Raw genomic sequence first — 111,213 nt, forward strand, 5'->3', positions numbered from 1 at the left:
GGCGCGGACTGCTTCGTGTCGCGCTCGGGCTACACCGGCGAGGACGGCTACGAGATTTCGGTCCCGGCGGATCAGGCCGAGCGCATCTGGAACACCATTCTCGAGGACGCGCGGGTCAAGCCCATCGGTCTGGGCGCGCGGGATTCTTTGCGGCTCGAAGCCGGTTTGCCGCTGTACGGCCACGACGCCGACGAGACCACCAGCCCGGTGGAGGCGGCCCTGACCTTCGCCCTGTCGAAATCACGCAAGGAGCGGGCCGACTTCCCCGGCGCCGACCGGATCCTGAAGGAACTGGACGGCGCCCTGTCGCGGGTCCGCGTCGGGCTGCACGTCAAGGAAGGCGCCCCGGCCCGCGAAGGCGCGGAGATCGCCGATGCGAACGGCGCCGTCATCGGCAAGGTGACCTCGGGCGGGCCGTCGCCGTCGCTCGGCAAGAACATCGCCATGGGCTATGTGCCGCCGCAGTTCTCGGAGATCGGCACCGCCCTGACCGTCATCGTGCGCGGCAAGCCGCTGGCCGCCGAGGTGGTCGCCACGCCGTTCGTCGCCAACCGCTATTATCGCAAACCCAAGTCCTGATCGTCAGGCCCGCAAGGAAGCAGCCAATGCGTTACACCAAGGAACATGAGTGGGTCCGTCTGGAGGGCGACGTGGCCACCGTCGGCATCTCGAAGCACGCCGCCGATGCCCTGGGCGACGTGGTGTTCGTCGAGACCCCGGAAGTGGGCAAGACCGTGAAGGCGGGCGACAGCTTCGCCGTGGTCGAGAGCGTCAAGGCGGCCTCGGACGTCTACGCGCCCATCGCTGGGGAAGTGGTCGAGGCCAACGCCGCCCTGGCCTCGGCCCCCGAGACCGTCAACGCCGACCCCCAGGGCGACGGCTGGTTCGCCCGCATCAAGGTGGCGGATGCTTCCTCGCTGGACGCCCTGATGGATCAGGCGGCCTACGACGTCTATCTGGCTACGCTCTAGGATTGCCGGCGTGACCTTGTCATCCCGGCCGAAGCGAAGCGTAGAGCCGGGACCGGGCGCGCCCATGTTTTGTTGTCCCGGAGAGCGAAGCTCATCCGGGGCGAGCGTCGTATTTCTCCCCGTGTCCCGGTTCAACCCTGCGGGCTGACCGGGACGAATAAACCCTCCCTACGCCGTCCCGGATCAGCGCTTCGCGCTGTCCGGGATGACAAGGAACCGAACCATGCGCTACCTCCCCCTGACGCCCGACGACCGCGCGGCCATGCTGGCCGCCATCGGGGCGAAATCCGTGGATGACCTGTTCGTGGACGTGCCCCAGGCGGCGCGGCGCGACGGCTTCGTCGACCTGCCCCGCGTGATGGGGGAGCTCGAGGTGGAGCGCAGCCTCAAGCGGATGGCGGGCAAGAACACCGTGGCGGGGGATGCGCCGTTCTTCTGCGGGGCAGGAGCCTATCGCCACCATGTGCCGGCGACGGTGGACCACATCATCCAGCGGTCCGAGTTCCTGACCAGCTACACGCCCTATCAGCCGGAAATCGCCCAGGGCACGCTGCAGTACCTGTACGAGTTCCAGACCCAGGTGGCGAACCTCACCGGCATGGGCGTGGCCAACGCCTCGCTCTATGACGGCTCCACCGCCATGGCCGAGGGCGTGCTGATGGCCACCCGGGTGACGCGCCGGAACAAGGCGGTGATCTCGGGCGGGGTGCACCCGCACTATGTGTCGGCCACCGAGACGGTGGTGCACGCGGTGGGGGTCGAGACCCAGGCGCTGGACCCGGCCATCGACGCCGAGGATGCGGTGATCGCGGCCATCGACGCCGACACCGCCTGCGTGGTGGTGCAGACGCCCAACGTGTTCGGCACGGCCACGGACGTGACGAAGATCGCCGAGGCGGCCCAGGCCGCGGGCGCCCTGCTGATCGTGGTGGTGACCGAGGCGGTGTCCATGGGCCTGCTGAAATCGCCGGGCGAGATGGGCGCGGACATCGTGGCGGCGGAGGGTCAGTCCATCGGCAACGCCCTGAACTTCGGCGGCCCCTACATCGGGCTGTTCGCCACCCGCGACAAGCTGGTGCGCCAGATGCCCGGCCGCCTGTGCGGCGAGACCGAGGACGCGGAGGGTCGGCGTGGTTTCGTCCTGACCCTGTCCACCCGCGAGCAGCACATCCGCCGCGACAAGGCCACGTCGAACATCTGCACCAATTCCGGCCTGTGTTCGCTGGCGTTCACCATCCACATGAGCCTGCTGGGCGAGACGGGCCTGCGCCGCATGGCCCTGCTGAACCACGAGAAGGCGCTGGCGACCCGCGATGCGGTGGCGTCGGTTCCGGGCGTGGAGGTGCTGACCCCGCGCTTCTTCAACGAGTTCGCGGTGAAGCTGCCGAAGAACGCCGCCGAGGTGGTGGATCAACTGGCCGAGCGCGGCGTGCTGGCGGGCGTGCCCTACGGCCGCCTGAACCCCGGCGCCGGGTTCGACGACGTGCTGCTGATCGCGGCCACCGAGACCACGACGGATGACGACATCCAATCCCTGAAAACCGCCCTGGCGGAGGTTCTGTGATGAGCACCATGAACACTGTGGGACGCCCCACGACGCCGAACGCGGTCGAGACCAAGCCGGACACCTTGACGGGCGGGCGTGGCCTGTTGCAGGACGAGGCGCTGATCTTCGAGGGCGAGGGCTGGGGCAAGACCGGCGTCGACCTGCCGCAGCCGAAGAGCGACGGCGGCGATCTGGGCGATCTGGTGCGGGCCGATCCCATCGGACTGCCGGGCCTGAGCGAGCCCGAGGCCATGCGCCACTATGTGCGGCTGAGCCAGAAGAACCACGCCATCGACCTGGCCATCTATCCGCTGGGCTCGTGCACCATGAAGCACAATCCGCGCCTGAACGAGAAGATGGCGCGCCTGCCGGGCTTTTCGGACATTCACCCGCTGCAGCCGCAGTCCACGGTGCAGGGCGCGCTGGAGCTGATGGATTCGCTGTCCCACTGGCTGACCACCCTGACCGGCATGCCCGCCGTCGCCCTGTCGCCCAAGGCCGGCGCTCACGGCGAGCTGTGCGGCCTGATGGCCATTCGCGCGGCGCACCGGGCGGCGGGTCACGGCCTGCGCTCGGACAAGCCCCGCAACAAGGTGCTGGTGCCCACCAGCGCCCACGGCACCAACCCGGCCACCGCGGCCTTCGTCGGCTATCAGGTAGTGGAGATCGCCCAGACCGACGACGGGCGCGTGGATCTGGCCGACCTTGAGGCCAAGCTGGGCGACGACGTGGCCGCCATCATGGTGACCAACCCCAACACCTGTGGCCTGTTCGAGCGGGACATCCTGGAGATCAGCCGCCTGACCCACGAGGCGGGGGCCTATTTCTACTGCGACGGGGCCAATTTCAACGCCATCGTCGGCCGGGTGCGGCCGGGCGATCTGGGCGTGGACGCCATGCACATCAACCTGCACAAGACCTTCTCCACGCCCCACGGCGGCGGCGGACCGGGCGCGGGTCCGGTGGTGCTGTCCGAGGCGCTGGCCCCGTTCGCCCCGGCGCCCTGGGTGGTCGGCGGCAAGGACGGCTTCAGGCTGGTGGAGTTTGCCGAGGACGAGGCCGAACAGGCGTTCGGCCGCCTGTGCGCCTTCCAGGGCCAGATGGGCATGTATGTGCGCGCGCTCAGCTACATGATGAGCCATGGCTCCGACGGCCTGCGTCAGGTGGCCGAGGACGCGGTGCTGAACGCCAACTACATCAAGGCCCGACTGTCGGACGTGATGAGCGCCGCCTTCCCCGAGGGGCCGTGCATGCACGAGGCCCTTTTCGACGACGAGTGGCTGAAGGGCACGGACATCACCACCCTCGACTTCGCCAAGGCGATGATCGACGAGGGCTTCCACCCCATGACCATGTACTTCCCGCTGGTGGTGCACGGGGCGATGCTGATCGAGCCCACCGAGACGGAGTCCAAGGCCGAGCTGGACCGCTTCATCGAGGCCATGCGCGCGCTGGCGACGGCCGCGAAGGCCGGCGATGTGGACCGCTTCAAGGGCGCGCCGTTCCACGCCCCCATGCGGCGCCTGGACGAAACCCGCGCCGCGCGCCAGCCGGTCCTGCGCTGGACCGCGCCGGAAGGCTCCAACCGGGCGGCCTAATCCTCCGCCTCTGGGGGAGGGGGACCGCGAAGCGGTGGAGGGGGTGTTTCCGCCTCACCGCTGTCCTTCGTTCCGCCCAAGCTCTTCGCGCAAGCCGATGAGCACTCCGTCCAGATTTCCGAGCACTTCGCGCGCCGGAATGCGCAGCACCCGCACGCCGCAGCCCTCCAGCCAGCGGGTGCGGCGCTGATCGTGCTCGATCTTGTCCGGGTGATCGTGCGCCGCGCCGTCGATCTCCACCGCAAGCCGCGCCTCTGCGCAGTAGAAGTCGAGGATGTAGGGCCCTAGCGGATGCTGACGGCGGAAACGCCAGCCGTCCAGGCGGCGCCCGCGCAAGGCGTTCCAGAGGATCACCTCGGGCAAGGTCAGCTTGCGGCGAAGCTGACGAGCCCGGGTGACGGTTTCCTTCGGAGCGTCCATGGGGCGGAGGATATGGTGAAGGTTGTGCGTCGGACAGGTATTTTGATTGTGCGGCGGATGGACCCCCTCCACCATGCTTTGCATGGTCCCCCTCCCCCAGTGGGGGAGGATTTTTCGGCCGTGCTCTAGCTTCCGTCACATCGTGCGCCGATATGGAGCCGATGTCCTCCCCCGCATCCGCTTCCTCCGCCCCGCCGCATCCCGGTCTGGGGTTCCGGGCCTTTGTCGTCACCATCGCGACGCTGATGGCCCTGAACGCCCTGGCCATCGACGCCATGCTGCCGGCCCTGCCGCAGATTGGCGCGGATCTGGGCGTGCTGGCCGACAACGATCGCCAGTGGGTGGTGACGGCCTATCTGCTGGGCTTCGGCGGGGCGCAGATCGTCTATGGCCCGCTGGCCGACCGGTTCGGGCGCAAGCCGCTGCTGCTGATCGGGCTGGGGATCTACACCCTGTTCGGATTGCTGGCGGCGCTGGCGCCGACCTTCGACAGCCTGCTGATCGCGCGCGCCTTGCAGGGCGTGGGGGCGGCGGCGCTGCGGGTGCTGGCGGTGTCCATCGTGCGGGACTGCTATTCCGGCCGGACCATGGCGCGGGTCATGTCGCTGGCCTTCATCGTCTTTCTCGGCGTGCCGATCATTGCGCCGAGCGTGGGCCAGCTGGTGCTGTTCGTGGGCGAGTGGCGGGAAATTTTCCTGGTGCTGGGCGCTGCGGGGGCGGCGGCGCTGGTGTGGTGCTTCCTCAAGCTGCCCGAGACCCTGCATCCCGAGTATCGCCTGCCCATCAAGCTGGGGCGCATCGCGGCGGGCTTCCGTGAAAGCCTGACCCATCGCCAGGCGGTGGGCTACATGCTGGGCATGATGATGATCACCGGCGCCCTGTTCGGTTTCATCAACTCGTCCCAGCAGATATTCGCCGACACCTTCGGGCGACCCAATGTGTTTCCCATCGCCTTCGCGGGCATCGCCGGCGCCATCGCCATCGCCTCGATCGTGAACGCGCGGCTGGTGGAGCGTATGGGCATGCGGTTCCTGTCCCACCTGGCGCTGCTGGGCTTCACGGGCATGGCGGTTGTGCATGTGCTGGTGGCCGCCACGGGCCATGAGGTGATGTGGACCTTCATCGCGTTGCAGGCGGCGACCATGTTCTTCTTCGGTCTGGTGCCCGGCAATTTCGGCGCCATGGCCATGCAGCCGCTGGGTCATATCGCGGGCACGGCCTCCTCGGTGCAGGGGCTGATCACCACCGTGGGCGGGGCCCTGATCGGCTTCTTCATCGGCCAGCAGTATGATGGCTCGACGCTGCCCCTGTCGCTGGGCTTCGTGGTCTGTGGTCTGGGCGCGCTGGTGTTCGTGCTGTGGGCCGAGAAGGGCAAGCTGTTCCGCCGCCACGACGCGGCCTGACGCCGTCCGCCGGGCCTGCTAAAGGCCCGGCCATGACCACCGCCTGGCGCAACGCCGCCCATTACGTTCTGTTGTTCGGCTCGACCGGCGTCAGCTTGCCGTTCGCCGGGCTGTGGTTCCAGTCGCAGGGGCTGAACGGGGCCGAGATCGGAACCCTGCTGGCCGCGCCCATGCTGGCGCGGCTGGTCACCGGCCCCATGATCGCGGTCTGGGCCGACAGCTTCGCCTATCGCCGCACAGCCATCGCCATTCTGAGCGTCATCGCCGCCGTCGGTTATGGCGCGGCCGGGCTGGTGGAGGGCTACGCCCTGTGGCTGCCGCTGTGGTTCGTGGGGGCGACGGCGGCGGCGGCGATCATCCCCCTGGCCGACGTGCTGACCCTGAGAGGCGCCGCGCGCGAGGGCTTCACCTTCGCCGCCCCGCGCAGCGCCGGATCGCTGGCCTTCGTGGCGGCCAATGTGGGCATGGGCGCGCTGCTGCTGCGCGCGTCGCCCGACGTGATCGTCCTGTGGCTGGTGATCGCCAGCATGGGCGGCGCCCTGATCGCCCTGACCGTCCTGCCACCCGAGCCGGTGGGGGAAGGCGCGGGGCCGCGCGCGCGAGATCGGTTCAAGGGCCTCGGCGCCCTGGTCGCCGACCCGGTGTTCATGACCGCCATTCTGGCCGTCGGCGCCATTCAGGCCACCCACGCCTTCCTGTACGGATTCTCGGCCATCGAGTGGAAGGCGCGGGGCATCCCGGAGTCCATCACCGGCATGCTGTGGGGCTTCAGCGTGGTGGTGGAGGTGCTGTTCATGTGGGTGGTGGAGCCGTGGCGGCGGCGGCGCGGGATCGGGCCTTGGCTCTTGCTGATGATCGGCGGCGGCGCGGCGGTGGTGCGCTGGATCGCCCTGGCCTTCATGCCGCCCCTTTGGCTGCTGTGGCCGCTGCAGGCCCTGCATGCGCTCAGCTTCGCGGCGACCTTCCTGGCGGGCCTGCAGATCGTTGAGCGTCTGGCGCCGCCCGCGAACCAGACGGCCGCCCAGACCCTGCTGTCGGCCCTGTCGTCCGGCGTCCTGATCGGCATGGCCACCCTGCTGGCTGGGCCGCTTTATGACGCTTATGGCGCGCTGGGATACCTGGCCATGGCGGTGCTGGCGGGGCTGGGCCTGATGGCCGCATGGCGTGTGCGCGGCGCGCTGGTGGCCGCTGCCCGCTGAGACGGAAGGCGACCTTCAGGCCCGCTTTCTGACGAACACCGAGCCTGCGGAATAGCCGGCGCCGAAGCTGCAGATCAGGCCGGTGTCGCCCGGCGCGAAGCCGTCGTTGTGCAGGTGGAAGGCGATGATCGAACCGGCTGACGAGGTGTTGGCGTAGTCGTCCAGGATGATGACGTTCTCGCCCGGCGCCGGCTCGCGGCCCAGCACGCGTTTGCCGATCATCTCGTTCATGTTGATGTTGGCCTGGTGCAGCCACAGGCGCTTCAGGCCGGTGGGATCGATGGCCAGATCGCGGGCGTGGTCCACGATCATTTCGGAGACCATGGGCACCACATCCTTGAAGACCTTGCGGCCCTGCTGGACGAACAGCTTGTCGGTGAGGCCGTCAGGGCGAGCCCCGTCCGCGACGGCGGTGACGTCCTCGCGGCCGGCGCGGTTCAGGAAGCCGAAATTGTTGCGGATATTATTGGAGAAGACGGTCTTGAGCCGCGTCCCCAGAATGTCCCAGCCGCCGGTCGCCTGATCGGCCGCCTCGACGATCACGGCCGTGGCCACGTCGCCGAAGATGAAATGGCTGTCGCGATCCCGGAAGTTCAGGTGGGCCGAGCAGATCTCGGGGTTCACCATCAGCACCGCCTTGACCGAACCGGAGGCGATGAAGTCGGCGGCGGTCTTCAGGCCGAAGGTGGCCGAGGAGCAGGCCACGTTCATGTCGAAGGCGAAGCCGTCGATGCCCAGCGCCTGCTGCACCTCGATGGCCATGGCGGGGTAGGGACGCTGCATGTTGGACGCGGCGCAGATGACCGCGCCGATCTCGCTGACCGGCTTGCCCCAGCGGGCGATGGCTTCCTGCGCGGCCTTCACCGCCATTTCCCCCAGCACCGACAGCTCTTCGTTGGAGCGTTCGGGAATGTGCGGGACCATGCGGTCCGGATCGAGGATGCCCGACTTCTCCACCACGAAGCGGGACTTGATGCCCGAGGCCTTCTCGATGAACTCCGATGATGAATGGGTGAGCGCCTCCAGCTCACCCGCCGCGATGGCCTCGGCGTTGGCCGCGTTGAAGCGATCGGCGAAAGCGTTGTAGGCGGCCACCAGTTCGGCGTTGGAGATGGACTGGTCGGGTGTGTGAAGGCCGGTCGCCGCGATGACGGCCTGAATGGTCTGGGTCACGGTTTGTCCGTTTTGTTGACGAAGCCCATCAATAGGACGGCGGCGACGTCCGGTCGAGACTGGCGCGAATTCCGGTCCACCAGCGGGCGATCTGGTTCGCAGGCGGTTTCGGCGCGGGGGCGTGCTTCGCTGCGATCAGGGCCTCGACCAGATCCTCGGCCTCGCAAGGCCAGCCGTTCGGGGCCACATAGACCGGGTAGAGGATGAGAGCGGCGGCCACCAGTTCGTCCAGGGTCGCCCGGTGTGTGCGGCGCGGGCAGGGGACGCGGTCTTCAGTCAGGCCCCAGCCGGCGAAGAACGGCGTACCGTATGTGGTCACGGGCTTGCCGCGCAGCAGGGCCTCGAAGCCCGACAGGGAGGTCAGGGTGGCCAGACGGTCGGCGTGGTCCAGACACTGGATGATGTCGAGCCCGTCGGCCGAGGCGTCCACGGCGTCCAGCGCGGCTCCGTCCAGCATGCCGGGACGATTCCCCGCCAGCACGTCGGGGTGATTCTTGTAGATCAGGAAGGCGTCCGGATGGTCCGCGCGCACGGCGGCGACCAGACCGGCGTTGGTGCGGATGTGGGCGCAACCTTTCAGGATCGACTGGTCGTTCTCCACCTGGCCGACGATGAGAATTCGCTGGAGATCCGTGGGCCAGGCGTCGAAGGCGCCGGACGGGGCGGGCAGATTGTATTTGCTGAGGCCCGCCGAAACGATCCGCTCACGCAGGCGGGCGGCGCGGGCCAGCAGGGCGGGGGCGAAGCCGCCTTGCTGGACCAGGGCCTCCAGCCGCGAAGACCGGGTAGCGTCGTAATAGACGCCCAGATCGTCCAGCGTCACCGACAGGGCGCCGACGAAGTCCGAGCCGAGCCCGCGTGAGCGGATGAAGCCGTCCTCCATGCGCAGGATCTGGCCGGTGAAGCCCTCGGTCGCCTGCTCGAAGTCGGCGCCTGTGCGCGAGGCCCAGCAGACGATGCGGCCGCCTTCGGCCTCGGCGGCGGTCCGGGCGCCGGATGCGGACGCGAAATAGCGCACCGGCCCCTTGGGCGAGTTGAGCAGGCGGCGCACGGGCGGGCGTTTGGCCGGGGCGAAGGCGACGCAGGCGTTCAGGCCCGCCAGCCGGTCGGCGCGGTCACGCAGGGCGATGAGCCGCTCCAGCGCCTGTTCCGCCTCGCAGGTGCGGCCGGTGACCGGGTCCACATAGCGGGCGTAACGGATCAGGGCGGCGGCGGCGATGGACTCGATCTCGCGCAACTGGCCCCGGCGGCCGGTGTCCACGGCGTCCGTGGTCAGGCCCCAGCCGGAATAGAAGGGCGCCCCGAAACAGCGCACGGGCAGGCCGCGCAGCAGCGCCTCCCATCCAAGACCGCTGGTGACCGTATAGACGGCGTCCACCTGGGCCAGCAGGTCGGCGGGCCGGACGTCGGTGTCGATCAGGGTGACGTCGCCCAGCCGGTCGGCGGGGATGCAGCCCTGCTTGCGGCCTGCGGCCACGGCCGGGTGGCGCTTGACGATGAGCTGGGCGCCGGCCTCGTCGCTGCGTGCGGCGTCCAGCATGTCGATGAAGGACTGCGGGCTGGCCAGGCCGAAGCCGATGGAGGCGTCGCCGTGGGTCTGATCCACGATCAGGATGCGGCGGCCGGGCTTTAGCAGGGTCTCGTCCAGCGGACCGCCCATATTGGTCTTGGACACGCCGCTCTCGACGATGCACTCGATCAGGGCGCGGGCGCGGATGCGCAGGTCCGGCGACATCCAGCCCGGCGCCTCGGCGATCAGCCGCTCCAGACGGGAAGGCCGCGTGGCGTCGTAATAGATGCCCAGATCGTCGGCGACGATGCTGAGGGATGTCGCCCCCGCCTCGCCCAGACCGACCGAACGGAGCAGGCCGTCCTCCAACGCGACATAGGGAACGCTCTGCTTCTCAGCCCAGCGGCGGCCGTGGGCGGCGGTGGGCTTCATGCCCCAGCCCAGAACGGCCTGAACGTCGCGGCCGGGCAGGGTGTGCAGATCATATTCGGGCAGGAAGGCCGCCAGATTGGGCAGGCGCCGGACGCCGGGCGCGCAGACCCAGGCGGGCGTGGGCGCGCTCACTGGACCTGGGCCCGATCCCAGCCCCCGGCGAAGGCCATGGCCATGCGGCGGGCCGTCGCGTCCTGCATGGCCGGGTTGTGATAGCTGCCGTTGATCTGGGTGCGGTGAAGCACGTGCTCGCGGAAGCGGACGTACAGGTCGTGGTCCGGGCGCCGGGGATCGTTCCAGAAGCCGGACAGGGGTTGCTGATCGGTCAGGCCCTCGAAGTCGAAGAAGGCCTGTCCCAGCACCTTGACCGGCGTGCCGAACCCCACGGCGGAAAGGGCGGCGGTGGAGTTGTTCACCACCATGCCCTGGGACGCGCGGCACAGGGTCGCCAGATTGCCGCCGTCGATGAAATCAACGCGGTCCTCAACGCCGTGTTGGCGAGCCAGCCGTCGCACCACGGCGCTGTATCTGACCAGCCCCGGATCCAGGGGATGGTTCTTGACCACCAGACGGGTCTGTCGCGGCGCGGCTTGGGCGAAGTCGCCGATCACCTGTTTGAGGAACGCGGTGTTGGTGGGGTAGTCGGAATAGCGCAGCAGGGTCGTGTCGCCTTCCCGCTGGAGACAGGCGATGAAGAACGGGCCGCGCCCGGCGATCACGTCCGTGTCCGTGGCCAGCGGCGAGGCGAAGCGTAGCTTCAGATAGCGCCAGGCGTGACCCCCGGCCTGAACGAGGGCATGGCGGGTATAGGGGCGCACGTAGCGGGGAAACAGCAAGCGACCGGCGACCTGCACCGTGTGATAGAGCGCCAGGTTCCACACATGGTGCGGCAGGATGGCGCCCGCCTCCTGAAACGAAGGCTCGCGGGGCGCCGGGGCCGGATAGCCGTCGGCCGAGCGGGGCAGGGTGGAGCGGGCGTTGACGCCGTTCCGCTCCATGGTCACCCAGTGGGGCCGGAAATAGCCGTTCTCGATGACCCAGACGGAGGCCTTGAGCCGGTCCGCCTGATCGATCACCGTCTGGTTGTAGATGCCCGCCTCGCCGAACAGGACCAGGTCGGTGTAATCCTCTGCCAGCCCCGCAAGGGCGTGGGGCCAGGCGTCGCCGCCGCGGCGGAACTTCACCGCATCGCGCGAGCCCCAGTCCAGCAGGTCGCCCGCGTTGAAGATCATGCGGCGCACCACCGCGCCGTTGTCGCGGAGGACGGCGGCCAGCTTGCGGGAATAGGCGCCGAACGGCGCGGAGATGATCAGGAAACGGCGGCCGGTCAGGCCGGGAATGGCTTCAGGCGGCGCGTCGCTGGCGTCCGGATCGGCTCCGGCGGACGGGGATGGCGAGGCGACTGACAATGCGATCTGGAGCCTGAGGATAACGAGTCTGTGAACTCTTAGAGTGTTCCGGCGAGATCACGCAAGGCGAGCGTGTCGCGGGCGCGGGCCAGATGAAGCCGTTCCACCATGGCGCCGTTCACGCGGATGACGCCTTTTCCGGCATTGGCCGGGTCGTCAAAGGCCGCGACCACCGCATCGGCCCAGGCGATTTCGTCGGCGGACGGAGCGAAGGCGGCGTTGGCGGGGGCGATCTGGCGGGGATGGATCAGGCTCTTGCCGTCGAAGCCGTAGAGGCGGCCCTGACGGCATTCGGCCACGAAGCCGGCGTCGTCGTCCAGGGCGTTGAAGACCCCGTCGATGGGGGACAGGCCGTGGGCGCGGGCGGCGGCGACGGTCAGGCTCATGGCGGTCTTCAGCGGTTCGCGGTCGTCAGCGGGGCCGCAACGCAGCATGGCGGCCAGATCGTTGACCCCCAGCATCAGGGCGGCGAGGCCGGGCGTGGCGGCGATGGCGTCCAGATGGAACAGGGCCTGCGGCGTCTCGATCATGGCCCACAGGGCGGCGCCGTCCGGCAGAAGCGCGGTGAAGGCGGCGGCCTGATCGGCGCTGGAGACCTTGGGCGCGACGATGAAGGCAGGGGCGGCGGCGTGCAGGGCCGTCAGATCTGCGTCGCCCCAGTCGGTATCGAGGCCGTTGACGCGCACGCCCACCTCCCGGGCCTGAAACCCGCCCTGACGCAGGGCCGCCACGGCGGCGTCGCGGGCGGCGGTCTTGTCGTCCGGGCCGACCGCGTCCTCCAGATCCAGCACCACCACGTCGCAGGGCAGGGTGCGGGCCTTCTCAACCGCGCGGGGGTTGGAGGCGGGCAGGTACAGGACGCTGCGGCGGGGCGTCATGGCTCAGACCCGGCCGGTGACGGGGATCAGGGCGCCGGTGACGGCGCGGGCGGCGGGGGAGGCCAGGAACAGCATGACGGCGGCCAGATCGGCGGGCTTGACCCACTTGTCCGCGTTCTCCTCGCCCATGTCGGCGCGGTTGGCGGGGGTGTCGATGATGGAGGGCAGGACGGCGTTGACGGTGACGGCGCCGTCCTTGAGCTCCTCGGCCAGGGATTCGGTCAGGCGGTGCACGCCGGCCTTTGAGGCGGCGTAGGCACCCATGCCCGCGGCGGCCTTCTGAGCGCCCGCCGCGCCCACATTGACGATGCGGCCGTCCGGCGCTTGCTTCAGCATGGGCAGGGCGGCGCGGCTGGCGTTCAGGGCGGTGGTGACGTTCAGGGCGTGCATGCGGCCCCAGGCGGTGGGGTCGCCGTCCTCGGTCGTCTGCCAGACGAAGCCGCCGGCGATGTTGAGCAGGGCGTCGATGCGGCCGAGGCGGTCGGCGACGGTCTTCATGGCCTTGCCCGCCTGATCGGCGTCGGTCAGGTCGACGCCGCACAGGGTCAGGGCCGCGCCGGGGAGAGCGCCCTTGTCGGCGTGGTCGACGGCGGCGGCGCGCCAGCCCGCTTCGATGGCCGCCTTGGCGACGGCGGAGCCAAGGGCGCCGTGGGCGCCGGTGATGACGATGACGGGTTGGGACATGGGCGACTCCTTACGGGCAGACGTTGTGTCTCTTCATCCGCTCACCCCGGCGAAGGCCGGGGTCCAGATGGCGAGCACCCGAAGGGGATGAAGGGGCCGCGCCCGTCTGTCCAGTCGTGGAGCTCTATGATCTGGACCCCGGCCTTCGCCGGGGTGAGCGGTGGATTTGCTGAAACACCTTTACGCCCGGGTCTTCGACCACCGCGCCAGCACGGCGTCGCCCTTGTCCCCAGCCTTGGCTGGCGGGCCCTGAATCTCGCCCGGGGTGCGGGAGAAGCGGGGGGCGGGGGCGGGCTGGGTGACGCCGAAGGCCTCGGTGAAGCTCTCGCGGGCGGCCAGATGGGGGTGCGCGGGCGCCTCGTCCAGCGACAGGACGGGGGCGAAACAGGCGTCGGTGCCTTCCAGCAGGGCGGTCCAGTGATCGCGGGGCTTGGTGGCGAAGACGGCGGCCAGTTCGGCGGCCTGTTGATCCATGTCGCCGGTGGGCTGGGGCGTCAGGCCCAGACGGGTGCGCAGATCCAGATAGAAAGCCGGCTCCAGCGGCCCGACCGAGACGTGGCGGCCGTCGGCGCAGGGGTAGGTGCGGTAGAAGGGCATGGCGCCGTTCAGCAGGCCCTCGCCCCGCTTCATGCTGGTGAGGCCGTCGTGGGTCAGCCAGCTGAAGACGCCCATCAGGGAGACGGTGCCGTCCACCACCGCCGCGTCGATCACCTGACCCCTGCCGGAAGACTGGCGCTCGTGCAGGGCGGCGAGGATGCCCATGGCCAGATACAGCGCGCCGCCGCCGTAGTCGCCCACCAGATTGAGGGGCGGGACCGGATCGCCGCCCTTCGGCCCGATGGCGTCCAGGGCGCCGGTGACGGCGATGTAGTTGATGTCGTGCCCTGCCGCGTGGGCCAGCGGCCCGGTCTGGCCCCAGCCGGTCATGCGGCCGTAGATCAGGCGCGGATTGGCGGCCAGCACCTCATCCGGGCCCAGACCCAACCGCTCCATGACGCCGGGGCGGAAGCCCTCGATCAGCACGTCGGCGGCGGCGATGGCCCGCATGGCGGTTTCGCGGTCAGCCTCCGCCTTCAGGTCCAGCGCCAGCGAGCCGGCCCGGCCGCGCGCGGTGACGTCATGGGGCGCCGCGCCGCCGCCCGGCCGGTCGATGCGCAGCACCTCGGCGCCCAGGTCGGACAGCAGAGCAGCGCAGAAGGGCGCGGGACCGATGCCGGCGAACTCCACGACCTTCAGGCCGTTCAGCGGGCCTTGCCCCATGCGATTCCTCCCGTTTCGTTTCGCTACGGATAGCGCAGGTTGCGCCCTGCGTCGCGGGATGCGAGATCGCCTGCATCATACGGAGACCCCCATGGCCCAAACGTCCGGCAAGACCCTCGCCGCCTTCTTGAACGCCCAGTCCGCGCCTGACGGCCTGAAGGGGCTGATCGCCGGGATCGCCGAGGGGTGCGTGCGCATCAGCCATGCGGTGCGTCAGGGCGCGACGGCGGACATGCTGGGTGTGGCGGGCGACACCAATGTGCAGGGCGAGGTGCAGAAGACCCTCGATTTGGCCGCCGACGACATCATGATGGACGTGTGCCGCGCCGCGCCGGGCGTGGTGGCCGTGGCGTCCGAGGAGCAGGACGACATCGTGACCGTGGCCCAGGTGGGCCCGAACGAGGGCTGGCTGGTGCTGTTCGATCCGCTGGACGGGTCCAGCAACATCGAGGTGAACGTGTCCATCGGCACCATCTTCTCGGTGCTGCCCGCGCCGTCGGCGGAGACGCCGCGCGATCCGGCGGCGGAGGACTTCTTCCAGCCGGGGCGCAATCAGGCGGCGGCGGGCTATGTGGTGTACGGCCCCCAGACCCTGCTGGTGTTCACCCTGGGCGACGGCGCGTTCGGCTTCACGCTTGAGCCCGACAGCGGGGAGTGGGTGCTGACCCATGACCGCATCGCCGTGCCGGCCGAGACGAAGGAATTCGCCATCAACGCCTCGAACCAGCGGCACTGGCACGAGCCGGTGCAGCGCTACATCGCCGACTGTCTGGCGGGGACCACGGGGCCGCGCGGCAAGGATTTCAACATGCGCTGGGTGGCGTCCATGGTAGCGGACGTGAACCGCATCATGATGCGCGGCGGGGTGTTCCTGTACCCGGCCGACCGCAAGGACCCGTCGAAGCCGGGCCGCCTGCGCCTGATGTACGAGGCGGCGCCCATGGCCATGGTCATGGAGCAGGCCGGCGGCGCGGCCAGTGACGGGACGCAGGCCATGCTGGACGTGGTCCCGGCCGCCCTGCACCAGCGGGTGCCGGTGATGATCGGGTCGAAGGCCGAGGTCGAGACGTTTCTGACGTACGTCTAAGGCCCCCTCGATCCGTCATTCCCGGGCTTGTCCCGGGAATCCATAATCGCGGACAGCGCCGCGCTCGACTTGCCTCGTCGGCGCGTATGGATCGCCGGGACAAGCCCGGCGATGACGGATTTGAGATCAGTGCGCAGCGCCCTCGGGCAGGTGGGCCTTGTCGTGGCGGCCGGTGCGGGCGACCAGGGTCTGGGCGGCGGCGTTCATGCCGTAGACCTCGACCTTCACGCCCCGGCGGCGATAGCGGAACACCACCTTGTCCACGGCGGCCACGGCGGTGATGTCCCACAGGTGGGCGTCGCTGAGGTCGATAATCACGCGCTCGGGCTGGCCGTGATACTCGAAGGCCGCCGCGAACAGGTCCGCCGAGACGAAGAAGACGTGGCCGCGCACGGTGTAGCGGCGCACCTCGTCCGTGCTGTCGTCGGCCTCCACCACCTCGATCATCTTGCCCATGCGGCGGATGAAGAAGATGGCCGACAGGATCACGCCCAGCATCACGCCCTGGGACAGGTCGTGGGTCAGGACCACGGTGACGGTGGTGGCGATCATGACGATGGAGGACTGCATGGGGGTGGAGCGCAGGCGCCGCACCGAGCCCCAGTCGAAGGTGCCGATGGAGACCATGATCATCACGGCCACCAGGGCGGCCATGGGGATGCGGGCCACCCAGTCCTGAAGCACCAGGATCAGGAATAGCAGGAACAGGCCGGCCCACAGGGTGGACAGGCGCCCGCGCGCGCCGGAGGTGACGTTGATGATGGACTGGCCGATCATGGCGCAGCCGGCCATGCCGCCGAACAGGGGCGACAGGATGTTGGCGATGCCCTGACCGCGGGACTCCATGTCCTTGTCCGACGGGGTGTCGGTGATGTCGTCCAGCAGGTTGGCGGTGAGCAGGGATTCCAGCAGGCCCACGAAGGCCAGGGTGGCGGCCACCGGACCGATGATGGCCAGGGTCTCCCATGTCAGGGGCACGTTGGGCAGGTGGAAGACGGGCAGGGTGGAGGGCATCTGGCCCATGTCGCCCACGGTGCGCACGTCGATGTTCAACCACATGGCCAGACCGGCCAGCACCACAATGGCGATCAGCGGCGAGGGCACGGCCTTGGTCAGGCGCGGCAGCAGATAGATGATGGCCAGACCGCCCGCGACCATGGCGTAGGTCTGCCAGTTGGCGCCGATCAGCTCGGGCAGCTGGGCCATGAAGATGAGGATGGCCAGGGAGTTGACGAAGCCGGTCATCACCGAGCGTGAGACGAACTTGATGTAGCGCCCCAGTTTCAGCACCCCGATGATGATCTGGAACACCCCGGTCAGGATGGAGGCGGCGAACAGGTATTCCAGGCCGTGGTCGCGCACGAGGGTGACCATTAGCAGGGCCATGGCGCCGGTGGCGGCCGAGATCATGGCCGGGCGTCCGCCCACGAACGAGATGGTCACGGCGATGACGAAGCTGGCGTACAGGCCCACCGCCGGATCGACGCCGGCGATGATGGAGAAGGCGATGGCCTCGGGGATCAGGGCCAGGGCCACGACGGTGCCCGCCAGCAGGTCGCGGCGGGGGTTGGCGAGCCATTCCTGGCGCGCGAGGGAGATGATTTTCATGGGTCGTCCGGGGAGGACCAGCGGACCCGTCGCCCCGTCACGGCGTGGGTGGTTCCGCTGTCGGCGGTTCAGCCTGTTGTGTGTCCGGGGGATCGGCGCCCAGCGTAGCCACCCGGATCAGGTCCGGGTCCGACGAAGCGCCCCTATGCCTTGTGCAGCGCAACAAGGCAACCGCCGAACGATGACATCAGCCGTCGTTCACGACCTTGCGGTCCAGGGCGGCGCTGTCGTCGAAGGTGGCCCAGCCCTTGTCGCCCGGCGGCTGGGGCAGGCCCTCGCGGATGTGGTCGGCGGGGTTGGGGTCGATGTTGCGGCCCTGACGATGCAGGTGCGACTTAGCGATCATATTGGCGGTGATTGGCGCGGTCAGGAACAGGAACAGGGCGATCAGCAGCTCGTGGGCCGAATACTGGCCGTCGAACACCGGGAAGAAGACCATGGAGGCGAACAGGCAGGCGCCCACGCCCAGGGTCGAGGCCTTGGTGGGTCCGTGCAGGCGGGTCATCAGGGACGGCAGCCGCGCCAGTCCCCACGATCCGATCAGGATGAAGCCGCCGCCGATCACCAGCAGGAAGGCGACCAGATATTCCGCGAGGGTCAGGAGGATCGGGCTCATTCCACGATGTCTCCGCGCAGCAGGAATTTGGAGTAGGCCACCGTGCCGACGAAGCCGACCATGGCCAGCAGCAGGGCGGCCTCGAAATAGGCGGCGGTGCGCTCCCACACCCCGAACACAACCACCAGGGCGATGATGTTGATGGTCAGGGTGTCCAGCGCCAGGATGCGGTCGCCGCTGGTGGGCCCGCGCAACAGGCGGAACAGGTTCAGGGCCAGAGCCAGGGCCAGGCAGACCATGGCGAAGCCCAGCCCAAATCCGATCGGGCTCATGGGAAGATCCTCATAAGGCGTCGTTCGTAGCGGTGCTTGATGCGGGCCACCTCGGCGTCCGGGTCGTCCACGTCCAGAATGTGCACCAGCAGGGCCCGGCCGTCCGCCGAGATGTCCGAGGACACCGTGCCGGGGGTCAGGCTGATGGTGGCGGCCAGGGTGGTGATGGCCTCGGGCGAGCGCAGCTCGGTGGGGATCACCAACCAACGCGAGCGCAGGTCGCGGTTGCGGCGGAACAGGATGATCCAGGCCACCTGGAAATTGGCCACCACGATGTCCCACAGCACGAGGCCCACATAGCCCCACAGGGGCGGGCCGAAGCGCATGCGCGGATTGCCGGGCCAGAAGCGGCTGGTCAGCAGGGGGATGGCGACGCCGAAGATCACGGCCAGCACCAGTCCGCCCCAGCTGAGCCCGTTCAGCAGCAGCATCCAGACCACGATCAGCATGACCGTCAGGCCGGGGTGGGGCAGCGCCCGCTGGATCATGGATGGACGCTCGCTCACAAGGGCGCCCGCGTGAGGATCACCGTTCGCCATGGACGCACCCGGCTGGAAGTACGGCGGTCGTGCGTGTGCAGGCACTCATCAATACGAGGTCGTCAGCCACGGTCGGCGCTCTCGGTCAGCAGGAATCTGATAGCAACCGTCTGGCCCAGCCGTGCCCGCATGTCCACCGATAGGGCGTCGGTTCTGACCGGAATGATGTAAACGTGTCCGCCCCAGCCGTCAGGCTTGCGAGCGCGTGATCCCGCCGCCTCAGGGCCGCAGCGTCAGGCCGCGGGGCGTGGCCTCGATGCGGGACAGGCGACCCAGATAGCTCATGCCCAGCAGGGACGCAGGCAGGCCGCGCTCCACAACCAGGGCCTGAACGCGCTCGACCCGGGCGCCCGCCACGGCCACGTGGGCCAGCTCGATCCGCGCGGCGCGGCCCTCTCCGTTGGCGGTGATCACGGTGTGATCGAAATCGGTGGATTCCAGCATGAAGCCCAGACGCAGGGCGTCGTCGCGGGTCAGGGCCACCACGCTGGCGCCTGTGTCCACCAGCACGCGAACAGCCCGCCCGTTGATGTCGGCCTCGGCCCAGTAGTGACCATCGGAAGCGCGGCTGATCTGGGCCGCGCTCCCCGTAGCCACGGCGGTGGAAGCGGTCATCAACACCGGGTCCGTCCCGGCGCGGTCCATGTCCTCGACCTGGCTGACGCCATAGCCGAGCACGCCGGCCGCCGTCAGGGCCAGGGCGAACATCACGCCGGACTGGAAATCGAAACGCGCCATGCAGCCACCATGACCCAAAGCCCTTGGCGTCCGGTGAAACGGCGTGGTGAACGAATTCAGAATCTGAGGGCGGGGTCCAACCGATCCTTGCGGCCGGGTAGATCAGCCATGATCCGGGCCCGCTCTTCATCGGTAAGTTTCGACCAGCCACCGATCTCCCCAAGGGTCCTCAGGCATCCCAGGCAGAGGCCGGTGCGTCCGTCCACGGTGCAGACCTGGATGCAGGGCGTGGCCACTGAACGGGGCGGGCCACTTGAATTCGGGGCGCTGGAGACCGACATTGCGTTCTGACGCGACACGACCAAGAGGGTGAAACCCCCAACCGGCGCGCCGCGTCTTCTTTCATCGTTCGCGAAAGGAGACGCCAATAATGAACGATAAGACCTTCAACCTCCAGAACGCCGTCATGGAGTTCGCCCTGCTGGGCGGCACGGCCTTCAACGCCCGGACGGTTCCGTCCAATCGGATACGGCGCAGGCCATTGGAAAAGCTGTCCAATACCCTGAAGTTGCGGAAGCGGCTCTATCCCTGAACACTGTTCCGCTTGCATAAAGCGACTGACGGGGTGCACATTGATCATCTGAATTTGTTCGTCGAAACCGATTGGATGACATCATGATGATCAGCCTGCTCACAGCCGCCGCCCTGGCGATGACGCTCCAGGCGCAGCCCGAACTGCAGCCCGACGCCCAGCCGGCGACCCCCGAGGTCGAGGCCGAAGCAACCGAGGCGGAGGATCGCCGCAGCGAGCGCGTGTGCGAACGCCGCCAGGTGACGGGCTCCGGCATTGGTCGCCGTGTCTGTTATACCCGAGCCGAAGCCGACGCTCGCGCAGAGGCGGATCGTCAGCGTCTCGAAAGCATGCAGGGCGCCGTGACCGCCAGCCAGCCTAATGGGTTCGGTTCGCCTCAGTGATCTGAGACCGTGATTGGATTGAAAGACCCCGGCTCCCCAAGAGCCGGGGTTTTTCTTATGAGAGTATGATGACCAGCCAGCTGATCTCACGGGAACGTCGCGGTGATGTTCTCGTCCTGACCCTCAATCGGCCCGAGCGATTGAACGCCTTGCCGGACATGCAGGACGGTGAGGCCTTCGCCTCTGTCTGCGAAGCGGTCAACGTCGATGCCTCCGTACGCTGTGTCGTCATCACAGGGGCGGGCAGGGCGTTTTCGGCGGGCGGCGACCTGAAGGCCATGAAGGATCGCCGCGACCTGTTCGAGGGCTCCGGCGCCGAGATCCGCGAACGGTACCGCAGGGTCGTGCACCGCATCGTGCGGTCGCTGTACGGGCTGGAGGTTCCGCTGATCGCGGCGGTGAACGGTCCGGCCATGGGGCTGGGTTGCGACATCGCCGGGCTGGCCGACATCCGCATCGCCTCTGACCGGGCCAGCTTCGGCGTGCCGTTCCTGAAGCTTGGCATCATTCCCGGGGACGGGGGGTCATGGCTGCTGCCACGCAACGTCGGCTATGCGCGCGCCGCGGAGATGCTGTTCACGGCCCGGTCCATAGACGCCGAAACCGCAGAGCGTTGGGGTCTGGTCAATCGCGTGGTCGCCCATGAGGCCCTGATGGACGAGGCGATGACGACGGCGGAACAGGTGGCCGCCCATGCGCCCCAGGCTCTGCGCATGGCCAAGAGCCTGCTGCGACAGGGGCGCGACATGAATTTCGACCAGATGCTGGAGATGTCGGCCGCCATGCAGGCCCTGGCCCACCTGACCGACGACCACATCGAGGGCGTCGCGGCGGTGCTGGACAAGCGGCCGGCGGATTTCACCGGCCGCTGATCCTCTATTCCGGCGTACGCATCGCCTGATCCGGTCCGACGCCGACGCTGACTTCGCGCTCTGCGCCGGCGGTCTCGCCCGGCTTCATGAATTTCACCAGCACACGCTGGCCGATGAGGAAGGGGGCGTCGTCGGCCGAGACGACCACTTCCACCACCCGTTCGTCAGCGCGCTGGGACGGGTCGTCCGATTGCAGGCGACGGGCGCCGAACAGCCCCGCGCGGCGCAGCACCCGGCCCACATAGACCTCGCTGGAGTCCCCTTCCGGCGTGATCTCCACCTCCTGGCCGATGGTGACGTTGGGAATGTCGGACTCGACGATCTCGGCGCGGACGATGCGGTCCGTGTCCGGCTCCAGGTCGAACATGTTGGAGACGTTCAGGGTCGAGGCGCCGGCCCCCGGCTGGGCGTAGCGGCGGGCGATACGGCCATCCATTGGCGCGCGGATGGCGGTCAGTTCCAGGTTGTACTGCGCCTCGTTCAGGCGGGCCTGGGCGGTCTGCACCGAGGCGCGCTGGCTGCTCATGCGGGCTTCGGCCATGGCGATGGCGTCGCGGGCCTGGTCCAGCCTCTGGGCGGCGATGAAGTTGCTGTCCGCCAGACGGTTCATGCGCTCGAACTCGCGACGGGCGGTGTTCAGGTCCACCTCGATGGCGGCCAGCTGCGATCGAGCCTGGGCCACCTCGGCGGTGGCGCGCTGGACGGCCAGACGCGGCTCGTCATCTTCCTGACGGGCGAGAATCTGGCCGGCGGTGACGCGGTCGCCCTCGTTGACATAGACCTCGCGAACCACGCCGCCGCGGCGGGCGGCCACCTGAATGACGCCGCCCTCCACATCCGCCTTGCCGTTGGCGATGGCGGCGTAGGGGCTTTCAGGCGCGGCGGCGGCGGCGGCTTCGGCGGCGGCCTGCCGCTGTCGGCCCTGGGCCTGCATGAACATGAAGGCGACGACCAGAAGGATGACCACGATGAGGCCGATCCAGATGCGCTTCTTCTTGAGGAAACCGGGGATGGACATGGGTTCTGTTCTCTCTGGTCCTAGTGAGCCGAGGCCAGGACGGGGTTCGCCTCGGGCGTCCGTCGCTGATCGTCCAGGATTCGGCCGTCTTCGATGTGGATGACGCGGTCGGCCCAAGCTTCCAGCCTGGGGTCGTGGGTGACGCAGATCACCGCCGCGCCGTGTTCGGTGGCGGCCCGGCGCAGCAGGCGGATCACCACCTGGCCGTTCTCGCCGTCCAGCGCCGAGGTGGGTTCGTCCGCGAATAGAATCTTCGGGTTCTTGGCCAAGGCGCGGGCGATAGCCACGCGTTGTTTCTCGCCGCCGGAGAGGGCGGAGGGCTTCTGATGAAGGCGGTGCCCCAGTCCCACTTCCTCGAGGGTCGCCGAGGCCTGACGGCGCGCGTCGCCCTTGGACAGGCCCTGATACTTCAGCACCGTGGTGACCTGCTGCAGGGCGGTGAGCGCCGGAAACAGGTTGAAGCCCTGAAAGATGAACCCGCAGTTTTCCAGTCGGAACCGGTCGATCCGGCCGGAAGGCAGTTGCCACAGATCGTCGACGTCCAGGGCGTCCACCTGACCTTCCTCGGGCCTGAGCAAGCCGGACAGCGCCGCGATCAGGGTGGATTTGCCGGAGCCGGACGGGCCCATGACCATGGTCAGATCACCGTGGCGCGCGTCGAAGTCGACGCCCTTCAGCACCTCGACGAAGGCGCGGCCGGACTTGAACCGCTTGACCAGACCCTTGGCCTCAATGGCGTAGTCGCCATGCTTGCCGTGAATTGTCGTGTGGGTGTTCATCGCAGCAGGTCCGCCGGTTGGCTCTTCTTGAGGACGCCCAGGGACAGCAGGCCGGATCCCATGGAGATGATGATCAGGCCGACGCCGACCACGATCAGCAGCGAAATGGGCAGGGCGATGATCACGGCTCCAAGCCGGGCCAGCAGCGACAGCAGCCAGGTCAGGAAGATCGCGGCGGCGACGCCCACAAGGCCGACCCAGAAGCTGAGCTCCAGCACGATCCGGCGCAGCGACCCCATGCTGACGCCCAGCGCGCGCAGGGAGGCGAATTCCTTGATGTTGGCCATGATGGCGCCGCGTAGGGTCTGCCAGGTGATGGCCACGCCGATGATGGTGCCCAGCACCACGCAACCCCCGATGATGATGACCAGTATGCCTTCCTCGAACATCGACCTGGCGTTGGCCTGGGCCAACTCCTGACGGGTCCAGGCGCGCCAGCGGCCGTCGCCCATGTCATTCAGCTGAGCGGCCACGATGTCCGACTGCGCCGGGTCGCGCAGCTTGATCATCAGCGGGCCGCCCATGGTGTTGCCCCACGACTGACCCAGCATGCGCAGCGAATCGCGCGACATGACGATGGTGGGCTGCATCATGTTGGGGTAGCCGCGCAGCACGCCGACGACGGTGACGGTCTGCCCGTTGTAGATCGCGCGGTCGCCCAGCTGGACCCCCAGGGTGCCCAGCGCCGTCTCGTCCACGGCGATGGTGTAGGGCTGACGCAGCGCCGCGACCAGTTCATCCGAATAGTCGACCGGGATGGTGACGGATCCCGGCTGGGTGTCGATGACGTTGACCATCACCTGCCGCGACCGCGAGGCCCCCTGCTTGGCGCGTTCGGCCTGGCTCATGGTCGGATCGACGTTGCGGACGTTCTGCAGGCTGCCGCCGTTGATCTCGAGGGCCCGGACCTCGACCACCTCGGGGTGGTTGTAGGCCAGCGGAATGAAGCGACGCGGCACGCCCATGGAGCCGCCGAACAGCTGTGTCGCGCCCGGCTGCATGATGATGACGTCCGCGCTCGACCGCTCGATGGCCGCCGTGAAGCCCTTGCCGATGCCGATGAACACGCCGGTCATGGCCAGCACCAGCAGGCCGGACAGGGCCAGCGCCATGACCGCGGCCATGTAGCGGCGCCATTCGTAGAGCAGCGTTGCAAGCGCGAGTGACATCGAACCCCCTTCGTTGTCCCCCTGTCTGACGGCCAGCGTTCGCCGGGCCAAGTTAAATCGGGGTAAGGGTCGGAAAGACGAGCGGTTTTCTCTTTCACATCAAGGCGGCAGGCTGAATGCTGGCGCGGCGGACGCGGCCTTGCTAGTCAGTTCGCCGACAAGCGCCGCAGATGATCGGCGCACTCAGGGAGCCTTTCGCAATGTCGCTTCGACTCACCGTTTCCGCCGCCGCCCTGGCTTTGGCCGCTTTCGCATCGTCCGCAGCTCAGGCTGACGAGGGCATGTGGACCTTCGACAACTTCCCCGCCGCCACGGTGAACGAGAAGTACGGCACGAATATCGATCAAGCCTGGCTGGACACTGTGCGCGGCGCGGCGGTGCGCCTGTCCAGCGGCTGTTCGGCCTCGGTCGTGTCGGGCGAGGGGCTGGTGCTGACCAATCACCACTGCGTTGTGTCCTGCGCCCAGGATCTGTCGGACGCCCAGAACGACTATGTCCAGAACGGCTGGATGCCCGCCACCCGCGAGGAAGAGCGCCAGTGCCCCGGCGTCCAGGCCCAGATCCTGACCGAAATCACCGACGTGACCGATCAGGTGCTGGCGGCGGGCGAGGGGCTTGAAGGCTCGGCCTATGTGCAGGCCCGCAGCGCAGCCACCCGCGCCATTCAGGAAGAGGCCTGCGGCGACGACGACACCCGCACCTGCCAGGTGATCAGCTTCTATCGCGGCGGGCGTTACGCCCTTTACGAGTACCGCAACTATTCGGACGTCCGGCTGGCGTTCGCGCCGGAAATCCAGGCGGCGTTCTTCGGCGGCGATCCGGACAATTTCAACTATCCCCGCTACGCCCTGGATGCGGCCTTCCTGCGCCTCTACGAGAACGGCGAGCTGGTCCAGACCCCGAACCACCTGACCTGGAATCCCGCGCCGCCGACCGAGGGTGAGCCGGTGTTCGTCGCCGGCAACCCGGGCTCCACCTCGCGTCTGCTGACCGTGGCCCAGCTGGAGAACCTGCGCGACCAGCAGATTCCCGTCAGCCAGCTGCAACGTTCTGAGCTTCGCGGCCGTCTGATCGCCTTCGGCGAGCGCGGCGAGGAGCAGGAGCGCGTGGCGCTGGACACCCTGTTCGGCGTGGAGAACAGCTTCAAGGCCTTCTACGGCCAGCAGCTGGCCCTGAACGACGCGGACTTCATGGGAACGAAGCGGGAGCAGGAGGCCGAGCTGCGCGCCGCCGTGGCGGCCGATCCGGCGCTCGCCGAGCGCATCGGCGACCCGTGGGCGGAACTGGAGGCGGTCCAGTCGGACGTCGAGGAACTGTATCTGCCGTATCGCCAGCTGGAATCGGCGGCCGGCGGCGGTTCGACCCTTTACGCCTACGCCCGCGCCATCGTTCGCGCGGCGCGGGAAGGCGCCAAGCCTGCCGGTGAACGTCTGCCCGAGTACGCCTCGGAAACCGGCCTGACCAACCTGCGCCGCCGCCTGGCGGATGAAACGCCGGTGTCGCCCGAGCTTGAGCAACTGCTGCTGGGCTTCTGGCTGTCCAAGACCCGCGAATATCTGACCACCGACAATCCGTCGGTTCAGACCCTGCTGGGCGATGAGAGCCCCGAGGGCCTGGCGGAACGTCTGGCGACCAGCACGACCTTGACCGATCCGGCCGTGCGCACCGCCCTGTTCGACGGCGGGCTGGAGGCGGTGGAAGCCTCCAACGACCCCATGATCCAGTTCGTGCTGCGCACCGAGGGCCTGGGCCGCGAGCCCCGCGCCCAGTGGGAGCAGCGCGTGTCCGCCCCCACCGGCCAGGCCGCAGAGCGCATCGCCCAGGCCCGCTTCGCGGTCTATGGCGACAGCCAGTACCCCGACGCCACCTTCAGCCTGCGTCTCAGCTACGGCGCGGTCGAAGGCTGGAGCTATCGCGGCGTCGACGTGCCGCCCATGACCTACATCGGCGGCCTGTATGAGCGGGCCACCGGGGCCGAGCCCTACAATCTGGCGCCCCGCTGGGCCGAGGCGGAGGATGTGGTGAACCAGGAAACTGTGTTCGACTTCGTCTCCACCAACGACATCATCGGCGGCAACTCGGGCTCGCCGGTCATCAACGCCGACGGCGAGGTGATCGGCACGGCGTTCGACGGCAACATCCACTCGCTGGGCGGCGCGTTCGGCTATGACGGCGAGCTGAACCGTACGGTGTCGGTCTCCACCGCCGCCGTGACCGAGGCCCTGCGCACGGTCTATCGTCTGCCGCGCCTGCTGGAAGAGCTGGGCGTGGAGTAAGCCTATATCTCCTCCCCATGCCCTGCCATGGGGAGGGGGACCGCCCGGCGGAGCCGGGTGGTGGAGGGGGCGTCTCGGTTTCAAGTTCATGAGACGCCAATCACTGACGGCTCGCGCCGCCCCCTCCGTCACGGCGCGTATTCGCGCCGCGCCACCTCCCCATCGTGTCGATGGGGAGGAGAGTTATTCCGGGAGATCCCCCATGCGCCTGTTCCTCACCGCTTCCGCCGCCGTTCTGGCCCTGGCCGCCGCGTCTTCGGTCTCGGCCGAAGAGGGCATGTGGACCTATGACAACTTCCCCATCCAGCGGGCCAACACGGCGCTGGGGACGGATATCGATCAGGCGTGGCTGGACCATGCGCGCCTGTCGTCGGTGCGCCTGACCACGGGCTGTTCCGCCGGAATCGTGTCGGGGGAAGGGCTGGTGATGACCAACAATCACTGCGTCGCCTCCTGTGTGCAGAACATCTCGACGCCCGAGGTGCAGTATGCGGAGACCGGCTTCACCCCCGCCAGCCGTGAAGAGGAGCGCCGCTGCCCCGGCATGCAGGCGGAGGTGCTGATCGACATCTCCGACGTGACCGACCGCATGCAGGCGGCGGGCGAGGGGCTGGACGGTTCCGCCTTCACCCGCGCCCGCGACGCCGAATCCGCCGCCATCGAGAGCGAAGCCTGCGAGGGCCGGGATGACCTGCGGTGTCAGGTGGTCAGCCTGTACCGGGGCGGGCAGTTCAAGCTCTACACCTTCCGCAAATATCCGGACGTGCGCCTGGCCTTCGCGCCGGAAGAGCGGGCCTCGTCCTTCGGCGGCGATCTGGACAATTTCAGCTTTCCCCGCTTCGCCCTGGATGCGGCCTTCCTGCGCCTTTACGAAAACGACCAGCCGGTCGCGACCGAGACCCACTTCACCTGGAACGCCGATGCGCCGACGCCGGGCGAGGCGGTGTTCGTCTCGGGCACGCCGGGCTCGACCCAGCGCCTGCTGACCCAGGATCAGCTGGCCACGGTGCGCGATGTGATCCTGCCCATGGACCAGCTGATCGCGTCCGAGCTGCGCGGGCGCCTGATCCGCTTCTCGCAGGAAAGCGACGAGAACCGCTTCATCGCCTCGTCCGCCCTGTCGGGGGTGGAGAACACCTACAAGCGCGGCATGGGCCGCATGCGCGCCCTGATCGACGGCGAGTTCATGGGACGGCGTCAGGTGGCGGAAGAAGAGTTCCGCGCCCGCGTCGCAGCTGACCCGGCCCTGGCGGCCGAGGCGGGTGATCCGTGGTCGACGCTGGCGGAAATCCAGCCGGTGCAGGCGCGGCTCTATCCCGCCTACAGCCTGCTTGAGGGCCGCGCCGGCGGCGGGTCGCGCCTGTTCGCCTTCGCCCAGACCCTCGTCCGCGCCGCCCAGGAGCGCGGCAAGCCGTCGGGCGAGCGTCTGCCCGAATTCGCCGACAGCCGTCTGCCGCTGGTGCAGCAGCGCCTGTTCGCGGATCTGCCAACCTATCCGGCGCTGGACGAGCTTCAACTGAGCTGGTGGCTGTCCAAGACGCGCGAGATCCTGACCGTGGACGATCCGCGGGTCCGCGCCCTGCTGGGCGATGAATCCCCCGAGGGCATGGCCGAGCGGCTGGCGTCCGGCTCGACCCTGGGCGACCCCGCCGTGCGCCGCGCCCTGTGGGAGGGCGGGCTTGAGGCCATTGAGGCCAGCGACGACCCCATGATCCGCCTGGCCCTGGCCATGCAGCCCATCAACCGCCCCGTGCGCGAGCAGTGGGAGGCCGAGGTTGAGGCCCCGACCGCGCGGGCGTCTGAGGCGCTGGCCGCCGCCCGCTTCGCCGTCTACGGCGACGACGTCTATCCGGACGCCACCGGCACGCTTCGCCTCAGCTTCGGCAAGGTGGAGGGCTGGACCTACGAGGGCCGGACCGTGGAGCCGCTGACCACCTTCGCGGGCCTGTTCGACCGGGCCACCGGCGCCGATCCCTTCGTCATCACCCCGCGCATCGCCGCCGCCCGCGACCGCATCGACATGGACGCGGTGATGAACATGTCGGTGTCCACCGACACCATCGGCGGCTCGTCAGGCTCGCCCGCCATCAATGCCCGGGGCGAGATCATCGGGGCCAATTTCGACTCCACCGTCCTGACCCAGCGCAACGCCTACGGCTATGACATTAACGTCAACCGCAGCGTCATTGTCACGACCCAGGCCGTGACCGAGGCCCTGCGCAACATCTACGGCATGGATCACCTGCTGGCGGAGCTGGGCGCGGACTGATCATGTCCTCACGGGTGAGGCGGGCGAGGTGCTTATCGGCGACGTCCGGAAAGCCGCTGTGGGTGGAGAACGGGCCCTGCGTAATCCGGCAGGTCGCCTCGCGCACAGGGCTGATCGGTTGCGGTGATCCGCACGACGACAATTGCTGACGTGGACAGTCGGGCGCTTCCCTACGGCGCCGTTTGGGTATAACCCGCGCTCGATTGCCGGAGACGAGCCTTGCGACGACCCATTCTGGATCATCCCGCGCGGATCGTCCCCCTGGCGTTTCTGGCGACCATCGTCGTCGGAACGATCCTGCTCCTGCTGCCGTTGTCGAGCGCCGACGGGCAGGTCGCGCCGTTCCTGACAGCGTTGTTCACGGCCACATCGGCCGTTTGCGTCACAGGGCTGATCGTCGTCGACACCGCCACCTATTGGACGCCCTTCGGCCAGGGTGTGATCATGGCCCTGTTTCAGGTGGGAGGCTTCGGAATCATGGCCGGGGCTACGCTGCTCGGGCTGATGATCACCCGGCGCATGCGGCTGGGGCGGCGGCTGGTGGTTCAGGCGGAAACCAAGAGCCTGACCCTCGGCGACGTGAAGAGCGTGCTGGCCACGATCTTGGGCGTCACCGTCCTGTTCGAGGCCGTGGTCGCGGTGGTGATCATCCTGCGCCTCCACATGACCTACGGGGAGCCGTGGGGGGCGGCGATCTGGAACGGGCTTTTTCACGCCGTTTCCGCCTTCAACAACGCCGGCTTCTCCACCTATTCGGATAGCCTGGTGCAGTTTGCGCTCGACCCCGTGATCCTCCTGCCGTTGACCGTCGCCATCATCGTCAGCGGCCTGGGCTTTCCCGTGATCAATGAGCTCCGGGGGGATTGGCGAAAGCCGGACCAGTGGTCCATCCACGCTCGACTGACGATCTACGGCACCGTCTTCCTGCTGATTGCGGGATTTTTCGCGGTGCTGGTCGCGGAATGGAACAACGGCGCGACGATCGGCGACTTCACCACGGGCGGCAAGGTGCTGAACGCCTTCACCCATTCGGTGATGAGCCGGACGGCGGGATTCAACGCCGTGGATGTGGGCCAGATGCGGCCCGAGACCCTGCTTTTCACCGATGGGCTGATGCTGATCGGCGGGGGCAGCGCGGGCACCGCAGGCGGCATCAAGGTAACGACATTCCTGCTGCTCGGCGTCGTGGTCTGGGCGGAAATCCGCGGCCGGGCGGACGTCACCGTCTTCAAGCGTCGCATCTGCCCCGATGTGCAGCGTCAGGCGCTGGCGGTCGTGCTGATGGCCGTGGGTCTTGTGGGCCTCGCCACGCTTGCCATCCTTTCGATGACCACCTTTCCCCTGGACCGGGTGCTGTTCGAGGTGATCTCCGCCTTCGCGACCGTCGGACTGAGCACGGGCATCACCGCCGACCTGCCGCCGGCCGCCCAGTCGATCCTCATCGCCCTCATGTTCGTGGGCCGGGTCGGCACCATAACGGTGGCCGCGGCCCTGGCGCTGCGGACCCGCCACGTCCCCTATCGTTACCCTCAGGAGCGCCCAATCGTTGGCTAGATCAAAAAAGACCCGGGGCAACAGCGTCCTCGTCATCGGACTTGGCCGCTTCGGCGGCGCCGTGGCGCAGAGTCTGACCCACATGGGACACGATATCCTCGCCATCGACGAGGACCTGTCTCTCGTTCAGAGCTGGTCCGAGCAACTGACCCATGTGGTGCAGGCGGACAGCCGCAATATCGACGCCCTGCGCAAATTGGGCGCACAGGATTTTCTGCATGCGGTCGTCGCCATCGGCTCGGACATCGAGGCCAGCGTGCTGACGGTGCTGGCCCTGAGCGAGCTGGGCGTGCCCGACATCTGGGCCAAAGCGGTGAGCGCCAACCACGGTAAGATTCTGGAAAAGACCGGCGCTCATCATGTGGTCTTTCCCGAGGCCGCGATGGGCGAGCGGGTCGCGCATCTGGTCACCGGCAAGATGATCGACTTCATCGAGTTCGACGATGACTTCGCCATCGTGAAAACCCGTCCGCCGCGCGAGTCTATCGGCAAGACGCTGGAGCAATCGGCCCTGCGGACCCGTTACGGAATTACAGTGGTCGGCGTGAAGCGCCCGCGTCAGGATTTCACCTATGCGAAGCCGGACACCCTCGTGATCGAAGGCGATCTGCTGATCATTTCTGGTCCGACGAGCAAGGTCGAGCAGTTCGCGGCCCTGCCTTGAGCTGAACAGCGGCTTTCTACCCAGCTGATCGCTGAAGCCCCGGATATCTGCGAGGGGTCGTGGGATCAGGCCAGGTCGCCCACGGCGGCGTCCAGCAGCAGGAAGGCGCGGCCGGCGTCGGTGGCGAGGCGGGACAGCACCGCATAGCCCTCTGCGTCTTCGCGCGCCGCCTCGGCCAGCTGGCGCGACATCTGGCGGACATAGCGTTCGGCGTCGGCTTTCAATTCCGCATCGCTCAGCACGCGGCGCGAGACGCTGCGAACGGCGGCGGGGGCCACGCGGCGCACGATCTGGCGCGCGCGGTCCGGCTCGCGGTCCTGGAACGCGGCGGCGGCCTCCTCGACCCGTGAGCGGGGCAGCAGGGCGTTGGGGTCCACGCCCATGCGGCGGATGGCCAGGGTGATGCGCTCGCCCAGGGTCTCGTCGTCCGCCACGGGCTGATCCAGATCCAGTGGCGCCTCTGCGGGGGCGCCGTCGTCCACCAGATCCTTCCAGCCCAGGGTGCGGTCCTTGTCCGGCGCGGGCTTTTCCTCGGCGCGCTTCGAGGATGAAGCGGCGGGTTCGAGCTTGAGACGACCGCGCAGGCCGAAACCGCCGGAAGGCTCCTCGGCGGGCGGCTCGCCCTTGGTCGGCTTGTTGTCCTGAACAGGCGCCTTGTCCGCCAGGAGATCGCGGCGGCGCTGGGCGGCCACGGGCGAGTCGCCGGACACCACGCCCATCAGACGGACGGCCTCGGACAGCATGTCGTAGTTGCGCTTCACCCGGTCCTGGAAAGCGGCGTCCAGCGCCTCGGTGTCCTCGGCAGCCTTGCGCGAGGCGTCGGACAGGGCGCGCAGGCCTTCCTCCACCGTGGCGCGGACCTCGTCCATGCGGCTGCGGGCTTCCTCCGGCATGCGGGCGGCGCGGGCGTCCAGCTCGCCCATGGCCTCGTCCACCTGCTGCAGGGTGGCGTTCAGACGTTCGAGGGTCAGCTCCAGCTTCTCGGTCGCGCGCTGGCCGGCCTCGTCCACCAGGGATGCGGTCTCGTCCACGATGCGGCGGGCGCCCTCGATGCGGCTGTCGGCGGCGTGGTCGGCCTGTTCGGCGGCGGCGTGCAGCGCTTCGCCCAGCCGGTCGGCGCGGGCCTGGGCCATGTCGGCGGCCTCGGCGGCGGCGGCGCGGGATTCGGCGGCCACGGCGTTGAGCGTCTCCAGCGCGCGGCGGGCTTCCTCGGCCACGGTGTCTCGCGCATCGGAGGCGAGAGCCTCGAAGCGGTCCAGCGCCTTCCTGGTGGCGCCGTCGAAGGCGTCGGCCTCGCGGGCGGACAGTTCGCTGAGGGCCTTGAACTGGTCGGCGGCGGCCTCCACCAGGTCGCGCAGGACGTCGGCGCTGCGCGATGACGCCTCTGACAACTCGCCCCCGGCGGAGCGGGCGGCGGACAGGGTCTCGATCAACTGGGCGCGCTGGCTCTCCACCTGGGCGGAGAAGTCCTCCTGATCGGTGCGCAGGGCGTAGGCGGCGGTGACCAGGGCGGCGCGCTGCTGACCCAGGCCTTCCTCCACCGACTGGATCTGTTCGGCGACGCCGGACCCGGCGTTCTCCAGACGCAAGGTCTGGCGTGACAGATCGTCAGCGGCCAGGCGGGCGGCGTCCTGGGCCTCGCCGGCGGCGGCGGCCATGTCGGCGGCGCGGGCGGCCAGGGCGGCCTCGGCCTCGCGCAGCTGGGTCTGGGCCAGGTCAGAGGCGTCGGCCACCATGCGGGACTGGCGCTCCACGGCGTCCAGCACGCCGGCGGCCTGTTTCTCCAATTCGCCGGACAGGGCCTGAAGGCTGACCCGCTCGCCGCCCAGTTGTTCGGACAGGCGCCGCGCGGATCGCTGGGCCGTTTCGGCGGCTTCCGTCAGTCGTTCCGTTTCTTCGCCGAGAACCTGACGCAGGGCGGCCAGGTCGTTGCGGGCGCGCTCGACCGCCAGGGTGGCCTGATCGATGTCGCCGCGCAGGGCGGTGACCATGCCCCCGGCCTGTTCGGCTGCATGGGCGGTGGGGGCCACCATGGCGTCGGCCAGGGCCCGGGCCCGGCGGGTCTCGGCCGCCAGATAGGCGCCCTGACGCACCGCTTGCGCCAGCAGGATGGCCAGCCCGGCAGGCGCCAGGGCCAACAGGGCGTAGATGGCGATCTGCAGGGGGTCGAGTCCGCTGAGCCCGGCCCCGGTCTGGAACGCGGCCCAGGCGGCGACGCCGCCGATCCAGAGGACCACGGCCAGGGCGGCGATCAGATAGGCGTGGCGGCCGCCGTTCGGCGCGGCATGGGTGGCGGGAAGCGAAACGGGCGTGGTTGCGGGCAGGGGTTCGTCCAGGGTGGCGGGCGGTTGCGGCGCGTCGTCCGCCATCTGGGCGCGGATGTCGGCCATGGCGGCGGCGACGGCGGCTTCCTCAGCCTCGCGAGCGAGGCGCTGTTCCTCGTCCTCGGCTTCGCGGGCCTTGCGTTCCTGTTCGGCGAGCCTGCGCCGCTGGCGTTCGGACATCGGCCGCTCTGGTTGGGGCCGTTCAGGCGCAGCTTCAGGCGCGGTGTCCACGGCCGCGGCCGGCTCTTCGGCCGGAACTTCCGGTTTCGTCGACAGCCGGCTGCGTTTGGTCATGAACGGGCCTCGTGATCCGGCGGCGCGGTTCGCCGGACAGTCATGGGTTTCGCGCGAAGGGGGAACCTAGCGGCTTGAGGCTGTCAGGCAAAGACGCCGTGCGCGCAAGAGGCCGGATTCTCGAATCGATACCGGGGGTTCAGCAGTTCTTCGTTTGCGGCTTGACCGCAGCGGCGGCGGCCGGCTCGGGGCAGTCGACGATGCGGCGAACCTCGCGTTCCGTCTGCCGTGGCGCATTCACGTCCACGCCGAACTGGGCCAGCGCCGTGGCGGCGATGGCGGCGACCAGTCCGATAATGAACTCGATCAGCGTCTGCATCGCCGATCTCTCCCCTGTCTCATGGCCCCATTATGCGCTCATCCGATCATATGAACAACCGTGACCATATTCGGGCGATCGCGGAACTCTGGCGCCCCTGACGCGTCTAGTGATCGCGGTTCGCGCGAAAAAGCGTCACGACACCGCGTCAATAGGGCGGGCATGGATCAGAAGGACACATGGTTGAAGGCTGGCGAGACGTGCTGGCGCGTTGAACGCGCCAACCGGTTTTCCGTCCTGGTGGAGAACGCCGCATATTTCGACGCCCTGTCCTCGGCACTCAGCAAGGCCAAGCGTTCCATCGTGGTGCTGGGCTGGCAGTTTGATCCGCGCACCCGGCTGAACCCCGAGACCCGTCCCGGTGATCGCCAGGCCGAGATCGGCCATCAGATTCGCATGATGATCAAGCAGAACCCGGACCTGGACATCCGCCTGCTAATCTGGAAATCGCCGCTGCTGATCGCGGCGTCTCAGGGCTTTTTTCCGCAGCGGGCCCAACGCTGGTTCCGCCGCCGCACGGCGGACTTCCGGCTGGACAGCCCCGGCCCCCTCGGCGCGTGCCACCATCAGAAGGTGGTGGTGATCGATGACGCGGTGGCCTTCTGCGGCGGCGGCGACATCGCCACGGACCGCTGGGATTCCATGGAGCATCTGGACGGGGACCCCCGTCGTTGCCTGCCCTCGGGATGTATCTGTCCGCCCCGGCACGAGGTTATGTGCGTCATGGACGGGCCGGCCGCAAAGGCGCTGGGCGATCTGGCCCGGCGGCGCTGGTTCCGCGCCACACGCGAGGCGGTTCTGCCGATCCAGCAGGAGGGTCTGGATCCCTGGCCAGAGGGCGTGGAGCCGGACCTGACCGACGTGGAGGTCGGCGTGGCCCGCACCGAGCCCGCCTGGGGCCGCCGACCGGCGGTGAAGGAGAATCTGGCCCTGCATCTGGACGCCATACGCAGCGCCAAAAAACTGATTTATCTTGAGAACCAGTATTTCACCTCGCCGGTGATCGCCCAGGCGCTGATCGAGCGGCTGGCCGAGCCGGGCGGGCCGGAGATCGTGCTGGTCTCCACGACCGAAAGCCCCAGCTGGTTTGATCGCCTGACCATGGACACCGCGCGGGCCGAGGTTCTGATGCGGCTGGAGGCGGCGGATAAAGAGAACCGCTTCACCGCCTTCTGTCCTCGCACGGAGGAGGGGCAGCGGATCATCGTCCATTCCAAGGTGACGATCATCGACGATGAGTTTCTGCGCATCGGCTCGACCAATCTGAACAACAGATCGCAGGGCCTCGACACCGAGTGCGATGTGGCGACGGTGGCGGACACAGATGAGGGCCGCGCCTTCGTGCGGCGGCTGAGACACCGTCTGATCGCCCATTTCATGGCCGTCGACGGCGAGGCCTATGGGGCGGCTGAGGCCCTGTCGCCGTCCGTCGGCCATGCGATCCTGTCTTTCGGAGGAGATCGTCTGGTTCAGCTGGGCGTGGAGCCGCCGACCCGCTTCGACCGCTTCGTGGCCGAATGGCAGTTCGGCGACCCGCACGGCTCCGACGACGCGTGGTGGCCGTGGCTGAGGCGGCGGCGCAGCCGTCAGGCCAGGCTGGAGTCCCCGACCGCCGAAACCTCGAAATCGATCACCAGCGGCAGGTGATCCGAGGCCATCCGCGCCAGGGGCGATGTCCCGGTCCGCGCGCCGGTGACGCGAACATCCTCGCTGACGAAGCAGTGGTCGATGCGGATGGCCGGGAAGCCTGACGGGAAGGTCTTCAGACTGGGTTTCAGGTTCAGACGCCGCTGGGCGTCATCTAGCTTGCGGGTCAGGATCTGATAGGGGCGGGTGATCGAGGTGGCGTTGAAATCCCCGGTCACGATCACCGGACCCTTCAACTGGGGCGACCCGGCCCAGGCCTTGCCCATGAGCGCCGAGGCCTGAAGGCGCTGCTCACGAGGGATCAATCCCAGATGGGTGTTGATGACGTTGATCTCCACGCCATCCACCTGGATCAGACTCCACAGGGCGCCGCGCGGCTCCAGCCCCTTCAGGCCGGACAGGGTCGGCAGGGCGTCGGCCCGCACCAGGGTTTCGGGCAGGCGGGTCAGGATGGCGTCGCCGTACAGTTCCTTCTCCACCCGCATAGCGGGGTGAAACTGGAAGCTCATGTCCAGTCGCTCGGCGATGACATGGGCCTGATCGACGCCCCCGGTGCGGGCGCGGCCCACGTCCAGCTCCTGAAGACAGACGATGTCCGGCTCCAGATCAGCGATGACGGCGGCGATGCGGCCGGGGTCCAGCTGGCGGTCCACGCCGACGCAGCGGTGCACGTTGTAGGTGAGAAGTCGGGCCATGAAGCTGGAACCCTTAGCCCTTTCAGATGAACCTTTTGAGCCGAAAAGGCGGCGGGTTCGCGTCGATCAGATTTCAACGAGCCGATCAGCCAATTCGTTGCGGTCGCGCGGGTCCGGCGGGAAGTTTTCGGCCAGCACCGCGCCGCACAGGGCCACGGCGCGTTCATAGCCCTCGGCCGCCTGATCCGCCTTCAGCCCGCGCGCCAGCGCCTCGGCGGCGTCCATCCACACGTCGGCGTCCACCTTGCGATGGATGTTCTGGTCAGCGATGACTTCCACCTGATGGTCGGCCTCGCATGCGAAGATCAGCACGCCCGTGCGGTTCTCGGTCACGTGCAGCCCGTGAGCCAGGAACTGCGCCATGGCCGCGCGGCGAGAGCGTGACGCGCGCACGGTGCGCGGGGTCATCCAGCGCCGCACTGTAGGGATCATGCCCAGCAGACAGACCACGGCGAACACCAGCACCTGCACAGCCGCATAGGCCGACAGGCTGAGGCCGATGGCCAGGTCCGACGCGGCCATGTGTCCCGCAGTCCATCCATCCACAAAGCCCGGCAGGGACGCCGCGGTGAATCCCAGCGGGATCAGCAGCAGGGGCGCGATCAGGGCCAGGGCGCCGGCCCAGGCCAGCACCACGTCCACATGACTGGAGACCCGCCGGGCGAAGACGCAGAAGATTTCGCCCGAAGTCGCGGTTTCAGCCTGGGCGATGGCGGCGCTGATGCGGGCGTGTTCATCGAGACCGAATTTCATCTCACCACCCCCCCGAGGCGCCGCCGCCGCCGAAGCTTCCACCCCCGCCGCTGAAACCGCCGCCCCCGCCGAATCCGCCCCCGCCGCTGGAGCGGCTGCGCGCCGCCTCGCTGGCGGCCCAGATCAGGATGGGGGTCAAGCCGTCGCGGCGCCCCCGCCCGCGCCGTCCAGGCGCCCGCGCCGCCTGCACGATGCCCAGTAAGCCCAGCCCGATGACCACCGCCACCACCACCAGAATGCCCCAGGCCATGCGGCGCTCGGGGCCTTCCGCCTCCGCGGCGCGCGCCAGCGCCTCGGCCTCGTCAAGAGTCAGCTGAGCGGCGATGGCTTCAACGCCCTGTTCGATGCCGCGCTCGAATCCGCCCGTTCGAAAGTCCGGCAGAATGTCATCATGAATGATGCGCGCGGACAGGGCGTCGGTCAGGATCGGCTCCAGCCCGTACCCGACCTCAATGCGCACCTTGCGTTCGTTGGGGGCCACGATCAGCAGCACGCCGTTGTCGTCTTCCTCCTGGCCGATCCCCCAGGCGCGGCCCAGACGATAGCCGTAGTCCTCGATGGGATAGCCCTGCAGATCGTTCACGGTGACCACGACCAGCTGATCGCTGGTCTCTGCCTCGAGCGCCGCCAGACGCTCGGTCAGGACCGCTTCCCGCTCGGCGGACAGCAGGCGCGCCTCATCCACGATCCGGCCGGTCAGTTCGGGGAAGGATTGCGAAACGGCGGGCAGGGCCGTCAGCCAGACGGCCGCCAGGGCGATGATCCAGAGAAGCGGACGGATTCTCACTGGCCGGGCGTGGTCTGTCCGGCCGACGCGGGCGGGGCGTCGAGATTGAAGTTCACCTCCGGCGCGGTCTGCGCCGCCTCGGTGGCCTGGAACGGCTGCATGGGCTCGGAGGCGCCATGGATCGTGTTGGCCCAGACCACCCCGGGGAAGGTGCGGAGCTCGGTGTTGTAGTCGGCGACCGCCTCATTGTAGTCGCGGCGGGCGATGGCGATGCGGTTCTCGGCGCCTTCAAGCTGGGACTGCAGTTCGAGGAAATTGCGGTTGGACTGAAGCTCCGGATAGGCCTCGACCACCAGCAGCAGGCGCGAAAGGGCGCCGGCCAGTTCGGACTGGGACGCCTGGAATTCCTGCATGGCCGCGGCGTTCTCGGGGGTCACATTGACCGCAGTCGCGCGGGCGCGGGCCTCGATCACCTCGTTCAGCACGGTGCGCTCCTGCACCGCCGAGGCCTGCACCGTGGCCACCAGATTGGGCACCAGATCGGCGCGGCGCTGATACTGGCTCTGCACGTCGCCCCAAGCGGCGCGGGCGCGCTCTTCCTTTGTGGGAATGGCGTTGACGCCGCATCCGGCCAGCGCCGGCGCCATAGCCAGGGCGATGATCGGACCCGCCCAGGAACGCTTTGCCGTCATGATGGAATCTCCCGCCTGCCTGACAGGACTATTCCCCTTCAATGACAGGAGTTCAAGCGTCCGGCAGAGCGGGCTCCAGCCCCGCAGACCGGCACGCGGCCGTGTAGGTGTTCAGCAACAGACAGGCGATGGTCATGGGTCCGACGCCGCCGGGCACAGGCGTGATCGCACCGGCGACCTCGACCGCCTCGGCATAGGCCACATCGCCCACCACGCGGGTCTTGCCCTGGGCCGCCTTTTCGGGATCGGCGGAAGGCACGCGGTTGATGCCCACGTCGATGACCGTGACGCCGGGCTTGATCCAGTCGCCCTTGATCATCTCGGGCCGGCCCACGGCGGCCACCAGAATATCGGCGGTGCGGCACAGGGCGGGCAGATCGCGGGTGCGGGAATGAGCGACGGTGACGGTGCAGCTTTCGGCCAGCAGCAGCTGGGCCATGGGCTTGCCAACGATGTTCGAGCGCCCGACGATCACCGCGTTCAGACCGGTCAGGTCGCCCAGCTGATCCTTCAGCAGCATGACGCTGCCCAGCGGGGTGCAGGGAACCAGCCCCGGCAGGCCCACGGCCAGCCGCCCCGCGTTAACCACGTGGAAGCCGTCCACGTCCTTGTCCGGATCGATGGCCCCCAGCACGGCGGCGGAATCGATGTGATCGGGCAAGGGCAGCTGCACCAGAACGCCATGAATGCCGGGGTCCGCGTTCAGGTCCGCGATCACGTCCAGCAGTTGATCCTGGGTCGTTTCGGCGGCCAGGCGGTGGGTGTCCGAGCGCATGCCGGCGGCCTGGGTCTTCTCGCCCTTGTTGCGCACATAGATTTGACTGGCGGGGTCCTCGCCGACGATCACCACCGCCAGACCGGGCTTGAGGCCGTGACGGGCCTGAAGATCGGCTGAGGCGTGGGTGATGCGGTCCACCAGCTTTTCGGCGAAAGCCTTGCCATCGATGCGTTTCGCTTCGGCCATGGGGATCCTCGTCAGAAATCGTGTGCGCGGGGCGATTTACAGGCGCGCCGGTTCGGCGTCTATGATCAGCCCCGAACTCAAGGGGGAATCCGCTCATGTCGTCCATCCGCACCCGCCTCGCCTGCGCCAGCGCCCTGGCCCTGGTCATGGCCGCCCCGTCCATGGCCCAGGACGCGCCCATGCTGACCCCGGGCCAGACCGTCGACGGCACGCTGGAGCAGGGCGACGCCAGCGGCCGGGTCAGCGAATGGGCGGGCGAGGCGCAGCTTTACGACGACTATCTGCTCCGGGCTGAGGCGGGACGGCGGTTCGAGATCGGCGTGACGTCCGACGCGTTCGATTCCTATGTCTCGGTCTATCGCGACGGCGGTGAAGCCGATCCGGAGCTCCTCGCCAGCGACGACGACGGTGGCGGCTATCCCCATGCCCTGCTGCGTTTCGCGCCTGACGCCGACGGAACCTACCGGGTCCGGGTGCGCGGGTTCTCCGCCGAGGCCGAGGGCGCCTATCAGCTCAGCGTGACCGAACGGGCGCCCGCGCCGGTTGAACCGGCGCCCGCCCGCATCGATCCGCGCGGCGAGGTCGAGGGAGAACTGACCCGGGGCGGCGATCCCGAAATGGCCTATGACGAACTGTACGACGTCTATGTGTTCAGGGCTGAAGCGGCCGAGCGCGTTCAGATTCGTCTGGTCGCGGAAGCCTTCGATCCCATGCTCTATGTGGGGCGCGGGTCTGGCGCGGCCTTCGAGGAACTGGCGTCCAACGACGACGGCGACGACGGATTGAACTCTCGCATCCTGTTCACGGCGCCCGAGACGGGCGACTACGTCATCCGGGCCGCCGCCCTGTCGTCCGGCGGCGAGGGGCCCTACATTCTGGCGCTCAGCGACGCCCCCGAGCCCGTGCCCCTGACGCCGCTGGCGGTGGGCGACGAGATCGAGGGCGTTCTGGACGAAACGGCGACCATGGACGACTACGGCTCGGGCTATGTTGGCTACGCCTTCACGGCCCAGGCGGGCCAGCGGGTGGCCTTCGCCATGTCGGCGGACGATTTCGACACCTATGTGGAGCTGGGCCGTCAGGGCGCCAGCGGTTTCGAGGTCATCGCCTCGGACGATGACGGCGCGGGCGAGGGGCTTAATTCGCGGCTGGTGCACACCTTCGAGGAGGGCGGCGTCTATGAATTCCGCGCCCGGTCGCTCGGCGGCTCGGGTGTCGGGCCCTATACGCTCGAAGTCAGCGAGGTGGCGCCCGACCCCGAACCCGCGCCTTTGGCCTTCGGGCAGAGCGTCGAGGGCGAGATTTCCGACGACAGCGCCCAGGGTGCGTCCGGCGGCCGCTTCGACGCTTTCCGGTTCCGCGGCGAGGAGGGGCAGCGGATCCAGATCGTCATGCGCTCCGGCGACTTCGACACCTATGTGGAGATCGGCTCGGCGGAAGGGGATTTCGCCCCGCTGGCCTATGACGACGATGGGCTGGGCGAGGGGCTGAACTCGCGCCTGAACTTCACTGTCCCCGAAACCGGCGACTATATCGTGCGGGCCCAGCCGCTGGGCGGCTCGGCGCGCGGCCTCTACGCCCTGGAGCTAACCGATCGCGGCCCGGCGCCGGTGGCCGGCAGCATCATGATCGGCGCGACCGTGCGCGGGAACCTGACCGAGGCCGACAGCATGGCGGCGGGGGACACCAGCTACTACGACGACTACCGATTCCAGGTGGCGGAAGGCGACCGCCTTCGCCTGACCATGGTGTCCAACGAATTCGACGCCTTCCTGGCCCTGGGCGAGGGATTGGCCGAGGATTTCGTGCTCATCGCCTCGGACGACGACAGCCTGTCGGACACCAACTCGCTGATCGAGCACGAGTTCGACGAGGCGGGCTGGTACACACTGCGGGCCAACAGCTATGCGCCCAACGCCACCGGCGCCTACGTCATCACCATCGAGCGGCAGGAGTAGGCGTCAGCCCAGCGCCACGTCGTCGGGGCAGATCGGCGCCAGCCAGCCGCGCTCGATGACCTCGGCGGCCGACTGGATGTGGTCGGCGAAATAGCGGTCCGTGGGGATTGCCGCAGCCACCGTGCGCAACTGGTCCAGCGCCTGCTCCAGCGGCGGCGAGGATTTCAGCGGGCGGTGGTGCTCGATCCCCTCGGCGGCGGCCAGAAGCTCCACCGCGAGAATATTGGCCACGTTGTCCGACATGTCCCCCAGACGCCGCGCGCCGTGGGTGGCCATGGAGACATGGTCTTCCTGACCGGCCGAGGTGGGGATGGTGTCCACCACCGCCGGATGGGCCAGCATCTTGTTTTCGGACGCCAGCGCCGCGGCCGTCACCTGGGCGATCATGAAACCGGAGTTCAGGCCCGGATCGCGGGTCAGGAAGGCGGGCAGGCCGCTCATCTTTGGATCGATCAGGATGGCGACCCGACGTTCGGACAAGCTGCCGATCTCGGCGATGCACAGGGCCAGCTGATCGGCGGCGAAGGCTACCGGCTCGGCGTGGAAATTGCCGCCCGACAGCACTTCGCCGCTGTCAGGGAAGACCAGCGGATTGTCGGTGGCGGCGTTGGCCTCGATCACCAGCGTCCGCGCCACGGCGCGCATGACGTCGAGGATGGCGCCCATGACCTGGGGCTGGCAGCGGAAGGAGTAGGGATCCTGAACCTTCAGGCATTCGTCGCGGTGGCTGTTGCGGATGGGGCTGTCGGCCATCAGGGCGCGCAGTGCCGTGGCCGCATCGATCTGGCCCGGCTGACCGCGCAGTTCGTGGATGCGGGGGTCGAACGGGGCGTCGGAGCCTTTCAGGGCGTCGGTGGACATGGCCCCGGTGACCAGCGCCGAGCGGAACAGGTTCTCGGCCCGGAACAGGCCGACCAGCGCCAGCGCCGTGGAGCACTGGGTGCCGTTCAGCAGGGCGAGACCTTCCTTGGCGGCGAGGACGACGGGCTTGAGGCCCGCCTTATCCAGCGCGATGTTCGCCGGCTCCCACGCGTCCTCGAACCAGACCCTCTGGCGCGGTTCGCCGATCATGGCGGCGGCCAGGTGGGCGAGGGGGGCCAGATCGCCTGAGGCGCCCACCGAGCCCTTGGCCGGGATCAGGGGGACCAGCCCACGGTTCAGCATCTCGGCCAGCAACTGCACCGTTTCGCGCCGCACGCCCGAGACGCCGCGCGTCAGGGACGCGATCTTCAGCGCCATGATCAGGCGCACGGTCTGGTCCGCCAGCGCCGCGCCGACGCCGCAGGCGTGGGACAGGACCAGGTTCTTCTGCAGGGTCTCCAGATCCGCGTCGTCGATGCGGGTGTTGGCCAACAGGCCGAAACCGGTGTTGACGCCGTAGACGGTGCGGCCGCTCTGCACGATGTCCGCCACGGTGGCCGCGCCATTATCCAGCAGGTCGAGGGCGGCGGGGGCGATGGCTACGGGCTTGTGTTCGGTGGCCAGGGTGCGCAGTTGATCCAGCGTCAGGCGCTCGGCGCCGATGATGATGCTCATCGGGCGGTCTCCATCGAGGGCAGGTTCAGGCCATGCTCGCGCGCCGCGTCCCGGGCGATGTCATACCCCGCGTCGGCGTGGCGCATGACGCCGGTGGCCGGGTCGTTCCACAGGACCCGCTCCAGCCGCTTCGCCGCCTCGGGCGTGCCGTCCGCCACGATGACCACGCCCGAGTGCTGGGAGTATCCCATGCCCACGCCGCCGCCGTGGTGCAGCGACACCCAGCTGGCGCCCGAGGCCGTGTTCAGCAGGGCGTTCAGCAGGGGCCAGTCCGACACGGCGTCGGAACCGTCAATCATTGACTCGGTTTCGCGGTTGGGGCTGGCCACCGAGCCGGAGTCCAGATGGTCCCGCCCGATGACCACGGGCGCGGACAGCTCGCCCGACGCTACCATCTCGTTGAACATCAGCCCCGCCCGGTGCCGGTCGCCCAGCCCGATCCAGCAGATGCGTGCAGGCAGGCCTTGGAAGGCGATGCGCTCGCCGGCCATGTCCAGCCAGCGGTGCAGCCCGGCGTTGTCGGGGAACAGGCGCTTCATGGCGGCGTCGGTCTTGTGGATGTCCTCGGGATCGCCCGACAGCGCGGCCCAGCGGAATGGTCCGATCCCCCGGCAGAACAGGGGGCGGATGTACGCGGGCACGAAGCCGGGGAAGGCGAAGGCGTCCGTCACGCCCTCGTCAAAGGCCACCTGACGGATGTTGTTGCCGTAGTCCGTGGTGGGCACGCCCTGATCATGGAAATCCAGCATGGCCTTAACGTGCACGGCCATGGATTTGCGGGCGGCGGACTCCACGGCGGCCGGGTCGGTCTGGCGTTTCGCCTCCCACTCCGCGACGGTCCAGCCGGAGGGCAGATAGCCGTTTACGGGGTCGTGGGCGCTGGTCTGGTCGGTGACAAGATCGGGCCGCACGCCGCGTTTGATCAGTTCGGGCAGAACATCCGCTGCATTGCCCAACAGCCCGATTGATTGAGGGTTTTTGTCCCGGATGGACTGGTTGAGAAGCGCGAGCGCCTCGTCAAGGGTGTCCGCCGCCACATCCAGATAGCGGGTGCGCAGACGCATCTCGATGCGGCTGGGCTGGCATTCGATGGCGAGGCAGGACGCGCCCGCCATGGTGGCCGCCAGCGGTTGGGCCCCGCCCATGCCGCCGAGGCCAGCGGTCAGGATCCACTTGCCCGACCAGTCGCCGCCGTAATGCTGGCGGCCCGCCTCCATGAAGGTCTCGTAGGTGCCCTGAACGATGCCCTGGGTGCCGATGTAGATCCAGGACCCGGCGGTCATCTGACCGTACATCATCAGGCCCTTGCGATCGAGTTCGTTGAAGTGCTCCCACGTGGCCCATTTTGGCACCAGATTGGAGTTGGCGATCAGCACGCGCGGCGCATCCGCATGGGTGCGGAACACCCCGACCGGCTTGCCGGACTGGACCAGCAGGGTCTCGTCCGGCTCCAGCCGAGTCAGCTCTTCGGTGATGCGGTCGAAGGACGGCCAGTCGCGCGCCGCCTTGCCGATGCCGCCGTAGACAACGAGATCCTCGGGCCGCTCGGCCACCTCGGGATCCAGATTGTTCATCAGCATGCGCAGGGCGGCCTCGGCGGCCCAGGTCTTCGCGGTCTTCTGCGGCCCGCGCGGGCTGCTGATGACGCGGCTGTTGGAGGCGGCGGTCATGGAAATCTCCCTGTCGACGTGGGCATTGTTATGTCTAGACATAATGGGGCGCAAGGGGCAGTCTGACCGGCATGGACGCTGAGCCCCTGCACCGACGGATCGAGCGCGACATCGAGCGCCGCATCGCGTCCGGCGAATGGACCCCGGGCCACCGCATCCCCACCGAGGCTGAACTGACGATCGAATACGGCTGCGCCCGCATGACCGTTTCGCGGGCCATGTCCGAGCTGGCGGCGCGCGGCCTGGTGGTGCGGCGACGCAAGGTCGGCACGGTGGTCGCGCACCCGCCGGTCCACTCCTCGGCGCTGGTGGCCATTCCCGACATACAGGCGGAGGTGCAGGCGCGCGGGTTGACCTATTCGCACAGGCTGATGGGCCGGATCGTGCGCCCGGCGTCGACGGACGAAGCCGAGCTGGGTGCCCGGGTGATCGAACTGGAGACCCTGCATCTGGCGGACGGTCTTCCGTTCGCGGTGGAGCATCGGCTGATCTCCCTGATCGCCACGCCGGAGGCCGAGGCCGCAGACTTCGCGGCCGAACCGCCGGGCGGATGGCTTTTGGCGCGCGCGCCGTGGACCGAGGCGGAGCACCGCATTTCCGCCGTCGGCGCAGACCGCCAGACCGCCGCAGCGCTGGGGCTGGAAGCCGGGGCGCCGTGCCTGCGGCTGGAACGGCGCACATGGCGCGACGGTCAGGGCGTGACCCGGGTCTGGCAGATGTTTCCCGGCGCGGCCTATGATCTGGTGGCGCGCTTTTCTCCGAGGAAGGATCAGGGATGACGGGCTCAGAGGCTCTTGGCTGGCGTTCCGTCGCCGATCTGGTGGGCGACCATCCGGACGCGCCGGTGGCCCTGATCGGGGCGCCGCTGAACGAGCGGTCCCTGACGCCGGGGCGGTGTGATCTGGGGCCGAAGGCTCTGCGCGCTGTGCTGCCGCGCCTCTCCACCTACGATCTGGAGACCGGCGCGGAGCTGGACGTCCGGGTCCATGACGCAGGCGACGTGCCGCTGAAGGCGGTGTCTCCCGCCGACGCTTTCGAGCCGGTGCGGGATGCGGTGGCTGCGCAGGCGCACCGGGCGCTGACCATCCTGATCGGCGGCAACAACGCCATCACCCGGCCTGCGGCCCACGCCCTGGGGCTGGAGCGGGTGGGGGTGCTGACCCTCGACGCCCACTTCGACCTGCGCGACACCGATCAGGGCCTGACCAACGGCAACCCCATTCAGGCGCTGCTGGACGACGGTCTGGACGGGCGCCGGATCAGCCAGTTGGGTCTGGCGCCCTTCGCCAACACGCGCCGCGCTCACGAGAAAGCCTTGGCGGCGGGCATCTCGGTTCGCACGGCGCGCCAGTGCCGCGAGCTGGGACTGGCCGCCGTCGTGGCCGAGGAACTGGAGCGGCTGTCGGGCCTTTGCGAGGTCATCCATGTGGACTTCGACATCGATGTAATTGACCGCAGCCAGTGGCCCGCCAGCCCCGGCGCCCGGCCCGGCGGCGTTTCGGCGCAGGCCTTCTTCGACGCGGCACGGGTCATCGGCGCCCATCCGAAGGTGCGGGCCGTGGACCTGACCGAGTACGACCCCTCGCTGGAGGTGGGCGATCTGGGCGGGCTAACGGCGGGGCGCTGGTTCTGTGAACTCCTCGCAGGGGTTCAGGCCCGATGATCCGCGCAGACCGCCTCATCACCGACTGCCGCCTCGCCACCATGGCGGACGGCGGCGAGCCGTATGGCGCCATTGAGGACGGGGCGATCCTGATCCGGGGCGGCGACATCCTCTGGGTCGGGGCGCGGGTGGACCTGCCGCCTCATGAAGCCGCCGAGACGGACCGGCTGGACGGGCGCTGGGTCACGCCGGGGCTGATCGACTGCCACACCCATCTGGTGTTCGGCGGCGACCGGTCGGGCGAGTTCGAGCAGCGGCTGGGCGGCGCCACCTATGAGGACATCGCGCGGGCGGGCGGGGGCATCGTCTCCAGCGTGCGCATGACGCGCGAGGCGTCGGAGCACGAACTGGTCGCCTCGGCCTTGAAGCGGCTGGCGGGGCTGAAGGCCTCGGGCGTCACCACGGTGGAGATCAAGTCCGGCTATGGCCTGGACCGGGACAGCGAACTGAAGATGCTGCGCGCCGCCCGACGGGTGGGCGCCGAGGGCGGAGTGCGGGTGGCGACCAGCTATCTTGGGCTGCACGCCGTGCCGCCGGAGTTCCGCGAGAACCGGGCCGCCTATGTGAAGCTGGCGGTGGACGAGATCCTGCCCGCCGCCCACGCCGAGGGGCTGGTGGACGCGGTGGACGCCTATTGCGAACCCATCGCCTTCTCCACCGACGAGGTGGGGCGGCTGTTCGACAAGGCCAGGGCGCTGGGCCTGCCGGTCAAGCTGCATGCGGACCAGCTGTCGAACGGGGGCGGGGCCGCGCTGGCGGCGCGGTACGGGGCGCTGTCGGCGGACCACATCGAATATGCCGACGAGGCCGGGGTTGCGGCCATGGCCAGGGCGGGGGTCGTGGCGGTGCTGCTGCCCGGCGCCTTCCTGATGCTGAGGGAAGAGACGCCGCCGCCCATCGAGGCGCTGCGTGGGCACGGTGTGGCGATGGCCGTGGCCACAGACTGCAACCCTGGCACCTCGCCGGTGGCCTCCATGCTGGCGGCCATGACCCTGGCCTGCGTCCAGTTCCGCCTGACGCCTGAAGAGGCGCTTACGGGGGCCACGCGTCATGCGGCCAGGGCGCTGGGCATGGCGGACCGTATCGGCACGCTGGAGGCCGGCAAGGCGGCGGATCTGGCCGTCTGGGACATCATCCGCCCGGCCGAGCTCTGCTACTGGCTGGGCGCGCCGCTGCTGAATCGCCGTTATGTGGGCGGCCAGCCGGATTGACACAGTGACCGAAAGGGCGCGCCTTGAGGACGGGAGGAGTTCGCCATGCTGATTGCTGCTCTGGGCGCACTGGCACTGACGATCAGCCCCGATACCGGACCGCAGGCGGCGGTGGACCTGTCGTGGCTGGAGGGGCGGTGGCGGGCTTGCGCAGACGGGCGCGAAACGGTCGAGGTCTGGTCGCGGGCGGATGACGGCCTGCTGTTCGGGCATTCGGTGACGCGGCGGGGCGGACGCATTGCGCAGTGGGAGCAACTGCGGATCGTCACGCGGGACGGCGTAACGCTGTATCAGGCCATGCCGGGCGGCAGAACGGCGGCGGACTTCGTGTTGGTGGATCAGGGTCCTGAAGGCGCGGTGTTCGAGAACCGCGAGAACGACTGGCCCAACATCATGGTCTATGAGCGGCACGAGGCTGGGCTGACGGCGACTGTGCGCGGGCTGGACGGCGAGGACGAGCCGGAAATGCGCTGGGACTATTCGGCGGCGGATGGCTCGACGGGATGCGGCTGACCCTGTGAGCACGCGGACGGACACCGACGTCGTCATTCTGGGCGGCGGGCATAACGGGCTGGTGTGCGCCTTTTACCTGGCGCGGGCCGGGCTGAAGGTGACGGTGCTGGAGCGGCGCGGGGTGGTCGGCGGCGCGGCGGTGACGGAGGAATTCCACCCGGGGTTCCGCAACTCCACGGCCAGCTACACCGTCAGCCTGCTCAACCCCAGGATCATCGCCGACATGGAGCTGCCCCGGCACGGGCTGCGGGTGGTCGAGCGCAAGGTGGGCAATTTCCTGCCGCTGGACGACCGTCAGTACATGCTGGCGGGCGAGGGGCGAACCCAGGCCGAGGTGGCGAAATTCTCGGCGCGCGACGCGGAGCGGCTGCCCGAGTATGAGCGGCGGCTGGAGGCGGTGGCGGATGTGCTGCGCGACCTGATCCTGACCACCCCGCCCAATGTGGTGGAGGGCGGCTGGGCCGCGGCGATCCCCGAGATGCTGAAGGCCGCGTCGGTGGGGCGGCGCATGGCGGGGCTGGACACCACGGCGCGGCGCGATCTGCTGGACCTGTTCACCAAGTCGGCGGGAGACTGGCTGGACGGCTGGTTCGAGAGCGATCCGGTCAAGGCGCTGTTCGGCTTCGACAGCGTGGTGGGCAACTACGCCAGTCCCTACACGCCCGGCTCGGCCTATGTGCTGCTGCACCATGTCTTCGGCGAGGTGAACGGAAAGCGCGGCGTCTGGGGCCACGCCATCGGCGGCATGGGGGCGATCACCCAGGCCATGGCGGCGGCGTGCGCCGAACAGGGCGTGGACATTCGCCTGGACAGCCCGGTGGCCGAGGTTCTGACCGAGAAGGGCCGGGCCGTGGGGGCGGTGACGGAAGCCGGCGAGACGGTCTGGGGGCGGGCCGTGGTCTCGAACCTGCACCCGCGCCTGCTGTTCGAACGGCTGGTGGACCCGGCCGCAGTCCCGGCGGATTTTCGCGAGCGGATCGGCGCCTATGCGTCGGGGTCAGGAACCTTCCGCATGAACGTGGCCCTGTCGGACCTGCCGCGCTTCACCTGCCTGCCGCAGACGGGCGACCACCTGACGGCGGGGATCATCATCGCGCCGAGCCTGAACTACATGGACCGGGCCTTCATGGACGCGCGCCGGGACGGCTGGTCGAAGGCGCCCATCGTGGAGATGCTGATCCCCTCGACGCTGGACGACAGTCTGGCCCCGCAGGGCGCCCATGTGGCCAGCCTGTTCTGCCAGCATGTGGCGCCGGTGCTGCCCGACGGCCGGTCATGGGACGACTGCCGCGACGAGGTGGCGGACCTGATGATCGAGACGGTGGATCGTCTGGCGCCGGGGTTCAAGGCGTCGGTGGTAGGACGGCTGGCGCTGACGCCGCTGGACCTGGAGCGCCGCTTCGGCCTGATCGGAGGCGACATCTTCCACGGACGCCTGAGCCTGGATCAGCTGTTCAGCGCGCGTCCGGTGCTGGGCCACGGCGATCACCGCATGCCGGTACCGGGACTGTATCTGTGCGGATCAGGGGCGCATCCGGGCGGCGGCGTGACCGGCGCGCCGGGGCATAATGCGGCGCGGGAAATCCTGAAGGACTTCAGGCGCGGGCGACGTTCAGCGCGCTGAGCAGCGCATCACGCACGGCGTTCTCGTTGAACGGTTTCTGGATGGCGGGCGCGCCGCGCCATTCCGGCGGCAGTCCGGCCTCGCCGTAGCCGGTGGAGAACACCATCGGGATGTTGCGTTTGGCCAGGGCTTCGGCCACCGGGAAGACCTGACGCCCGGCCACGTTCACGTCCAGCAGCGCCATGTCCAGGTCGGGTTCGTTCTCGGCCTTGTCGACGCCTTCATCGACGGTGGAGACGGGGCCGACGGGGATGCAGCCCATGTCCTCGAGAATGGTTTCCAGCAGCATAGCGACCAGGGATTCATCCTCGACCACCAGGACCTTGCGGCCCTCCAACGCGTTACTCATGCCCGTCGCCCCGATCCAGCGGAATGGAGATTTCCGCATTAAAGCCGTCACTTGCGTAAACGAGTTTGGCCTCGCCCGCCAGATCGTGACGGACATTCCTTTCGATCAGACGACTGCCGAAGCCCCGACGAGTGGGCTCGGTCACGGACGGACCGCCCTGTTCGCGCCACAGGACCACAAGCTTGCGATCTGTGAGGTCCTGCACGCTCCAGTCCACGAACACGCGCCCGTCGCCCGCGCTGAGGGCGCCGTATTTGGCCGCGTTGGTGGCCAGCTCGTGGAAGATCATGCCCATGGACACCGCCATGGACGGTGACAGCGCCACAGCCGGTCCGTTGAGAACCACCCGGTGCGTTCCGTGGGCCAGGGTTTCGTGCTGGAGCACGTCGCGCAGGTCGGCGCCTTCCCAGTGGCTGCGGGTCAGCAGGTTGTGAGTATGGGACAGAGCCATCAGGCGTGACTGGAAGGTTTCGGCGAAGCTGGCGGGATCCTCGTGGGTCCGCGCAGTTTGCATGGCGATGGACTGGACCGTGGCCAGGGTGTTCTTCACCCGGTGGTTCAGTTCGTCGATCATGAGGCGCTGACGCTGGTCGGCCTTGACCGTCTCGGTCACCTCGTGGCCCTGGACGAAGACGCCGACGATGCGGCCTTCCTCGCCGCGGATCGGCTGAAAGATGAAGTTCAGATAGACGTCTTCCAGGTCGCCGCCCTTGCGGCGCTGAAGCTGGACCAGGCTTTCGTGGCCTTCATAGGTTTCGCCAGTGGCGTACACGTGATCCAGCAGATCGACGAAGCCCTGCGCCACGACCTCGGGCAGGGCGTCGCGAACCGGTTTGCCCAGGATGTCTCGGTATCCGATCAGCTGGCTGTAGGCGGCATTGGCCAGTTCGAACACGTGCTTCGGCCCGCCGAGAACGGCGATGAAACCGGGCGCCTGCATGAAGAGGTCGTTCAGCTTGCGGCGCTCAGACTCCAGTCTGCGATTGCTTTGCTGGACCTGTTCCGCGCGGGCGAGGACGCCGCCGCCGAGGGCCGCATCCAGGGCGCTGGAGGGCTCGCCGGTGGCGGCGCTGACCTGCTGGCGCAGGCTCTCGATCTCGGTAATGTCCGTGGTGTGCTGCAGGACGTAGAGCACCTTGCCCGACTCGTCCTGGATGGGCGTGTGGGTCGCGCTCCAGTAACGATCTTCATAGATCATCACCCCGGCTTCATCCACGTACGGAATGGAAAAGCGAACGACGGCGAGGTGGTCGCGCTGGCCTGTCCGGACGGCGTTGATGAGAGAATCCCGAACCTGCCTGACGTTTTCCGGGGCCTCTTCGCCGGGGCCTGAATCAAAGGCTTCGAAAAGAGGACGGCCCACGATTTGCTCTCGTCTGGCGTGGACGAGATCCGTGTAGGCCTTATTGACGCCGGCGATCACCAGATCGGGCGTGACCAGCACATAGGCGTTCGGAGAGGCGTCGAAGGCCGCGCCCAGATCCATCTTGTCGGCCAGTTGGCGCAAATCATACCTCCGTTGGCGCGGGGCGTCGTCCCGGCCTTTTAGCAAGTCAGGCGAGCGATGCTATGCGGTTCGCGTGGAATGTGCGTCCAGCGCGCGGATCAGGGCCGGTTCGAACCCTTTGGCTGCAGGGCCGGGAAGGCCCGCCAGACCGCCGGTTTCATGAAGGTCGAACACCGCCGGGTGAACATAGGACGAGCGGCACACGGCCGGGGTGTTGCCCAGCAGGCCGGCCACAGCCTTCAGGCACTGATTGCATTGACGCTTCGATTCGACCTTCGAGGCCGGCGCGTCGCATTCGCGCAATGCGCGGGCGGCGGAGACCGTGGCGGCCCATGTGCGAAAATCCTTTGCTGAGAAGTGCTCGCCCATGACATCGCGGATGTAGGCGTTGACGTCGTCGGAGCTGACGGGGACCAGATCGCCGTCGGCGTCGCGATATTTGAACAGATGCTGGCCCGGCAGGTCGCGCAGGGCCTTGAGGATGCGGGCCAGGCGGCGGTCGCGGACGGTGACGGTGTGCTCGACGCCGGATTTGCCGCGAAAGGCGAAGATCAGGGCCGCGCCGTCCACCTCCAGATGGCGCTTGTGCAGGGTAGTCAGGCCGAAGCTGCGGTTCTGGCGGGCGTACTCGCGGTTGCCGATGCGGATCAGGGTGATTTCCAATAGCCGGACGGTGGTGGCGACGGCTTTCTCACGGCTGGGCCCCCGCCGGGACAGGTCCGCCTCGACCTGACGGCGCAGGCGGGGCAGGGCGCGGGCGAAGTCGGTCAGGCGATGGAACTTGGCCGCGGACCGGCCCTCGGACCAGTCGGCGTGATAGCGGTACTGCTTGCGGCCCCGGGCGTCGCGGCCGGTGGCCTGGATGTGGCCGCGAGCGCGGGGACATATCCAGACATCGGTCCAGGCCGGCGGGATCGCCAGGGCCTTGATGCGGGCCAGGACGCGGGCGTCGGTCACCGGCTCGCCGTCCGCCCGGTGGTAGGAAAATCCCTTGCCGCGCCGGACGCGGGTGAGACCCGGCTGGTCGTCGGCGCACCAGGTCAGGCCCTGGGGCATCTGGTCCGGGTCGATGAAGGCGGAGCCGTCGGGCATGGTCTATCTCGGTAGAGGCCAAGCGCGAACACGCGGATGCGGCGTCGGGTTCCGCTTGACGCGAAGGGCCGGGGAGGCGAAGGCGCCGCCATGAACTATCGCCACAGCTATCACGCCGGGAATTTCGCCGATCTGGTCAAGCACGGTCTGCTCTTGTGGCTGCTGGGCCGCGTGGCGCGGGACGAGCGACGGTTGCTGGTGGTGGACACCCACGCGGGGTCGGGCCTGTACGATCTGGGCGAGGGCGCGGTGCGTTCGAAGGAGGCGCAGGCGGGCATCGCCCGGTTGATGAGCGCGCCGCGCCTGCCGAACGAACTGGCGGCGCTGAAGGAGGCGGTTCAGGCCCGCAACGGCGGCAAGGACGAGGTGCGCTGGTATCCCGGCTCGCCCCTGCTGATCGCGGACAGCCTGCGCAAGGGCGATCTCTATGTGGCCTGCGAACTGCGGCCGGAGGAGCACGACTTGCTGGCGGAGCGGCTGAAGGGGCGCGAGGGCGTGGAGACGCGTCAGGCCGACGGTTATGAGGTGGTGCGCGCCGTGGCGCCGGCAGAACGGCGGCGGCTGGTGCTGATCGACCCGCCGTTCGAGAGGCCGGACGACTATTTGCGCTGCGCCGAGACGGCGGGGGCGCTGATGAAGCAGGACCCGGACACGGTCATCGCCATCTGGCTTCCCATCAAGGACATGGAGACCTTCGACGGGTTCCTGCGGCGGCTGGCGGGCGCCGGCGTCAAGCGGGCGCTGGCGGCCGAGGTACGGCTGCGGCCCCTGACCAATCCTATGCAGATGAACGGCTGCGCCATGGTGCTGGTCAATCCGCCGGAAGGCGCGCAGGCGGCGGCGCAGGCGATCTGTGAATGGACGGCCATCGCGCTGGGTGAGCCCGGTGGGCGCGGCGAGGCCTGGTGGACCTAGGCGGCCGGGCGGGACAGCTCAACGATGACCGGACGATGATCCGAGCCGGTGGGGGCGCCGAGGCGGCGCCGGGCCACCGCGATGTCGCGGGAATGATAGACCTGATCGATGGTCATGCGCAGCGGGCCGGGCAGGGCCGCGGGCCAGGTGCCGGGCCAGCCGGGGGCGTGGACCAGATCGCCCTGTGACCGCAGCAGGCGTCCGATGCGGGCCGAGGCCACGCTGTTGAAGTCGCCTGCCAGCACCACTGGTTCGGGCGCGCCATCAGTGTGATCCAGCAAGTTCTGGCTCTGGATGATCTGTCCCCACTGGAACTGGAACGGCCAGGGGCGGGTCAGATGGACGCCGACCACGCGGACCGGGCCGATTGGCGTGTCGGCCACCGCCGAGATCATCTGGCGCTCATTGCCTTCGGTGGAGCGGCGCGAGAGCGGGTAGCGGGAGGCGATGACGGAGCGGACCGCGTCCTCGCTGCGGACAACACGTTCGGTGATTTCGCGGTGGGGGTAGCCGGCCAGCAAGGTTTCGACGGCCGCATTGGGAGCCTCGCCGAACTCCACGAGGACGATGATGTCAGCATCGGCGGCCTCAATGGAGGCGCGCATGGCGGCGACGTCGTCATTCATGGCGTAGAGGTTGGCGGCGTAAAGCCGGACGACGGGGCTGTCAGGGGCGACGGCGGGTCCGCCGGGCGCGTACTGGGGCCACACGGCCAGCAGCAGCAGGGTCAATACGGCGGCGCCCACGGCGGTGGCGGTCCACAGGCGCGCCAGGCCGATGACGAGTGTCGCCAGAACCGTCAGGGTCAGGACCGGAGCCGGGAACTGGGCAAGGATGTCCACCCAGCGATGGCCGATTCCTGACAGGGAGGCCGCCGCGATCGCCAGGGGACCGCACAGGCCCAGGATCAGGACCGCCTGAACGAAGACCTTGAACCGGCCGTGCAACCTAAGTCGGTGATTGAACATTCAAGCTTGGCCGAGCCGGCTTTACGGTTAAGGTCGGGTGCGGGACGGGGTTCAATGGCGAAACGCAGCATCCAGGATATCGAGAAGGTTTGGTCCCGAGTCGAGGGGGTGCGCAAGCTTTCCGACCGTGTCATCGGCATCGGCCCGTGGGGCGTTGGCATGGATGGCCTGCTGACCTGGATTCCGCTGGTGGGCGGCGCCTACAGCGTCGGCGCCGGGGCGCTCCTGTTCGCCAGCGCGTTTCAGGCCAAGGCCTCGCCGTCAACGCTGGCCAAGATGGCGGCCTATCTGGTGTTCGACGTAGCCACCACAGAGGTGCCTGTGGTCGGTTCGGCCGTCGACTTCTTCTTCGTCGGCCACCAGTTCGCAGGCCGCGCGCTGCAGAAGGACATTGAAAGCACCCACTGGGTCGAGGCCAACGAGCGCGAGGCGAAGAGCAGCGGCGATCATGAGCAGCACCTGGCCGACATGCGCGCGGCCGGCCGCAAGCGCATCGTTTATCTGCACGACTGACCTTGACGAGGCGCCCGGCGCGCCCACAATCCACCCGTTAGTTCGAGGGAACATATGGAAGCGGTGATGACGCGCGAGGCCTTGGCCATCGAGCTGGGGAAGACGGGGCAGGGCGACCGCGCCGCGTTCCAGAAGGTGTACGAGGCCACCTCGGCGAAACTATTGGGCGTATGCCTGCGTATCTTGGGCGACAGGGGGCTCGCCGAGGATGTTTTGCAGGATACGTATCTGACCGTATGGCGCAGGGCCGAGACCTTTGACGCCACCCGCGCCAGCCCCATCACTTGGCTGGTGACCATCGCGCGCAACCGCGCGATCGATCGTCTGCGCTCGGCCGGGGCGCGGGTTCAGACCCGGCCCGTGGACGACGCCTTCGAGGTCGCGGACGACGCGCCGCTGGCCTCGGATTCGGTTGAGCAGGCCGATGAGGCGCGGCGGCTCAACGGGTGCCTGGAGGAACTGGACGAGAAGGTGGGCGGGGCCATCCGCACCGCCTTTTTCGAGGGCGTGACCTATGACGAATTGTCCCAGCGCCAGGACGTGCCGCTGGGCACCATGAAGAGCTGGATAAGGCGAGGGCTTCTCAAGCTGAGGGCGTGCCTGGAGACATGACCGACACCATCGACAAAGACGCGGACGACGTGCTGGCCGGGGAACTGGCGCTGCGAGTCCTGCCGCAGGCCGAGGAAGCCGCAGCGCGGGGCCGTGAGCGCGCCGACCCGGCGTTCGCCCGGCGCGTGGAGCGCTGGAACGAGGACCTGGCCCGGTTGGCGGACGAAGTGGCGCCGGTGCGCCCGTCCGAGGCCCTGTGGGTCCGTATCGCCGCCTGCACCTTCGGGGTCGTGGCGGCCAATGACAACGGCAAGCTGGTGTTCTGGCGCCGCTGGGCTCTGGGATCCACCGGCCTGCTGGCCGCCAGCGTGGCGGCCCTGGCCTTGCTCGCTCTGCAGCCTGATCCGACCCCCGAGCCCGTGACGCCCCAGGGCGGGGTGACGCGGATCGCGACCCTGACGCTGGAAGACGGCGCGGCCGCCGTCACCCTGGCCTATGACGCGGGGACCGGGCACCTGTTCCTGGCGCCGACGGACGTCATGGAAGGCGATCCGCGTGTGCCGCACCTGTGGCTGAGGATGCCGGATGGCGGGCTGCAACTGGTGGGCGCCTTCAACGGGACCGAGCCGGCCACACATAATCTGGACGCCCCCATGGCCGACATGGCGCGTCAGGCCATGGCTGTTGCGGTGTCCATGGAGGAACCCGGCCATACCCCGTTGGCGCAGCCTGACGGTCCGGTGGTGGCGCAAGGCGAAATCAGCCAGCTCTGATCGCTGCATCCGGCATGTGGTCGCCGTCGTAGCTTTGTTTGTCGACGGCGCCGGGGACTGGTTCGTCTCCGTTGCTCCATCTTCGGCCCGCCGATGCGCGGGGAGACCCACTCTGCCCTTCCGCCGGTCTCCCCGCGTCTTTCTCAAGATCAGATTATGATGATTATAGATATAATCATTGCCGGTCTGGAACGAGTGGATGCATCTGGGCAGTGTAGTTCTTCGTAACTGATTGTGATCGTCAGCAAGTCGATCGCACTCAGGAGACGAAACCATGAAGAATATCATCACCAAGGTCGCCGTCGCTGCTGTTCTCGCCGCCGGCATGGCCGCGCCTGCGGTCGCTTTCGACCATCACGGCGGCGGTCACGGCCAGATGCAGTCCAGCCAGACCATCGTCGATGTGGCCGTGGGTTCGCCCGACCACACCACCCTTGTGACGGCTGTGCAGGCCGCCGGCCTGGCCGAGACGCTTTCGGGCGAAGGTCCCTTCACCGTGTTCGCGCCCACCAATGACGCTTTCGCCAAGCTGCCTGCCGGGACCGTGGAAACCCTGGTGCAGCCGGCCAACCGTGCGACCCTGACCGCTGTTCTGACCTATCATGTGGTGGCCGGTGAGCTGAAAGCCGCCGACGTGCTGGCGGCCATCGAAGCCGGCGGCGGCAGCGCTGTCCTGACCACCGTTCAGGGCGCCGAACTGACCGCGTCGCTGAGCGGCGACTCCGTCATTCTGACCGACGCTGCGGGTGGCACGGCGACGGTGACCGCCACCGACCTGGATGCGTCCAACGGCGTGGTCCATGTGATCGACACTGTGGTGATGCCGCAGTAAGCGGCAGCGTTTTCAGGCCTTACGAGCGGGCGGCTGGGCATACCCCAGCCGCTCGTTCAGCTTGTCCAGCAGGTCGACGGCGCACTCGGCGATGACCGTGCCGGGGGGATAGACGGCGGCGGCGCCGCTTTCGATGAGGGCGGGCACGTCGCCGGGCGGGATGACGCCGCCGACCACGATCATGATGTCGGGGCGGCCCAGCTTTTCGAGCTCGGCTTTCAGCTCTGGCACCAAGGTCAGATGGCCCGCCGCCAGCGATGACGCGCCGACCACATGGACATTGTTGTCGACCGCCTGTTTCGCGGCCTCGGCGGGGGTCTGGAACAGGGGGCCTGCGTCCACGTCGAAGCCGATGTCTCCATACGCTGAAGCAATGACCTTCTGACCGCGATCGTGGCCGTCCTGGCCCAGCTTGGCCACCAGAATGCGGGGCGGGCCGCCGTCGTTCTCCACGAAGGCGGCGACCATGCCGCGCGCGCGGGCCAGTTTCGCGTCTGCCCCGGCCTCGGCGGCGTAGACGCCCTTGACGGTCTTCACCTCGGCCACGTGGCGGCCGAAGGCGGCCTCCATGGCGTCGGACATCTCGCCCACTGTGGCGCGGGCGCGGGCGGCGTCCACGCACAGCGCCAGCAGATTGGCGTTTCCGGCGGCGCCTGTCTTGAGGGCGTCGAGCGCAGTCTGGCAGGCAGCCTCGTCCCGCTCGGCGCGGAGGCGCTTCAGCTTGTCGATCTGGCGGGCGCGCACGTCGGCGTTGTCCACCTTCAGCACCGGAATGTCGTCAGACAGGTCGGAGAGATACTTGTTCACCCCGACGACGGTCTGCTGGCCGGTGTCGATGCGGGCCTGGGTGCGAGCAGCGGCTTCCTCGATGCGCAGCTTGGGGATGCCGGCCTCGATGGCTTTCGCCATGCCGCCCAGCTTTTCCACTTCCTCGATGTGGGCCAGGGCGCTGGCGGCCAGATCGTGGGTCAGGCGCTCCACATAGTAGGAACCGCCCCACAGGTCGGCGCTTTCGGTCATGCCGGTTTCGCGCTGCAGGAAGATCTGGGTGTTGCGGGCGATGCGGGCCGAGAAATCGGTGGGCAGGGCCAGGGCTTCGTCCAGCGAGTTGGTGTGCAGGCTCTGGGTTCCGCCGTGGGCGGCGGCCATGGCCTCCACCGCCGTACGGGCCACATTGTTGAACACGTCCTGGGCCGCGAGGCTCCAGCCCGAGGTCTGGCAGTGGGCGCGCAGGGCGAGGGACTTGGGCGACTTCGGCGCGAACTCGCGCTGGATCAACGAGGCCCACAGCAGGCGCCCGGCGCGCATCTTGGCCACCTCCATGAAGTGGTTCATGCCGATGGCCCAGAAGAAGCTGAGGCGCGGGGCGAAGGCGTCGATATCCATGCCCGCCGCCACGCCCGCGCGGGCGTATTCGACCCCGTCGGCGAGGGTGTAGGCCAGTTCCAGATCCGCCGTCGCGCCGGCTTCCTGCATGTGATAGCCGGAAATGGAGATGGAGTTGAACTTCGGCATTTCGCGCGAAGTGTATGAAAAGATATCCGAAATGATCCGCATGGAGGGGGCGGGCGGATAGACGTAGGTGTTGCGGACCATGAACTCCTTGAGGATGTCGTTCTGGATGGTCCCGGTCAGCTTCTCGCGGCTGACGCCCTGTTCCTCGGCGGCGATGATGTAGAGGGCCATGATGGGCAGGACGGCGCCGTTCATGGTCATGGACACGGACATCTGATCCAGCGGGATGCCGTCGAACAGGGTCTGCATGTCCAGGATGGAGTCGATGGCCACCCCGGCCATGCCCACGTCGCCCGCCACGCGTGGATGGTCGGAATCATAGCCCCGGTGGGTGGCCAGATCGAAGGCGATGCTGAGGCCCTTCTGACCGGCCGCCAGATTGCGGCGATAGAAGGCGTTGGACGCCTCGGCCGTGGAGAAGCCCGCGTACTGGCGGATGGTCCACGGATTCGTGGCGTACATGGACGGGTAGGGGCCGCGCAGATAGGGCGGGGCGCCCGGCAGGCCCTGGACGAAATCGAGGCCTTCGAGGGCGCTCGCGTCATAGGCCGGATTGACGGTGATCTTTTCGGGCGTGCTCCATCCGTCCCCTTGGGCGGTGGCGGCCGAGCCGGTCTGGTCGAAATCGATGGTGGTGAAGTCGGGCAGGCTCATTGGGCCGCCTCCACGTGGTCGGACATGCGGATGGGGGCGATGGGCGTGCAGGCGTCGTCCTCGCCGCCTTGGCGAACGTCGGGCGCGGGGACCGCATGGGCCGGGCGCGGGTCGATGGTCACGGGATCCTCGTCGGCGGGATAGAGGCTGACCCCAAGGATCGGGGCGGAGCCGTCGCGGGCCGAGGCGATCAGGGCTTCTCGGGCCCCGGCCACGTCGTCGGACAGGGAGCCTGAGAGGAGCGCGGCGGCCAGACCCCCTTCGGCCTCGACGGCCTGGAAGCGGGCCCAGCCTTCGCGGGCCAGATCGTCGGTCAGCTGTTCGAAGAAGAAGGCGCCGCCGGCCGGGTCGGCCACGCGGCCCAGATGGCTCTCCTCCATCAGGATCAGCTGGGTGTTGCGGGCCTGACGGCGGGCCAGCGGATTGTCGCCGCCCAGCGGGGCGGTGAAGGGATCGAGCACCACGGCCTGGGCGCCGCCCACGGCTCCGGCGAAGGCGGCGGCGGTCAGGCGCAGCAGATTGTTGTGCACGCCCCGGTCGGCCAGCATGCGGGCGGAGGAGCGGACCTCGATCACGGCGGGGGTGTCTGAACCGCAGGCTTCGGCGATGCGGGCCCAGATGGCGCGAGCGGCGCGCAGCTTGGCGATCTGCACCGGATAGCGGGCGTCGGCGGACAGGCCCAGGACGATGCGCTTCAGCCCCTCGGCGGGGGCGACGCCGGCGGCCTCCAGCGCGCGCAGATAGGCGACCACGGCGGCGGCCACGACGCCCAGCTCCTGGGCCTCCGTCCCGCCGGCCTCGTGCACGAAGCGGCCCGAGGCGAGGAACAGGGTGGCGCGGGGATAGGCCCCGGCGTGGCGTGCGCCGGCCTGGGCGGCGGCGTTGACGTGGGCGGCGACGGGGCCATGGCTGCGGCCTTCACGGGCGAAGGCGGACAGCGGGTCCAGATGGAAGGCGAGGGGGGCCTCGGGCGCGCCCTTGGCCAGCACCGCCAGCCAGTTTGCGGCCTCGGCGCCCATGAAGCTCGCGTCCAGCGCCACGGGGGCGAGGTCAAGCAGGACGCCGTCCAGCGCGCGGGCCAGATCATCCTGAGACCCCACGGCCACGCCGGTCTCGCCGGACGGATCGAGGCGCAGGAGCAGGGAGGCCGCGCCATTGGTCAGGGCGTCATGGGCCAGGGCGTTGGCGCGGGCGGGCTCCGGGTGGTCGATGAAAGTCCGCAGATCCCACGGGCGGTCGCGGTCGCCGGACAGGCCGGGGCGAGCGCGCAGGACCGCGCGGTCCGGGTCGGCGGCGTAAAGCGGCTGGATCGCCAGGCCGTCGGCGGTGCGGCCGATCAGGGTCTCGAACGGCGCGCCCTTCAGGCCCTTCTCGGCGAGGGCGCGCCAGTCGGCGAGGGACGGGGCGGGGAAATCTTGGCTGAGGCTTTTCACGGCGCGAGTGATGGGCCGGGGGCGCCCGCCCCGTCAAGCCGGGCTGAAACAGTCCGTGATAATCCCGCATTTTTGAGGTCACTTCATTGACCCGCATGGGTTCGGCGCTCGCCAGGCGGCCATTTCGTCCCCCTGGTTCCGGGAGCCTCCAGACTGACGCTCACGATCCATCAAGGAGGCGCGAGCGTGATCCCAGCCGAATCCCAGTCCAGTGCGAGGCTGGACCTGCCCTATCTGCAGGCGGGGCAGATGCAGAAACATGTGACCCTGAACGAGGCCCTGACGCGGCTGGACGCGCTGGTGCAGTGCGCGGTGGTCAGCCGAACGGTCAGCGAACAGCCGGAGACGCCGGACGCAGGCGCGCTCCACATCCTGCCTGAGGACGCGACGGGTGATGCCTGGGCGAGCATGGCGGCCGGCGCTCTGGCCCGGTTCGAGGCGGGCGGCTGGACGGCAATGGAGCCGCCGCCTGGTCTGCGCGTGTTCGTGCTGGATGAGCAGTGTCTGATCGTCCGGGGCGACGAGGGCTGGACCGATGTGGTCGGGACGCCGGTTCGGCTGGACGATCTGGAGGGGCTTGGCGTCGGCACGGTGTCGGACGCGGCCAACGCCTTCGCGGCCAAGCTGAACAGCGCCCTGTGGACCGCTCGGACCGAAGGGGAGGGCGGCGCCGGCGACCTGCGCTTCGTGCTGAACAAGGAGAGCGGCGCCAATGTGCTGTCCCTGCTGTTCCAGTCGGGCTGGTCTGGCCGAGCCGAGCTTGGCCTGGTGGGCGACGATGATCTGGTGCTGAAGGTGTCGCCGGACGGAGACGCCTGGCGCGAGGCGCTGCGGGTGGACCGCCATTCCGGCCGGCTGGGCTTTCCGGTTATGGACGCATTGCTCAGGCCCGCGACCCAAAACGTGCTGACGGCGTTCGAGGCGTCGCCGGGTCGTACGCGGGCGTTCCTGATCGACGATCTGATCGCGGCGCTTGAAGCCGCAGGCTTGTGGGAGCGGCTGAGCGCGCTGTATCTGACGGCGGCCCATGACGAGCAGGCGGCGCGGCTGAACCTGAAGGCGCCCGGCGTGTTCGATCTGGCGCCGGTGAACGATCCTGCGTTCGCCGCGGCGAATGGCTTTACCGGCGACGGCGCGGGCGCCTGGCTGGATACGGGGCTGAGCGCTTCGGCGCTGGCCGATGGGGGAACAGGTGTCGCGGCGGGAATCAGGCTGACGGACAATCCGAGCCCCGGAACAAGCCAGTTTCCCGTGGGGCCGACGGACGGCGATGAGACCCTGTCCATGGCCATCAGCCCCTCGACCGGCAACTTCAGCGCGCGCCTTGGCACAACGACCCTGGCGATGTTCGGCGCCGCGCCTGCGGTCACGGGGCATTTCTGCGTGAGCCGCACGGGCGCGACCCACGTGGCGGGCTATCACGACGGCGTGCCGCTCGCCTCGCCCGCCAGCCCTTTTACGGGATATGCGGGCGGCTCCATCGGCCTGCTCCGCCGTCTGGGCAATTACCACAGCGGAACCGTTGCGGCCGCCTGGCTGGGCAAGGACATGGATGCGGGGCAGGTGGCGGCGCTGCATGCGGCGCTGGCGAGCTGGCTCAGCGAAACGGGGGTGGTCTGATGGAGCGGGATCCGCGCCCGGAGGGGGATTGGCGGTTCCGCCGCGTCTATACCTACGCCGCGACGGTGGCGGGGCTGGCGCTGCTGGGAGTGCTGGTGTGGCGGCTGGAGGCGCCGCGGGAGATCATGTGGGTGGCCGTGGCGCTGATCGTGCGCGACGCCTGGCGCGAGACGCTCTACATCGTGGCGCCGTCGGCCCAGGCCATCGTGTCGGGGCTGGCCGCCTGGCGGGGGCGGACATGAGGACGCCCGATGCGAATGCGCTGCAGCTGACGTTGATGCGGCTGGGCCTTTATTCCGGGGATCTGGACGGAATCTGGGGGCCGCTGTCACAGGCTGCGTTCGACGCGCTGATCGAAGGATACAGTCGCTGTCATCCCGATGCGAAGGCCCTGCGGCCGAAGGGATGGTCGTGGGACCAGTCTGAAGGTGTGCTGTATCTACACGGTCAACGGACCGCCCGGGGGTATTCCGGGCGTGGTAAGGGACGAAACAATCCCGCCATGGAAGCGGTGCGCGCCGTCGGGCCGATACCGGCCGGCCGCTGGCGCATCGGACCGCCGCGCACGAGCATCCGGACCGGCCCGCACGTCATGGACCTGACGCCCGTCGATCATGACGCCCACGGGCGCAGCGCCTTCCAGATCCACGGGGACAACGCGGCGGGCGACGCCTCGTCCGGCTGCATCGTGCTGCCGCGCTTTTACCGCGAGATGATCAGCAAAAGCGGAGCCCGGCTTCTGGAGGTGACGCCGTGATCCAGATGTTTCCGCCGCGCGCCATTGTCCCGGGCTGGGCAGGGGGCGCCCTGGTCGCGCTGGCGGGCCTGGCGGCGGTCGCCGCGGCGGCTCATCAGTGGGACCGACTTTGGTCCTGGCTGCCCTGGTCCGACGAACGGCGGCTGGAGCAAGTGGTCGTCCAGCGTGACCAGCTGGCCGCAGAGGTCGCCGCCCAGGCCGGGCATATCGAGGACCTGACCGAACAGGCGCGGCGCGTCGAGACCGTCCACCGGCAGGTGATCGCGCTGCGAGACCTGACCGATCCCGTCATCCATCAAGCCCGGAGCGCGTCCGATGCGACCACACCTCTCGATCCCGATCGCGCTGATCGCCTGCGCGCTCATGACCACAAGCTGTGCGAGCTGGCGCCCGGCGCCTGCGCCGCGTCAGCGGCCGCCGCTGCCGGAGATGGCGACACATCCATGTCCGATCGCGATGCTGCCGGGAAAGCCGACTTGGGCTGATCTGGAAGCGGCCTACATGACGCGAGGCCGCCAACTGGTTGAATGCGACCTTGCGCGGCGGCTGGCTGTTGAGGCGGCCACAGCCCGGGGAGCCGCGCAGCGATAGTCTAGCAGGCGGCAAAAAATGCCGAGGCCCCGGCAATATTTGCAGGGAAAAGCAGCCCGACGGCACATTCTGCCGGCCCCCAGTCTTGGTGAATGATACTATAACGCCGTGATTTCAGTGGCTTGGGGTTACACCGTTCCTGCTTGAACTGGCCCGCCCCTTGCTTCGAGGGACCCGAGCAAAATGCTCCCGGCCGTCAAAATGACGCCGGACACCTTGAAAGAAAAGGACGCGTCATGCTGAACAGCGTGAACACCAACGTGGGCGCTATGGTCGCCCTGCAGAACCTCTCGCAAACCAACTCCGAGCTGAACACGGTCCAAAACCGGATCAACACCGGTAAGAAGATCAATTCAGCCAAGGACAATGGAGCCATCTGGGCCATCGCCCAGAACCAGCGCGCCGAAATGGGCGCCCTGAACACCGTCAAGGAAAGCCTGCAACGCGGTCAGTCGACCGTGGACGTGGCCATGGCCGCCGGCGAATCCATCTCCGATCTGCTGCTGCAGATGAAGGAGAAGGCCCTGGCCGCGACCGACGAAACCCTGACCAGCGCCTCGCGTGAAGCCTTGGCCGAGGACTTCGACTCCATCCGCGACCAGATCACCTCGGTGATCGAGAACGCCTCGTTCAACGGCGCCAACCTGCTGGATGACTCCCTGTCCAACGGCTACAAGGCCCTGGCCTCGGCCGACGGCACCTCGACCATCGACGTCGAGAACCAGGACATGAGCCTCAGCGGTTCGATCGTGACCCTGGGCGCCGCGGACAGCATCGGCACCGTTACGGACGCGTCCGACTCGCTGGCCCTGGTCGACGCCTCGATCGCCAACGTCTCGGCCGCCCTGGCCAAGATGGGCACCAGCTCCAAGGCCCTGGGCACCCACCTGAACTTCGTGGGCAAGCTGCAGGACAGCCTGGAAGCCGGTATCGGCAACCTGGTCGACGCCGACCTGGCCAAGGAGAGCGCGCGACTGACCGCTCTGCAGACCAAGCAACAGCTGGGTGTGCAGGCGCTTTCGATCGCCAACTCCTCGACCTCCATGCTGCTGGGACTGTTCCGCTAATCCAGGAACGGGGAGGGAGCGCCCATGGGCGCTCCCTCCATCTTCCCGTGAATCGGGAGGCGCCGGCCTGACAGTCGGCGAGATGAGGGATGGATGCACATGCAAAGATAAGTCGCGTTTCGCTTCCGGTGGTTTCCGCCAGCGCGTCGTCCGGTTCGGGCGACTTCGGGGACTCGAAGCCGTCACAGGAAGCCGAACGCCTCGCGCGTTACCGTCTGGTGATCGAGGAAGGCGCCGCCAAAGGCGCGTTCGTCTACAAGATCCTGGACCGCGAGACCGGAGAGGTCATCCGCCAGCTGCCCAGAGAAGAGGTGGCCAGAATCGGAGACCAGAACAGCTACGCCGCAGGAGCGGTGATCGACACACGGGCCTGAAGCTCGCGCGTCGCTGAGAAGCCAAACCGCCCGACCGCCGGTCGAGGCGGCAATCGTGGTTTACGCGCGTTAACCATACGCATACGACTCGGTCGATAGGTTGCCCTTCGAAAACCTCGGGGGACGAAGACCCATGACCAGCAGCGTTCACACAAACACATCGGCGCTGATCGCGCTTCAGAACCTGAACCGGACGAATGAGCGGCTCGAAGCCGTGCAGGGCCGGGTGAACACCGGCCTGAAAGTGCAAGGCGCCAAGGACAACGCCTCGGTCTGGGCCATCGCCCAGGGGCAGCGGGCGGACATGGGTGCGCTGAACGCGGTGCAGATGAGCCTGGACCGCGCCACTTCGGTGGCGGACGTGGCCCTGTCGGCGGGTGAGACGATCTCGGACCTGCTGAACCAGCTCAAGGAAAAGGTCGTCGCGGCCAACGATGAATCGCTCAAGACGCAATCGCGCGAACTGCTGAACGACGACTTTCAGGCGCTTCTGAGGTCCATCAGCCAGGCGGTTCAGAACGCCGAGTTCGACGGCGCGAACCTGCTGGACGGCTCGCTCAGCAACGGCGTGCGCTTCCTGGCCAATGCGGAAGCGGACGCCTTTGTGACGCTGAGCACGCGGGACCTCAGCCTGGGTGGCGGCATCATCGATCTGACTCTCAGTTCCAGTCTGCTGACCATGACGGACGCGGCCGATGCGCTGACGGACCTGAACAATTCCATTTCGCAGGTGAACTCGGCGCTCGGCGCCCTGGGGTCGCAGGCCAAGCAGATCGAATCGCACAACAGCTTCGTCTCGCGCCTGATGGACACAGTCGAATCCGGTATCGGGAATCTGGTGGACGCGGACCTGGCCAAGGAGAGCGCCCGATTGACGGCCTTGCAGGTCCAGCAGCAGCTGGGCACCCAGGCCCTGTCGATCGCCAACCAGGCGCCGCAGGTGATCCTGTCGCTGTTCCGCGGCGGTTAAGGACGATTCGCTGACGAGGCTTAAAGCTTCGTTTGCCGCGCTGCGTGCATTCTGGCCGCCGGAGCGTCCATGATCGACAACAGCTACATTCTGGGACTGTTCGGCCAGTCGGTTTTCCCGACGGGCGCGGGCGGCTTGGGCGGCGTTCAGGCGCCGCGCCCCAAGGCCCAGCCGACGCCCCCGTGGGACAATTCGCGTCAGACGCCGCAAAGCGATCTGCTGCGTGCGGCGCTGGCCGGGCGCAGTCTGATCAACGAGTCGGCGGCCCGTCTGGACGTGCCCGGCGCGTCGGCGGACTACGGCAAGCTGTTCACGCTCTATCAGGGGCTGGCGTCGCTGGCGGCATTGGCCGATCAGGCCGGCAGTCCCGGCGCGTCCACGACGCAGGTCTCGCTGGCTGACAAGCGATTCCAGTCGGGGCTGTCGGAAGTTTCCAGCTGGCTGTCCCAAGCGGGCTTTGACGAATTTTCCATGGTTCAGGGCACCTCCAGCGCCCTGTCCAAGAGCACCGCGGGCGTTGCGCGCGACACCTCCAAGTCCCTGACCGGGCCGATCCATGAAGGGTCGCTTTCCGATCCAGTCGCCGCCTTTGAGGGCGATGTGCGGTTCCGCATGACGGTCGGAAAGCTGGAGACCTCGGTCGACATCGACATTGACCTGGCCGAAATGGGCGCCCAGCCGCGCACCCTCAGCGCCGTCATCAGCCATATCAACGGCAAGCTTGAGGACGCCGGGGTTCAGACCCGCATTGGTCGCGAGATGATTCCGACCGAGGAACGCAACATCCAGGTGGGCGACAAGACGGTGAAGCTGCCAGACGGCCCCGAGCGCTGGGCCCTGATGGTGCGAGGGTCTTCGGTCGAGACGGTCGAGTTTTCCGCACCCGAAACAGCCGACGCGGTCTACGTGACCCAAGGATCGGGCGCCGGCAACCAAATGCTGAAATTCACCGACGGCGCGGGCATTGGCGCGGCGGCCGGGATCGGCGAGACCCACTGGGTGGATGGACGCCTGTCGCAGGACGGCCTGCCCGAAGGCGTCAGCGCCGTTCGCGCTACGGAGACGGATGCCGAAGGCAATGTCTGGATGGTGGCGGACCTCAGCGAGGGCGGCGCCAATCAGCCCATCAAGGGAACCAGCGACGTCGCCCTGATGAAGTTCGATTCCGCAGGCCGGCTGGTGTTCGCGCGCGCGCTGGGCGCCGCCAGCGAGGCGTCGGGCTATGCCTTGGCCATATCCGATGACGGACGGGTCGCGGTGGCGGGATCGGTGACCGGCGCCCTGGTCAACGGAGATGTGGGCGCCAATCGCGCCGTCTCGGACAGCTTCGTCACGGTCTATGATCTGGACGGCGAGGAGCAGTGGACGCAGCGGCGCGGCGCGTCCGCCGCCGACGAAGCCACGGCCGTGACCTTCGGCGACGACGGCACGGTCTATGTGGCCGGGCGGGCCAAGTCGGCCATGACCGGCGCCTCGGCGGTCGGCGGCTGGGACGGCTATTTGCAGGCCTTCAGCCAGACCCAGGCCTATCCGACCGCGCCGGTCACGGCGGCGTCGAAATTCACGACGCAGTTCGGCACGGGCGGCGACGACTCTGTCGCGGGTGTGACGGTCGAGGGCGCCGACGTCTATGTGGCCGGGGTGGAGAACGGGCGTGGCGTTCTGAGGCGCTACACCCTGAATCCCACGGGCGCACCGACCCTGGCCGCGACCCGGGACCTGGGCCTGATGGGCGGCGAGATCGCCGGAATTTCGGTCTCGGACGGGCGGGTGATCGTCTCCGGGACCACTCATAATTCCGACCTGGCCGCTGGAGCGACCGTGAACACGGCCCACGCGGGGGGCAAGGACGCCTTCGTGCTGTCGCTGGATTCCAGCCTGGCCGCGGACGGAAACGACCGCCTCACCTTCCATGGCGGGGCGGGCGACGACACGGCGGCGGACGTGAAGGTGGTGGACGGCAAGGTCTGGCTGACGGGGCTGCACGACCGGCCGCTGGGCGGGTTGGAGGATGATCCCAGAGAGGGATACGCCGCCCGTCTGGACCCCGAAACCGGCGCTGTGGAATGGTCTCGATCCTGGCAGGGCGTGGACGACCAGGCGGTTCCGGCGACCCTGGCGGTCGCCTCGGGCGGGGCCAGCGTGCTGGACCGGCTGGGCCTGCCCACCGGCGTCATCGCCCAAGGCGACTCCAAGCTGCTGACCGCCGCCACCTCGGTGCGTGCGGGCGATCGCTTCGAGGTGGTGGACGCCAATGGGCGATCGCGCACGGTGACCATCGAGTCGCGCGACACCTTGCAGTCCCTGGCCCGCAAGATCGAGCAGGCTTCCAACATGCAGTTGAGGGTGACGGTCGCCTCCGAGGGCGGCGAAGTCACCGGCAAGGACGGCGAGACCACCCTGACCATGGGCGGCGTCCAGCGCCTGTCAATCAGCGCGCGCAGCGGCCGCGAGGGCGCGATTCTGAAGTCGGGCGAGGCTGGGCGCGACGCTCTTGCCGGGCTGGGCCTCAGCCCCGGCTTCATCGGACCGACGTCGGGAGACGATGCGCGCACCACCTATGGCGTGGAACTGCCCAACACCCTGCACCTGGCCACGCCCGATGCGGCCAAGCGGGCTGGTGAGGCGATCCTGGCGGCCATGAAGGTGGTCCGTGACGCCTATCGCGACCTGAAGCCGGAGGACCCACTGACCCAGGCGGTGGGGCGGGCGCCCGCCTATATGACCGAACGCATCGCCAACTATCAGGCCGCCCTGTCCCGCCTGACCGGCGGATAGGGGAAAACCCGCGCCAGACTTCGCTTGGCGGTTGACGGCGCGCCCGCGCCGGGGGTTATTGCGGAAAGATTTCCGCGAGAGGTTCATGGCGTTTCCCAACGACAACCGCATCATTCTGGCGCTGGGCGCTGTGCTGGCCGTGGTGGCCGCCGTGGTCATCGCGCTGGTGTTCATGGGACGAGGCGGCGATGAGCCGGCGCCGGAACCCGAAGAGCGCGCGGGCCTGCAACTGGACGTGACTGAGGCGCCGGATCTGGAGCCGACCCGCGAGCTGCGTTGCTTCGTCGACGGCCAGTTCGTGGGTATGGCCACCCTGGCCGATTGCGCCCGTCAGAACGGCGTGGCTACCGAGGGACTGGATGTGGGTCTGGACGAGACCGGGGCACTGGCCGCTGCGCCGACCGCCGTGTTCGCGCCGCCGCCGGAAGAGCCGCCGCTGGAGCTGACCGAGGCCGATCCCATCAACCCGCCGTCGGTGACGCCGACGCAGCCCGCGCCGCAACCCGTTCAGGCAGGCGCCGCGTGTCTGCGTCACGTGGGCGGCGAATGGCGCCAGCTGTCGAGCGGCATGAGCCAGGGCGCCTGCGTCCAGGCGCTGTTCGCCGGAACCTGCGTGCGGCCCGGTGACGCCCAGTACGGCCGCTGGGGCGACACCACCCTGAGGCTGGTGCCGCGCCGGGTGGAGCAGTCGCAGGACAACAGCCGCTTCCGCACCCTGGCGGAGCAGGACCGCAACTGTCAGTTCCCGGGGCTGCGCTGATGAATCGGATTTCGTTGATCGCCGCCTCTGTATTGGCCCTGGCCGCAGCCGCCTGCTCCAGCAGCACGCGCGCGCCGACGGAGCCGGGTGTCTGCCACCACGTGGTTCAGGACGGCGAGGAGGTTCGCTTCAACGTGCTGGCCGAGGACGTGGAATCCATCGAGTTCTGCGCCGCGCGGCTGGAGGAAATGCGCCTGAACTTCCTGCGTCTGGGCGGATCGACCAGCGAGGTCATGGGCGCCTATCAGGGGCAGTTCATCTTCATCCAGCGCGAGGGCGTCTATTTCGGCCAGACGCTGGAGGGCGGCCGGTTCTTCGCCCTGGCCCGCACCGGCGACGGGCGACTGGCGATCCCGGGCGTGATTCAGCGTGAACCGGCCCCGGAAGCCGCGGATTGACGCCACGCCTCAGGCGTGAACAATATGTGAACATGGTTGTCCGTCCGGCGTCGTCGCCGGGTCAGGACCGCCTTACGGAACAAGGAAGAAACAATGGCGGGCAGCGTCAACAAGGTCATTCTGGTGGGCAACCTGGGACGAGATCCCGAAATCCGCACCCTGAACTCGGGCGAGAAGGTCGCCAACCTGTCGCTGGCCACCTCCGAGCAGTGGCGTGACAAGGCATCCGGCGAGCGCAAGGAAAAGACCGAGTGGCACCGGGTGGTGATCTTCAACGAGAACCTGGTGCGGGTGGCCGAGAACTATCTGAAGAAGGGCTCGACCATCTATATCGAGGGATCGCTCCAGACCCGGAAATGGACCGATCAGCAGGGCGTGGAGAAGTACTCCACCGAGGTGGTGCTGCAGAAGTTCCGCGGCGAGCTGACCATGCTGGGCGGCCGCGGCGAGGGCGGCGGATCGGGTCCGCGCGACGACGACGGCTATTCCTCGGGCTTCTCGTCCGGCGGGGCCAACAAGCCGTCCGGTCCCAAGGAAAGCTACGACCTCAACGACGATATTCCTTTTTGAGGGCGCTAACGCGCGGCTCGCGGAGCCGCGCTGCTTGAGCGCATTTTGAGGGCGCTATGTTCGGGTCGCGGTCCCCCTTTCTCCCAGCGGGAGAAGGATGAACGCAGCGCCCGCGCTCAAGAAGCGAGCGACCGCATCGTGAGCGTTAGCGCGCTCGGCCGCAAAGCGCCCTAAAATATGGTCATGATTTTTGAGGCGCGCGTGGTGCGTGCCCGTGGCATGAGCGGGTGTGACCGACTCCCGTTCCTCCATGACCGTCGCCGAGATCGCCGCCATCGCGGCGATCGTGGTGATCTGGGGCGTGAACAACGCGGCGGCGAAAGTGGCCACCGAGAGCCTGCCGCCCCTTCTGACCGGGGCGTTGCGTTTCGGCCTGGCGGCGGTGTGTCTGGCCTGGTTCGTGCGGCCGCCGTTTCCGAACTGGAAGAGCCTGGTTCTGCTCGTACTGCTGGGCGGTCCGATCCACTTCGCTCTGATCTACCTGGGCTTTTCCATGGCCAACGACGTCAGCCCGCTTTCGGTGAGTCTGCAGTTGTGGATTCCCATGACGGCGCTGTTCGCCTTCCTGCTGCTGGGAGAGCGGATCACCGTGTCGGCGGTACTGGGCATGCTGATCGCCTTCTTCGGCATCGCCTGGATGGTGCTGGACGCCCATGCTTTCCTTGATTTGCCCGCCATCATGATCGGGGTTGGCGCCAGCGTGGCCTGGGCCCTGACCACGGTGATCGCGCGCCGGACCAAGGCCGTGTCCCCTATGAAAATGCAGGGCTTGCTGGCGATGACCGCCTTTCCGGTCCTGCTGCTGGGTTCGCTGACGTTCGAAAACGGCCAGATCGCCGCCATGCAGGACGCTCCGCCCCTGGCGTGGGGCGCTGTGGCCTTCGGCGCCTTTATCTCCACGGTGATCGCCACGGGCCTGGCCTTCTGGCTGGTGCAACGTCGTGAGACCGGACGGGTGACGCCCTATCTTCTGCTGACGCCCGTGGTGTCCATCCTGGTGGGATGGGGATTCATGGGTGATGTGCTGACACCCCAGATTCTGACGGGCGCCGCCTTCACCCTGATCGGGGTCGCCATCGTGGCCTTGGCCGAGCGGGGCCTGCGCGCCGGGGTGGCCCCCGGCGCCAAGGTCTAGAGGGCGGGCCCGGTCACATCCACCGGCGGTTCCAGATCGCAGATGGAGAAATCAGCTCCGCGTGCGGCGCGAGCCTGTTCGATCATGGCGGTGAAGGTGGGTGACGCCGTGCTCAGAACCCGTGCGACCGGGCGCTGGTCAGCCGGGATGTCAGCCGCCACCCGAACAGAGGTCATCACGTCCTGGGGCGCAGTCACCGCGCCGGACGGTTCCTCGCCGGTCTTGATGGACCGCACAACATCCAGGCCCGAGATGACCCGGCCCCAGGCGGTGTAGCGTTTGTCCAGCGAGGGGTAGGCCTGCCGCATCAGGAAGAACTGGCTGTTGGCGCTGTCCTGCGCCTCGCCCCGCGCCATGCCCGCCACGCCGGGGCAATAGACGCCCCAGGCGTGGACCATGCCGTCGCCGGTGCGCGCCATCAACTCGTCCGGCTGGGTCTGGATGGGCAGCGATCCCAGAAATCCCACCGGGGCGCCCATGGGGTCGGCCACGGGCGTGAAGGGCATGTCCGCCCCCCGGCGGAAGGTCAGCTCGGCGGTCAGGTCCGGGTAGGCGCTCTGGCCGTCGCCGGTGCCCAGCGGATCGCCCGTCTGGGCCATGAACCAGTCGATCACCCGGTGCCAGACAAGGCCGTCATAAAAGCCGTTTCGCGCCAGCAACCGCATGCGCTCCACGTGTCCCGGTGCGGCGAGGGGAGCCATCTCGACCAGGATGCGCCCACGAGTAGTGTCGATGACCAGAAGGTTCTCCGGCGCCACAGTGCGCCATTCAGACTCCGGCGTCGGCGCGATTTCCTGGGCCAGAACTGGCGTGGCCATCAGAGCGGCGGCGACGGCGAGGATCGACAGACGCATGGCGGCTTCCTCTCTCAACCTTCGATGCGAACGGGCGGGACCACGTCGCATACGCTGAGTCGATCGGCCCGTTCCGTCACGGCGGCCTGGACGATCTCGGCCATGCGCGGCGAGCGGACATCCAGCACCTGGGCGCGAGGCCGTTCCGACTCGGGCATATCGGCGGCGAGGCGGGCGCGGATCATGAGGTCCGGATCGGTGACCGCGCCGTCCTCATCGTCGCGGCCGGCCTTGAGAGATTCGACGACCTCAAGGCCCTGCAGGACCCGACCGAACGGGGCGTACTGGCCATTCAGGCTGGCCCGATAGGCGGTCATGAAAAAGAACTGGCTGTTGCCGCTGTCGGGGGTGTTTGCGCGCGCCATGCCGGCCACGCCGGGGCAGAAATAGCCCATGGCGTCCACCCGGTTGTCCGCCGTCACGAACATCTGCGCGTCGGGCTGGGTGCGCACCGGCATCACGCCGAAGAGACCGAATATGGCCCGATCCTGGCTGGCGGTCGGGGTTTCGATGAAACCTGATCCCCGGCCTCGCCGAAAACTGAATTCCGCCGGCACGCCCGGCAGATCGCTGCCGCTTGCTCCCGTTCCCGTGGGGTCGCCGGTCTGAGCCATGAAGTTGCGGATGACCCGGTGAAAGGCGTGATTCTGGTAAAAACCCTGACGGGTCAGGGTCTGGATGCGTTCAACCGTCTGAGGGGCCACCTCGGGCGTCAGTTCCACCAGAACCCGTCCCTTGGTGGTGTCGATGACCCACAGATTCTCGGGCGCCACGTCACGCCAGACCTCGGCGTCCTGTGCGGAGGCGGAAGGGGCGGCGGCCATCAGGGCGAAGGCGGCCAGCAGGCCGGTCAATGATTTCATGCTTGCATAACCTTGGCCCGGACGCGCTCGGCGACCCGGGGACTGACGAAACTCTCGATCGCGCCGTCCAGACGGGCGATCTCCTTGACGAGGCGGGAGGCGATGGCCTGGTGGCGCGGATCCGCCATCAGGAAGACGGTCTCGATGTCGGCGTTCAGGCGCTGGTTCATGGCCGTCATCTGGAACTCGTATTCGAAGTCGGCCACGGCCCGAAGTCCTCGCACGATGACGCTGGCGTTCAGGCTCTCGGCGTAGTGCATCAGCAGGGTCGAGAACGGTTCGACCACAATGTCGGCATTGAGGGGCGCCACCTCGGCGCGCAGAAGTTCGACCCGCTCCGCCGTGGTGAACAGCGGCCCCTTGTCGTCGTTCTGGGCCACGCCGATGACCAGCCGGTCCACCAGTTTCACGGCCCGGCCGATGATGTCCATGTGCCCGTTGGTCACCGGATCAAAGGTGCCCGGATACAGTCCGATGCGCATAAGGCCCTGATCTCCCCCGCTTTCGCTCACCGGTCTAGCATCGGGCGTTCGCCGAACCTAGACCGGCTGACACGGGTTTGATCGCCAGGCGTTTGTCAGCAGCTGTATGAGGTCCGGCCTCTCAGGATAACGGACCGCCCCGATGACCGACACCCCGGCGGCGGGAATGGCCGAGTTGGTGATGAAGGCGGCGTCGAAATCGGGCAGCTCCGGCAGGCCGACCCAGCGCTGCTCCGTCGCCACGTCCACCGCCTCCAGCCCGCGCTGGATCAGGGCCTGGCCCGTACCCGCCAGCATAGGCCCCTGGGGCCAGACCACCGTATCGCCCTTCAGGAAGCCGATGTTCCAGATGCTGCCCTCTGTGATGCGGCCGTTGTCTTCGGCGAACAGCACGTCGTCATGGCCCGCCGCCATGGCCTCGCGCCGCTCGCGGATCAGGCCGAAGGTCGCCACATGCTTCAGGTGGGGCGCCTCGCGCTCGTAGCGGGAGACGCTCAATTTCAGCGGGCCGGCCATTTCGGCGGCGGGCGGCCCGACCATGACCATGACGTCCGGTGCGCCTTTCGCCGATGGATCGCGGACGCTGATCCCCCGGTTGAACAGATTGATCCGCACGGACGCCGCGCCGGACTGGTCCCGCAGCGCCTGACGGATCCAGCCGCGCACCGCGTTCTCGTCCGGGGCCTGACTGAACAGCGCGACGCCGCTGTCTCGCAGACGCGCCAGATGCAGGTCCAGCCCGCGTACGCCCCAGCCGTCGACCCCCTCGACCGCCTGCATGGAGGTGAAGGCGCCGTAGTTCACCAGCGCCAGATGCAGCAGGTCATGCTGATCGGCCGGCTCGCCGTTGACCAGCAGGGTCAGCATGGGGCGTGCGGGATCATTCCTCGGCCGCGCCCCCGCCGTCGTCCTCAACGGCCTCATCGCCCGCCACTTCCGGCAGGCGCTCCACCGAGACCACCCGCTCGCCGTCGGCGGTGCGGAAGATGGTGACGCCCTGGCTGGACCGGCCGACGATGCGGACCTGATCGACCTTAGTGCGGATCATCTGGCCGCCGGAGGTGACCATCAGCAATTCGTCGCTGTCCTCCACCGGGAAGGCGGCGGCCAGGCGATTGCCCGCGCGCCCGCCCAGGCCATGGGCCGTAAGACCCTGGCCGCCCCGGCCGGTGCGGCGATACTCATAGGCCGAGGATCGCTTGCCGAAGCCGGTGTCGGTGATGGTCAGGATGAACTGCTCGGCCGCGCCCAGTTCGGCGATGCGTTCCACCGACAGAGCCGCGTCGGCGACCGCTTCCTCATCGGCGTCCGGCGCTGCGGCTTCGTCCTCGCCGGTGGCGGCGCGGCGCATGGCGGCGGCGTGCTTCACATAGGCGGCGCGCTCTTCCGGCGTGGCGTCCACGCGGCCCAGCACGGCCATGGAGATCACTTGGTCCCCGTCCTGCAGGCGGATGCCGCGGACGCCTGTGGAATCCCGACCCTTGAACACCCGCACATCGTCGGCCTTGAAGCGGATGGCGCGGCCCATGGCCGTGGTCAGCAGGATGTCGTCGTCGGCGCAACACAGGCCCACGCCCACCATGTGATCGCCGTCTTCCAGCTTCATGGCGATCTTGCCGGCGCGGTTCACGGTGGCGAAGTCGGACAGCTTGTTGCGGCGCACGTCGCCGGACTTGGTGGCGAACATGATGTCGTAGTTGGCCCAGTCCGCCTCGTCCTCGGGAAGGGGCAGCACGTTCATGATGGTGTCGCCCGGCTCGATGGGCAGCAGGTTCACGAACGCCTTGCCGCGCGACGTGGGTCCGCCCAGCGGCAGGCGCCAGGTCTTCAGCTTGTAGGCCTTGCCGTTGGTGGCGAAGAACAGCACCGGCGTGTGGGTCGAGGCCGAGAACACGCCCACGACGGCGTCCTCGTCCTTCATGGTCACGCCGGAGCGGCCCTTGCCGCCGCGATGCTGGGTCCGGTAGGCGCTGAGCGCCACGCGCTTGACGTAGCCGCCGTGGGTGACGCTGACCACCATGTCCTCGCGCGGGATGAGATCTTCGTCCTCCATGTCCCCTTCGCCCTCGCCGATGGTGGTGCGGCGGGGGACGGCGAACTCGGCCTTCACGGCCAGCAAGTCCTCGCGGATCACGGCGATGATGTTCTTGCGGTCCGACAGCAGAGTCAGATGGCCCTGGATGACGCCGGCCAGCTCGCGGGCCTCGTCCATGATCTCGTCACGGCCCAGTCCAGTCAGGCGCGACAGGGTCAGGGCCAGGATGGCGCGCGCCTGTTCATCGGTCAGGCGCAGCTTGTCGCCGTCGATGACCACGCTGCGCGGATCGGCGATCAGCTCCACAAGAGCGATCATGTCGCCCACCGGCCAGGGCTTGCCCTGTAGCCGCTCGCGGGCCTCGGCCGGATCGGCCGAGCTGCGAATGATGTGGATCACCTCGTCGATGTTGGCCACGGCGGTGGCCAGGCCGACCAGCACGTGGCCCCGGTCCCGCGCCTTGGCCAGTTCGTACTTGATCCGCCGGACCACAACCTCTTCACGGAAGTCCAGGAAGGCGTCCAGCATGGCCCGCAGGCCCATCTGCACGGGCCGCCCGTGGTTCAGCGCCAGCATGTTGACGCCGAACGAACTTTGCAGGGCGGTCCAGCGATAGAGCTGGTTCAGCACCACATCGCCCGGCGCGTCGCGCTTCAGCTCCACCACGATGCGCATGCCCTCGCGGCTGGATTCATCGCGAATGTCGGCGATGCCCTCCAGGCGCTTCTCGCGCACCATCTCGGCGACCCGTTCGATCAGGGTCTGCTTGTTCACCTGATACGGAATCTCGGTGATGATGATGGCTTCGCGGTCCTTGCGGATCTCCTCGATGGTCGCCTTGCCGCGAACGACGACCGAGCCGCGGCCGTCCAGCAGGGCGTTGCGCGCCCCGGTGCGGCCCATGATCTCGCCGCCGGTGGGGAAGTCGGGACCCGGGACGATATCCAGCAGTTGGTCGTGGCCGATGTCCGGGTCGTCCAGCAGCGCCACGCAGGCGTCCACGATCTCGCCCAGATTGTGCGGCGGGATGTTGGTGGCCATGCCCACGGCGATGCCGCCGGCGCCGTTCACCAGCAGGTTCGGATACCGCGCCGGCAGGACGACGGGCTCGAGCTCCTTGCCGTCGTAGTTGGGCTGGAAATCGACCGTATCCTTGTCGATGTCGGCGAGCAGGGCCATGGCCGACGACTGCATGCGGCACTCGGTGTATCGCATGGAGGCGGGCATATCCCCGTCCACCGAGCCGAAATTGCCCTGGCCGTCGACCAGCATCAGACCCATGGAGAACGGCTGGGCCATGCGGACCAGAGCCATATAGACCGACGCGTCCCCGTGCGGGTGCAGGCGGCCCAGCACGTCACCGACCACACGCGCGCATTTCATGTAGCTGCGCTCGGGCGTCATGTTGAGTTCGTGCATCGAATACAGGATGCGGCGATGAACGGGCTTCAACCCGTCACGCACGTCCGGCAGGGCCCGGCTGACGATCACGCTCATGGCGTAATCGAGATAGGAGCGGCGCAGTTCGTCCTCGATGGCGATCGGCGCGATATCGTCGGTGCCGCCCGGCCCACCGAATTCAGGGGGCAGGGCGTCGTTCTGGCTGTCGTCGGTCAAGTGATTTATGGCTTTTCTGACGCCCCCGAGGGGCGGGAATCGGAACGTCTTCCGTTACCGAAACATTAGCACCCGGGGGCCTGCGTGGCAAAGCGCGCGGGCGCATCCGAACCCCGTCCGGCAAGGCCTTTCAACACGGAGCCCGACCATGCGCGCGAACCTTTACCTTACAACCATCCTCGGCCTCGGCGCCCTGACGCTGGCGGCGTGCGGAGACGCCCAGGAAGCCGCCGATCCCGCCGCCACCGCGCCGGGACAGGAAACCGCGTCGGCCCCGACTGTTCGCGCGACATCCAGTGACACCGGGACGGCCGAGCTCATGAACAACGATGGGGACCCCATCGGCACGATCAGCCTGACCCAGGCGCCCACCGGCCTGCTGATGCGGGTTGAAGCTGAGGGGCTCGAAAGCGGCTGGCACGGCATCCACATTCACGCCGTGGGCGACTGCAGCGACTCCGCCTTCCAGAACGCGGGCAGCCACGTGAACCACAACGAGGTTCCGCACGGCCTGCTGAACCCCGAAGGCCCTGACGACGGCGATCTGCCGAACATCCATGCGGCCGAGGACGGCATGGTCCGCGCCGAACTGTTCACCACGTCCGCCCGCATCGCCGAAAACGGCCCGGGACAATGGCTGTGGGACGAGGATGGATCGGCGGTCGTGATCCACGCTAATCCGGACGACCACACAAGCCAGCCCATCGGCGGGGCGGGCGACCGGGTCGCCTGCGCCGTCATCGCCCGCGGCTAGGTCGATCAGCGTCGCCGACGTCGGCGTCCGTTGGTCCTGCGGCCCTCGCGCATGGCGGTCAGCAGCAGGCCTTCGCGTAGGCCCCGGTCGGCGACGCGCACCCGGGCGCACGGCCAGGCGCGCTGGACCGCTTCCAGGATCGCCGCGCCGGCCAGCACCAGATCGGCCCGCTGGGCGCCGATGCAGGCCTCCGCCGCGCGGCCCTCGGGGCCGAGGGCTCTCAGGCGGTCGGCGGCGCGGGTGCAGTCGTCCCGCGTCATCCACAGACCGTCGACCCGGTTGCGGTCATAGCGGGTCAGATTCAGGTGCACGCCCGCCAAGCTGGTGATGGCGCCGGAGGTGCCCACCAGATGGGCGTGGCCGTCATCGAAAACGGGACGCAGGGACCGGGCGCCGTCATGGGCGTCCAGCCGGTCCTTCATGTCGGCCACCATGGCTTCGTACCATTCGGGCGTCGGCGGATCGGGCTCGGGGTGACGTTCGGCCAGGGTGACGACGCCCAGCGGGGCGGACATCCAGCTGACCGTCTCGAAGCGGGCCTGGCCGTTGTCGCCCACGCGGCGAAGCCAGGACACCTCTGTGGAGCCGCCGCCCACGTCCACCACCACAATGGCCCGCGCCGAGGAGTCGAACAGGTTCAGGCAACCCTGGACCGACAGATTGGCTTCTTCTTCAGGCGGAATGATGCGCAGGGCCAGGCCCGTGCCCTTGGTCACCCGGTCCAGAAACTCGGCGCCGTTGTCGGCGGAGCGGCAGGCCTGGGTCGCAACGGCGCGCACTCGCTGGCCCCGGATTTCGCGGCGGGCGATGCGCTCGGCGCAGATGTTGAGGGCGTCGTAGGCGCGGTCCATGGCGCCCGGGTCCAGCCGGCCGGTGCGGGTCAGACCTTCGCCCAGGCGCACGATGCGGGAAAAGGAATCCACCACGCGGAAGCCGTCACGCGACGGGCGCGCGATCAGCAACCGGCAATTGTTGGTCCCCAGATCGAGCGCAGCGTACAGCGGCGCCTCGCGACCTGAAGGGGACCGGGCGCCGCGCTTCCCGCGCGCGCCGTCCGCCTCTGGCATGGCCAACCTTTCGGGGGCGCGTTGCGGCGCCCGTTCAGCGCAAGGTTAGGCGCATCCGGGCGTCCGCGCCAAGCGCTACCTGTCGCAAAGATGAACGAGACGACCAGCATCCTGCTCAGGTGCGGGCCCGTATCCTTTGCGGCATGTCCATTGAACGCACAGCCCGCTTCGGCCTCGGCCAGATCGTCCGTCACCGCGAACAGTCCCTTGAGGGCGTGATCGTCGACGTGGACGCGGTCTGCGCCGTGCCCTTTGACGACGTGCGCGCGGATCAGCCGTTCTATCAGGTGTTCGCTTACGGCGACGAAGGCGGGTTCATCGCATATGTGCCCGAGGACGCCCTGATGCTGAATGGCGACCTGAAACCGCTCAGCGCCGCCGAACAGGCCCAGTGGTTCACCGTGGACGGCAAGGGGCGGCATGCGCCCCGCGCGCAACCGATCCACTGACGCACGTATTCCCTCGTGAACAAGGGCGGACTAGATTCGCCCCAATTCATGAGGAGGCTCCATGTCTGATTTCACCCACGTCCATGAAACCCCGCCCGAAGGCGCGGCCGAGGACTGGACCATCCCCCAGGCATGGGAGGATTACACCGACGTCGAGCATCAGACGTGGGTGACGCTGTACGAGCGCCAGATGAAGATCCTGCCCGGACGGGCGGCGGACGTGTTCCTGAAGGGACTGGACGCCCTGGACCTGCATGGATCCGGCATCCCCGACTTCGGCGAGATGAACGCCAAGCTGCAGGCCCTGACCGGCTGGACCGTAGTCTGCGTGCCGGGTCTGGTGCCGGACGAGGTGTTCTTCGACCATCTGGCCAATCGCCGCTTTCCCTCGGGCCAGTTCATTCGCAAGCCGGATCAGCTGGACTATCTGCAGGAGCCGGACATCTTCCACGACGTGTTCGGCCATGTGCCGATGCTGACGGACCCCACCTTCGCCGACTACATGGAAGCCTATGGCAAGGGCGGCCAGCGGGCGGCGTCTCTGGGCATGCTGCCCAATCTGGCGCGGCTGTACTGGTACACGGTGGAGTTCGGGCTGATGGAGACGCCCGAGGGTCTGCGCATCTACGGCGCCGGCATCGTGTCGTCGTCCACCGAGAGCAAGTTCAGCCTGGAGGACCCGTCGCCGAACCGTCTGGGCTTCGATCTGGAGCGGGTGATGCGGACCCTGTACCGCATCGACGACTTCCAGCAGGTCTATTTCGTTATTCCGTCCATCGAGCAACTGCGCGAGGTGACGCTGCAGGACTTCGGTCCAGTGTACGAAGCGCTGAAGGGTGCCGAGGACCTGCCGATCGACGCGATCCTGCCGTCGGACAAGGTGTTCACGCGGGGAACGCAGGCGTATGCCGCAAAAGGCGGGCGGTTCGCGAAGGCGGGGTGAACGTCTCCATCAGCCGGATGGCGCGCAGGCTGACGCGTTGGTTGGTGCGGGTTGATGCGAAGAGAGCGGGTTTCGTCCCCAGTTTTCCGCTCATCCCGGCGAAGGCCGGGATCCAGATGCAAAATCTCGTTGGCAGTTCAGTGACCCAGGTCGCGGTGCAAAACTTCCGACACCCGGCCCTATGATCTGGATCCCGGCCTTCGCCGGGATGAGCGGGTGTGAGGCGGTCGGCTACGTTCAGCCCGCTCCCACAGCCGCCGAGGCCCGTTCCAGCAGGGCGGCGGGGCTTTCGCCGGGCTGAAGCTCGGCGGAGCCCACCTCGAACTCCACCACGAAGGGCGGGCGTTCCGGCCCGGCGTCGAAGGCGGTGCAGCCGATGACGGCGGCGATGCGCTCGGCGGTGAGGCGGGCCTGCGCCCCTCGCGTGGCCGGCAGGGCCAGGGCGAAAACCTCGGGCGCCAGGCGGGCGGCGGTATCCTCGGCGCGCACCAGACGCGAGACCATGGCGCCGATCTGGGGCATGGCGCGGTCCAGCCAGCCGCCCTGACGGGCCAGGGTCACCTCACGGCCCTGCACCACGCGCAGGACGCACACCGACAGTGGTCGCCCCCGCTCGCGCGCACCCTCCGTGACACGGGCCAGATGGGCGGCGAACAGATCGCGGGTGAACAGGCCGGTGTCGGCATCCATCAGACCTGAGCCGCGCGCGGCCTCCAGCGCCTTGCGGATGGACTTCTGGCGGCGATAGTCCCGCGCCAGGGCCACGATGCGCGCCGCGGTCTCTTCCTCCGGCGTGTCGGGCGAGGCCACGTCGGCGAAACCCCGGTTGTAGAGCTCCGACAGGTTCAGGTCCGCGACCTGACGCAGGTAGAGCACCAGCGGAATGTGGAACAGGCGGGTGTTGCGCTTCATGCCCGCGGCGATGGACAGGGCTGGGGCATGGTCCTCGCCGCCCCACAGCACCGCCGCGTCGAAGGCGCTTTCGTGCAGATAGTCGAAGGCGGTATAGGGGGTCGGCGCCGCCACCGCCTCGGCCCCGCCGGCCGACAGGGCGTTGGACAGGGCCAGAAAGCGGCGATCCGCCACCCCCGCCGCCAGCACGCGCAACGGCTTTGATGACGGGTCGGGCGCCTCCAGCGTCGCGCCCTGGGCCGCGAAGGTGGCCTGGCGCAGAGCGAATTCCTCCTCCGCCACCGCGCCGCGCACCAACTGCTCCAATCGAAGGGCCAGCTGAGCCGGATGCGGTGGACCGGTCATGACCAGATCGGCGCCGGGCGCGTCCCGGCCCGGTTTCGAGAGGGCCAGGACCGGCAGGATGCGGGGCAGGGCGCGGGCCTTCAGAACGGCGGCGGCGTCCAGCGCCGTGTCGGCGATCAGCGCCGCCTCGAACGCCAGATCCTCCATGGCCGCAGCACCGCTCTCCAGCGTGCGGGCCGTCAGGGTGCGCCAGCCGAGGGCGTCCAGCCCGGCGCACAGCGGCCCGGCCAGATCGTCGTCGGCCGCCACGACCAGTACGCGCGGATCGGGTCCCAAACTCAGAATCTCCGTCACGCGCACCGGATTCGGCCGCGTCCCCCTGAAATCGCGCGGACCATACCGAGGCCGCCCCCCGCCATGCAACGGCCCGGCCGGATTGGACATCGGGGCCAGAAGGACTTATCCACCGCCGCGTTTTGGTCTAGACCAGCGTTAACCGTGACGCGGGGGAGCACGTTTGACCCAACCGGTGGATTTCACCTCGCTGGCCTTCTGGGGACGGTTGGCGGGGCGCGCCTTCAAGCGCAGCTGGGGCCGCGACGTCATGCTCTATACGGGCGGCGTCTCGTTTTTCGCCCTGCTGGCGGTGTTTCCGGCCATCGCCATCCTGATCGGCTTCTACAAGATCGTGCTCTCCACGGGGCAGGCCAGCGAACAGGCTGCGGCCCTGGCCGAGATGCTGCCTTCGGCGGCCGGGGGCATTTTTATCAATGAGGTGGAGCGCATGACCGGTCTGTCGGCCCGGTCCATCTCGACCCAGAGCGCCATCGCCCTGATCATCGGCGCCTACGCCGCGCACCGGGGTTTCAAGGCCCTGCTGGCTGGGCTGAACCTGATTCATGACGAGCCGGACCCCCACGGCTTCTTCCGCTTCAACCTGCTGGCCCTGATCGTGGCCATCCTGGCCTTCGCCCTTTTCACGGTGGTGTCCGGCGCGGTGGTGACCTCACGCATTCTCAGCCACGCGTCGGAGACGGGCAGCTCCCTATGGCTGGACGGAGTGTGGTCGACGGCCGGGTTGTTCATCGGCCTGACCTGTCTTTACCGCTACGCCATGGTGCACTCGAGCCGCGTGGCCTGGCGCGCCGCCATCGCGGGGGGCGTGGTGGCCACGGCCCTGTCGGCCACTGTGTCCTGGCTGTGCGTGGTCTATGTGGAGCAGATCGTGGAACTGGGCGCCACCTATGGCTCGGTCGGCGCGGTGGTGGTGCTGCTGATCTGGCTGTCGTGGAATGTGAACGCCATTTTCTATGGCGGCGGCTTCGCCACCGAAATGGAGATCGTCCTGCGCCGCATGGAGGAGCCGCCCACCGAAGACTCGCCCGAGATCGATACGGACTCCCGCGTGGTCAGCCTTCAGAGTCGGCGCCGCGCTCAACCGTGATCGCTAGCCAGCCGGCCTCCTCGCGCACCTCGACCACCCGGCCGCCCAGCTCGTTCATCAAATGCGGCACGTCGATGCGCGCCATGGGGTCAGTAGCCATCAGCACCAGCCGAGCGCCCGGCGCCGCGGTCTCCAGCGCCTTGCGCAGCCGCAAGCTCGGCACCGGACAGCGATGGCCGCGCGCGTCGACGAGGATGGGGACAGGACTGACCACGGGCTCTCCGCTGGGTGCGAATCCGGGCAGGGTGTGACCCATGGCGCGTCTTTCGTCCAGTTTGCCGGCGATGCTGATCGCCATCTGCGCCATGGCCGCGCCCGGTCAGGCCCAGACGCCGCGTGTTTCGCCCGACTATCACGCCCGGGTCTGGGTGGCCGGCTTCGAGACGCCGGTGGAAATCCGCCAATCGGGGCTGCGTCGCCGCATCGAGGTGGCCCAGGGCGGGCTGATCCAGACCTATATCGCCGACCGGGTGCGCGGATCGCTGACCGTCATGACGGCGGGTGGGCAGGGGCGGGTGGCCTTCGTCTTCCCCCTGCCGCGCGAGGAGCAACTGTCGCCCCTGCCGCTGGATCTGCTGGTGATCGAACGCGGCGCAGCGCGGATGACCCGGACCGGTGCGTCCAACATCGCCGGGCGGTCATGCCAGCGCTATCGCTATTCCGGCTATCTGGGGCGGGCGGGGTCCGTGTGCGCGACGCGCGAAGGGATCGTGCTGGAGCTGCACCCCGACGGACGGCGACGGCCGCTGTATCAGGTGTTGAGCCTGACCCCGGCGCGCCAGGCGCCCGGCTGGTTCGCGCCGACGCCGGACTATCAACTGGCGGTGCTGCCGGGCGTGGGCGGCACTGTGGGGACTGTGTCCGGCGCGGACTGAGTCTCCTCCCCATTCATGGGGAGGGGGACCACCCCGGCGACTGAGCCGGGGTGGTGGAGGGGGCGGCTCGGTGTGCGCCGCCCGAAACGCCAATCCCTGACCGCCCGCGCCGCCCCCTCCGTCACGGGCGCTGAGTCGCGCCCGCGCCACCTCCCCATTCCGAGAGATAGGGAGGAGAATGAGCCTAGCCCAGCGCCTCCGCCATCATCCTGAGGGCGGTGCGGACGGATTCCAGCCGCACGGCGTCGCGGCCGATGTCGCCGAAGCGTTCCTCCCGGTGGATCAGCCGCCCGTCCCGGTGCGCCACCGCGAAGTGCACCAGGCCCACGGGCTTTTCCGCCGTGCCGCCGGTGGGGCCGGCGATGCCGGTGACCGACGCCGCCAGCCCCGCGCCCGAAGTCTCCAGCGCGCCTTTGGCCATGGCCTCGGCCACCGCGCGCGAGACCGCGCCGTGCAGATCGATCAGCTTCGGATCGACGCCCAGCATCTGGCTCTTGGCGTCATTGGAATAGGTGACGAAGCCCCGGTCCACCGCCTTGGCCGAGCCCGAAACGGTGGTCAGGGCCGCCACCAACAGCCCCGCAGTGCAGCTTTCGGCCGTGGCCAGCATGATGCCCGCGTCGGACGCACGGTCGGTTATGGTCTTGGCCAGGGGTTCGATGTCGGAGGGAAACATGGCGTTCTCATCAGCTGTCGAGTCGCGGTAACGTAGCGCAAGACGCTCCGTTTCATCCGAGGGCGCAAGCCGGGGGCGTGATGACCGACACCACCACTGAAGCCGAACCCGTTCGTCCGCGCCTGCGTGATCTGAACGACCCGCTGACCCCGGCCCTGTTCGCCCTGGCCGTGTTCGTCAGCGCGGCGCTGGTGTTCGTGGTCCAGCCCATGGTGACCAAGCTGGTGCTGCCCTCGCTGGGCGGGTCGCCGGCGGTGTGGAACACGGCCATGGTGTTCTTTCAGGGGGCGCTGCTGGCCGGCTATGCCTACGCCCATGTGCTGCAGCGCATCCGTTCGATCCGGGGGCAGGTGATCACTCATCTGGTGCTGCTGGTCATCGCGGCCCTGTTCCTGCCGCTGAGGATCAACGGGCTGCTGGGGGATCCGGACCCGTCCGCGCCCATCACCTGGCTGCTCGCGACCCTGGCGGTGTCCATCGGCGCGCCGTTCGCGGTTCTGTCGGCCACCGCGCCGCTGATGCAGGCCTGGTATGCGCGGGTGCGGGCCCACGAGCCGGACGGCAAAAACCCCTATGTGCTGTACGCCGCCAGCAATCTGGGCAGCTTCCTGGCCCTGCTGTCCTATCCGGTGGTGATCGAGCCGATCCTGACCCTGACCGGCCAGCGGATCAGCTGGAGCGTCGGCTATGGCCTGTTCACGGCGCTGGTTCTGGGGCTGACGTTCGTGGTCTGGCGCCGCCGGACCCAGGCCGCGCCGCCCGAGCCGCTGGCCGCCACCGCGCCGATCCCGTGGCGGACGAAGGGGCTGTGGGTGCTGCTGGCCGCCGCGCCGTCCAGCCTGATGCTGGGCGTCACCGCGCACCTGTCCACCGATGTGGCCTCGGCGCCGTTCCTGTGGGTCATCCCGCTGGCGCTTTATCTGCTGACCTTCATCATCGCGTTTCAGGCGCGGCCGTGGATTCCCATGCCGGTGACCTTTCTGGTGCAGGCGGCGCTGGTGGCCTCGCTGATCGGGATGCTGCCGTTCCAGAGCGGCCAGTGGGCCTTCATGTTCCTGGTCCATGTGGCAGCGTTCTTCTTCACCGCCCTGATGTGCCACCAGCTGCTGGCCGCGCGGCGCCCGCCGCCGGACCGGCTGACCGAGTTCTATCTGCTGCTGTCGCTGGGCGGGGTGCTGGGCGGAATCTTCAGCGCCCTGATCGCGCCGGTGGTGTTCGACGTGGTGCGGGAATATCCGCTGGTGCTGATCCTGACGGCCCTGTTCCGTCCGTGGGGCCGCGGGCGGATCACGATCCCCGAGTGGGTCTGGCTGGCCGCCGTGGTTCCGCTGACCATCGCGCCGCCCGCCATCTATCTGGCCATGCGGCTGAACCCGGAGCTTCTGGCGGCGGTGGGCTGGGATTCGGCCATGGCCGCGTCGCGGCTGGCCTTCCTGCTGGCGGCCATCAGCGCCTTCATGATCCGCGACCGGGCGCCCCTGTTCGCGGCGGCGCTGGTGATGATCAGCCTGTCGGCGCACCATGTGGCGGGCCGCTATGATTGGCGCTATTCGGAGCGAAGCTTCTTCGGCGTCATGCGGGTGGCCGAGTTCAGCGACCCGGCCATGGGCGGGCCGGTGCGTATGCTGATGCACGGCACCACCCTGCACGGGGCCCAGGCCACCGACGCGGTGGAGGCGTGTTTGCCGTCCCTCTACTACGCCCCGTCGACGCCCATCGGGCAGGTGACGGACGCGCTTCAGATCGCCCGCCCGGCTGTGTCCATCGGGGTGGTGGGGCTGGGGACGGGGGCCATGGCCGCGTATCGACGTCCGGCGGATGACCTGACCTTCTTCGAGATCGACCCCATGGTGGACCGCATCGCGCGCGACCCCGAATGGTTCACCTATATCAGCGACTGCGCCCAGGGGCCGGTGGATACGGTGCTGGGCGACGCGCGCCTGACCCTGGCCTATCAGCCGGACGACCGGTTCGACCTGTTGCTGATCGACGCCTTCTCATCGGACGCGATCCCGACCCACCTACTGACCCGTGAGGCCATCGCCGACTATCTGCGGGTGGTGAAGGACGACGGGGTGGTGATCCTGCACCTGTCGAACCGGCATCTGGAGCTGGCCATGCCCACGGTCAACGCCGCGCGGTTGGCGGGCGCCCACGACCGGCACCAGATCTATGTGGAGCGCGAGGGCCTGCCGGTGATGTCGGAGGCGTCCACCGAGGCGCTGATCCTGTCGCCGACCGAGGAGGGGCTGGCCTTGTTCGCCGACGATCCGCGCTGGAAGACCATCGCGCCCAATAATGTGCGGCCGTGGACCGACGACTATGTGAACGTGGTGGGCGCCCTGACCCGGCAGATCAGGTTCTCGCGGGGAGGGTGATGGACACCACCGCCTGGGCCGCCAGCCCCTCCTGACGGCCGGTGAAGCCCAGACCCTCGCTTGTGGTCGCCTTGACGCTGACCGCGTCCAGCGGAATGTCCAGCAGCGCCGCCAGCCGCTCGCGCATGGCCAGCCGGTGCGGCTTGATCTTGGGCTGCTCGCAGATCAGCGTCACGTCCACATTCACCACCCGGCCGCCGCGCGCGCGCATGCGCTCCAGCGCGTGGATCAGGAACTGGTCCGAGGCGGCGCCCTTCCACTTCGGGTCGCTGGGCGGGAAGTGGTCGCCGATGTCGCCGTCGCCCATGGCGCCGAGGATGGCGTCGGTCAGGGCGTGCAGCCCGGCGTCGGCGTCCGAATGGCCCACCAGCGCATGGTCGTGGGGAATGGCCACGCCGCATAGCCAGGCGGTGTCGCCGGGGCCCCAGCGGTGCACGTCATAGCCCTGTCCGATGCGGGTCTCGCGCGGGATCATCTGTTCAGCCAGGGCGAAATCCTCCGGATAGGTCAGTTTCGTCAGGCGCGGGTCGCCGGGGACCAGACGCACGCTCCCGCCCGCGCGCTCCACCACCGCCGCGTCGTCGGTGGGGCTCTCGCCGGCCGGCCAGACGGCGAAGGCGTCCTTGAAGGTCTTCAGGCGCGCGGCCTGCGGCGTCTGCGCCCGCCACAGGCCCTCGCGCGGCTGGGTGCCCGCGACGAGGCCGTCGGCGCCTTCGCGTTTGAGCGTGTCGGGGACGGGCAGGGCCAGCAGGGCGGCGTCGGCTCTGGTCAAGGCGTCCAGCAAGCGGCCGATGTGATCCCGCGTGAGGAACGGCCGCGCCGCGTCGTGGATCAGCACCGGCGCATCGTCCGTCGCGGACAGGGCGGCCAGTCCCGCCTGCACCGACTCCGCCCGCGTGGCGCCGCCCGCGACAGCGCGCCAGCCGGACAGGCCGGTCAGGGCCTCGGCGGCCTGATCTTCGCCGCCCGCGGGCACGACCACCACGACCTCATCGGCCCCGGCGTTCAGAAACGCGCCGACGGACCACGCCAGCAACGGCCGTCCGCCCACGCCGCGCCACTGCTTCGGCCCGCCTGCGCGACTGCCCGAACCCGCCGCCACCACGATCGCTGAGAAACTCATGGGGGCCTTCTAGCCCAAATGCGGATCGGAACAATCGATCACGTCGTTCGCTTTCTCCTTCGAAAGAGGGAGGCCGCCATGATCCGTCCGTTCGTCGTCGTCGCGTCCGCCGCCGCCTTGCTGGTGGCCGCCTGCGCCAGCCTGTCGCCCTACGGGCCGCAGATGGGCGGGTCGGGTCAGGGCTATTCGGAACAGCGCATCGAAAACGACCGCTGGCGCGTCACCTATCGCGGCGTGGGCGATCCCGGCCCGGTGTCCGAGTACGCCCTGCTGCGTGCGGCGGAACTGACCCTTCAAAACGGCGATGAGTGGTTCGAGGTGACCCAGCGCTGGATCGACGGCCGCGCCAGCCAGGGCGGCATCCGCCCCAACGTCTCCATTGGTGCGGGCTCCGGCAGCTATGGCGGCTATCGCACCTCGGGTGTCGGAGTCGGGCTTGGCCTGAACATCTCGGGCGACCAGCCCACCTCGACGGTGATGGAGATCCGCACCGGCGACGGCCCCCGCCCGGACCGCCCCGAGGTCTATGACGCCCGCAGCGTGCGGGACAGTCTGGGCGCGCGTTACTAGGGGCGCAGCTCGTAACCCCTTGATGTTAGGGCTTCTGCTGACAATCAAACTTGGCTGCCGTTCGCGCTGGCGCTTGGACTAGATGTGCATTCCATTCGCTCGAGATTGCAACGATCGCTTGGCGCGATAAATTGCGGTTCGGGTAGCCGCAGGGGGTGGGCGCGATGTCGAAGCTTTTCATCATCGGCAATGGCTTCGATATCCATCACGGGATCAGGTCCAGATACACAGATTTTGCGGACTGGGTCGAGACGGTTGATAGCGAAGTGCATAGTGCCGTCGAGAGGTTTCTACCTACTTGGGTGGATGCGGAAGGCAACGTGCAGAATGCGTGGTCTGATCTTGAGAACAACCTGGAGAATTTCGACATCGAACAACTTCTGGACTACGGATCGAATTTTCTGCCGAGTTACGGGGCCGACGACTGGAGTGAATCAGGTCACCACGATTTCGAATACGAACTCGACCGAGTGATCAGCGCCCTATCGGTCGGGCTTCATCGCAACTTCGTGCGTTGGTTAGGCACACTAAGCATACCGAGTCAGACGCTTGTTCCGGTTCGCTCCATTGATCCACAGGCTAAATTCTTAAGCTTTAACTACACGCCTACGATCCAGACACTCTACGGCGCAAAAAACATCCTACATATCCACGGTTCTTTGGCAGATAAAAATTCTCAAATCGTACTCGGGCATGGGTGGACTCCGGGGGCTAAAGATCGCTGGGAAGCGCGCATCGACGAAGACACGGATACTCGCGTGGCGGGCGGGTATCGATTGATCGACGAGTATTTCCGCGAAACCTTTAAGCCGACGGCAAAAATAATCGAGAGAAACATCGCATTCTTCAAGGGTCTTGGCGATGTGTCGGATGTTTATGTCTTCGGGCATGGGCTGGCCGAAGTTGACGCCCCATATTTCGCTGAAATGCTACAGTATATACCCGAAGATGTAGACTGGACGATCTCTTACCATGGAGACAACCGCGAACGCGCGAAGATTGAGGCGGCCGCCATTGAGATGGGCATACCGATGGAGCAGACACGCCTAGCCTTCCTCCGTGATCTTTAGGGCCGGCATGAAGCTTGCCGCCAATCCGAATGACCGCGTCGGACGCATAGCCGCCGTTTGAGAGAGGCGAAATGGCTACGACAACTTCCCGCTAATTCCGGCCGTTCGTGACGTCTGCTGTTCTTCACTTACCTCTGCGCCATCCTGAGAACGCTCGCTAAACCCGCCCGCGCGTCAGGTTGCGGTATTCCACCAGGCGTTCCTTGTCGCGGCGGACCTGATCGGCCACAGCGTTGTCCACGTCCAGCGAGGCGTAGCGGACCCAGCCGTCGATGCCGAGCTTGTCCTGAATGGCGCCCACCGGCGTCTGCCAAAGGAAATAGGACATCCACGACACGCCGACGCCCAGCACGATGGCCAGACCCTGCAAGATGCGGAACTCCATCTCGTTGACGCCGGGTACGGGCTCCAGCACCGCCAGCCAGAGCCACATCAGGAATACCAGCGGCGTCATGAAACGGCTGAACCAGCGCATCCAGTAGCGCTCGCGCCGCACACGCCACAGCTCCATCTGGACGAACTTCTCCAGATACTCCATGCGCGCGCCCAGCCACATGGTCAGGCGGGTCAGGTACATGGCCCGCTGGCCCCAGCCCTTGCCGTCGGTCTGGAATTGGGTTTCGGCCTGGTCCGCCACGGCGCGGGCGTTGGTGAACAGGTTCTGTAGCTCGCGCGTCCGCTGCACGATCTCGCGCGACAGCTCGTAGGAGTCGTTCTCCAGCCGGAACCGGTACTGGGTGAACAGGATGGCGTTCAGCCCCCAGTACAGGCCCACGGTCACCAGCATGGCGATGCCGGCCAGGGCCACGCCCGCCGTCGTCGTGCCGGTCCAGTCGGTGAACCAGGTGGGTCCCAGCGTGGCCAGCAGAGTGAAGGCGATCAGGGCCAGCGCCTGATTCATGCGCTTCACCGCCACATGGGTGCACAGGCGCCGAAACACCGAGCGGCCATAGCGGTGGATGCGTCCGCGCATGTCGCTGTCGACCGGGAACCGCTCCTGAATCTGGCGATGGAACAGGACGTGGAAACGGTCCGGCTTTCCCTCGCTTTCCCAGAAGGGAAAGATGTCCAGCGGCTGGTTGAAATACTCGTCGATGTGATCCGAAATGTGCTGGATCGCCTCGGGATCGTTGGAGAAATACTCGCTTTCCTGAATCGGCCGGTCGATGCCGTCGCGTGAGCGGGGGCGCTCGGCGTCGGGGTCATTGACGGGGGCGGGCGCATCGCGATCAGCCCGGTCGGCGGCGCCCGGCGGCGGGGGCGTGGCGGCTGCGCCCATCACGGGCGCAGGCTGCGACAGGGGATGGGCCATGGGCTCGGTCGCCGGTTCCGGCGGCGGCGCGGCGGGCGCGTGCGGCTCCTGTTGCGACATGACTGATCCCCAAACCCTGTTCTCTGACCGCGTTCTAGGCCGAAAGCACCCGCGCGGCCACGGGGCTTCACCTCAGGCGCGAACCCGCATTAACCCTATCGCCCGACGTGCGGCGGGCAAGTGAACTTTGTGCAAGCTCAGAACGGCCAGCGCGCCATGGCCGCGGCGAAGGCCAGAAGCGGCACGAGCAAAAGGGCTTCAACGCTCAGCCAGCGCCCGACCCGCTGAACGTCCAGGGGATCGGGATGAAAGCCGGGCGACGCGCGAGCGGCCTTTCGCCACGCCAGGAAGCGAAGGGTCGGCGGGATCGAGGCCGCGGCGATCAGCCCGAAAGTGACGACCTTGGCCCAGAAGAAGGGGTTCGCCTCGTAGAACATCCAGCCCTTGCCGCCCCAAATGGCGCGGCAGACCCCGACGATCAGCACCATGACGGCTGCACCGCCGACGCCGGCGTCCAGCCGGGCGAGCCGGTTCACATCTATGGGCAGGGCGCGCAGCAGGACCCGCTCCGCCATGATCATGGCCACCAGGCCGAAGACGAGGATGTGGTGCAGGACGGCGAGGATCAGGTCCAGCATGGGAAAGCTCCTTCACGGGCGAGTCGGAAACAGCGTAGGTTCGGATCATGACACGATTTCTGTTTGTGGCGGCGGGCGGCGCGGCGGGAGCCATGGCGCGCTACGCCCTGGGACTGGCGGCCGGACGGCTGGCGCCGGGGCTGGCGTGGCCCGTGGGCACCTTCACCGCCAATGTGCTGGGCGGGCTGCTGATGGGGCTGCTGGCGGGCTGGCTGGCGCTGAAGGCCGGAACGGGCGTGGATCACGAGCGCCTGCGCCTGCTGCTGGGCGTGGGCCTGCTGGGCGGGTTCACCACCTTTTCCGCCTTTTCCCTCGAGGCCGCCCTGATGATCGAGCGGCGGCAGATGGGGCTGGCGGCTGGCTATGTGAGCCTGTCGGTGGTGCTGTCGGTGGCGGCCCTGTTCGCAGGCCTGATGATCGCACGGCGCCTGTGGTAGCCGGGATGGCGCCTGCTCGCTGACGGCTTATAAGGCGGCCATGAGCCGTGAAGTGAAAACCCTGTATGTGGCCGAGGCCGAGGACGGCATCCGTCTGGACCGCTGGTTCAAGCGGCGCTGGCCGCACCTGTCCCATGTGCAGGTGCAGAAGATGGCCCGGTCGGGCCAGATCCGGGTGGACGGATCGCGGGTGAAGCCCGAGGACCGGCTGACGGCGGGCGCCGCGGTGCGGGTGCCGCCCATACCGGATCCGGTGGAGAAGACACCGGGCGACCGGCCGAAGTTGAGCGACCGGGACGCGGCCTATGCGAAATCGCTGGTGCTGTTCGAGGACGACATGGTGATCGCCCTGAACAAGCCCGCCGGGCTGGCGGTGCAGGGCGGCACCAAGACCACCAAGCACGTGGACCGGCTGCTGTCGGCCTGGGGCGAAGGGCTGGAGCGGCCGCGTCTGGTGCACCGGCTGGACCGGGACACCTCGGGCGTCTTGCTGCTGGGTAAGGGGCCGGAGGCGGCCAAGCGGCTGGCGGGCGCCTTCGCCCGGCGGCAGGCCAAGAAGACCTACTGGGCCATCGTCATGGGCGCGCCCAAGCCGGGCGCCGGGCAGATCGATCTGGCGCTGAAGAAGTCGGGCATCAACGATTTCGAGATCATGCGTCCCGCCGACCCCAAGGAACACGGCGCCGAGCCGGCGGAGACCGCCTTCGCCACCATCAGCCGGGCGGCGCACCGGGCCAGCTGGATGGCGCTGCGGCCGTTCACGGGACGGACCCACCAGCTGCGGGCGCACATGAAGGCCATGGGGCATCCCATTCTGGGGGATCCCAAATACGGTGACGAGGCCTCGAACGAACTGTCGGGTCCGCTGAAGCTGCAGCTGCACGCCAGGCGCATCGAGCTGGATCATCCCGGCGGCGGCAAGCTGATCGTCGAGGCGCCGCTGAGCCCCGAGATGAAGGCCGGCTTCGCCCACTTCGGCTTCTCGGAGGACGAGGCGGATGAAGACCCCTTCGCGGGGGTCAGGCGCATCCGATGACGCCGGATCAGGCGATGCGGGCGCAACAGGCGGCTGGGCTGCTGAACCAGCGGCGCTACGCCGAGGCGCGCGACCTGCTGGCGCCCCTGGGGAAGGCGCGACCGGGTGATGCGGACATCCGCCACCTGCTGGGCGCGGCGCTGGCCGGCGCGGGGGATGCGACCGGGGCGGAGGCGGAATTGCGCGCCGCCCTGGGGATCAGACCTGACCATCCGCATGCGGCGGTCGATCTGGCGCGGTTGCTGGCGGCGCAGGAGCGACACGAGGATCTGCTGGCCCTGACCGAAGCCGCAGCGGAGGCGGAGCGCCCCCGTCTGGCCCTGCTGGACCTGAGGGCGCAGGCGTTGCAGGCGCTGGACCGGACGGCGCAGGCCCTGGCGGTGCGCGAGCGACAGGTGCGTCTGGCGCCGGACAATCCGGTGGTGCACCACAATCTGGCGGCCCTGCTCGGGGACATGGGCCATGCGCAGCGGGCCGAGGCGGCGGCGCGCACGGCCTTCGCCAGGGGCGGAGATGCGCCCGAGACCTGGCTGGCGCTGGCCCGCGCGCTGCAGAAACAGACCCGCTATGACGAAGCGGACGCGGCCTTCGCCGAGGTGCTGAAGCGCCGTCCACTGGATCTGGACGCCCTGCGGGATCAGGCCCAGCTGGTCTGGATGCGCACCGGGGATGCGGATGCGGCCTGCGCGCGCATCGATCAGGCCGTCCGCGCCCGGCCTGACATCAGCCTGTTGCGCGCACTGAAGGCCAAGGTGCTGACCTATGCCGGCGATGCCCGGGGCGCCTATGAAGCCATGACCACGGGACCGCTGAGTGATGCGGCGGGCCACCTGGCGGCTTCGCGGGCGGCGGTGACGTTCGATGCGCCCAGGGCGCTGGACCATGCGCGTGAAGCGGTCGCCCTGGCCCCGGACCATGAGGACGCGCGGCGCGGTCTCATCGAGGCTCTGCTGGCCGCCGGAAAGGCCGAAGAGGCGGCGCCCATGGTGGAGGCCATGCTGAGCCGCCGACCCCTGGATCAGAACCTTCTGGCTTATCAGGCCACGGTGTGGCGGGTGATGGATGATCCGCGGCTGACGGAATTGTACGACTATGAGGCGATGGTGCGGGCCTGGCGCATCGACACGCCCGACGGCTGGCCGAATCTGGACGCCTATCTGACCGATCTGGCGACGACCCTGCGGCGCCTGCACCGGCTGAAGACCCATCCGCTGGATCAGTCCCTGAGGCACGGCACCCAGACGAGCATGGACCTGCTGGTCAGCGAGGAGCCCGCCGTGCGGGCCTTCTTCCAGGCCGTCGACGGTCCCATCCGGCGGCACATGGCGTTCCTGGGGCAGGGCCAGGATCCGCTGCGGCGCCGCAATACAGGCGCTTATCGCATCAAGGGGGCGTGGTCGGTGCAGTTGCAGCCGGGGGGTTTTCACGCGGATCACCTGCACCCCGACGGCTGGCTGTCCTCGGCCTGCTACATCGCGCTGCCCGGCGCGGTGGCGGGTGAGGGACGCGAGGGATGGATCCGGTTCGGCGAGCCGGGCATTCCGACGGCGCCGCCTTTGCAGCCGCAGCATTTCATCAAGCCGGAGCCGGGACTGCTGGCCCTGTTCCCCTCCTACATGTGGCACGGGACCGTTCCGTTCTCGGGCGACGAGACGCGCCTGACCATCGCCTTCGATGTGGTTCCGGCATGAGGAGGGCAAGCGACGCGCCGCTGGCGGTTTTCGATATCGACGGGACGCTGGTGGACAGCCGGGCGGCGATCCTGGAGGCGGCGATCACGGCGGCGCGGGCCGTGGGGCTGGCCGAGCCGGACTATGACGCGGTGCGCCAGGTGGTTGGGCTGTCGCTGCACGAGGCGCTGCGGCAGCTGGGGCCGGAGCTGACCGATGCCGAGCTGGCCGAGTTCGTGGCGGCCTATCAGGGGGCCTTCCGCGCCATGCACGAGCGGCCCGGGTTCGAGGAGCCGCTGTATGCGGGGGCCATGGACCTGCTGGCGGGGCTGCACCGGGACGGGTGGCGGCTTTCGCTGGCCACCGGTCAGTCGCGGCGAGGTGTGGAGCGGAATCTGGCGCGAGCGGGCTGGGCCGATCTGTTTCTGAGCAGCCACTGCGCCGAGGACGGGCCGGGCAAGCCGGACCCGGCCATGCTGGTCTGCGCTATGGACGTCTGTGGCGGGGCGCCGGAGCGGACGGTGATGATCGGGGACACCAGCCACGATATGCGCATGGCGCTGAACGCTGGAGTCCGGCCTCAGGGGGTGGCGTGGGGCTTTCACACGGCGGACGAGGTGCTGGCGTCCGGGGCGGTGCATGTGGCGCAGGATTTTCCGTCGCTGGAACAGGCGCTTCACAGCTTCGCGAGTGGGCGCCGGGCGGCGTGAAAATACCACAACCAAGCGGCGCGAAATGCGTTACAGGCGCATGATGAGAACCTCCACCGTTTCCGTGATCTGTCTGTCAGCCCTGACTCTGAGCGCCTGTGCCGCGGCCCGGTCGGCGGGGGAGGGCGTGGACACGGTGCGTGACGGCTTCGCCGACGCGGCCACCGCGCCGCTGGAAGACCTGAACCTGCGGCGCGACGCTATTCCGACGGTGCTGCTTCAGGCCCAGGCGGCGCCCTATGACCAGCGCAATCTGCAGCGCTGCCCGGCCATCGCGGCCGAGGTGCGGCGACTGGACGACGCCCTGGGGCCGGATCTGGATGAGCCGCCCCGGCAGGACGGGTCGTTGAACAGCGAAATCGCGGCGGACGCTGCCGCCTCGGCGACTCTGGATGCGATCCGGGACACCACCACGGACTTCATTCCGCTGCGCAGCTGGGTGCGGCGCCTGACGGGGGCGGAGCAGCACAGCCGTCAGGTGCAGGCCGCCATCCAGGCCGGCCGCCAGCGCCGGGCCTTCCTGAAGGGCATGGGCATGCAGCGCAACTGCGCCCCGCCGGCGGCGCCCAGCTGGTTCACGCCTCGCCGGAACTGACCTGCCCAGCTTGACCATTCCGGCTTGATCCTCCAATCGCAGGGCAAGGGGGACTCATGGCCAAGCGGAATCAATTTTCAGCCTTCTTCAGCTTTGACGGGCGAACCCGACGACTGGACTGGTGGCTGATCGGAATCGGTCTGGCGGTGGTTCAGGCTGCTCTAGGCGTCGTTCTGGGGCGGCTCCTGCTGGGTTCGTGGGGTTGGCTGCAGATGGAGAACACGCAAGGCGCGGCTTGGCTGAGTTTTGCCTTGATGCTGCTTTTCATCTGGCCTCAGACGGCGCTTTCGATGAGGCGCGCCCATGACCGCGACAAGAGTGGCTGGCTGGTGCTTGTGTCATCGGCCTTGGCCCTGACGCAGGGGATCGCGATGCTCGCGGCGCCGGACTTCATGTCCGCGCCCATGGTTCCGCCCTTCTCGGTGTGGGATATTCCCCGGCATCTGCTGACCTCAGCGTCGCTCGTCATCGGCTTCTGGCTTCTGGTCACCCTCGGCTTCCTCGACGGCACGCCCGGCCCAAACCGCTATGGCCAGTCCCCCAAGGGCATCGGCCAGAAGAACTATGTGTCGCCCGCGGTCGACTGACTTTCAGCCGGCCCGAACACCCGCTCGAAACTGGCCTTCAGCGCCGCGTCGGCCTCGTCCATACCGGCGATCAGACCAAGGTCGGCAAGGCTGGTGACGCCGTGCTCGCGGATGCCGCAGGGGACGATGCCGTCGAAGTGGGTCAGGTCCGGCTCCACGTTCAGGCTGATGCCGTGGAAGCTGACCCAGCGGCGCACCTTGACCCCGATGGCGGCGATCTTGTCCTCGCAGGCCTGAGGCGCGCCGTCGTCGCCGACGAAGCGGCGCTCGACCCAGACGCCCACGCGGCCCTCACGCACGTCGGCCTCCACGTTGAAGGCGGCCAGGGCGCCGATGATCCACTGCTCCAGTCCGCGCACGAAGGCGCGCACGTCGCGGCCCCTCTGGTTCAGGTCCAGCATCACATAGGCCACCCGCTGGCCGGGGCCGTGGTAGGTGTACTGGCCGCCCCGTCCGGTCTGGAACACTGGGAAGCGGGCGTCGATCAGGTCGTCGGATTTGGCCGAGACCCCGGCGGTGTACAGGGGCGGATGCTCCAGCAGCCAGACTCGCTCCTCGGCCCCGCCCGCGTGGATGGCGGCGACCCGGTCCTCCATAAAGGCCACGGCCTCGTCATAGGGTACGGGTGCGGGGGCGACGACCCACTGGACCGGCCGCCCGTCGTCGCGGCGAAGGCGGCTCAGATCGGGCGGAGAACTTAACGGCTGGGAAAGCATGATGAGCCCAATGTGGCGGCAGGGGGCAGCCATGCAAGACCAGATCACCCCAGTAACCGCGTCAGTACATCCGATGAGTCAGATCGAATCCGTGAACGTCGAGATCTCCGTGGTGCTCGGACGATCCGTGCTGCCTATGGCCCAGCTGCTGCGCATGGGCCGGGGCGCGGTGATCCCGCTGGACGCCGTGGAGAACGACGAGGTCTGGATCCTGGCCAACAACCACCCGGTGGCGCGCGGCGAGATCACCATCAACGAGGATCGCATCTCGATCACGGTGACCCGCGCGGCTGACCGCTATGACTACATGGCGGGCGCGGCGTAGGGGCGTCCTCTCTGCAGGGACGGCTCCGTGTCATCCCGGCGGTTGCGAAGACTGTGAGATTGCGGCGGCACAACCCGTGTCACAACCGGCCAGAGTGAAGCCGACACGAGGGCGCCGAGAACTGATTCACGCGACACGGGCGCTGCCATAGGGCGACCTCAAGCGCGAACGGGAGCATTGACAATCACCTTTCTCAATCCGCCGCTCCGCCCTAGATAAACTCGACCTCCACCCCCTGCTCCACAGCGGCGGCCAGGTGTTCGGCGTCCCAGTTCGTCAGGCGGACGCAGCCGCTGGAGGCGGTCTTGCCGATGTCCGCCGGGTCCGGCGTGCCGTGGATGCCGTAGGTGTCGCGGGACAGGTCGATCCAGACCGAGCCCACCGGATTGTTCGGCCCCGGCGGGATCACCACCGCGCTGCCGCCGCTGCTGGAGCTGAGCCGCGACGGGTCATAGGTATAGTTGGGCTCCGGCGCGACCGCCCGCACCGTATGCGTGCCGGAAGGCGAGGGAGTCTCGCCGCTGCCGATGGTGGCCGGATAGAAGGCCAGCAGGTCGCCGTCTGAATCAAAGGCGCGCACCGAACTTTCTTCCTTGTTCACGACGACCCGGGCCACCTCGCCGTCCATCTCGGCCGATCCGGTGGAGGCGACGACGATGGTCTGGCCTGCACGACCAAAGTCGACATCGGGGTTCAGGGCGTCCAGCAGATCGGGGCTCATATGGAATTTCTCGGCCAGCGCCTCGCGGGCATCGGCGTACCCCACCGTCTCCAGTTCACCCAAGGCCTGCATGTCGTCCGGGACCTCGCCGATGAACGGCCCGGCCGCATCCTCCTCAGTGATGGTGTAGTCGGTCAGCACCCGGTCCGTGTCGCCCGAGGTCAGCTGCTCAAACACCTCGGCGCTCAGTTCCCCGGTCACCTCCAGATCATGGGCCTCCTGAAAGGCGGCGATGGCCTGGCGGCTGTTCTCGCCGCCCAACCCGTCGATGATCCCGGGCGAGAAGCGGGTGCGGTCCAGCAGGATCTGCGCCCGCACCATGGCCGGCTCGGGTCGCGCATCCTCCAGTTCGCCCGCAACCGCGCCGCCGCGGTCGGGCTCGCTGGAGGCGCCGATTCCATCCTGTCCGTCCGATGACCCGTCGGTCGTCGATCCGTTGTCGTCGTCCGACTCGGGCGGGGTGAAGGTCGCTGACTCGATCGAGTCCCGCAGCCGTGACGCTTCATCCGAAGCCGGGCTGGCCGCCTCCGTGGCGGGCTGCTCACGATCCCTGTCGCCACACGCAGAAACACCCAGCAGGGGCAGGGCGGCGAGCAGGGCGAAACGGGATGGGCGAAGGATCATGAACAAGGTCCAGAAGGGGTGTCCCTGACCAACCCCGCGCGGTCGCGCCTGTTCCATGCGCCGTTCGCGTCCGCGGCGCCTAGTTCTTCTCGCCCGTGGCCGGGTCGGTCCGGGTCTCGCCGGAGTTGGACGAACCCTTGGAGCCCTTCGGCTCGGTGGCGGGACGGGGCGGTTCGCCCTCGTGGGCGGGCTTGCGCTGTTCTTCGTTTTCGACAGAGCGATTGTCGGGGCGTTCGTCGGTCATGACCTTGATCTCCTGTGTGATCCGTCAACGCGCCGCGCGCCGGTGGGGTTTCGTTCACCATGCCCCTAAACCGTCCTGCAACGGGGACAGGGTTAAGGTCTGGCCATGCGACAGGAGCCCGGCATGCAAACCCTGACCGTCGAGATCATGGCGGCCGACGCCCTGGGCGAGTCCGAATGGACCCTGTGGCGCGAGATGGTCGCCGCCAACCCGGACCTGACCTCGCCCTATTTCCGCCCGCGCTTCACCCGCGTCGCCGCCCGCGTCAGCCCCGGCGCCGCCGTGGCGGTGCTGCACCGGGGCGGCGAGATCGCCGGCTTCTTCCCGTTCCAGCGTCGCGGCGGCTCTATCCTGCCGCTGGGCGCGCCCATGAACGACTATCACGGCGTCATCGCCCGCCCGGGCGAAGCGCCCGAGTTGCACGAGCTGGCCCGGCTGCTGAACGCCCCGCGTCTGAACGTGGGCGCCTGGGTGGGCGAGGCGAGGGGGATGATCGCGCGGGACTGCCTCATGGTCGCCCTGCCCGAGGAGGGCTACGACGCCTGGTACGCCGAGCGCCGCGCCACCGAGCGCAAATATTTCAAGGACAAGGAACGGGCCCGCCGGGGGCTGGAGCGCGACCTGGGCGTCATCGAGACCCGCACCAACCAGCGCGACACGGCCCTGCTGGATCACCTGATCGAGCTGAAGCGCGATCAGTACCGCCGCACGGGCCGCCACGACATCTTCGCCTGCGGCTGGACGGCGGATCTGCTGCACGCCCTGATGGACGAGCAGGACGGCGACTTCGGCGCCTCCATCGCCACCCTGACGGCGGGCGACACCCTGGCCGCCATGGAGTTCTCCCTGCACGCCGGGAACCGCTGGCACTTCTGGTTCCCGGTTTATGAGCCCGCCGCCGCCCGCTGCTCGCCGGGCATCATGCTCAGCATGGACACCATGCGGCTGATGGGCGCGCGCGGTTACCGCGTGTTCGACTACGGCTTCGGCGGCGAGGGCTACAAGAAGTACTTCTGCAACGACTCCCAGACCGTGCACGAGGGCGTCATCGTGCGCCCCGGCCTGGGTGCGACGGTCAGCCAGGCGGCCGTGGGCGTGCTCGACGCGGCGGGCGGTGCGCGCGGCGCGCGCCTGCGCGACAGCGTGCGCCGCCGCTGGTCCGCCATCGAGGCCTGCGAGACTGACGCCGGCGGCCGTGCGCGCGGCGTCATTCAGGCGGCCCGCGCCGCCATCGCCAAGGCGGGCCCCGCCCGCGCCGAGGCCTGAGCATGAACGGCGCCCGCGACACCGGCCCCATCCGCGAGGCCCAGGTCTTCCCCCACGGTCTGGTGGCCGCCGGGTTCGCCGAGGACGACCGTCTGGCGGCGGTGCTGGACCGCTATCCCGCCGACCTGATCGACATCAATCTGTACGACTATCAGGACGACGGCGGCCACACCCTGCGCACCGGCGCGCGGGGCGCCCTGTCCGGCGCGGACCTGCTCAAGGCCATCCAGCAGGGCCGCCTGTGGGTCAATCTGCGCGACGTTCAGGACGGCTGGCCCGAGCTTTGGGCCGCCGCCATGGCCGAGTTCGGCGCCATCCAGTCCGCCATCCCCGGCCTGAAGGCCGTGCGCAACGCCGGCCAGCTGATCCTGTCCTCGCCCAGGTCGGGCGCGCCCTATCATTTCGACGCGGCGGGCGTGGTCCTGTTCCACATGCGCGGCCGCAAGCGCGTCTTCGTCTATCCCGGCGACGAGACCCACCTGCCGGAACACAGCATGGAGCAGGTGGTCGCCCTGCAGACCACCGAGGAAATCCCCTACCGCCCCGACTTCGAGGCCGACGCAAGGGTGATCGATCTGGAGCCCGGCCAGGCCCTGACCTGGCCCCTGTACGCCCCGCACCGGGTGCGCAATCTGGATCAGTTCTGCGTCTCGCTCTCCATGGACTTCCAGACCTGGGGATCGCGCTTCAGGAACGGGGCCCTGTTCACCAATGCGGTGCTGCGCGAGCGCGGCGGTCGACCCCGCCCCACCGACCGCATGGCCCGCCACGAGCTGGCCGCCCGCTGGGCCGCCGCCCTGGCGCTGAAGAAGGCCGGGGTGATGAAGAGCCGCATCCACGACCTGACCCGCGACTTCGAGCCCGACGCCGAAGCGGCGGACGGCGTGAGGGCGCTCTAGCTTTCCCTCTCCCAATGGGAGAGGGCTGCGCGCACGGATGCGCCAGCATCCGTCCTTCGCGCGCAGGGTGAGGGTCGTAGGGCGGCCATCTGAAACACTCGACCCTCATCCCCCGCGCGCAGAACCTCCGCGCTGACGCGCTCCGGTGCGCGGGTTCCCCCTTCTCCCACCGGGAGAAGGTCCGTAGGCCGTTTGCCTTTCCACCCCCGCTCTGATAGACGCCCGCCTTCGCTTCCGTGACCCCGGTCTCGGAGGCGGCAAATCCGTGGGAGGCAGCCATGCCGGACCACGGCTCACCGGCCCCGATTGAGTTCGGGGCTTCATAACAGGAGAGATCAATGGCCAAGAAGATTCTCGGCTACATCAAGCTGCAGGTGCCGGCCGGCGCGGCGACCCCGTCGCCCCCCATCGGTCCGGCCCTCGGTCAGCGCGGCGTCAACATCATGGGCTTCTGCAAGGAGTTCAACGCGCGCACCGAGTCGTTCGGCAAGGGCACGCCCCTGCCGACCGTGATCACCGTCTATCAGGACAAGAGCTTCACCTTCATCACCAAGACGCCTCCGGCGACCTGGTACCTGAAGGAAGCCACCAAGCTGAAGTCGGGCGCCAAGCTCACCGGCCGCGAAACGGTCGGCAAGATCACGCGCGCCCAGCTGCGCGAGATCGCGGAAAAGAAGATGAAGGACCTGAACGCCAACGACATCGAGGCGGCCGCCAACATCATCGAAGGCTCGGCCCGCGCGATGGGCCTGAAGGTGGAGGGCTGATCGACATGGCAAAGCAACCCAAGCGCATCCAGGCCTGGACCGGCGACCGTGAGGCCCCCATGGCCTTCGCCGACGCCATCAAGGCCGTCAAGGACAACGCCAAGGCCAAGTTCGACGAGTCGATCGAGATCGCCGTCAACCTGGGCGTTGATCCCCGTCACGCCGACCAGCAGGTCCGCGGCGTCGTCAACCTGCCGTCCGGCACCGGCCGCGACGTGCGCGTCGCCGTCTTCGCCAAGGACGCCAAGGCGGAAGAAGCCAAGGCCGCCGGCGCCGAACACGTGGGCGCCGAAGACCTGTACGAGAAGATCAACGGCGGCTTCATGGAGTTCGACCGCGTGATCGCCTCGCCGGACATGATGGCCCTCGTCGGCCGTCTGGGTAAGGTGCTGGGCCCGCGCGGCCTGATGCCGAACCCCAAGGTCGGCACCGTGACCCCGAACGTCGCCCAGGCCGTCAAGGACGCCAAGGGCGGCGCCGTGGAGTTCCGCGTCGAGAAGGCGGGCATCGTCCACGCCGGCATCGGCAAGGCCTCCTTCACCCAGGAAGCCCTGGAAGCCAACGTCAAGGCGATCGTCGACGCCCTGTCCAAGGCCAAGCCCTCGGGCGCCAAGGGCACCTATGTGAAGAAGATCAGCCTGTCGTCCACCATGGGCCCGGGCTTCAAGATCGACCCGGCCTCGCTGGGCGCCTGATCGGCTTCAGAGCTTGAATGAATGAGGCGGCGGAGAGCAATCTCCGCCGCCTTTTTCGTGTGTGCCGCGGCCCCAGCCTCGTGCCCACACCCGCGGCGCAGAACCAGGCCCTTGTCATCCCGGAAGCGCCGCCAGGCGCTATCCGGGACGGGCCGCTCCAAACACCCAGATCAGGCCCGGACGGCGCACTGCGACGATCCGGGCCACGGTTCCCCGCTAAGACGCCCGCCCTGCGCCCGGCTCAGCCGCACGGCAGTCCGGGCGGCGGGATCAGCGTGCCCTCCGTCCCGGCTCTCCGCTTCGCTTCGGCCGGGATGACAAGGACGCCCACCTCGGCCACCTCACCCCGCCGTCAGATACTCCCGCTGCGCGTTCAGCATGGCGGTGATCAGGGCCTTTTCCGCCTCGGTCAGGAACGGGTTCCACACGTCGAAGATCAGGATCACCCGCATCTGGTCCGCGTCGTTCCAGGCCTCGTGCTCGATGGTGTCGTCGAACACCCAGGCCTGACCCATCTCCCAGTCCCGCGTCGTATTGCCGACCCGGAACCGCGCCGGCCCCGGCAGGATCAGGGGCAGGTGGGTCAGCAGCCGCACGTTCGATGATCCGGTGTGCGGCGGGATGTGCGTGCGCGGCTTCAGGGCCGAGAAGGTGACCGTGGGCGCATAGCCGTCCTGCGTGGCCATGGGCAGGCTCTCCAGCAGGGCCGTCGTGCCCGGGCACCGGTCGCAGGCGCCGTCCTGTTTCACCCCGTTCTTCCACAGGAAGGCCGCGCTCCAGTCCTGGGAATGGTTCAGATCCTTCCACTGATTGACCGGCACGCCCTTTGGAAAGGCGATGTAGGGGGCGAAGGCCTCGCCGGGCTCGGCCAGAAAGGTCTTCAGCTCGGCCACGATCATGTCCGTGCCGGCCTCCAGCTGCGCCAGCCAGGGAAAGTGCGCCCGGTCATAGAAGGAGATGGAGGGCAGGCGGGCGTAGTTGAGCAGCAGCGGCTCCTGCTTCACCGGCGGCGACACGCCGGCGAACACGTCCAGGCTTTCGTCGAACCGGTCGCCGTCCTCCGATCCGCACTGGCCGCGCAGGTCCGCCACGGCGTCGCGCAGATGCTCCCGCAGACGGGCGGCCTCGGCCTGCACCAGATCCCGCGCCTTGGCGATCTGGGCCACCAGTTGGGGCGGACACCGCTCCTGCGGCGGCGCGATCTTCAGAGCGTTGCGATAGATGCCGACGGCCAGCCGCGGCTTGCCCATCATCTCCAGGATCGCGCCCTTTGAGAGCAGGGCCATGAACTCATAGGGGTCGAGCGCCAGCACTCGGTCCAGCACTGCGATCGCTCCTGGCAGATCGCCCTGCAGCCTGAGGGCCAGGGCCCGCGTCATGCCCGAGGCGACCGTGAATCCGCCCGCGTCTGCCCGGTCCAGCAGCGCCAGGGCGCCGGCCACGTCGCGGCGGGCCAGCGCCTGATTGGCTTGTTGAATGGCGTCTGAAGCGGACGGACCCGACTGAAACACGCGTGCGTCCCCCAACGCGAACATGACAATCCGTACAGCTTGGCCCCTTTTTCGCCATGGTCAAGCGAACCGTGTGCGAACAGTCGGATGCATGAAGGTTGAGGCGCCGCCCCGCCTGCGCCACTGTGGGCTGAACAGCCGTCGAGGGGCCCCATGAAGCGTTTGATCCTGACCACCATCCTGGGCCTGGCCCTGACCACGACCGCCGCCGCTCAGGAGCCGGAGGTCGAGATGACGGAGGAGCCGCTGATCCTGGTCGTTCCGGCTGCTCCGGACGATGACGCGGCGCGCCGGCTGGAACTGGCGGAACGGTATGTGGAGCTTTCCCAGGGCGACAGCCTGGCGGACATGGCCCAGACCTACATCGACGAGCTGCTCGCTGCTGACACTCAGTCCGAGGCGGCGCACCGGGAGTGGTTTCGCGTCAATCTGCCCCGCGAGATGACCAATCTGATGACCGCCATCATGGACGGCCTCGTTCCGGTCTTTGCAGAACGCCTCACCGTCGAGGAGCTCACGGCGCTGGTGGATTTCTACGAGACGCCCCTGGGGCGATCGATCGCTCAGAAGCAGGTGGAGATCGGCATGGATCAGGGCATGGCCATGGAGGCCGCGGTGCTGCAGTTCCAGCTGGATCTGATGCGCAAGTTCTGCACCGAGTTCGATTGCTCGGAAGCTGCGGCCTCCGGCCCGCGCCCGGACAAGCAGGGCGTCCAGCGGAACTAGAGCCTGATCGGTTGAGGTGGAACCGCGAAGCGATTCCACCGATGCCGTGAATCAGGCTCTCGCATCATGCTGGACAGATTTCGGTCCAGCCGTTTGATTTTCGCGACCACGCGTGTATAGAGCGCGCCTTGCGTCGTCGGGCCCCGGTCCGGCGATGTTCCTGTCCGAGAACTTCGGGGTCTGGGGGTCGCCCAGGCCGTAAGCGCGGAACGGCCGTTCCGCCCTGGGGGGAGATGGGGATGCGAACGTCTCGGCCCGCCGCCCTGCGCGACGGACAGGATCGCCGCTTCCTTCGGACAATACGACCGGCCCGGCGTCATCGCGCAAGCCCTTGGGCGCAAGCGATGCTGTCTGGCCAAGCGGCGTCGGGATCGTCCCGTCGCCGTAACGACTGAACGGAGACCGCAATGGACCGCGCACAAAAGGCCGAGTCGATCGAGACGCTGAAGGGCGTTTTCGCTGACGCCGGCGCCGTGGTCGTGACCCACAACCTGGGTCTGACCGTTGCGGAAATGACCGATCTGCGTGGCCGCCTTCGTGCTGAAGGCGCCACGTTCAAGGTGGTGAAGAACCGCCTGGCGCTGAAGGCGCTGGACGGCAAGGGCGGCGACGCGGTGCAGGACCTGTTCAAGGGCCCTGTCGGAATCGCCTATGCGCCCGACGCCGTTTCGGCCGCCAAGGTGACCGCCAAGTTCGCCAAGGAGAACGACAAGTTCGTGATCATGGGCGGACTGATGGACGAGACTGTCCTGGACGCCAAGGGCATCGAAGCCCTGTCCAAGCTGCCGTCCCTGGACGAACTGCGCGCCAAGCTCGTCGGCCTTCTCAACGCCCCGGCCACCAAGATCGCGGGCGTCGTGCAGGCTCCGGCCGGCCAACTGGCCCGCGTCATGGGCGCTTACGCCGCCAAGGACGCGGCGTAAGCCGTCTGATCGATCATCTCTGCAAACCTCTGAAATCCACCCGAAGGAAATACTCAAATGGCTGATCTCTCCAAGATCGTTGACGACCTGTCCGCCCTGACCGTTCTGGAAGCCGCCGAACTGGCCAAGCTGCTGGAAGAAAAGTGGGGCGTCTCGGCCGCTGCTCCGGTGGCCATGGCCGCCGCCGGCGGTGGCGCTGCTGCTCCGGCTGAAGCCGCCGAAGAGCAAACCGAGTTCACCGTTGTCCTGACGGACGGCGGCGACAAGAAGATCAACGTGATCAAGGAAGTCCGCGGCGCCCGTCCGGACCTGGGCCTCAAGGAAGCCAAGGACCTGGTCGAAGGCGCTCCGCAGAACGTCGTCGAGAACGTCTCCAAGCAGGCCGCCGAAGAGCTGAAGAAGAAGCTCGAGGAAGCCGGCGCCAAGGTCACGATCAAGTAAGGACTTTGTCCTTTCGCCCTAACGCGCCTTGCGCTGCTTGAGGGCGAGTGATCCAGCGCAAGCTGAACAGATTGCGGGCCGGGAGAGCGATCTCCCGGCCCGTTTTCTTTAGCGCCGCCGGGGCGCCAGGATGTCGCCCAGCCGGTCGCGGGTCCCCTCGATCCGCTCCAGCGTCGGGTAGCGCAGCCCGCCGGTGTAGGCGATCTCCACCGTACGGAAGCGGTCGCCGTTCTTGACGATCAGGCGGATCGGTCCGCCGTTCTTCGCCGCCGTCACCGCATCGCGCAGCCGCTCGGAGGAGGCGGCCATGTCGTTCACGGCCACGATCTCCCACCCCTGGGTCAGGCCCGCCTCGAACGCCGGGCTGTCCCACAGCACATTGGTGATGCTGTTTGACGCGGAGAGGGTGAAGCCCAGCGAGTGCAGGAAGTCCCGGCCCCAGTCGGCGCGCACCCGCTTGTAGGCCGCGTCCGGCTCCTCCACGAACGCTAGCCGGTAGCCGCCTCGCTCGATGCCGTCCAGCGGCGCCTGGGCCTCCGGTCCCACCGCGTCCAGACGCGCGCGCAGGAACCCGGCCCAGTCATGCTCATGCGCTGTGTTCAGTGCCGCCACCACATCGTCAAAGGTGTAGGGCCGCGGCTCCCAGACCCCGTCCTCGATGCCGAAGAAGGCCTGGGCGAAGTCGTCCAGCGAGCGCCGGTCCCGCGTCGCCTCACGGATCAGGGTGTCCGCGTCCAGCCACATGAGCAGCGCCTCGCGGTAGTAGTCACCGCCCGTGCGCGACCAGGTGGACCACGGGGTGGACGAGCGGTAGCCCAGCAGGTTCTGGTTCACCGTGTCCTGAAGCGCCCGCCATTCGCGCCCGCGCTGGGCGTCATAGAAGGCGGCGGTCCAGGCCAGATTGGCCAGCGCCATCTCCCGCGTCACCAGCTCCGACCGCGCCGCCAGCACCGCGCCCCAGTACTGGGTCTGGCCTTCATAGACCCATAGCAGGCTGTTCTGCACCGGCACGTTCAGATTGGGCGTCAGCTGGTCGGCGGGACGCCGGAACTTGCCGTTCCAGGTGTGGACATACTCGTGAGGCAGCAGCTCCAGATCGCCGTAGGGGGCGTTGTCCCAGTCCGAGAACATATCCGCTTCCAGGGTGTTCTCGGACGACCGGTGATGCTCCAGCCCGATGCCGCCCAGCCGATCCGTGGTCGCCACCAGGAACTCGTACCGGTCGAACGGCCGCACGCCGTAAAGTCTGTCCGCCTGGTCCACCAGATTGCGGAACGGCTCCAGATGATCCTCGACCTCGGTCAGCTCGTCGGCGTTGTCGGCCACCACGTGCATGTTCACCGGCGTGCGGCCGTCGGGATCTAGGTCGAACACCTGATAGTGCGCGCCGGCGAACATGGGGCTGTCGGCCAGCATCTCGACGCTGATGGGGGCGAACACCGCCTCGCCGTTCGAGAACGACTCTGTGTCCAGCGCCACGCCGTAGTTCCACCCGTCCGGCAGGCGCACGGTGGTCTGCACCATGATGCCGTCGTGCTCATAGCCCGCCGGGTACATCATCAGCTTCTCGAACTGCAGGTTCAGCATCTCCGGCGTCATCATGACCCGCCACTGGCTGGGGCTGATCTGGCTGAGATAATCGAAAGAGACCTCGATCTCGCTGACGCCCGCCGGGACGTCGATGTGGAAGGCGTAGGGATCGACCGTGTCGCGCACCCATTCCACGCGCTGGCCGCCTGCGCTGACCTGCACCCCGGCGACCAACTGGATCTGGCCCGTCGCCGCGTGGTTGCCCGGAATGTATTTGGGATACAGCAGCACCATGGGGCCCGCCTGGGCCACCGGGATGGTCTGGCGGACGCGGATGATCTTCCGCTCGGTGTCGGTGGCGTCCACATGGTGCCGGATCACGCCGGGATAGGGCTGGTCCACGGGCGCCGGGATGGGCGGCAGCTCGCGGGGCAGGGCGGGCGTTCCCACCTGGGTAGCGCTGGCGGCGGCGGGCAGGGCCGTCAGCAGGGCGGCAGCGCAGGCGGACAGGATCAGACGCTTCATCAAACTTTCCGGATCAGGCCGCCGGGCGCGACCGTCCGCACCGTTTCGCTCCGGCGGCTTCAGGTCAAGGCCGTGTCCGGCGCGGAAGAGGTTCGATCACGCCGTGCGTTGCCCCACGCGCACAAGGATGATAGACGCCGCCGCTTGATCGGCGCGCCCGAGTTCTCATATCAAGCGCCACACATCAGGCCCGCCATGCTCCAGACCATTCTCCTCGTCGTCATGATCCTGATCGGCCTCGCCCTGACCGGCGTGGTGCTGCTGCAACGCTCCGAGGGCGGCGCCCTGGGCATGGGCGGCGGCGGCAACAGCTTCATGACCGCGCGCGGAGCTGGCAACCTGCTAACCACCCTGACCTGGTGGCTTGGCGCCGCCTTCGGCGTTTGCGCCATCAGCCTGACCATCGTGGGCAACATGGAGCGGGGCGCCAGCTCGGTGCTGGACGCCGAGACCGTGGGTTCCATTGATCTGGACGCCACGACGACATCGCCGGCTGAACAGCAGCCTGCGGCCCCCGCGGCGCCGACCGGCCCCTCGCTGGACGATCTGGAAGCCAGCCTTCCCGCCGCCCCGGCCGCCCAGCCGGCCGGCGACGAGCCCGCTCAATAGGATGCGGACGGCGGTTATCCACCGCCTCCCACCACAGCCTCAAAGTCTCCGCAGTACGCCGCCCGAATCGGCGGTAAGGTAATTTCCCATGCCTCGTTATGTGTTCATCACCGGCGGCGTGGTCTCCTCCTTGGGCAAGGGCCTCGCCTCCGCCGCTCTCGGCGCGCTCCTGCAGGCGCGCGGCTACAAGGTCCGGCTGAGGAAGCTGGACCCCTATCTGAACGTCGATCCGGGGACCATGAGCCCCTATCAGCACGGCGAGGTGTTCGTCACCGACGACGGCGCCGAGACTGATCTGGACCTGGGCCACTATGAGCGGTTCACCGGCGTGTCGGCGGCAAAGACCGACAACGTCACCACCGGGCGCATCTACTCGACCATCCTGGAGAAGGAGCGGCGAGGGGACTATCTGGGCGCCACCGTCCAGGTGATCCCGCACGTCACCGACCAGATCAAACAGTTCTGCCTCAGTCCGGCCCAGACCGACGACGGTGAGGACGTGGACTTCGTACTGATCGAGATCGGCGGCACGGTGGGCGACATCGAGGGCCTGCCGTTCTTCGAGGCCATCCGCCAGCTGGGTCAGGACCTGCCGCGCGGCCAGAGCTGCTTCATGCACCTGACCCTGCTGCCGTTTATCAAGACGGCCGGCGAGATGAAGACCAAGCCGACGCAGCACTCGGTCAAGGAGCTGCGCTCCATCGGCATCCAGCCGGACATTCTGCTGTGCCGCTGCGAACAGCCGATTCCCGCCGACGAGAAGCGCAAGATCGGCCTGTTCTGCAACGTGCGCCCCTCGGGGGTCATCCAGGCCATGGATTCCGCCGACATCTATGCGGTGCCGCTGGACTATCACCGCGAGGGCCTGGACACCGAAATTCTGGCCCATTTCGGTATCACCGACGCCCCGGCGCCCGATCTGTCGGGCTGGGAAGAGATCGTGCGCCGCCGCACCAATCCGGACGGCGAAGTCACCGTGGCGGTGGTCGGCAAGTACACGGTGCTCAAGGACGCCTACAAATCCCTGATCGAGGCGCTGCATCACGGCGGCGTGGCCAACAACGTCAAGGTCAACATCGACTGGGTCGAGGCCGACACCTTCGAGGGCGACCGGGACGCGTGCGAGGAACGGCTGCAGGGCGCCCACGCGGTGCTGGTGCCCGGCGGCTTCGGCGAGCGCGGCGCCGAGGGCAAGATCCAGGCGGTCCGCTTCGCCCGCGAGCGCAACATTCCCTATTTCGGCATCTGCTTCGGCATGCAGATGGCGGTGATCGAATCGGCCCGTCATCTGGCCGGACTGGAGAAAGCCACCTCCACCGAGTTCGGCCCGGCCGAGGAGCCCATCGTCGGGCTGATGACCGAATGGACCCAGGGCAACCAGCGCATCATGCGGGCCCAGGGCGGCGATCTGGGCGGGACCATGCGTCTGGGCGCCTATGACTCCACCCTGATCGAGGGCTCGAAGATCGCGGAAATCTACGGCGCCACCGCCATCAGCGAGCGCCATCGTCACCGCTATGAGGTCAACATCAACTACCGCGACGCCATAGAGCGGGCGGGCATGACCATCTCCGGGCTGTCGCCCGACGGCGTCCTGCCGGAGACCGTGGAGCGCGCCGACCACCCGTGGTTCATCGGCGTGCAGTACCACCCCGAACTGAAGAGCCGCCCGTTCGCCCCGCACCCCCTGTTCGCCAGCTTCATCGCCGCGGCGGTGGTGCAGAGCCGGCTGGTGTA

The 111,213-nt window shown here is 68.2% G+C and carries 110 protein-coding genes and 1 other annotated feature (2 of these 111 only partly in view); of the genes, 62 read left to right on the top strand and 48 right to left on the bottom strand.

Annotated elements, in window-relative coordinates; translation table 11 throughout:
* The 4 genes from gcvT to gcvPB form a co-directional block, all read left to right on the top strand.
* Positions 1-579, top strand: the 3' portion of a protein-coding gene (gcvT, locus tag ACI8U3_RS08105; protein WP_415014361.1) for a glycine cleavage system aminomethyltransferase GcvT. 534 nt of this gene lie to the left of the window's left edge; 579 of the gene's 1,113 nt are visible here — the last part of the coding sequence; its start codon lies beyond the left edge, outside the window; it ends in the stop codon at positions 577-579.
* A 26-nt stretch (positions 580-605) separates the two neighbouring features.
* Positions 606-971: a glycine cleavage system protein GcvH gene (gcvH, locus tag ACI8U3_RS08110; RefSeq protein ID WP_415014362.1), complete on the top strand. Its 366-nt coding sequence runs from the start codon at positions 606-608 to the stop codon at positions 969-971.
* A 223-nt stretch (positions 972-1,194) separates the two neighbouring features.
* Positions 1,195-2,535, top strand: a complete 1,341-nt coding sequence (gene gcvPA / locus ACI8U3_RS08115) for an aminomethyl-transferring glycine dehydrogenase subunit GcvPA (RefSeq protein ID WP_415014363.1) — start codon at positions 1,195-1,197, stop codon at positions 2,533-2,535.
* On the top strand, positions 2,535-4,115 hold the full coding sequence (gcvPB, locus tag ACI8U3_RS08120; protein ID WP_415014364.1) for an aminomethyl-transferring glycine dehydrogenase subunit GcvPB: 1,581 nt from the start codon (positions 2,535-2,537) through the stop codon (positions 4,113-4,115). Before gcvPA ends, gcvPB begins: the two co-directional genes overlap by 1 nt.
* A 54-nt stretch (positions 4,116-4,169) precedes the next feature.
* Here gcvPB and ACI8U3_RS08125 read toward each other — a convergent pair whose 3' ends face one another.
* On the bottom strand, positions 4,170-4,619 hold the full coding sequence (locus tag ACI8U3_RS08125) for an endonuclease domain-containing protein (RefSeq protein ID WP_415014365.1): 450 nt from the start codon (positions 4,617-4,619) through the stop codon (positions 4,170-4,172).
* 77 nt (positions 4,620-4,696) lie between these two features.
* Between ACI8U3_RS08125 and ACI8U3_RS08130 the strand changes: the two genes are divergently transcribed.
* Together ACI8U3_RS08130 and ACI8U3_RS08135 are read left to right on the top strand one after the other, a co-directional pair.
* Complete coding sequence (locus ACI8U3_RS08130; protein ID WP_415014366.1) at positions 4,697-5,938, top strand: multidrug effflux MFS transporter; 1,242 nt, start codon at positions 4,697-4,699, stop codon at positions 5,936-5,938.
* Between the two features lie 32 nt (positions 5,939-5,970).
* Positions 5,971-7,137 (top strand): MFS transporter, encoded by a 1,167-nt coding sequence (locus tag ACI8U3_RS08135; protein WP_415014367.1) that lies wholly within the window; start codon positions 5,971-5,973, stop codon positions 7,135-7,137.
* Between the two features lie 15 nt (positions 7,138-7,152).
* On the opposite strand, the gene ACI8U3_RS08140 is transcribed toward ACI8U3_RS08135, so the two are convergent.
* The 6 genes from ACI8U3_RS08140 to ACI8U3_RS08165 form a co-directional block, all read right to left on the bottom strand.
* A complete protein-coding gene (locus ACI8U3_RS08140; RefSeq protein WP_415014533.1) occupies positions 7,153-8,298 on the bottom strand; it encodes a beta-ketoacyl-ACP synthase III in 1,146 nt (381 codons plus the stop codon).
* Positions 8,299-8,338: 40 nt separating this feature from the next.
* Positions 8,339-10,384, bottom strand: coding sequence for a capsular polysaccharide biosynthesis protein (locus ACI8U3_RS08145; RefSeq protein ID WP_415014368.1), 2,046 nt, complete (start codon positions 10,382-10,384; stop codon positions 8,339-8,341).
* Positions 10,381-11,661, bottom strand: a complete 1,281-nt coding sequence (locus tag ACI8U3_RS08150) for a capsular biosynthesis protein (protein ID WP_415014369.1) — start codon at positions 11,659-11,661, stop codon at positions 10,381-10,383. Before ACI8U3_RS08150 ends, ACI8U3_RS08145 begins: the two co-directional genes overlap by 4 nt.
* A 38-nt stretch (positions 11,662-11,699) precedes the next feature.
* Positions 11,700-12,539: an HpcH/HpaI aldolase/citrate lyase family protein gene (locus ACI8U3_RS08155; RefSeq protein ID WP_415014370.1), complete on the bottom strand. Its 840-nt coding sequence runs from the start codon at positions 12,537-12,539 to the stop codon at positions 11,700-11,702.
* Between the two features lie 3 nt (positions 12,540-12,542).
* Positions 12,543-13,223, bottom strand: a complete 681-nt coding sequence (locus ACI8U3_RS08160) for an SDR family NAD(P)-dependent oxidoreductase (RefSeq protein WP_415014371.1) — start codon at positions 13,221-13,223, stop codon at positions 12,543-12,545.
* Positions 13,224-13,403: 180 nt separating this feature from the next.
* A complete protein-coding gene (locus tag ACI8U3_RS08165; RefSeq protein ID WP_415014372.1) occupies positions 13,404-14,483 on the bottom strand; it encodes a CaiB/BaiF CoA transferase family protein in 1,080 nt (359 codons plus the stop codon).
* A gap of 91 nt (positions 14,484-14,574) precedes the next feature.
* Between ACI8U3_RS08165 and ACI8U3_RS08170 the strand changes: the two genes are divergently transcribed.
* Complete coding sequence (locus tag ACI8U3_RS08170) at positions 14,575-15,570, top strand: class 1 fructose-bisphosphatase (RefSeq protein ID WP_415014373.1); 996 nt, start codon at positions 14,575-14,577, stop codon at positions 15,568-15,570.
* 126 nt (positions 15,571-15,696) lie between these two features.
* Here the strand turns inward: ACI8U3_RS08170 and ACI8U3_RS08175 are convergent, their stop codons facing one another.
* From ACI8U3_RS08175 to ACI8U3_RS08200, 6 genes are all read right to left on the bottom strand, one after another.
* Positions 15,697-17,172 carry a SulP family inorganic anion transporter gene (locus ACI8U3_RS08175; RefSeq protein ID WP_415014534.1) on the bottom strand — a complete coding sequence of 492 codons (1,476 nt, stop codon included), beginning with the start codon at positions 17,170-17,172 and terminating at the stop codon, positions 15,697-15,699.
* An 84-nt stretch (positions 17,173-17,256) separates the two neighbouring features.
* Positions 17,257-17,312, bottom strand: a sequence feature (sul1 is cis-regulatory element that is thought to sense ions involved in sulfur or methionine metabolism; They are found in Alphaproteobacteria).
* 53 nt (positions 17,313-17,365) lie between these two features.
* Positions 17,366-17,794 (bottom strand): Na+/H+ antiporter subunit G, encoded by a 429-nt coding sequence (locus ACI8U3_RS08180; RefSeq protein WP_415014374.1) that lies wholly within the window; start codon positions 17,792-17,794, stop codon positions 17,366-17,368.
* Complete coding sequence (locus ACI8U3_RS08185) at positions 17,791-18,066, bottom strand: K+/H+ antiporter subunit F (RefSeq protein ID WP_415014375.1); 276 nt, start codon at positions 18,064-18,066, stop codon at positions 17,791-17,793. Before ACI8U3_RS08185 ends, ACI8U3_RS08180 begins: the two co-directional genes overlap by 4 nt.
* A complete protein-coding gene (locus tag ACI8U3_RS08190) occupies positions 18,063-18,572 on the bottom strand; it encodes a Na+/H+ antiporter subunit E (RefSeq protein ID WP_415014376.1) in 510 nt (169 codons plus the stop codon). The genes ACI8U3_RS08185 and ACI8U3_RS08190 overlap by 4 nt, the downstream gene beginning before the upstream one ends.
* Before the next feature lie 252 nt (positions 18,573-18,824).
* Entirely contained in the window at positions 18,825-19,343 is a 519-nt protein-coding gene (locus ACI8U3_RS08195) for a TIGR02281 family clan AA aspartic protease (RefSeq protein ID WP_415014377.1), read from the bottom strand.
* 56 nt (positions 19,344-19,399) lie between these two features.
* Positions 19,400-19,579, bottom strand: a complete 180-nt coding sequence (locus ACI8U3_RS08200; RefSeq protein ID WP_415014378.1) for a DUF1289 domain-containing protein — start codon at positions 19,577-19,579, stop codon at positions 19,400-19,402.
* 134 nt (positions 19,580-19,713) lie between these two features.
* On the opposite strand from ACI8U3_RS08200, the gene ACI8U3_RS08205 reads away from it, so the two are divergent.
* The 3 genes from ACI8U3_RS08205 (at position 19,714) to ACI8U3_RS08215 (ending at position 21,130) form a co-directional block, all read left to right on the top strand.
* The gene (locus ACI8U3_RS08205) at positions 19,714-19,875 is read left to right on the top strand and encodes a hypothetical protein (protein WP_415014379.1); all 162 of its coding nucleotides are present in this window, start codon (positions 19,714-19,716) and stop codon (positions 19,873-19,875) included.
* 83 nt (positions 19,876-19,958) lie between these two features.
* A complete protein-coding gene (locus ACI8U3_RS08210; RefSeq protein WP_415014380.1) occupies positions 19,959-20,258 on the top strand; it encodes a hypothetical protein in 300 nt (99 codons plus the stop codon).
* Between the two features lie 68 nt (positions 20,259-20,326).
* A complete protein-coding gene (locus ACI8U3_RS08215) occupies positions 20,327-21,130 on the top strand; it encodes a crotonase/enoyl-CoA hydratase family protein (RefSeq protein ID WP_415014381.1) in 804 nt (267 codons plus the stop codon).
* 4 nt (positions 21,131-21,134) lie between these two features.
* Here the strand turns inward: ACI8U3_RS08215 and ACI8U3_RS08220 are convergent, their stop codons facing one another.
* From ACI8U3_RS08220 to ACI8U3_RS08230, 3 genes are read right to left on the bottom strand one after another with little or no spacing between them, the layout of a single operon-like run.
* A complete protein-coding gene (locus ACI8U3_RS08220) occupies positions 21,135-22,142 on the bottom strand; it encodes an HlyD family secretion protein (RefSeq protein WP_415014535.1) in 1,008 nt (335 codons plus the stop codon).
* A 26-nt stretch (positions 22,143-22,168) separates the two neighbouring features.
* Entirely contained in the window at positions 22,169-22,927 is a 759-nt protein-coding gene (locus ACI8U3_RS08225) for an ABC transporter ATP-binding protein (RefSeq protein ID WP_415014382.1), read from the bottom strand.
* Positions 22,924-24,096, bottom strand: a complete 1,173-nt coding sequence (locus ACI8U3_RS08230; RefSeq protein WP_415014383.1) for an ABC transporter permease — start codon at positions 24,094-24,096, stop codon at positions 22,924-22,926. The genes ACI8U3_RS08225 and ACI8U3_RS08230 overlap by 4 nt, the downstream gene beginning before the upstream one ends.
* Before the next feature lie 200 nt (positions 24,097-24,296).
* Between ACI8U3_RS08230 and ACI8U3_RS08235 the strand changes: the two genes are divergently transcribed.
* From ACI8U3_RS08235 to ACI8U3_RS08250, 4 genes are all read left to right on the top strand, one after another.
* Positions 24,297-26,372 carry a S46 family peptidase gene (locus ACI8U3_RS08235; protein WP_415014384.1) on the top strand — a complete coding sequence of 692 codons (2,076 nt, stop codon included), beginning with the start codon at positions 24,297-24,299 and terminating at the stop codon, positions 26,370-26,372.
* A 202-nt stretch (positions 26,373-26,574) separates the two neighbouring features.
* Positions 26,575-28,641: a S46 family peptidase gene (locus ACI8U3_RS08240; protein WP_415014385.1), complete on the top strand. Its 2,067-nt coding sequence runs from the start codon at positions 26,575-26,577 to the stop codon at positions 28,639-28,641.
* Between the two features lie 219 nt (positions 28,642-28,860).
* Positions 28,861-30,195, top strand: coding sequence for a TrkH family potassium uptake protein (locus ACI8U3_RS08245; RefSeq protein WP_415014386.1), 1,335 nt, complete (start codon positions 28,861-28,863; stop codon positions 30,193-30,195).
* Positions 30,188-30,859, top strand: a complete 672-nt coding sequence (locus tag ACI8U3_RS08250; protein ID WP_415014387.1) for a potassium channel family protein — start codon at positions 30,188-30,190, stop codon at positions 30,857-30,859. The genes ACI8U3_RS08245 and ACI8U3_RS08250 overlap by 8 nt, the downstream gene beginning before the upstream one ends.
* Positions 30,860-30,924: 65 nt before the next feature.
* Here ACI8U3_RS08250 and ACI8U3_RS08255 read toward each other — a convergent pair whose 3' ends face one another.
* Complete coding sequence (locus tag ACI8U3_RS08255) at positions 30,925-33,477, bottom strand: tipN (protein ID WP_415014388.1); 2,553 nt, start codon at positions 33,475-33,477, stop codon at positions 30,925-30,927.
* A gap of 139 nt (positions 33,478-33,616) precedes the next feature.
* On the bottom strand, positions 33,617-33,796 hold the full coding sequence (locus ACI8U3_RS08260) for a hypothetical protein (protein WP_415014389.1): 180 nt from the start codon (positions 33,794-33,796) through the stop codon (positions 33,617-33,619).
* A 162-nt stretch (positions 33,797-33,958) separates the two neighbouring features.
* Here ACI8U3_RS08260 and ACI8U3_RS08265 point away from each other — a divergent pair, with 162 nt between their 5' ends.
* Positions 33,959-35,443 (top strand): phospholipase D-like domain-containing protein, encoded by a 1,485-nt coding sequence (locus ACI8U3_RS08265; protein WP_415014390.1) that lies wholly within the window; start codon positions 33,959-33,961, stop codon positions 35,441-35,443.
* Here the strand turns inward: ACI8U3_RS08265 and ACI8U3_RS08270 are convergent.
* The 5 genes from ACI8U3_RS08270 to folD form a co-directional block, all read right to left on the bottom strand.
* On the bottom strand, positions 35,383-36,138 hold the full coding sequence (locus ACI8U3_RS08270) for an endonuclease/exonuclease/phosphatase family protein (RefSeq protein ID WP_415014391.1): 756 nt from the start codon (positions 36,136-36,138) through the stop codon (positions 35,383-35,385). The genes ACI8U3_RS08265 and ACI8U3_RS08270 overlap by 61 nt on opposite strands.
* 66 nt (positions 36,139-36,204) lie before the next feature.
* Entirely contained in the window at positions 36,205-36,891 is a 687-nt protein-coding gene (locus ACI8U3_RS08275; RefSeq protein ID WP_415014392.1) for a TPM domain-containing protein, read from the bottom strand.
* A gap of 1 nt (position 36,892) precedes the next feature.
* Positions 36,893-37,678: a TPM domain-containing protein gene (locus tag ACI8U3_RS08280; protein ID WP_415014393.1), complete on the bottom strand. Its 786-nt coding sequence runs from the start codon at positions 37,676-37,678 to the stop codon at positions 36,893-36,895.
* Positions 37,675-38,310, bottom strand: coding sequence for a LemA family protein (locus ACI8U3_RS08285; protein ID WP_415014394.1), 636 nt, complete (start codon positions 38,308-38,310; stop codon positions 37,675-37,677). Before ACI8U3_RS08285 ends, ACI8U3_RS08280 begins: the two co-directional genes overlap by 4 nt.
* 52 nt (positions 38,311-38,362) lie before the next feature.
* Positions 38,363-39,274, bottom strand: a complete 912-nt coding sequence (folD, locus tag ACI8U3_RS08290; RefSeq protein WP_415014395.1) for a bifunctional methylenetetrahydrofolate dehydrogenase/methenyltetrahydrofolate cyclohydrolase FolD — start codon at positions 39,272-39,274, stop codon at positions 38,363-38,365.
* 95 nt (positions 39,275-39,369) lie between these two features.
* Between folD and ACI8U3_RS08295 the strand changes: the two genes are divergently transcribed.
* Positions 39,370-41,232 carry a PPC domain-containing protein gene (locus ACI8U3_RS08295; RefSeq protein ID WP_415014396.1) on the top strand — a complete coding sequence of 621 codons (1,863 nt, stop codon included), beginning with the start codon at positions 39,370-39,372 and terminating at the stop codon, positions 41,230-41,232.
* A 3-nt stretch (positions 41,233-41,235) separates the two neighbouring features.
* On the opposite strand, the gene hutH is transcribed toward ACI8U3_RS08295, so the two are convergent.
* Both hutH and hutU read right to left on the bottom strand, forming a co-directional pair.
* Entirely contained in the window at positions 41,236-42,768 is a 1,533-nt protein-coding gene (gene hutH / locus ACI8U3_RS08300) for a histidine ammonia-lyase (protein ID WP_415014397.1), read from the bottom strand.
* Positions 42,765-44,438, bottom strand: coding sequence for a urocanate hydratase (gene hutU / locus ACI8U3_RS08305; protein ID WP_415014398.1), 1,674 nt, complete (start codon positions 44,436-44,438; stop codon positions 42,765-42,767). The genes hutH and hutU overlap by 4 nt, the downstream gene beginning before the upstream one ends.
* 71 nt (positions 44,439-44,509) lie before the next feature.
* Between hutU and hutC the strand changes: the two genes are divergently transcribed.
* Genes hutC through ACI8U3_RS08330 form a run of 5 tightly spaced genes read left to right on the top strand, consistent with a single transcriptional unit; the run spans position 44,510 to position 49,449 of the window.
* Positions 44,510-45,217, top strand: a complete 708-nt coding sequence (gene hutC / locus ACI8U3_RS08310; protein ID WP_415014399.1) for a histidine utilization repressor — start codon at positions 44,510-44,512, stop codon at positions 45,215-45,217.
* Entirely contained in the window at positions 45,214-46,101 is an 888-nt protein-coding gene (locus tag ACI8U3_RS08315; RefSeq protein ID WP_415014400.1) for an agmatinase family protein, read from the top strand. Before hutC ends, ACI8U3_RS08315 begins: the two co-directional genes overlap by 4 nt.
* Positions 46,101-47,312: an imidazolonepropionase gene (gene hutI / locus ACI8U3_RS08320; RefSeq protein WP_415014536.1), complete on the top strand. Its 1,212-nt coding sequence runs from the start codon at positions 46,101-46,103 to the stop codon at positions 47,310-47,312. Before ACI8U3_RS08315 ends, hutI begins: the two co-directional genes overlap by 1 nt.
* 45 nt (positions 47,313-47,357) lie before the next feature.
* Positions 47,358-47,825 carry a DUF6265 family protein gene (locus ACI8U3_RS08325; RefSeq protein ID WP_415014401.1) on the top strand — a complete coding sequence of 156 codons (468 nt, stop codon included), beginning with the start codon at positions 47,358-47,360 and terminating at the stop codon, positions 47,823-47,825.
* 4 nt (positions 47,826-47,829) lie between these two features.
* Positions 47,830-49,449, top strand: a complete 1,620-nt coding sequence (locus tag ACI8U3_RS08330) for a phytoene desaturase family protein (RefSeq protein ID WP_415014402.1) — start codon at positions 47,830-47,832, stop codon at positions 49,447-49,449.
* Here the strand turns inward: ACI8U3_RS08330 and ACI8U3_RS08335 are convergent.
* From ACI8U3_RS08335 to ACI8U3_RS08345, 3 genes are read right to left on the bottom strand one after another with little or no spacing between them, the layout of a single operon-like run.
* Positions 49,421-49,798, bottom strand: a complete 378-nt coding sequence (locus ACI8U3_RS08335; protein WP_415014403.1) for a response regulator — start codon at positions 49,796-49,798, stop codon at positions 49,421-49,423. The two genes, ACI8U3_RS08330 and ACI8U3_RS08335, sit on opposite strands and share 29 nt — an antisense overlap.
* The gene (locus ACI8U3_RS08340; protein ID WP_415014404.1) at positions 49,791-51,305 is read right to left on the bottom strand and encodes an HWE histidine kinase domain-containing protein; all 1,515 of its coding nucleotides are present in this window, start codon (positions 51,303-51,305) and stop codon (positions 49,791-49,793) included. Before ACI8U3_RS08340 ends, ACI8U3_RS08335 begins: the two co-directional genes overlap by 8 nt.
* A gap of 60 nt (positions 51,306-51,365) precedes the next feature.
* Positions 51,366-52,397, bottom strand: coding sequence for a DNA topoisomerase IB (locus tag ACI8U3_RS08345; RefSeq protein ID WP_415014405.1), 1,032 nt, complete (start codon positions 52,395-52,397; stop codon positions 51,366-51,368).
* A 90-nt stretch (positions 52,398-52,487) separates the two neighbouring features.
* Between ACI8U3_RS08345 and rlmJ the strand changes: the two genes are divergently transcribed.
* On the top strand, positions 52,488-53,312 hold the full coding sequence (gene rlmJ, locus ACI8U3_RS08350; protein WP_415014406.1) for a 23S rRNA (adenine(2030)-N(6))-methyltransferase RlmJ: 825 nt from the start codon (positions 52,488-52,490) through the stop codon (positions 53,310-53,312).
* Here rlmJ and ACI8U3_RS08355 read toward each other — a convergent pair.
* Entirely contained in the window at positions 53,309-54,280 is a 972-nt protein-coding gene (locus ACI8U3_RS08355) for an endonuclease/exonuclease/phosphatase family protein (protein WP_415014407.1), read from the bottom strand. The two genes, rlmJ and ACI8U3_RS08355, sit on opposite strands and share 4 nt — an antisense overlap.
* Before the next feature lie 54 nt (positions 54,281-54,334).
* Here ACI8U3_RS08355 and ACI8U3_RS08360 point away from each other — a divergent pair, with 54 nt between their 5' ends.
* The 4 genes from ACI8U3_RS08360 (at position 54,335) to ACI8U3_RS08375 (ending at position 56,950) form a co-directional block, all read left to right on the top strand.
* The gene (locus ACI8U3_RS08360; protein ID WP_415014408.1) at positions 54,335-54,793 is read left to right on the top strand and encodes a DUF4112 domain-containing protein; all 459 of its coding nucleotides are present in this window, start codon (positions 54,335-54,337) and stop codon (positions 54,791-54,793) included.
* A gap of 66 nt (positions 54,794-54,859) precedes the next feature.
* Entirely contained in the window at positions 54,860-55,405 is a 546-nt protein-coding gene (locus tag ACI8U3_RS08365) for a sigma-70 family RNA polymerase sigma factor (RefSeq protein ID WP_415014409.1), read from the top strand.
* Positions 55,402-56,118, top strand: a complete 717-nt coding sequence (locus ACI8U3_RS08370) for an anti-sigma factor domain-containing protein (RefSeq protein WP_415014410.1) — start codon at positions 55,402-55,404, stop codon at positions 56,116-56,118. The genes ACI8U3_RS08365 and ACI8U3_RS08370 overlap by 4 nt, the downstream gene beginning before the upstream one ends.
* A 274-nt stretch (positions 56,119-56,392) precedes the next feature.
* Complete coding sequence (locus ACI8U3_RS08375) at positions 56,393-56,950, top strand: fasciclin domain-containing protein (RefSeq protein WP_415014411.1); 558 nt, start codon at positions 56,393-56,395, stop codon at positions 56,948-56,950.
* Positions 56,951-56,962: 12 nt separating this feature from the next.
* On the opposite strand, the gene scpA is transcribed toward ACI8U3_RS08375, so the two are convergent.
* Both scpA and ACI8U3_RS08385 read right to left on the bottom strand, forming a co-directional pair.
* A complete protein-coding gene (gene scpA / locus ACI8U3_RS08380) occupies positions 56,963-59,119 on the bottom strand; it encodes a methylmalonyl-CoA mutase (RefSeq protein WP_415014412.1) in 2,157 nt (718 codons plus the stop codon).
* On the bottom strand, positions 59,116-60,552 hold the full coding sequence (locus ACI8U3_RS08385; protein ID WP_415014413.1) for a methylmalonyl-CoA mutase family protein: 1,437 nt from the start codon (positions 60,550-60,552) through the stop codon (positions 59,116-59,118). The genes scpA and ACI8U3_RS08385 overlap by 4 nt, the downstream gene beginning before the upstream one ends.
* Before the next feature lie 186 nt (positions 60,553-60,738).
* Between ACI8U3_RS08385 and ACI8U3_RS08390 the strand changes: the two genes are divergently transcribed.
* The 12 genes from ACI8U3_RS08390 to ACI8U3_RS08445 all read left to right on the top strand — a co-directional run bounded on the left by ACI8U3_RS08390 (position 60,739) and on the right by ACI8U3_RS08445 (position 71,572).
* A complete protein-coding gene (locus ACI8U3_RS08390) occupies positions 60,739-62,172 on the top strand; it encodes a DUF2793 domain-containing protein (RefSeq protein WP_415014414.1) in 1,434 nt (477 codons plus the stop codon).
* A complete protein-coding gene (locus ACI8U3_RS08395) occupies positions 62,172-62,414 on the top strand; it encodes a hypothetical protein (protein WP_415014415.1) in 243 nt (80 codons plus the stop codon). Before ACI8U3_RS08390 ends, ACI8U3_RS08395 begins: the two co-directional genes overlap by 1 nt.
* Entirely contained in the window at positions 62,411-62,929 is a 519-nt protein-coding gene (locus tag ACI8U3_RS08400; protein WP_415014416.1) for a tlde1 domain-containing protein, read from the top strand. Before ACI8U3_RS08395 ends, ACI8U3_RS08400 begins: the two co-directional genes overlap by 4 nt.
* Entirely contained in the window at positions 62,926-63,414 is a 489-nt protein-coding gene (locus ACI8U3_RS08405; protein WP_415014417.1) for a hypothetical protein, read from the top strand. The genes ACI8U3_RS08400 and ACI8U3_RS08405 overlap by 4 nt, the downstream gene beginning before the upstream one ends.
* 342 nt (positions 63,415-63,756) lie before the next feature.
* A complete protein-coding gene (locus ACI8U3_RS08410) occupies positions 63,757-64,587 on the top strand; it encodes a flagellin (RefSeq protein WP_415014418.1) in 831 nt (276 codons plus the stop codon).
* Between the two features lie 128 nt (positions 64,588-64,715).
* Positions 64,716-64,961: a flagellar protein FlaG gene (locus ACI8U3_RS08415; RefSeq protein ID WP_415014419.1), complete on the top strand. Its 246-nt coding sequence runs from the start codon at positions 64,716-64,718 to the stop codon at positions 64,959-64,961.
* 133 nt (positions 64,962-65,094) lie between these two features.
* Positions 65,095-65,931 carry a flagellin gene (locus ACI8U3_RS08420; RefSeq protein WP_415014420.1) on the top strand — a complete coding sequence of 279 codons (837 nt, stop codon included), beginning with the start codon at positions 65,095-65,097 and terminating at the stop codon, positions 65,929-65,931.
* Between the two features lie 69 nt (positions 65,932-66,000).
* Positions 66,001-68,709: a transcriptional regulator gene (locus tag ACI8U3_RS08425; protein WP_415014421.1), complete on the top strand. Its 2,709-nt coding sequence runs from the start codon at positions 66,001-66,003 to the stop codon at positions 68,707-68,709.
* A gap of 85 nt (positions 68,710-68,794) precedes the next feature.
* Positions 68,795-69,469, top strand: coding sequence for a hypothetical protein (locus ACI8U3_RS08430; protein ID WP_415014422.1), 675 nt, complete (start codon positions 68,795-68,797; stop codon positions 69,467-69,469).
* Positions 69,469-69,867 (top strand): hypothetical protein, encoded by a 399-nt coding sequence (locus tag ACI8U3_RS08435; protein WP_415014423.1) that lies wholly within the window; start codon positions 69,469-69,471, stop codon positions 69,865-69,867. Before ACI8U3_RS08430 ends, ACI8U3_RS08435 begins: the two co-directional genes overlap by 1 nt.
* A 93-nt stretch (positions 69,868-69,960) precedes the next feature.
* Positions 69,961-70,437, top strand: coding sequence for a single-stranded DNA-binding protein (gene ssb / locus ACI8U3_RS08440; protein WP_415014424.1), 477 nt, complete (start codon positions 69,961-69,963; stop codon positions 70,435-70,437).
* A 229-nt stretch (positions 70,438-70,666) separates the two neighbouring features.
* Positions 70,667-71,572: a DMT family transporter gene (locus ACI8U3_RS08445; protein WP_415014425.1), complete on the top strand. Its 906-nt coding sequence runs from the start codon at positions 70,667-70,669 to the stop codon at positions 71,570-71,572.
* Here the strand turns inward: ACI8U3_RS08445 and ACI8U3_RS08450 are convergent.
* From ACI8U3_RS08450 to gyrA, 5 genes are read right to left on the bottom strand one after another with little or no spacing between them, the layout of a single operon-like run.
* Entirely contained in the window at positions 71,569-72,426 is an 858-nt protein-coding gene (locus ACI8U3_RS08450; protein WP_415014426.1) for a peptidylprolyl isomerase, read from the bottom strand. The two genes, ACI8U3_RS08445 and ACI8U3_RS08450, sit on opposite strands and share 4 nt — an antisense overlap.
* Before the next feature lie 14 nt (positions 72,427-72,440).
* Entirely contained in the window at positions 72,441-73,289 is an 849-nt protein-coding gene (locus ACI8U3_RS08455) for a peptidylprolyl isomerase (protein WP_415014427.1), read from the bottom strand.
* Positions 73,286-73,771: a pantetheine-phosphate adenylyltransferase gene (gene coaD / locus ACI8U3_RS08460; RefSeq protein WP_415014428.1), complete on the bottom strand. Its 486-nt coding sequence runs from the start codon at positions 73,769-73,771 to the stop codon at positions 73,286-73,288. Before coaD ends, ACI8U3_RS08455 begins: the two co-directional genes overlap by 4 nt.
* A 57-nt stretch (positions 73,772-73,828) precedes the next feature.
* Positions 73,829-74,638, bottom strand: a complete 810-nt coding sequence (locus ACI8U3_RS08465; RefSeq protein WP_415014429.1) for an aminotransferase class IV — start codon at positions 74,636-74,638, stop codon at positions 73,829-73,831.
* A gap of 13 nt (positions 74,639-74,651) precedes the next feature.
* Positions 74,652-77,423: a DNA gyrase subunit A gene (gene gyrA, locus ACI8U3_RS08470; RefSeq protein WP_415014430.1), complete on the bottom strand. Its 2,772-nt coding sequence runs from the start codon at positions 77,421-77,423 to the stop codon at positions 74,652-74,654.
* A 148-nt stretch (positions 77,424-77,571) separates the two neighbouring features.
* On the opposite strand from gyrA, the gene ACI8U3_RS08475 reads away from it, so the two are divergent.
* Complete coding sequence (locus ACI8U3_RS08475; RefSeq protein WP_415014431.1) at positions 77,572-78,177, top strand: superoxide dismutase family protein; 606 nt, start codon at positions 77,572-77,574, stop codon at positions 78,175-78,177.
* Positions 78,178-78,182: 5 nt separating this feature from the next.
* On the opposite strand, the gene ACI8U3_RS08480 is transcribed toward ACI8U3_RS08475, so the two are convergent.
* Positions 78,183-79,244 (bottom strand): Ppx/GppA phosphatase family protein, encoded by a 1,062-nt coding sequence (locus tag ACI8U3_RS08480; RefSeq protein ID WP_415014432.1) that lies wholly within the window; start codon positions 79,242-79,244, stop codon positions 78,183-78,185.
* A 143-nt stretch (positions 79,245-79,387) separates the two neighbouring features.
* Here ACI8U3_RS08480 and hspQ point away from each other — a divergent pair, with 143 nt between their 5' ends.
* Positions 79,388-79,693 (top strand): heat shock protein HspQ, encoded by a 306-nt coding sequence (gene hspQ / locus ACI8U3_RS08485; protein ID WP_415014433.1) that lies wholly within the window; start codon positions 79,388-79,390, stop codon positions 79,691-79,693.
* Between the two features lie 61 nt (positions 79,694-79,754).
* Positions 79,755-80,636 carry a phenylalanine 4-monooxygenase gene (phhA, locus tag ACI8U3_RS08490; protein WP_415014434.1) on the top strand — a complete coding sequence of 294 codons (882 nt, stop codon included), beginning with the start codon at positions 79,755-79,757 and terminating at the stop codon, positions 80,634-80,636.
* A 237-nt stretch (positions 80,637-80,873) separates the two neighbouring features.
* Here the strand turns inward: phhA and ACI8U3_RS08495 are convergent, their stop codons facing one another.
* Positions 80,874-82,169, bottom strand: a complete 1,296-nt coding sequence (locus ACI8U3_RS08495) for a diguanylate cyclase domain-containing protein (protein WP_415014435.1) — start codon at positions 82,167-82,169, stop codon at positions 80,874-80,876.
* A 181-nt stretch (positions 82,170-82,350) separates the two neighbouring features.
* Here ACI8U3_RS08495 and ACI8U3_RS08500 point away from each other — a divergent pair, with 181 nt between their 5' ends.
* Positions 82,351-83,277 carry a YihY/virulence factor BrkB family protein gene (locus ACI8U3_RS08500; RefSeq protein ID WP_415014436.1) on the top strand — a complete coding sequence of 309 codons (927 nt, stop codon included), beginning with the start codon at positions 82,351-82,353 and terminating at the stop codon, positions 83,275-83,277.
* On the opposite strand, the gene ACI8U3_RS08505 is transcribed toward ACI8U3_RS08500, so the two are convergent.
* Entirely contained in the window at positions 83,243-83,533 is a 291-nt protein-coding gene (locus tag ACI8U3_RS08505) for a sulfurtransferase TusA family protein (protein WP_415014437.1), read from the bottom strand. The two genes, ACI8U3_RS08500 and ACI8U3_RS08505, sit on opposite strands and share 35 nt — an antisense overlap.
* Here ACI8U3_RS08505 and ACI8U3_RS08510 point away from each other — a divergent pair.
* A complete protein-coding gene (locus tag ACI8U3_RS08510; protein ID WP_415014438.1) occupies positions 83,532-84,152 on the top strand; it encodes a hypothetical protein in 621 nt (206 codons plus the stop codon). The two genes, ACI8U3_RS08505 and ACI8U3_RS08510, sit on opposite strands and share 2 nt — an antisense overlap.
* A gap of 184 nt (positions 84,153-84,336) precedes the next feature.
* Here ACI8U3_RS08510 and ACI8U3_RS08515 read toward each other — a convergent pair whose 3' ends face one another.
* Entirely contained in the window at positions 84,337-84,828 is a 492-nt protein-coding gene (locus ACI8U3_RS08515; protein ID WP_415014439.1) for a CinA family protein, read from the bottom strand.
* A gap of 80 nt (positions 84,829-84,908) precedes the next feature.
* Between ACI8U3_RS08515 and ACI8U3_RS08520 the strand changes: the two genes are divergently transcribed.
* Positions 84,909-87,206, top strand: coding sequence for a spermidine synthase (locus tag ACI8U3_RS08520; RefSeq protein WP_415014440.1), 2,298 nt, complete (start codon positions 84,909-84,911; stop codon positions 87,204-87,206).
* Here the strand turns inward: ACI8U3_RS08520 and ACI8U3_RS08525 are convergent.
* Positions 87,184-88,329 (bottom strand): bifunctional 2-C-methyl-D-erythritol 4-phosphate cytidylyltransferase/2-C-methyl-D-erythritol 2,4-cyclodiphosphate synthase, encoded by a 1,146-nt coding sequence (locus tag ACI8U3_RS08525; protein WP_415014441.1) that lies wholly within the window; start codon positions 88,327-88,329, stop codon positions 87,184-87,186. The genes ACI8U3_RS08520 and ACI8U3_RS08525 overlap by 23 nt on opposite strands.
* Positions 88,330-88,407: 78 nt before the next feature.
* On the opposite strand from ACI8U3_RS08525, the gene ACI8U3_RS08530 reads away from it, so the two are divergent.
* Together ACI8U3_RS08530 and ACI8U3_RS08535 are read left to right on the top strand one after the other, a co-directional pair.
* A complete protein-coding gene (locus ACI8U3_RS08530; protein ID WP_415014442.1) occupies positions 88,408-88,899 on the top strand; it encodes a CC0125/CC1285 family lipoprotein in 492 nt (163 codons plus the stop codon).
* A gap of 164 nt (positions 88,900-89,063) precedes the next feature.
* The gene (locus ACI8U3_RS08535) at positions 89,064-89,969 is read left to right on the top strand and encodes a bacteriophage abortive infection AbiH family protein (RefSeq protein ID WP_415014443.1); all 906 of its coding nucleotides are present in this window, start codon (positions 89,064-89,066) and stop codon (positions 89,967-89,969) included.
* 157 nt (positions 89,970-90,126) lie between these two features.
* Here ACI8U3_RS08535 and ACI8U3_RS08540 read toward each other — a convergent pair whose 3' ends face one another.
* Positions 90,127-91,341 (bottom strand): hypothetical protein, encoded by a 1,215-nt coding sequence (locus tag ACI8U3_RS08540; RefSeq protein ID WP_415014444.1) that lies wholly within the window; start codon positions 91,339-91,341, stop codon positions 90,127-90,129.
* A gap of 137 nt (positions 91,342-91,478) precedes the next feature.
* Complete coding sequence (locus ACI8U3_RS08545; RefSeq protein ID WP_415014445.1) at positions 91,479-91,919, bottom strand: DUF2214 family protein; 441 nt, start codon at positions 91,917-91,919, stop codon at positions 91,479-91,481.
* A 47-nt stretch (positions 91,920-91,966) separates the two neighbouring features.
* Here ACI8U3_RS08545 and crcB point away from each other — a divergent pair, with 47 nt between their 5' ends.
* The 6 genes from crcB to ACI8U3_RS08575 are packed head-to-tail and all read left to right on the top strand — an operon-like array spanning position 91,967 to position 96,954.
* Positions 91,967-92,356 carry a fluoride efflux transporter CrcB gene (gene crcB, locus ACI8U3_RS08550; RefSeq protein ID WP_415014446.1) on the top strand — a complete coding sequence of 130 codons (390 nt, stop codon included), beginning with the start codon at positions 91,967-91,969 and terminating at the stop codon, positions 92,354-92,356.
* Positions 92,357-92,396: 40 nt separating this feature from the next.
* On the top strand, positions 92,397-93,392 hold the full coding sequence (locus tag ACI8U3_RS08555; RefSeq protein WP_415014447.1) for an RluA family pseudouridine synthase: 996 nt from the start codon (positions 92,397-92,399) through the stop codon (positions 93,390-93,392).
* A complete protein-coding gene (locus ACI8U3_RS08560; RefSeq protein ID WP_415014448.1) occupies positions 93,389-95,083 on the top strand; it encodes a putative 2OG-Fe(II) oxygenase in 1,695 nt (564 codons plus the stop codon). Before ACI8U3_RS08555 ends, ACI8U3_RS08560 begins: the two co-directional genes overlap by 4 nt.
* Entirely contained in the window at positions 95,080-95,772 is a 693-nt protein-coding gene (locus ACI8U3_RS08565) for an HAD-IA family hydrolase (RefSeq protein WP_415014449.1), read from the top strand. Before ACI8U3_RS08560 ends, ACI8U3_RS08565 begins: the two co-directional genes overlap by 4 nt.
* Positions 95,773-95,815: 43 nt before the next feature.
* Complete coding sequence (locus ACI8U3_RS08570) at positions 95,816-96,367, top strand: hypothetical protein (RefSeq protein WP_415014450.1); 552 nt, start codon at positions 95,816-95,818, stop codon at positions 96,365-96,367.
* Positions 96,368-96,423: 56 nt separating this feature from the next.
* On the top strand, positions 96,424-96,954 hold the full coding sequence (locus tag ACI8U3_RS08575) for a DUF805 domain-containing protein (RefSeq protein ID WP_415014451.1): 531 nt from the start codon (positions 96,424-96,426) through the stop codon (positions 96,952-96,954).
* Here ACI8U3_RS08575 and lipB read toward each other — a convergent pair.
* Positions 96,930-97,670, bottom strand: coding sequence for a lipoyl(octanoyl) transferase LipB (gene lipB / locus ACI8U3_RS08580; protein WP_415014452.1), 741 nt, complete (start codon positions 97,668-97,670; stop codon positions 96,930-96,932). The genes ACI8U3_RS08575 and lipB overlap by 25 nt on opposite strands.
* 31 nt (positions 97,671-97,701) lie before the next feature.
* Between lipB and ACI8U3_RS08585 the strand changes: the two genes are divergently transcribed.
* Positions 97,702-97,995 carry a FliM/FliN family flagellar motor switch protein gene (locus ACI8U3_RS08585; protein ID WP_415014453.1) on the top strand — a complete coding sequence of 98 codons (294 nt, stop codon included), beginning with the start codon at positions 97,702-97,704 and terminating at the stop codon, positions 97,993-97,995.
* Positions 97,996-98,206: 211 nt separating this feature from the next.
* Here ACI8U3_RS08585 and ACI8U3_RS08590 read toward each other — a convergent pair whose 3' ends face one another.
* On the bottom strand, positions 98,207-99,340 hold the full coding sequence (locus ACI8U3_RS08590) for a L,D-transpeptidase family protein (RefSeq protein ID WP_415014454.1): 1,134 nt from the start codon (positions 99,338-99,340) through the stop codon (positions 98,207-98,209).
* 79 nt (positions 99,341-99,419) lie between these two features.
* The gene (locus ACI8U3_RS08595; RefSeq protein ID WP_415014455.1) at positions 99,420-99,584 is read right to left on the bottom strand and encodes a hypothetical protein; all 165 of its coding nucleotides are present in this window, start codon (positions 99,582-99,584) and stop codon (positions 99,420-99,422) included.
* A 123-nt stretch (positions 99,585-99,707) separates the two neighbouring features.
* On the opposite strand from ACI8U3_RS08595, the gene ACI8U3_RS08600 reads away from it, so the two are divergent.
* From ACI8U3_RS08600 to rplA, 4 genes are all read left to right on the top strand, one after another.
* On the top strand, positions 99,708-100,850 hold the full coding sequence (locus ACI8U3_RS08600; RefSeq protein WP_415014456.1) for a GNAT family N-acetyltransferase: 1,143 nt from the start codon (positions 99,708-99,710) through the stop codon (positions 100,848-100,850).
* A gap of 2 nt (positions 100,851-100,852) precedes the next feature.
* Complete coding sequence (locus ACI8U3_RS08605) at positions 100,853-101,749, top strand: transcriptional regulator (RefSeq protein WP_415014457.1); 897 nt, start codon at positions 100,853-100,855, stop codon at positions 101,747-101,749.
* A gap of 338 nt (positions 101,750-102,087) precedes the next feature.
* A complete protein-coding gene (rplK, locus tag ACI8U3_RS08610; RefSeq protein ID WP_021698287.1) occupies positions 102,088-102,516 on the top strand; it encodes a 50S ribosomal protein L11 in 429 nt (142 codons plus the stop codon).
* 5 nt (positions 102,517-102,521) lie between these two features.
* Positions 102,522-103,211, top strand: a complete 690-nt coding sequence (gene rplA / locus ACI8U3_RS08615; protein WP_415014458.1) for a 50S ribosomal protein L1 — start codon at positions 102,522-102,524, stop codon at positions 103,209-103,211.
* Positions 103,212-103,552: 341 nt separating this feature from the next.
* Here the strand turns inward: rplA and ACI8U3_RS08620 are convergent, their stop codons facing one another.
* Positions 103,553-104,722: an aspartyl/asparaginyl beta-hydroxylase domain-containing protein gene (locus ACI8U3_RS08620; protein ID WP_415014459.1), complete on the bottom strand. Its 1,170-nt coding sequence runs from the start codon at positions 104,720-104,722 to the stop codon at positions 103,553-103,555.
* A 153-nt stretch (positions 104,723-104,875) separates the two neighbouring features.
* Between ACI8U3_RS08620 and ACI8U3_RS08625 the strand changes: the two genes are divergently transcribed.
* The 3 genes from ACI8U3_RS08625 to rplL all read left to right on the top strand — a co-directional run bounded on the left by ACI8U3_RS08625 (position 104,876) and on the right by rplL (position 106,812).
* Positions 104,876-105,448 carry a DUF2059 domain-containing protein gene (locus ACI8U3_RS08625; RefSeq protein ID WP_415014460.1) on the top strand — a complete coding sequence of 191 codons (573 nt, stop codon included), beginning with the start codon at positions 104,876-104,878 and terminating at the stop codon, positions 105,446-105,448.
* Between the two features lie 407 nt (positions 105,449-105,855).
* The gene (rplJ, locus tag ACI8U3_RS08630) at positions 105,856-106,371 is read left to right on the top strand and encodes a 50S ribosomal protein L10 (RefSeq protein ID WP_415014461.1); all 516 of its coding nucleotides are present in this window, start codon (positions 105,856-105,858) and stop codon (positions 106,369-106,371) included.
* A 57-nt stretch (positions 106,372-106,428) separates the two neighbouring features.
* The gene (gene rplL, locus ACI8U3_RS08635; RefSeq protein WP_021698281.1) at positions 106,429-106,812 is read left to right on the top strand and encodes a 50S ribosomal protein L7/L12; all 384 of its coding nucleotides are present in this window, start codon (positions 106,429-106,431) and stop codon (positions 106,810-106,812) included.
* A gap of 108 nt (positions 106,813-106,920) precedes the next feature.
* Here rplL and ACI8U3_RS08640 read toward each other — a convergent pair whose 3' ends face one another.
* Complete coding sequence (locus tag ACI8U3_RS08640; protein WP_415014462.1) at positions 106,921-108,867, bottom strand: M61 family metallopeptidase; 1,947 nt, start codon at positions 108,865-108,867, stop codon at positions 106,921-106,923.
* A 195-nt stretch (positions 108,868-109,062) separates the two neighbouring features.
* On the opposite strand from ACI8U3_RS08640, the gene secG reads away from it, so the two are divergent.
* Together secG and ACI8U3_RS08650 are read left to right on the top strand one after the other, a co-directional pair.
* On the top strand, positions 109,063-109,476 hold the full coding sequence (secG, locus tag ACI8U3_RS08645; RefSeq protein WP_415014463.1) for a preprotein translocase subunit SecG: 414 nt from the start codon (positions 109,063-109,065) through the stop codon (positions 109,474-109,476).
* 88 nt (positions 109,477-109,564) lie between these two features.
* A protein-coding gene (locus ACI8U3_RS08650; protein WP_415014464.1) for a CTP synthase crosses the window boundary here: on the top strand, positions 109,565-111,213 show its 5' portion. Its footprint extends 1 nt past the window's final position; the window shows 1,649 of its 1,650 coding nt (coding positions 1-1,649); it begins with the start codon at positions 109,565-109,567; only part of the stop codon is in view: it crosses the right edge, with 2 bases visible at positions 111,212-111,213.

This window comes from Brevundimonas sp. (assembly GCF_047617075.1).
Taxonomy (GTDB): domain Bacteria; phylum Pseudomonadota; class Alphaproteobacteria; order Caulobacterales; family Caulobacteraceae; genus Brevundimonas.

Bases quoted from the DNA above. Each gene is read 5' to 3' on its own strand.
- secG (WP_415014463.1), top strand. From the start codon at position 109,063: ATGCTCCAGACCATTCTCCTCGTCGTCATGATCCTGATCGGCCTCGCC.
- coaD (WP_415014428.1), bottom strand. From the start codon at position 73,771: ATGCGCATCGGACTGTATCCGGGCACCTTTGATCCGGTGACCAACGGG.
- rlmJ (WP_415014406.1), top strand. From the start codon at position 52,488: ATGAACTATCGCCACAGCTATCACGCCGGGAATTTCGCCGATCTGGTC.
- ACI8U3_RS08335 (WP_415014403.1), bottom strand. From the start codon at position 49,798: ATGAGTAACGCGTTGGAGGGCCGCAAGGTCCTGGTGGTCGAGGATGAA.
- ACI8U3_RS08265 (WP_415014390.1), top strand. From the start codon at position 33,959: ATGGATCAGAAGGACACATGGTTGAAGGCTGGCGAGACGTGCTGGCGC.
- ACI8U3_RS08270 (WP_415014391.1), bottom strand. From the start codon at position 36,138: ATGGCCCGACTTCTCACCTACAACGTGCACCGCTGCGTCGGCGTGGAC.
- ACI8U3_RS08225 (WP_415014382.1), bottom strand. From the start codon at position 22,927: ATGAACACCCACACGACAATTCACGGCAAGCATGGCGACTACGCCATT.
- ACI8U3_RS08540 (WP_415014444.1), bottom strand. From the start codon at position 91,341: ATGTCGCAACAGGAGCCGCACGCGCCCGCCGCGCCGCCGCCGGAACCG.
- ACI8U3_RS08170 (WP_415014373.1), top strand. From the start codon at position 14,575: ATGGCCCAAACGTCCGGCAAGACCCTCGCCGCCTTCTTGAACGCCCAG.
- ACI8U3_RS08260 (WP_415014389.1), bottom strand. From the start codon at position 33,796: ATGCAGACGCTGATCGAGTTCATTATCGGACTGGTCGCCGCCATCGCC.
- ACI8U3_RS08480 (WP_415014432.1), bottom strand. From the start codon at position 79,244: ATGCCAGAGGCGGACGGCGCGCGCGGGAAGCGCGGCGCCCGGTCCCCT.
- scpA (WP_415014412.1), bottom strand. From the start codon at position 59,119: ATGAGCCTGCCCGACTTCACCACCATCGATTTCGACCAGACCGGCTCG.
- ACI8U3_RS08590 (WP_415014454.1), bottom strand. From the start codon at position 99,340: ATGATCCTTCGCCCATCCCGTTTCGCCCTGCTCGCCGCCCTGCCCCTG.
- ACI8U3_RS08155 (WP_415014370.1), bottom strand. From the start codon at position 12,539: ATGACGCCCCGCCGCAGCGTCCTGTACCTGCCCGCCTCCAACCCCCGC.
- ACI8U3_RS08535 (WP_415014443.1), top strand. From the start codon at position 89,064: ATGTCGAAGCTTTTCATCATCGGCAATGGCTTCGATATCCATCACGGG.
- ACI8U3_RS08195 (WP_415014377.1), bottom strand. From the start codon at position 19,343: ATGGCGCGTTTCGATTTCCAGTCCGGCGTGATGTTCGCCCTGGCCCTG.
- ACI8U3_RS08130 (WP_415014366.1), top strand. From the start codon at position 4,697: ATGTCCTCCCCCGCATCCGCTTCCTCCGCCCCGCCGCATCCCGGTCTG.
- ACI8U3_RS08605 (WP_415014457.1), top strand. From the start codon at position 100,853: ATGAACGGCGCCCGCGACACCGGCCCCATCCGCGAGGCCCAGGTCTTC.
- ACI8U3_RS08295 (WP_415014396.1), top strand. From the start codon at position 39,370: ATGTCGTCCATCCGCACCCGCCTCGCCTGCGCCAGCGCCCTGGCCCTG.
- ACI8U3_RS08255 (WP_415014388.1), bottom strand. From the start codon at position 33,477: ATGACCAAACGCAGCCGGCTGTCGACGAAACCGGAAGTTCCGGCCGAA.
- ACI8U3_RS08545 (WP_415014445.1), bottom strand. From the start codon at position 91,919: ATGCTGGACCTGATCCTCGCCGTCCTGCACCACATCCTCGTCTTCGGC.
- ACI8U3_RS08600 (WP_415014456.1), top strand. From the start codon at position 99,708: ATGCAAACCCTGACCGTCGAGATCATGGCGGCCGACGCCCTGGGCGAG.
- ACI8U3_RS08435 (WP_415014423.1), top strand. From the start codon at position 69,469: ATGAATCGGATTTCGTTGATCGCCGCCTCTGTATTGGCCCTGGCCGCA.
- hutU (WP_415014398.1), bottom strand. From the start codon at position 44,438: ATGACCGCCGCCTCCAACAGCCGCGTCATCAGCAGCCCGCGCGGGCCG.
- ACI8U3_RS08595 (WP_415014455.1), bottom strand. From the start codon at position 99,584: ATGACCGACGAACGCCCCGACAATCGCTCTGTCGAAAACGAAGAACAG.
- ACI8U3_RS08465 (WP_415014429.1), bottom strand. From the start codon at position 74,638: ATGCTGACCCTGCTGGTCAACGGCGAGCCGGCCGATCAGCATGACCTG.
- ACI8U3_RS08125 (WP_415014365.1), bottom strand. From the start codon at position 4,619: ATGCAAAGCATGGTGGAGGGGGTCCATCCGCCGCACAATCAAAATACC.
- ACI8U3_RS08365 (WP_415014409.1), top strand. From the start codon at position 54,860: ATGACGCGCGAGGCCTTGGCCATCGAGCTGGGGAAGACGGGGCAGGGC.
- ACI8U3_RS08525 (WP_415014441.1), bottom strand. From the start codon at position 88,329: ATGAGTTTCTCAGCGATCGTGGTGGCGGCGGGTTCGGGCAGTCGCGCA.
- phhA (WP_415014434.1), top strand. From the start codon at position 79,755: ATGTCTGATTTCACCCACGTCCATGAAACCCCGCCCGAAGGCGCGGCC.
- hspQ (WP_415014433.1), top strand. From the start codon at position 79,388: ATGTCCATTGAACGCACAGCCCGCTTCGGCCTCGGCCAGATCGTCCGT.
- ACI8U3_RS08400 (WP_415014416.1), top strand. From the start codon at position 62,411: ATGAGGACGCCCGATGCGAATGCGCTGCAGCTGACGTTGATGCGGCTG.
- ACI8U3_RS08640 (WP_415014462.1), bottom strand. From the start codon at position 108,867: ATGAAGCGTCTGATCCTGTCCGCCTGCGCTGCCGCCCTGCTGACGGCC.
- ACI8U3_RS08565 (WP_415014449.1), top strand. From the start codon at position 95,080: ATGAGGAGGGCAAGCGACGCGCCGCTGGCGGTTTTCGATATCGACGGG.
- lipB (WP_415014452.1), bottom strand. From the start codon at position 97,670: ATGCTTTCCCAGCCGTTAAGTTCTCCGCCCGATCTGAGCCGCCTTCGC.
- ACI8U3_RS08325 (WP_415014401.1), top strand. From the start codon at position 47,358: ATGCTGATTGCTGCTCTGGGCGCACTGGCACTGACGATCAGCCCCGAT.
- rplL (WP_021698281.1), top strand. From the start codon at position 106,429: ATGGCTGATCTCTCCAAGATCGTTGACGACCTGTCCGCCCTGACCGTT.
- ACI8U3_RS08370 (WP_415014410.1), top strand. From the start codon at position 55,402: ATGACCGACACCATCGACAAAGACGCGGACGACGTGCTGGCCGGGGAA.
- ACI8U3_RS08560 (WP_415014448.1), top strand. From the start codon at position 93,389: ATGACGCCGGATCAGGCGATGCGGGCGCAACAGGCGGCTGGGCTGCTG.
- ACI8U3_RS08410 (WP_415014418.1), top strand. From the start codon at position 63,757: ATGCTGAACAGCGTGAACACCAACGTGGGCGCTATGGTCGCCCTGCAG.
- ACI8U3_RS08520 (WP_415014440.1), top strand. From the start codon at position 84,909: ATGACCGACACCACCACTGAAGCCGAACCCGTTCGTCCGCGCCTGCGT.
- hutC (WP_415014399.1), top strand. From the start codon at position 44,510: ATGGACGCTGAGCCCCTGCACCGACGGATCGAGCGCGACATCGAGCGC.
- ACI8U3_RS08345 (WP_415014405.1), bottom strand. From the start codon at position 52,397: ATGCCCGACGGCTCCGCCTTCATCGACCCGGACCAGATGCCCCAGGGC.
- ACI8U3_RS08165 (WP_415014372.1), bottom strand. From the start codon at position 14,483: ATGGGGCAAGGCCCGCTGAACGGCCTGAAGGTCGTGGAGTTCGCCGGC.
- rplA (WP_415014458.1), top strand. From the start codon at position 102,522: ATGGCAAAGCAACCCAAGCGCATCCAGGCCTGGACCGGCGACCGTGAG.
- ACI8U3_RS08235 (WP_415014384.1), top strand. From the start codon at position 24,297: ATGTCGCTTCGACTCACCGTTTCCGCCGCCGCCCTGGCTTTGGCCGCT.
- ACI8U3_RS08210 (WP_415014380.1), top strand. From the start codon at position 19,959: ATGATGATCAGCCTGCTCACAGCCGCCGCCCTGGCGATGACGCTCCAG.
- ACI8U3_RS08315 (WP_415014400.1), top strand. From the start codon at position 45,214: ATGACGGGCTCAGAGGCTCTTGGCTGGCGTTCCGTCGCCGATCTGGTG.
- hutH (WP_415014397.1), bottom strand. From the start codon at position 42,768: ATGAGCATCATCATCGGCGCCGAGCGCCTGACGCTGGATCAACTGCGC.
- gcvPB (WP_415014364.1), top strand. From the start codon at position 2,535: ATGAGCACCATGAACACTGTGGGACGCCCCACGACGCCGAACGCGGTC.
- ACI8U3_RS08360 (WP_415014408.1), top strand. From the start codon at position 54,335: ATGGCGAAACGCAGCATCCAGGATATCGAGAAGGTTTGGTCCCGAGTC.
- ACI8U3_RS08625 (WP_415014460.1), top strand. From the start codon at position 104,876: ATGAAGCGTTTGATCCTGACCACCATCCTGGGCCTGGCCCTGACCACG.
- ACI8U3_RS08455 (WP_415014427.1), bottom strand. From the start codon at position 73,289: ATGAAATCATTGACCGGCCTGCTGGCCGCCTTCGCCCTGATGGCCGCC.
- ACI8U3_RS08285 (WP_415014394.1), bottom strand. From the start codon at position 38,310: ATGACGGCAAAGCGTTCCTGGGCGGGTCCGATCATCGCCCTGGCTATG.
- ACI8U3_RS08450 (WP_415014426.1), bottom strand. From the start codon at position 72,426: ATGCGTCTGTCGATCCTCGCCGTCGCCGCCGCTCTGATGGCCACGCCA.
- ssb (WP_415014424.1), top strand. From the start codon at position 69,961: ATGGCGGGCAGCGTCAACAAGGTCATTCTGGTGGGCAACCTGGGACGA.
- rplJ (WP_415014461.1), top strand. From the start codon at position 105,856: ATGGACCGCGCACAAAAGGCCGAGTCGATCGAGACGCTGAAGGGCGTT.
- ACI8U3_RS08515 (WP_415014439.1), bottom strand. From the start codon at position 84,828: ATGTTTCCCTCCGACATCGAACCCCTGGCCAAGACCATAACCGACCGT.
- ACI8U3_RS08135 (WP_415014367.1), top strand. From the start codon at position 5,971: ATGACCACCGCCTGGCGCAACGCCGCCCATTACGTTCTGTTGTTCGGC.
- ACI8U3_RS08575 (WP_415014451.1), top strand. From the start codon at position 96,424: ATGGCCAAGCGGAATCAATTTTCAGCCTTCTTCAGCTTTGACGGGCGA.
- ACI8U3_RS08555 (WP_415014447.1), top strand. From the start codon at position 92,397: ATGAGCCGTGAAGTGAAAACCCTGTATGTGGCCGAGGCCGAGGACGGC.
- ACI8U3_RS08215 (WP_415014381.1), top strand. From the start codon at position 20,327: ATGACCAGCCAGCTGATCTCACGGGAACGTCGCGGTGATGTTCTCGTC.
- ACI8U3_RS08510 (WP_415014438.1), top strand. From the start codon at position 83,532: ATGGCGCGTCTTTCGTCCAGTTTGCCGGCGATGCTGATCGCCATCTGC.
- ACI8U3_RS08180 (WP_415014374.1), bottom strand. From the start codon at position 17,794: ATGAGCCCGATCCTCCTGACCCTCGCGGAATATCTGGTCGCCTTCCTG.
- ACI8U3_RS08475 (WP_415014431.1), top strand. From the start codon at position 77,572: ATGCGCGCGAACCTTTACCTTACAACCATCCTCGGCCTCGGCGCCCTG.
- ACI8U3_RS08240 (WP_415014385.1), top strand. From the start codon at position 26,575: ATGCGCCTGTTCCTCACCGCTTCCGCCGCCGTTCTGGCCCTGGCCGCC.
- ACI8U3_RS08505 (WP_415014437.1), bottom strand. From the start codon at position 83,533: ATGGGTCACACCCTGCCCGGATTCGCACCCAGCGGAGAGCCCGTGGTC.
- ACI8U3_RS08185 (WP_415014375.1), bottom strand. From the start codon at position 18,066: ATGAGCCCGATCGGATTTGGGCTGGGCTTCGCCATGGTCTGCCTGGCC.
- ACI8U3_RS08230 (WP_415014383.1), bottom strand. From the start codon at position 24,096: ATGTCACTCGCGCTTGCAACGCTGCTCTACGAATGGCGCCGCTACATG.
- ACI8U3_RS08205 (WP_415014379.1), top strand. From the start codon at position 19,714: ATGAACGATAAGACCTTCAACCTCCAGAACGCCGTCATGGAGTTCGCC.
- ACI8U3_RS08275 (WP_415014392.1), bottom strand. From the start codon at position 36,891: ATGAAATTCGGTCTCGATGAACACGCCCGCATCAGCGCCGCCATCGCC.
- ACI8U3_RS08425 (WP_415014421.1), top strand. From the start codon at position 66,001: ATGATCGACAACAGCTACATTCTGGGACTGTTCGGCCAGTCGGTTTTC.
- ACI8U3_RS08375 (WP_415014411.1), top strand. From the start codon at position 56,393: ATGAAGAATATCATCACCAAGGTCGCCGTCGCTGCTGTTCTCGCCGCC.
- ACI8U3_RS08570 (WP_415014450.1), top strand. From the start codon at position 95,816: ATGAGAACCTCCACCGTTTCCGTGATCTGTCTGTCAGCCCTGACTCTG.
- gcvH (WP_415014362.1), top strand. From the start codon at position 606: ATGCGTTACACCAAGGAACATGAGTGGGTCCGTCTGGAGGGCGACGTG.
- ACI8U3_RS08355 (WP_415014407.1), bottom strand. From the start codon at position 54,280: ATGTTCAATCACCGACTTAGGTTGCACGGCCGGTTCAAGGTCTTCGTT.
- rplK (WP_021698287.1), top strand. From the start codon at position 102,088: ATGGCCAAGAAGATTCTCGGCTACATCAAGCTGCAGGTGCCGGCCGGC.
- gcvPA (WP_415014363.1), top strand. From the start codon at position 1,195: ATGCGCTACCTCCCCCTGACGCCCGACGACCGCGCGGCCATGCTGGCC.
- ACI8U3_RS08585 (WP_415014453.1), top strand. From the start codon at position 97,702: ATGCAAGACCAGATCACCCCAGTAACCGCGTCAGTACATCCGATGAGT.
- folD (WP_415014395.1), bottom strand. From the start codon at position 39,274: ATGGCCGAAGCGAAACGCATCGATGGCAAGGCTTTCGCCGAAAAGCTG.
- ACI8U3_RS08160 (WP_415014371.1), bottom strand. From the start codon at position 13,223: ATGTCCCAACCCGTCATCGTCATCACCGGCGCCCACGGCGCCCTTGGC.
- ACI8U3_RS08530 (WP_415014442.1), top strand. From the start codon at position 88,408: ATGATCCGTCCGTTCGTCGTCGTCGCGTCCGCCGCCGCCTTGCTGGTG.
- ACI8U3_RS08420 (WP_415014420.1), top strand. From the start codon at position 65,095: ATGACCAGCAGCGTTCACACAAACACATCGGCGCTGATCGCGCTTCAG.
- ACI8U3_RS08430 (WP_415014422.1), top strand. From the start codon at position 68,795: ATGGCGTTTCCCAACGACAACCGCATCATTCTGGCGCTGGGCGCTGTG.
- ACI8U3_RS08395 (WP_415014415.1), top strand. From the start codon at position 62,172: ATGGAGCGGGATCCGCGCCCGGAGGGGGATTGGCGGTTCCGCCGCGTC.
- crcB (WP_415014446.1), top strand. From the start codon at position 91,967: ATGACACGATTTCTGTTTGTGGCGGCGGGCGGCGCGGCGGGAGCCATG.